This window comes from Stenotrophomonas sp. YJH_SMC_37 (assembly GCF_059370035.1).
This window is the reverse complement of the sequence record NZ_JCAFTG010000008.1, coordinates 1-111,984: the sequence shown is the minus strand read 5'-3', so window position 1 is coordinate 111,984 and position 111,984 is coordinate 1. Positions and strand designations below refer to the sequence as shown.

General features: G+C 66.6%; 105 protein-coding genes (1 of these 105 only partly in view). 65 read left to right on the top strand and 40 right to left on the bottom strand.

The annotated features are described in order from the left end of the window. Positions 1-418: the 3' portion of a serine hydrolase domain-containing protein gene (locus tag AC5P8J_RS13035; RefSeq protein ID WP_495216855.1), read on the top strand. The gene continues 1,235 nt to the left of window position 1, outside the view; 418 of the gene's 1,653 nt are visible here — the last part of the coding sequence; the start codon falls outside the window, past its left edge; the stop codon is at positions 416-418. A gap of 18 nt (positions 419-436) precedes the next feature. Here AC5P8J_RS13035 and AC5P8J_RS13030 read toward each other — a convergent pair whose 3' ends face one another. Continuing rightward, on the bottom strand, positions 437-829 hold the full coding sequence (locus AC5P8J_RS13030) for a DoxX family protein (RefSeq protein ID WP_019660763.1): 393 nt from the start codon (positions 827-829) through the stop codon (positions 437-439). A gap of 118 nt (positions 830-947) precedes the next feature. On the opposite strand from AC5P8J_RS13030, the gene AC5P8J_RS13025 reads away from it, so the two are divergent. Further along, complete coding sequence (locus tag AC5P8J_RS13025; protein ID WP_164143984.1) at positions 948-1,367, top strand: H-NS family nucleoid-associated regulatory protein; 420 nt, start codon at positions 948-950, stop codon at positions 1,365-1,367. Between the two features lie 49 nt (positions 1,368-1,416). Next, positions 1,417-1,824 carry a hypothetical protein gene (locus AC5P8J_RS13020; RefSeq protein ID WP_019660761.1) on the top strand — a complete coding sequence of 136 codons (408 nt, stop codon included), beginning with the start codon at positions 1,417-1,419 and terminating at the stop codon, positions 1,822-1,824. Between the two features lie 23 nt (positions 1,825-1,847). Here AC5P8J_RS13020 and AC5P8J_RS13015 read toward each other — a convergent pair whose 3' ends face one another. Then, the gene (locus tag AC5P8J_RS13015) at positions 1,848-2,489 is read right to left on the bottom strand and encodes a glutathione S-transferase family protein (protein WP_495216854.1); all 642 of its coding nucleotides are present in this window, start codon (positions 2,487-2,489) and stop codon (positions 1,848-1,850) included. A gap of 472 nt (positions 2,490-2,961) precedes the next feature. Between AC5P8J_RS13015 and AC5P8J_RS13010 the strand changes: the two genes are divergently transcribed. Next, complete coding sequence (locus tag AC5P8J_RS13010) at positions 2,962-3,414, top strand: PA2169 family four-helix-bundle protein (protein WP_005419568.1); 453 nt, start codon at positions 2,962-2,964, stop codon at positions 3,412-3,414. Between the two features lie 252 nt (positions 3,415-3,666). Next, a complete protein-coding gene (gene cml / locus AC5P8J_RS13005) occupies positions 3,667-4,854 on the top strand; it encodes a CmlA/FloR family chloramphenicol efflux MFS transporter (protein WP_134735044.1) in 1,188 nt (395 codons plus the stop codon). 64 nt (positions 4,855-4,918) lie between these two features. On the opposite strand, the gene AC5P8J_RS13000 is transcribed toward cml, so the two are convergent. Then, positions 4,919-8,311 (bottom strand): autotransporter domain-containing protein, encoded by a 3,393-nt coding sequence (locus AC5P8J_RS13000; protein ID WP_495216853.1) that lies wholly within the window; start codon positions 8,309-8,311, stop codon positions 4,919-4,921. Positions 8,312-8,500: 189 nt separating this feature from the next. Between AC5P8J_RS13000 and AC5P8J_RS12995 the strand changes: the two genes are divergently transcribed. Together AC5P8J_RS12995 and AC5P8J_RS12990 are read left to right on the top strand one after the other, a co-directional pair. Beyond that, positions 8,501-8,701: a hypothetical protein gene (locus AC5P8J_RS12995; protein ID WP_134735042.1), complete on the top strand. Its 201-nt coding sequence runs from the start codon at positions 8,501-8,503 to the stop codon at positions 8,699-8,701. A gap of 104 nt (positions 8,702-8,805) precedes the next feature. Continuing rightward, on the top strand, positions 8,806-9,156 hold the full coding sequence (locus AC5P8J_RS12990; RefSeq protein ID WP_019660756.1) for a VOC family protein: 351 nt from the start codon (positions 8,806-8,808) through the stop codon (positions 9,154-9,156). Positions 9,157-9,415: 259 nt separating this feature from the next. On the opposite strand, the gene AC5P8J_RS12985 is transcribed toward AC5P8J_RS12990, so the two are convergent. Together AC5P8J_RS12985 and AC5P8J_RS12980 are read right to left on the bottom strand one after the other, a co-directional pair. After that, on the bottom strand, positions 9,416-9,724 hold the full coding sequence (locus AC5P8J_RS12985; RefSeq protein WP_288041336.1) for a KGG domain-containing protein: 309 nt from the start codon (positions 9,722-9,724) through the stop codon (positions 9,416-9,418). A gap of 196 nt (positions 9,725-9,920) precedes the next feature. Next, positions 9,921-10,385: a MarR family winged helix-turn-helix transcriptional regulator gene (locus tag AC5P8J_RS12980; RefSeq protein ID WP_019660754.1), complete on the bottom strand. Its 465-nt coding sequence runs from the start codon at positions 10,383-10,385 to the stop codon at positions 9,921-9,923. A 52-nt stretch (positions 10,386-10,437) separates the two neighbouring features. On the opposite strand from AC5P8J_RS12980, the gene AC5P8J_RS12975 reads away from it, so the two are divergent. The 3 genes from AC5P8J_RS12975 (at position 10,438) to AC5P8J_RS12965 (ending at position 15,086) form a co-directional block, all read left to right on the top strand. Then, the gene (locus tag AC5P8J_RS12975; protein ID WP_495216852.1) at positions 10,438-11,349 is read left to right on the top strand and encodes a S41 family peptidase; all 912 of its coding nucleotides are present in this window, start codon (positions 10,438-10,440) and stop codon (positions 11,347-11,349) included. Positions 11,350-11,447: 98 nt separating this feature from the next. Next, on the top strand, positions 11,448-12,341 hold the full coding sequence (locus AC5P8J_RS12970) for an NAD-dependent epimerase/dehydratase family protein (protein ID WP_019660752.1): 894 nt from the start codon (positions 11,448-11,450) through the stop codon (positions 12,339-12,341). A gap of 213 nt (positions 12,342-12,554) precedes the next feature. Further along, positions 12,555-15,086, top strand: coding sequence for a methyl-accepting chemotaxis protein (locus tag AC5P8J_RS12965; RefSeq protein WP_021204098.1), 2,532 nt, complete (start codon positions 12,555-12,557; stop codon positions 15,084-15,086). 78 nt (positions 15,087-15,164) lie between these two features. Here AC5P8J_RS12965 and AC5P8J_RS12960 read toward each other — a convergent pair whose 3' ends face one another. Continuing rightward, positions 15,165-15,551: a DUF2628 domain-containing protein gene (locus AC5P8J_RS12960; RefSeq protein WP_019660750.1), complete on the bottom strand. Its 387-nt coding sequence runs from the start codon at positions 15,549-15,551 to the stop codon at positions 15,165-15,167. 214 nt (positions 15,552-15,765) lie between these two features. On the opposite strand from AC5P8J_RS12960, the gene AC5P8J_RS12955 reads away from it, so the two are divergent. Then, a complete protein-coding gene (locus tag AC5P8J_RS12955) occupies positions 15,766-15,936 on the top strand; it encodes a hypothetical protein (RefSeq protein WP_021204097.1) in 171 nt (56 codons plus the stop codon). 57 nt (positions 15,937-15,993) lie between these two features. Here the strand turns inward: AC5P8J_RS12955 and AC5P8J_RS12950 are convergent, their stop codons facing one another. Further along, positions 15,994-18,036, bottom strand: coding sequence for a TonB-dependent receptor domain-containing protein (locus AC5P8J_RS12950; protein WP_111101746.1), 2,043 nt, complete (start codon positions 18,034-18,036; stop codon positions 15,994-15,996). Positions 18,037-18,530: 494 nt separating this feature from the next. On the opposite strand from AC5P8J_RS12950, the gene mdoH reads away from it, so the two are divergent. The 5 genes from mdoH (at position 18,531) to hemC (ending at position 24,235) form a co-directional block, all read left to right on the top strand. After that, the gene (gene mdoH, locus AC5P8J_RS12945; protein ID WP_019660748.1) at positions 18,531-20,456 is read left to right on the top strand and encodes a glucans biosynthesis glucosyltransferase MdoH; all 1,926 of its coding nucleotides are present in this window, start codon (positions 18,531-18,533) and stop codon (positions 20,454-20,456) included. Between the two features lie 50 nt (positions 20,457-20,506). Beyond that, positions 20,507-21,166: an alpha/beta hydrolase gene (locus tag AC5P8J_RS12940; protein ID WP_019660747.1), complete on the top strand. Its 660-nt coding sequence runs from the start codon at positions 20,507-20,509 to the stop codon at positions 21,164-21,166. A 3-nt stretch (positions 21,167-21,169) separates the two neighbouring features. After that, complete coding sequence (locus tag AC5P8J_RS12935; RefSeq protein ID WP_021204095.1) at positions 21,170-22,213, top strand: sensor histidine kinase; 1,044 nt, start codon at positions 21,170-21,172, stop codon at positions 22,211-22,213. 10 nt (positions 22,214-22,223) lie between these two features. Further along, the gene (locus AC5P8J_RS12930; RefSeq protein ID WP_019660745.1) at positions 22,224-22,955 is read left to right on the top strand and encodes a LytR/AlgR family response regulator transcription factor; all 732 of its coding nucleotides are present in this window, start codon (positions 22,224-22,226) and stop codon (positions 22,953-22,955) included. A gap of 368 nt (positions 22,956-23,323) precedes the next feature. Further along, complete coding sequence (gene hemC / locus AC5P8J_RS12925; RefSeq protein WP_111099183.1) at positions 23,324-24,235, top strand: hydroxymethylbilane synthase; 912 nt, start codon at positions 23,324-23,326, stop codon at positions 24,233-24,235. Between the two features lie 127 nt (positions 24,236-24,362). On the opposite strand, the gene AC5P8J_RS12920 is transcribed toward hemC, so the two are convergent. Together AC5P8J_RS12920 and AC5P8J_RS12915 are read right to left on the bottom strand one after the other, a co-directional pair. Then, the gene (locus AC5P8J_RS12920) at positions 24,363-25,139 is read right to left on the bottom strand and encodes a DUF481 domain-containing protein (protein ID WP_019660743.1); all 777 of its coding nucleotides are present in this window, start codon (positions 25,137-25,139) and stop codon (positions 24,363-24,365) included. 107 nt (positions 25,140-25,246) lie between these two features. Next, entirely contained in the window at positions 25,247-25,849 is a 603-nt protein-coding gene (locus AC5P8J_RS12915) for a LolA-like protein (RefSeq protein ID WP_021203868.1), read from the bottom strand. Positions 25,850-25,929: 80 nt separating this feature from the next. On the opposite strand from AC5P8J_RS12915, the gene AC5P8J_RS12910 reads away from it, so the two are divergent. Next, positions 25,930-26,901: a helix-turn-helix transcriptional regulator gene (locus AC5P8J_RS12910; RefSeq protein ID WP_019660741.1), complete on the top strand. Its 972-nt coding sequence runs from the start codon at positions 25,930-25,932 to the stop codon at positions 26,899-26,901. Positions 26,902-26,927: 26 nt separating this feature from the next. Continuing rightward, positions 26,928-27,722, top strand: a complete 795-nt coding sequence (locus AC5P8J_RS12905) for a MetQ/NlpA family ABC transporter substrate-binding protein (protein WP_021203869.1) — start codon at positions 26,928-26,930, stop codon at positions 27,720-27,722. Between the two features lie 95 nt (positions 27,723-27,817). Here the strand turns inward: AC5P8J_RS12905 and glpK are convergent, their stop codons facing one another. The 3 genes from glpK to AC5P8J_RS12890 all read right to left on the bottom strand — a co-directional run bounded on the left by glpK (position 27,818) and on the right by AC5P8J_RS12890 (position 31,737). Next, on the bottom strand, positions 27,818-29,317 hold the full coding sequence (glpK, locus tag AC5P8J_RS12900) for a glycerol kinase GlpK (protein ID WP_134735038.1): 1,500 nt from the start codon (positions 29,315-29,317) through the stop codon (positions 27,818-27,820). Between the two features lie 102 nt (positions 29,318-29,419). Further along, positions 29,420-30,907, bottom strand: a complete 1,488-nt coding sequence (gene glpD, locus AC5P8J_RS12895; protein WP_495216851.1) for a glycerol-3-phosphate dehydrogenase — start codon at positions 30,905-30,907, stop codon at positions 29,420-29,422. A 194-nt stretch (positions 30,908-31,101) separates the two neighbouring features. Beyond that, a complete protein-coding gene (locus AC5P8J_RS12890) occupies positions 31,102-31,737 on the bottom strand; it encodes an OmpW/AlkL family protein (protein WP_019660737.1) in 636 nt (211 codons plus the stop codon). Positions 31,738-31,923: 186 nt separating this feature from the next. Between AC5P8J_RS12890 and AC5P8J_RS12885 the strand changes: the two genes are divergently transcribed. The 3 genes from AC5P8J_RS12885 to lpdA all read left to right on the top strand — a co-directional run bounded on the left by AC5P8J_RS12885 (position 31,924) and on the right by lpdA (position 36,232). Next, a complete protein-coding gene (locus AC5P8J_RS12885; protein WP_021203872.1) occupies positions 31,924-32,439 on the top strand; it encodes a DNA-deoxyinosine glycosylase in 516 nt (171 codons plus the stop codon). A 167-nt stretch (positions 32,440-32,606) separates the two neighbouring features. Then, complete coding sequence (aceF, locus tag AC5P8J_RS12880) at positions 32,607-34,316, top strand: dihydrolipoyllysine-residue acetyltransferase (RefSeq protein ID WP_021203873.1); 1,710 nt, start codon at positions 32,607-32,609, stop codon at positions 34,314-34,316. 107 nt (positions 34,317-34,423) lie between these two features. Continuing rightward, positions 34,424-36,232 carry a dihydrolipoyl dehydrogenase gene (gene lpdA, locus AC5P8J_RS12875; RefSeq protein ID WP_058980593.1) on the top strand — a complete coding sequence of 603 codons (1,809 nt, stop codon included), beginning with the start codon at positions 34,424-34,426 and terminating at the stop codon, positions 36,230-36,232. A 457-nt stretch (positions 36,233-36,689) separates the two neighbouring features. Here the strand turns inward: lpdA and AC5P8J_RS12870 are convergent, their stop codons facing one another. Then, a complete protein-coding gene (locus AC5P8J_RS12870; RefSeq protein WP_019660733.1) occupies positions 36,690-37,508 on the bottom strand; it encodes a hypothetical protein in 819 nt (272 codons plus the stop codon). A 458-nt stretch (positions 37,509-37,966) separates the two neighbouring features. On the opposite strand from AC5P8J_RS12870, the gene AC5P8J_RS12865 reads away from it, so the two are divergent. The 9 genes from AC5P8J_RS12865 (at position 37,967) to AC5P8J_RS12825 (ending at position 45,183) form a co-directional block, all read left to right on the top strand. Beyond that, positions 37,967-38,332, top strand: a complete 366-nt coding sequence (locus AC5P8J_RS12865; RefSeq protein WP_197593159.1) for a hypothetical protein — start codon at positions 37,967-37,969, stop codon at positions 38,330-38,332. A gap of 31 nt (positions 38,333-38,363) precedes the next feature. Beyond that, positions 38,364-39,164: a F0F1 ATP synthase subunit A gene (atpB, locus tag AC5P8J_RS12860; RefSeq protein ID WP_005411134.1), complete on the top strand. Its 801-nt coding sequence runs from the start codon at positions 38,364-38,366 to the stop codon at positions 39,162-39,164. A gap of 73 nt (positions 39,165-39,237) precedes the next feature. Then, positions 39,238-39,543: a F0F1 ATP synthase subunit C gene (atpE, locus tag AC5P8J_RS12855; RefSeq protein WP_005411133.1), complete on the top strand. Its 306-nt coding sequence runs from the start codon at positions 39,238-39,240 to the stop codon at positions 39,541-39,543. A 106-nt stretch (positions 39,544-39,649) separates the two neighbouring features. Continuing rightward, complete coding sequence (locus tag AC5P8J_RS12850; protein ID WP_005419512.1) at positions 39,650-40,120, top strand: F0F1 ATP synthase subunit B; 471 nt, start codon at positions 39,650-39,652, stop codon at positions 40,118-40,120. A 2-nt stretch (positions 40,121-40,122) separates the two neighbouring features. Beyond that, the gene (locus AC5P8J_RS12845; RefSeq protein ID WP_019660730.1) at positions 40,123-40,650 is read left to right on the top strand and encodes a F0F1 ATP synthase subunit delta; all 528 of its coding nucleotides are present in this window, start codon (positions 40,123-40,125) and stop codon (positions 40,648-40,650) included. A gap of 44 nt (positions 40,651-40,694) precedes the next feature. After that, a complete protein-coding gene (atpA, locus tag AC5P8J_RS12840) occupies positions 40,695-42,242 on the top strand; it encodes a F0F1 ATP synthase subunit alpha (protein ID WP_005419511.1) in 1,548 nt (515 codons plus the stop codon). 97 nt (positions 42,243-42,339) lie between these two features. Next, the gene (gene atpG / locus AC5P8J_RS12835) at positions 42,340-43,203 is read left to right on the top strand and encodes a F0F1 ATP synthase subunit gamma (RefSeq protein WP_005411129.1); all 864 of its coding nucleotides are present in this window, start codon (positions 42,340-42,342) and stop codon (positions 43,201-43,203) included. A gap of 37 nt (positions 43,204-43,240) precedes the next feature. After that, on the top strand, positions 43,241-44,647 hold the full coding sequence (gene atpD / locus AC5P8J_RS12830; RefSeq protein WP_005419510.1) for a F0F1 ATP synthase subunit beta: 1,407 nt from the start codon (positions 43,241-43,243) through the stop codon (positions 44,645-44,647). A gap of 113 nt (positions 44,648-44,760) precedes the next feature. Next, positions 44,761-45,183 (top strand): F0F1 ATP synthase subunit epsilon, encoded by a 423-nt coding sequence (locus AC5P8J_RS12825; RefSeq protein ID WP_005419509.1) that lies wholly within the window; start codon positions 44,761-44,763, stop codon positions 45,181-45,183. Between the two features lie 203 nt (positions 45,184-45,386). Here AC5P8J_RS12825 and AC5P8J_RS12820 read toward each other — a convergent pair whose 3' ends face one another. Genes AC5P8J_RS12820 through AC5P8J_RS12805 form a run of 4 tightly spaced genes read right to left on the bottom strand, consistent with a single transcriptional unit; the run spans position 45,387 to position 48,665 of the window. Next, positions 45,387-45,770, bottom strand: a complete 384-nt coding sequence (locus AC5P8J_RS12820; RefSeq protein WP_134730000.1) for a GtrA family protein — start codon at positions 45,768-45,770, stop codon at positions 45,387-45,389. Further along, a complete protein-coding gene (locus AC5P8J_RS12815; RefSeq protein ID WP_227854086.1) occupies positions 45,767-46,609 on the bottom strand; it encodes a glycosyltransferase in 843 nt (280 codons plus the stop codon). Before AC5P8J_RS12815 ends, AC5P8J_RS12820 begins: the two co-directional genes overlap by 4 nt. 14 nt (positions 46,610-46,623) lie before the next feature. Beyond that, on the bottom strand, positions 46,624-46,797 hold the full coding sequence (locus AC5P8J_RS12810; RefSeq protein ID WP_233653715.1) for a hypothetical protein: 174 nt from the start codon (positions 46,795-46,797) through the stop codon (positions 46,624-46,626). Continuing rightward, entirely contained in the window at positions 46,794-48,665 is a 1,872-nt protein-coding gene (locus tag AC5P8J_RS12805; RefSeq protein ID WP_308305103.1) for a hypothetical protein, read from the bottom strand. Before AC5P8J_RS12805 ends, AC5P8J_RS12810 begins: the two co-directional genes overlap by 4 nt. A 210-nt stretch (positions 48,666-48,875) precedes the next feature. Between AC5P8J_RS12805 and glmU the strand changes: the two genes are divergently transcribed. Both glmU and AC5P8J_RS12795 read left to right on the top strand, forming a co-directional pair. Further along, complete coding sequence (gene glmU, locus AC5P8J_RS12800; RefSeq protein WP_134735359.1) at positions 48,876-50,243, top strand: bifunctional UDP-N-acetylglucosamine diphosphorylase/glucosamine-1-phosphate N-acetyltransferase GlmU; 1,368 nt, start codon at positions 48,876-48,878, stop codon at positions 50,241-50,243. After that, a complete protein-coding gene (locus AC5P8J_RS12795) occupies positions 50,212-50,745 on the top strand; it encodes a GNAT family N-acetyltransferase (protein WP_134735358.1) in 534 nt (177 codons plus the stop codon). The genes glmU and AC5P8J_RS12795 overlap by 32 nt, the downstream gene beginning before the upstream one ends. 70 nt (positions 50,746-50,815) lie before the next feature. Here the strand turns inward: AC5P8J_RS12795 and AC5P8J_RS12790 are convergent, their stop codons facing one another. From AC5P8J_RS12790 to AC5P8J_RS12760, 7 genes are all read right to left on the bottom strand, one after another. Next, positions 50,816-52,168 carry a sensor histidine kinase gene (locus AC5P8J_RS12790; RefSeq protein ID WP_019660726.1) on the bottom strand — a complete coding sequence of 451 codons (1,353 nt, stop codon included), beginning with the start codon at positions 52,166-52,168 and terminating at the stop codon, positions 50,816-50,818. Next, the gene (locus AC5P8J_RS12785) at positions 52,165-53,511 is read right to left on the bottom strand and encodes a sigma-54-dependent transcriptional regulator (protein WP_483017104.1); all 1,347 of its coding nucleotides are present in this window, start codon (positions 53,509-53,511) and stop codon (positions 52,165-52,167) included. Before AC5P8J_RS12785 ends, AC5P8J_RS12790 begins: the two co-directional genes overlap by 4 nt. Before the next feature lie 123 nt (positions 53,512-53,634). Next, positions 53,635-54,003, bottom strand: a complete 369-nt coding sequence (locus AC5P8J_RS12780) for a PDZ domain-containing protein (protein WP_031270494.1) — start codon at positions 54,001-54,003, stop codon at positions 53,635-53,637. A gap of 16 nt (positions 54,004-54,019) precedes the next feature. Continuing rightward, entirely contained in the window at positions 54,020-55,237 is a 1,218-nt protein-coding gene (locus AC5P8J_RS12775) for an ABC transporter permease (RefSeq protein WP_019660723.1), read from the bottom strand. Positions 55,238-55,257: 20 nt separating this feature from the next. Further along, positions 55,258-56,556 carry an ABC transporter permease gene (locus tag AC5P8J_RS12770; RefSeq protein WP_005419489.1) on the bottom strand — a complete coding sequence of 433 codons (1,299 nt, stop codon included), beginning with the start codon at positions 56,554-56,556 and terminating at the stop codon, positions 55,258-55,260. A gap of 10 nt (positions 56,557-56,566) precedes the next feature. Continuing rightward, positions 56,567-57,292 (bottom strand): ABC transporter ATP-binding protein, encoded by a 726-nt coding sequence (locus tag AC5P8J_RS12765; RefSeq protein WP_014648484.1) that lies wholly within the window; start codon positions 57,290-57,292, stop codon positions 56,567-56,569. A 35-nt stretch (positions 57,293-57,327) separates the two neighbouring features. Continuing rightward, on the bottom strand, positions 57,328-58,605 hold the full coding sequence (locus AC5P8J_RS12760; RefSeq protein WP_495216850.1) for an efflux RND transporter periplasmic adaptor subunit: 1,278 nt from the start codon (positions 58,603-58,605) through the stop codon (positions 57,328-57,330). 203 nt (positions 58,606-58,808) lie between these two features. Between AC5P8J_RS12760 and glmS the strand changes: the two genes are divergently transcribed. Both glmS and AC5P8J_RS12750 read left to right on the top strand, forming a co-directional pair. Continuing rightward, entirely contained in the window at positions 58,809-60,647 is a 1,839-nt protein-coding gene (gene glmS, locus AC5P8J_RS12755; protein WP_111102116.1) for a glutamine--fructose-6-phosphate transaminase (isomerizing), read from the top strand. Positions 60,648-61,094: 447 nt separating this feature from the next. Further along, positions 61,095-61,526 carry a CBS domain-containing protein gene (locus AC5P8J_RS12750; RefSeq protein ID WP_014648481.1) on the top strand — a complete coding sequence of 144 codons (432 nt, stop codon included), beginning with the start codon at positions 61,095-61,097 and terminating at the stop codon, positions 61,524-61,526. Between the two features lie 67 nt (positions 61,527-61,593). On the opposite strand, the gene AC5P8J_RS12745 is transcribed toward AC5P8J_RS12750, so the two are convergent. Continuing rightward, entirely contained in the window at positions 61,594-62,022 is a 429-nt protein-coding gene (locus AC5P8J_RS12745) for a VOC family protein (RefSeq protein ID WP_019660719.1), read from the bottom strand. Positions 62,023-62,146: 124 nt separating this feature from the next. Next, positions 62,147-62,665, bottom strand: coding sequence for a lactoylglutathione lyase (gene gloA / locus AC5P8J_RS12740; protein ID WP_111098353.1), 519 nt, complete (start codon positions 62,663-62,665; stop codon positions 62,147-62,149). Between the two features lie 126 nt (positions 62,666-62,791). Between gloA and AC5P8J_RS12735 the strand changes: the two genes are divergently transcribed. Beyond that, positions 62,792-63,904 (top strand): PLP-dependent cysteine synthase family protein, encoded by a 1,113-nt coding sequence (locus AC5P8J_RS12735; protein ID WP_019660717.1) that lies wholly within the window; start codon positions 62,792-62,794, stop codon positions 63,902-63,904. 47 nt (positions 63,905-63,951) lie between these two features. On the opposite strand, the gene AC5P8J_RS12730 is transcribed toward AC5P8J_RS12735, so the two are convergent. Beyond that, positions 63,952-64,356 (bottom strand): hypothetical protein, encoded by a 405-nt coding sequence (locus AC5P8J_RS12730; protein WP_005419475.1) that lies wholly within the window; start codon positions 64,354-64,356, stop codon positions 63,952-63,954. Positions 64,357-64,521: 165 nt separating this feature from the next. Here AC5P8J_RS12730 and AC5P8J_RS12725 point away from each other — a divergent pair, with 165 nt between their 5' ends. Beyond that, the gene (locus AC5P8J_RS12725) at positions 64,522-66,552 is read left to right on the top strand and encodes a M3 family metallopeptidase (protein ID WP_495216849.1); all 2,031 of its coding nucleotides are present in this window, start codon (positions 64,522-64,524) and stop codon (positions 66,550-66,552) included. A 102-nt stretch (positions 66,553-66,654) separates the two neighbouring features. On the opposite strand, the gene AC5P8J_RS12720 is transcribed toward AC5P8J_RS12725, so the two are convergent. Both AC5P8J_RS12720 and AC5P8J_RS12715 read right to left on the bottom strand, forming a co-directional pair. Beyond that, complete coding sequence (locus tag AC5P8J_RS12720) at positions 66,655-67,458, bottom strand: SDR family oxidoreductase (protein ID WP_021203886.1); 804 nt, start codon at positions 67,456-67,458, stop codon at positions 66,655-66,657. Next, positions 67,455-68,021, bottom strand: a complete 567-nt coding sequence (locus tag AC5P8J_RS12715; RefSeq protein ID WP_031270500.1) for a DUF1415 domain-containing protein — start codon at positions 68,019-68,021, stop codon at positions 67,455-67,457. The genes AC5P8J_RS12720 and AC5P8J_RS12715 overlap by 4 nt, the downstream gene beginning before the upstream one ends. 193 nt (positions 68,022-68,214) lie before the next feature. Here AC5P8J_RS12715 and AC5P8J_RS12710 point away from each other — a divergent pair, with 193 nt between their 5' ends. The 3 genes from AC5P8J_RS12710 to AC5P8J_RS12700 all read left to right on the top strand — a co-directional run bounded on the left by AC5P8J_RS12710 (position 68,215) and on the right by AC5P8J_RS12700 (position 72,283). Further along, entirely contained in the window at positions 68,215-69,681 is a 1,467-nt protein-coding gene (locus AC5P8J_RS12710; protein ID WP_021203888.1) for a benzaldehyde dehydrogenase, read from the top strand. 17 nt (positions 69,682-69,698) lie between these two features. After that, the gene (locus AC5P8J_RS12705; RefSeq protein ID WP_495216848.1) at positions 69,699-70,826 is read left to right on the top strand and encodes an NAD(P)-dependent alcohol dehydrogenase; all 1,128 of its coding nucleotides are present in this window, start codon (positions 69,699-69,701) and stop codon (positions 70,824-70,826) included. Between the two features lie 362 nt (positions 70,827-71,188). Beyond that, a complete protein-coding gene (locus AC5P8J_RS12700; RefSeq protein ID WP_227852048.1) occupies positions 71,189-72,283 on the top strand; it encodes a helix-turn-helix domain-containing protein in 1,095 nt (364 codons plus the stop codon). Between the two features lie 35 nt (positions 72,284-72,318). Here AC5P8J_RS12700 and AC5P8J_RS12695 read toward each other — a convergent pair whose 3' ends face one another. Next, entirely contained in the window at positions 72,319-72,801 is a 483-nt protein-coding gene (locus tag AC5P8J_RS12695; protein ID WP_019660713.1) for a YajQ family cyclic di-GMP-binding protein, read from the bottom strand. Between the two features lie 153 nt (positions 72,802-72,954). Between AC5P8J_RS12695 and AC5P8J_RS12690 the strand changes: the two genes are divergently transcribed. The 3 genes from AC5P8J_RS12690 (at position 72,955) to AC5P8J_RS12680 (ending at position 75,744) form a co-directional block, all read left to right on the top strand. Further along, positions 72,955-73,851 (top strand): DMT family transporter, encoded by an 897-nt coding sequence (locus tag AC5P8J_RS12690; RefSeq protein ID WP_019660712.1) that lies wholly within the window; start codon positions 72,955-72,957, stop codon positions 73,849-73,851. Between the two features lie 199 nt (positions 73,852-74,050). After that, entirely contained in the window at positions 74,051-75,058 is a 1,008-nt protein-coding gene (locus tag AC5P8J_RS12685; protein WP_021203891.1) for a methionine ABC transporter ATP-binding protein, read from the top strand. Beyond that, a complete protein-coding gene (locus AC5P8J_RS12680) occupies positions 75,055-75,744 on the top strand; it encodes a methionine ABC transporter permease (protein WP_227852049.1) in 690 nt (229 codons plus the stop codon). Before AC5P8J_RS12685 ends, AC5P8J_RS12680 begins: the two co-directional genes overlap by 4 nt. Before the next feature lie 105 nt (positions 75,745-75,849). Here the strand turns inward: AC5P8J_RS12680 and AC5P8J_RS12675 are convergent, their stop codons facing one another. Continuing rightward, on the bottom strand, positions 75,850-76,452 hold the full coding sequence (locus tag AC5P8J_RS12675) for a lipocalin family protein (RefSeq protein ID WP_019660709.1): 603 nt from the start codon (positions 76,450-76,452) through the stop codon (positions 75,850-75,852). 128 nt (positions 76,453-76,580) lie between these two features. Between AC5P8J_RS12675 and AC5P8J_RS12670 the strand changes: the two genes are divergently transcribed. Both AC5P8J_RS12670 and AC5P8J_RS12665 read left to right on the top strand, forming a co-directional pair. Next, the gene (locus tag AC5P8J_RS12670) at positions 76,581-76,907 is read left to right on the top strand and encodes a hypothetical protein (RefSeq protein ID WP_021203893.1); all 327 of its coding nucleotides are present in this window, start codon (positions 76,581-76,583) and stop codon (positions 76,905-76,907) included. Between the two features lie 69 nt (positions 76,908-76,976). Next, positions 76,977-79,073 (top strand): prolyl oligopeptidase family serine peptidase, encoded by a 2,097-nt coding sequence (locus AC5P8J_RS12665; protein WP_021203894.1) that lies wholly within the window; start codon positions 76,977-76,979, stop codon positions 79,071-79,073. Between the two features lie 110 nt (positions 79,074-79,183). Here the strand turns inward: AC5P8J_RS12665 and AC5P8J_RS12660 are convergent, their stop codons facing one another. Then, a complete protein-coding gene (locus tag AC5P8J_RS12660) occupies positions 79,184-80,371 on the bottom strand; it encodes a pyridoxal phosphate-dependent aminotransferase (RefSeq protein ID WP_031270507.1) in 1,188 nt (395 codons plus the stop codon). 205 nt (positions 80,372-80,576) lie between these two features. Here AC5P8J_RS12660 and AC5P8J_RS12655 point away from each other — a divergent pair, with 205 nt between their 5' ends. The 8 genes from AC5P8J_RS12655 (at position 80,577) to hslU (ending at position 88,098) form a co-directional block, all read left to right on the top strand. Further along, positions 80,577-82,688: a S9 family peptidase gene (locus tag AC5P8J_RS12655; RefSeq protein ID WP_021203895.1), complete on the top strand. Its 2,112-nt coding sequence runs from the start codon at positions 80,577-80,579 to the stop codon at positions 82,686-82,688. Between the two features lie 54 nt (positions 82,689-82,742). Beyond that, positions 82,743-83,165, top strand: coding sequence for a YbaN family protein (locus AC5P8J_RS12650; protein WP_495216847.1), 423 nt, complete (start codon positions 82,743-82,745; stop codon positions 83,163-83,165). 127 nt (positions 83,166-83,292) lie between these two features. Continuing rightward, positions 83,293-83,565 carry an LPS translocon maturation chaperone LptM gene (gene lptM / locus AC5P8J_RS12645; protein ID WP_495216845.1) on the top strand — a complete coding sequence of 91 codons (273 nt, stop codon included), beginning with the start codon at positions 83,293-83,295 and terminating at the stop codon, positions 83,563-83,565. After that, on the top strand, positions 83,558-84,409 hold the full coding sequence (gene dapF / locus AC5P8J_RS12640) for a diaminopimelate epimerase (protein ID WP_111102111.1): 852 nt from the start codon (positions 83,558-83,560) through the stop codon (positions 84,407-84,409). The genes lptM and dapF overlap by 8 nt, the downstream gene beginning before the upstream one ends. Beyond that, positions 84,406-85,080, top strand: coding sequence for a DUF484 family protein (locus AC5P8J_RS12635; RefSeq protein ID WP_019660702.1), 675 nt, complete (start codon positions 84,406-84,408; stop codon positions 85,078-85,080). Before dapF ends, AC5P8J_RS12635 begins: the two co-directional genes overlap by 4 nt. Before the next feature lie 16 nt (positions 85,081-85,096). Continuing rightward, complete coding sequence (gene xerC, locus AC5P8J_RS12630; protein WP_495216844.1) at positions 85,097-85,993, top strand: tyrosine recombinase XerC; 897 nt, start codon at positions 85,097-85,099, stop codon at positions 85,991-85,993. An 85-nt stretch (positions 85,994-86,078) separates the two neighbouring features. After that, positions 86,079-86,630 carry an ATP-dependent protease subunit HslV gene (gene hslV, locus AC5P8J_RS12625; protein ID WP_005411093.1) on the top strand — a complete coding sequence of 184 codons (552 nt, stop codon included), beginning with the start codon at positions 86,079-86,081 and terminating at the stop codon, positions 86,628-86,630. Between the two features lie 94 nt (positions 86,631-86,724). Next, on the top strand, positions 86,725-88,098 hold the full coding sequence (gene hslU / locus AC5P8J_RS12620; RefSeq protein ID WP_026347094.1) for an ATP-dependent protease ATPase subunit HslU: 1,374 nt from the start codon (positions 86,725-86,727) through the stop codon (positions 88,096-88,098). 96 nt (positions 88,099-88,194) lie between these two features. Here the strand turns inward: hslU and AC5P8J_RS12615 are convergent, their stop codons facing one another. Next, on the bottom strand, positions 88,195-89,187 hold the full coding sequence (locus tag AC5P8J_RS12615; protein ID WP_021203900.1) for a Gfo/Idh/MocA family protein: 993 nt from the start codon (positions 89,185-89,187) through the stop codon (positions 88,195-88,197). Between the two features lie 46 nt (positions 89,188-89,233). Next, on the bottom strand, positions 89,234-89,893 hold the full coding sequence (gene smeT / locus AC5P8J_RS12610; RefSeq protein WP_019660698.1) for an efflux transporter SmeDEF transcriptional repressor SmeT: 660 nt from the start codon (positions 89,891-89,893) through the stop codon (positions 89,234-89,236). Between the two features lie 207 nt (positions 89,894-90,100). Here smeT and smeD point away from each other — a divergent pair, with 207 nt between their 5' ends. The 3 genes from smeD (at position 90,101) to smeF (ending at position 95,931) form a co-directional block, all read left to right on the top strand. Then, positions 90,101-91,285 (top strand): multidrug efflux RND transporter periplasmic adaptor subunit SmeD, encoded by a 1,185-nt coding sequence (gene smeD, locus AC5P8J_RS12605; RefSeq protein ID WP_049404072.1) that lies wholly within the window; start codon positions 90,101-90,103, stop codon positions 91,283-91,285. Positions 91,286-91,297: 12 nt separating this feature from the next. Next, complete coding sequence (smeE, locus tag AC5P8J_RS12600; RefSeq protein WP_111098679.1) at positions 91,298-94,420, top strand: multidrug efflux RND transporter permease subunit SmeE; 3,123 nt, start codon at positions 91,298-91,300, stop codon at positions 94,418-94,420. A gap of 110 nt (positions 94,421-94,530) precedes the next feature. Continuing rightward, positions 94,531-95,931, top strand: coding sequence for a multidrug efflux RND transporter outer membrane subunit SmeF (gene smeF, locus AC5P8J_RS12595; RefSeq protein WP_494539993.1), 1,401 nt, complete (start codon positions 94,531-94,533; stop codon positions 95,929-95,931). 108 nt (positions 95,932-96,039) lie between these two features. Here smeF and AC5P8J_RS12590 read toward each other — a convergent pair whose 3' ends face one another. The 5 genes from AC5P8J_RS12590 to AC5P8J_RS12570 form a co-directional block, all read right to left on the bottom strand. Beyond that, positions 96,040-96,492 carry an REP-associated tyrosine transposase gene (locus AC5P8J_RS12590; protein WP_111098681.1) on the bottom strand — a complete coding sequence of 151 codons (453 nt, stop codon included), beginning with the start codon at positions 96,490-96,492 and terminating at the stop codon, positions 96,040-96,042. A 107-nt stretch (positions 96,493-96,599) separates the two neighbouring features. Then, a complete protein-coding gene (locus AC5P8J_RS12585) occupies positions 96,600-97,022 on the bottom strand; it encodes a low affinity iron permease family protein (protein WP_019660693.1) in 423 nt (140 codons plus the stop codon). Between the two features lie 67 nt (positions 97,023-97,089). Further along, positions 97,090-97,425, bottom strand: coding sequence for a hypothetical protein (locus AC5P8J_RS12580; protein ID WP_021203904.1), 336 nt, complete (start codon positions 97,423-97,425; stop codon positions 97,090-97,092). A gap of 75 nt (positions 97,426-97,500) precedes the next feature. Next, a complete protein-coding gene (locus AC5P8J_RS12575; RefSeq protein ID WP_021203905.1) occupies positions 97,501-97,761 on the bottom strand; it encodes a hypothetical protein in 261 nt (86 codons plus the stop codon). A gap of 198 nt (positions 97,762-97,959) precedes the next feature. Further along, on the bottom strand, positions 97,960-98,412 hold the full coding sequence (locus AC5P8J_RS12570; RefSeq protein WP_005419409.1) for a nucleoside deaminase: 453 nt from the start codon (positions 98,410-98,412) through the stop codon (positions 97,960-97,962). Between the two features lie 80 nt (positions 98,413-98,492). Between AC5P8J_RS12570 and ubiE the strand changes: the two genes are divergently transcribed. The 4 genes from ubiE to AC5P8J_RS12550 all read left to right on the top strand — a co-directional run bounded on the left by ubiE (position 98,493) and on the right by AC5P8J_RS12550 (position 102,845). Then, positions 98,493-99,254 carry a bifunctional demethylmenaquinone methyltransferase/2-methoxy-6-polyprenyl-1,4-benzoquinol methylase UbiE gene (gene ubiE / locus AC5P8J_RS12565; protein ID WP_019660690.1) on the top strand — a complete coding sequence of 254 codons (762 nt, stop codon included), beginning with the start codon at positions 98,493-98,495 and terminating at the stop codon, positions 99,252-99,254. Between the two features lie 183 nt (positions 99,255-99,437). After that, positions 99,438-101,366: a M1 family metallopeptidase gene (locus AC5P8J_RS12560; protein ID WP_021203906.1), complete on the top strand. Its 1,929-nt coding sequence runs from the start codon at positions 99,438-99,440 to the stop codon at positions 101,364-101,366. A gap of 127 nt (positions 101,367-101,493) precedes the next feature. Then, a complete protein-coding gene (locus tag AC5P8J_RS12555) occupies positions 101,494-102,225 on the top strand; it encodes a hypothetical protein (protein ID WP_021203907.1) in 732 nt (243 codons plus the stop codon). Continuing rightward, on the top strand, positions 102,225-102,845 hold the full coding sequence (locus AC5P8J_RS12550; RefSeq protein ID WP_031270516.1) for an HAD family hydrolase: 621 nt from the start codon (positions 102,225-102,227) through the stop codon (positions 102,843-102,845). Before AC5P8J_RS12555 ends, AC5P8J_RS12550 begins: the two co-directional genes overlap by 1 nt. Before the next feature lie 220 nt (positions 102,846-103,065). On the opposite strand, the gene AC5P8J_RS12545 is transcribed toward AC5P8J_RS12550, so the two are convergent. Further along, positions 103,066-104,004 (bottom strand): carbohydrate kinase family protein, encoded by a 939-nt coding sequence (locus tag AC5P8J_RS12545; protein WP_019660686.1) that lies wholly within the window; start codon positions 104,002-104,004, stop codon positions 103,066-103,068. A 283-nt stretch (positions 104,005-104,287) separates the two neighbouring features. Between AC5P8J_RS12545 and AC5P8J_RS12540 the strand changes: the two genes are divergently transcribed. From AC5P8J_RS12540 to rodA (AC5P8J_RS12515), 6 genes are all read left to right on the top strand, one after another. Further along, positions 104,288-105,334 (top strand): rod shape-determining protein, encoded by a 1,047-nt coding sequence (locus AC5P8J_RS12540; RefSeq protein ID WP_005419402.1) that lies wholly within the window; start codon positions 104,288-104,290, stop codon positions 105,332-105,334. Between the two features lie 121 nt (positions 105,335-105,455). Beyond that, a complete protein-coding gene (mreC, locus tag AC5P8J_RS12535; protein ID WP_111102105.1) occupies positions 105,456-106,553 on the top strand; it encodes a rod shape-determining protein MreC in 1,098 nt (365 codons plus the stop codon). Then, positions 106,550-107,035 carry a rod shape-determining protein MreD gene (gene mreD, locus AC5P8J_RS12530; RefSeq protein ID WP_021204559.1) on the top strand — a complete coding sequence of 162 codons (486 nt, stop codon included), beginning with the start codon at positions 106,550-106,552 and terminating at the stop codon, positions 107,033-107,035. The genes mreC and mreD overlap by 4 nt, the downstream gene beginning before the upstream one ends. Positions 107,036-107,038: 3 nt before the next feature. Continuing rightward, positions 107,039-109,111, top strand: a complete 2,073-nt coding sequence (mrdA, locus tag AC5P8J_RS12525; RefSeq protein ID WP_021204560.1) for a penicillin-binding protein 2 — start codon at positions 107,039-107,041, stop codon at positions 109,109-109,111. Continuing rightward, on the top strand, positions 109,108-110,220 hold the full coding sequence (rodA, locus tag AC5P8J_RS12520; RefSeq protein WP_019660682.1) for a rod shape-determining protein RodA: 1,113 nt from the start codon (positions 109,108-109,110) through the stop codon (positions 110,218-110,220). The genes mrdA and rodA (AC5P8J_RS12520) overlap by 4 nt, the downstream gene beginning before the upstream one ends. Before the next feature lie 148 nt (positions 110,221-110,368). Continuing rightward, positions 110,369-111,463, top strand: coding sequence for a rod shape-determining protein RodA (rodA, locus tag AC5P8J_RS12515; protein WP_031270823.1), 1,095 nt, complete (start codon positions 110,369-110,371; stop codon positions 111,461-111,463). Positions 111,464-111,984: the final 521 nt, after the last annotated feature.

Here is a 111,984-nt window from a genome sequence, read left to right as displayed (position 1 = left end):
GGGCGGCCGTTTTGCGGCCATCGACGGCGACCAACTGATCACCGTGGACACCGATGGAGAAGTTGCGACGTACCGCTACCATGCGGCGACGGACATGCTGCCGGCGCACCTGGAATGCAGCAACGGCGAGGACGGCCTGGACCAGAACGATCCCATCGATGGGCCCACCGGGCCGCAGGCGCCCCATTGGCAACCCTGGCTGGGGCGCTATCGCATCGACCAGTGGGGAAAACCGTCGATGTCCGTTGTGCTGGAGCAGCGACAGGGCTGGCTGTACATCGATGGCATCCGCCTGGTCACCGAAGTGGAGCCAGGCTTGTTGTTCACCAGCGATGGCGAAGCGGTGGATTTCCGCAGCTCCCAGCCGACATGGCGAAACCTGCGTCTGCAGCGCGTCCCGCCCGTGGGCCAGGGGTGATGGCGGCATGCCGCCTGCTTATCCGCGCCGCCCACGCCCATCAATGCTGTAGCGCCCGGCTCCGGTGCAGGCCAGCAGCAGGAAGCCACCGGCCAGGCCCAGGTTCTTCAGGAACATGATCTGCTGGGTCTGATCGGCGAAGTTGTGGTGGAAGATGAAAGCGGTGACCAGGCTGAAACCTGCCAGTACGACCGCCACCAGCCGGGTCTGGAAGCCGAGCAGGATGCACAGGCCGCTGCCGATTTCGAAAGCGATGGTCGGCCAGAGCAGGATGCCGGGAACTCCCATTGCCTCCATGTAGCCCTGGGTACCACTGAGATCACCGAGCTTGCCCAGCCCGGAGACCAGGAACAGGGCCATCAGCAGGATGCGTGCAAGCAGGTAGGCGAGCGAATGCGATGAAGTGCTCACGTCGAGGTCCTCGGAGATGGCCGACGCAGGCGATCGGAGCCCACCGGCGGTGAAGCCCGTGTCTACGCGCCGGGCAGGGCGCCTTGACAGCTGCCGCGCTGCAGTAGACCTTTCCCGCATGACGATCGATATTGAATCGCTCAGCCTTCGCGAGCTGGGTGCCCTGGTGGTTGCCGCTGAACGGCGGAAACAGCTGATTTCCAGCCGCCGTCCGGCCAGTGCGGTGCGCCGGATGCTGAAGGCCGCCGCCGCCGAAGCCGGATACACCCTCGAAGAACTCTTTGGCGGCCAAGCCTCGGAAACACCTGCGCCCGCCCGCAAACCCGCCCGCCGTAAATCCGGCAAAGTCGCGCCCAAGTATCGCGACCCGGAATACAAGCGCCTGACCTGGACCGGTCGCGGGCGCATGCCGCGCTGGTTGGCGTCCAAGGTGTCGATGGGCCACAAGGTCACCGATTTCCTGATTCCTGGCTTGGCCAGGCCGACCGCTGGCAAGACCAGCACCATCGGCAAGCGGACCGTCATCAAGAAGGGATGAGGCTGCAGCACTGCTACCCTGCCTAGGTCTTTCAACCAAGGAGCACGGGATGGCACACGAGAGTGGCATGATGATCACGCCGAAAGTCCTGCACGCCGCGGCAGGCGCGGCCGTGCTGGTCAGCCTGCTGGCCTGGGCGGTGGAATGGAGCGGGATGGCCTATGTCTGCCCGTACTGCCGCGTGCAGCGCACGGTCATCGGCGTGCTCGGCCTGCTCACGCTGTTCGCGCGCCCGGGGAGCCTCATCGTGCCCTGGTTGTCGTACACAGCCGGTGGCTTCGCGTTCGTGGTCGCAGCGATGCAGCACTTCAACGGCTGGAAGCGCATTTCCGCCGGTGATTTCAGTTTCAACGCGCAGTGGTACATCGATCCGTGGCTGCTGTCCGGCTGCGCGATGCTGATCCTGGTGGCGCAGCTGATGCTGGTGCAGGCCGCCTGCCGGCGCAGCTTGCGCTGAGTATTTCCACGCATGGCGCGGAACTACCCGTTCTGGAATACCGCCAGCTGCGCAGCAAACGCGCGCTGATAGGCGGGACGCTGCGTTGCCCGTGCCACATAGGCCACCAGCAGCGGATACTCGTCAAGCAGCCCGCTGCTCTTCAGACGCAGCAGCACCGAAACCATCATCAGGTCGCCCACGCTGAAATCGCCGTCCAGCCACGGCGCGTTGGCCAGCCATGTTGACAGTTGCGCCAATCGCGCCCGAACCCGCTCATCCAGCATCGGCAGCCGCTGTCCGTACCACGGCTGCTCGCGCTCCAGCACCCAGGCCATGGAGCGCTCGACAATCGGCGGCTCTACCGTGTTCAGTGCGGCAAACAGCCACATGACCGCGCGCATGCGGGCATCCGGATCAACCGGGAGCAGGCCGGAATGTTGTTCGGCCAGGTGCAGGACGATCGCGCCGGATTCAAACAGGACCTGGTGGCCCTCCTGCCAGGTGGGAATCTGCCCGAACGGATTGCGTGCCAGGTGCGCGGGCTGCTTCAGCTCGGCAAAGCTGAGCAGCTGCACGTCATAGGGCACGTCCAGCTCTTCCAGCGCCCAGCGAACGCGCATGTCACGGGCCAGGCCCTGGCCGCGGTCGGGAGAGGTGGCGAAGGCGGTGAGGATGGCGGTCATGGCAGCAGTCCGCGTGGTGAGGGAAGGGCTTTGATGATCTGACGAGCGGGCGTCCCGGAAATCGACATCGATGGCGGCGCCCTGCACGTCACCTGCACGCGTCCTGCACGCACGTACCGCCGCCGATCCATCAGTCTGCCGGGGTCATCCGCAGAAACAGGTAGCAGGCATGAATACCCCCGGAAAACCGAAGCCCAGTTGGCGCCAGAGAAACGTACTGATGGGAGCGCTCGCCGCGGTCGTGGTGATCGTGCTGATCATCCTGTTCGTTCCCTGGTGAGGCTGGCCAGCACCGCTCGATGTGAGCCACGCGCCACTGTGGCGTGAAGCAGTCAGTGCGGGTTGGGTGAAGTGATGTGCATATCAATCGCTGCTCACCCGCGAACCACACGAGCATGTCCACAGTGGATCCGCAGGCAGCGCAGTCGAGGCTGCTTTTCTCCCCCTGAAACGAAGATACAGGAGCAAGGCCATGAGCACCCAGTCCACCATCGAACACCGCCTCAACGACCTGATCGAGATCGCCCGCGACGGCAAGTCGTTCTACGAAGAGGCCGCAACCAAGGTGAAGGATGCCGAGCTGTCGGCCTTGTTCACCCGCATCGCCGGCGTCAAGGGCCGCATCGTCGCGGCGCTGAGCGGTTCGGTGGCTGCCAGCGGCGGCAAGCCGGCCGAGCATGGCACCGTGGTGGGTTCGATGCAGCAGTTCTACGGCAAGGTCCGCGCCGCGTTCGGAGATACCAACTATGGCTACGTGGCCGAACTGGAAGAGTCCGAGGATCGCCTGCTGGGCGCGTTCAAGGATGTGCTGAAGGACAATGAACTGCCACCGGCGGTGCGCCAGGAAGTCACTCAGCTGTTGCCCGAAGTGCAGGAGTGCCACAACGTGATGCGCGCGCGCAAGCATGCGATGAAGGCGGCCTGACGATCAGCGGCGGCCCACTCCCCAGGGTCGCCGCGGCCGGGGCGGCACCGCTGCCCCGGCCACCCTGAACCGGTCGCTGCTACACTTGCATCGGTTCCGCACCGCCAACGATCAACACCATGAGCAACGGGAACGGTCCGCAGACAGTTCGCTGAGCCGCAACAACGATGCAGACGTTGTTGCGGTGATCATCCCTGCGATGCACGCGAAGTGGATGGATCGCCGCCGGATCACTCCGGGCGGAGACTCCCCATGTTCAATCGAAAGGCCCCGCGTTGGGCCCACCCGTTGCCGTCGGCCATTGTGCTGATGGCGCCGTTCGACCTCCTGGCCTCGCTGGCCATGGATATCTATCTTCCTGTGGTGCCGGTGATGCCGCAGGCACTGCAGACATCCCCGACGCTGGTGCAGCTCACGTTGAGCAGTTACCTGCTGGCGCTCGGGCTGGGCCAGTTGCTGTTTGGCCCATTGTCCGACCGCATCGGGCGACGCCCGGTCCTGTTGCTGGGGGCGTTGCTGTTCGCGCTGTCGTCGTTTGCGCTGGCCTTGTCCGGCAGCGGCGCCGCTTTTCTGGCCTGGCGAACCGTACAGGCGGTGGGAGCGTCGGCGGCATTGGTGGCGACCTTCGCCACGGTCCGTGACGTCTATGCCGATACACCCGAAGGCGCCTCGCTGTATGGGTTGTTCGCTTCGATGCTGGCCTTCGTGCCGGCGCTGGGGCCTGTTCTGGGCGCACTGCTGGCTGGTGCCGTCGGCTGGCGCGCGATCTTCGTTCTGCTCGGTGTACTGGGCACGATCGCCGGCCTGCGCGCGGTGCGGCATTGGCACGAAACCCGCCCGCAGTGCCATGACGGGGCGCGACCGGCGGCACGACGCATCCTCGGCAGCGGCGCGTTCTGGGTCTACACGCTGGGCTTCAGCGCGGGCATGGGCACATTCTTCGTGTTCTTCTCGGTCGCGCCCCGGTTGCTGGTCGGGCGCATGCAGTACTCGCCGCTGTCGTTCAGCCTGGCCTTCGCGACGGTGGCACTGGTGATGATCGTCACGGCGCGGATGGCGAACGCGTGCATTGGGCGCTGGAACGTGCGCGGTACCTTCCTGCGCGGCCTGTGGGTGATGGTGGCCGGGGCGCTGCTGATGGCGTCGGCCGCCGCGTGGCGTCCCTCGTTGATCGGCGTGGTGCTGCCCATGTGGGGCATCGCGGTGGGGCTGGTGATGGTGGTTTCAGTGGCTGCCAACGGTGCGCTGCGTGATTTCGCCGATGCGTCGGGTGCGGCAGTGGCCCTGTACTACGCAGTGCAGAGCCTTATCGTGGCAGGCATCGGCACGCTGGTGATCCTTGTGCTACCCGGCGATACCGTGTGGCCGCTGGTGGCCTATGGGTTGCTGCTGCCACTTGCCAGCCTGGCAGGTGCCGCCGCCCTGCGCCGTCGCGCATAGCGCTGGGGGTGGGCAAAAAAGGGGCGGCCGCAAGGCCGCCCCAACCCGTCAAGAGAACACGTGTTTAGAAGCGGATGGACCAGCGAGCACTGGCCCCATGGTCGCGGCTTTCACTGCCGAACTGGCCGCTGTAGCCCAGCTCCAGCTGCTGCCGCGGCGTCAGCCACGCCGACAGGCCCAGCTCGGCCACGACAGCGTTCTCGGCAATCGGTGCGCCTTCGACTGCAAAGGGCGTGCTGCTGTTGGCAAAGGCCAGGTTGGCCACCTGGCTGCGGTCTCCGAAGGCGCGGCGATAGCCCAGACCACCGCGCAGATGCAGCCAGCTGTCCTGCTGGAATGATGCCTTCAGGCCCTTGTCGAAGCGCAGCCCTGCGGTAGCGGTGGTGGTGCCGGTGTCGTCCACCTTGCCGTGCAGCGCCGCCGCGCCACCGCGCTCGTTGATCTGCTTGAGGTCCACTTCCACGCGAGCCACCTGCAGGTAGGGCTCCAACCCGCCTTCCGCGTTGCCGAAGCGATAGCCCGCTTCGATGAACGCTTGGCGCGCATGCGCGTTGTAGCGCGCGCTCAGGCTGTCACTGAAGCCGGCGAAGCCGACATCGCGCGTGCTCTTCACCTTGTGCTTGCTCCATGCCACGCCACCGCGCAGGCCGAAGCCGCCCCAGGCGTGGCTGGCATATGCGCCGACGTGCGTGTTGTCGATCTTCGACTTGGCACGGCGCTCCAGCTGCTTCACGTCGGTGCGGCCGGTACCGGCCAGCACGCCGACCTGCCAGCCATCGAACTCGCGGTCGATGCCCACCAGCAGGCCATTGCTGTTGGCATCGGTGCGCGCGGTGTTGCTGTTGCCATCCAGCCTGCTGTTGCCGCCCAGTGCCTGCACCCAGGCACCGGTGGCGTCACCCGTATCGGATCCCGGTGCGGTTGCGCCGGCACGGCGTGACAACGCAGCGTCACGGACATGACGGCTGCCTTCCACCAGCGCCAGCGAGGTGGCTGCGTGCAGCTCGCCGCTGAGGCCATCGAGTACGGCACCGACCTGCTGCGGGAACAGCTGTGTCAGCGGCTTGGGCAGGCCCTGGTTGATCGCCAGGCCATCGGCCGCCGCCGCAACCGCATGCTGGTTGGGCGTAGTGGCCGCACTGGCCAGCGATGCACCACGGGCCACGTCGATGTGTGCTCCGTTGGCGCCGTACGCCAGGCTGAACTGCAGGAACGGCGAGAACGCGCTGAAGTCGGTCTTCGCGAACTGCCCGTTGAGACCGCCGTCGGCGCGGATGAAATTGAACTGCTCGCCGAGGTAATAGGTGCCCGGCTCCGGCAGCGCGAGCAGGGTACCGCCCAGGGTGGCGGTGCCGGTCACGTGCAACTGGTCACTGCGCCCGCCTGGAGCAAGTTCGGCGGCATAGACGCCGGTTGCGCCCTGCACGTAGTTACCGTTGATGGTCAGCGTGCCGATTGAATTGCCGGGCGCGATGATGCCGTCGACTTGGGTGGTGCCGAGCGTACCGACACCCTTCAGCAGGCCGTTGGCACCGACCGTGGTGGTGCCGCCGGTCTGCGTGCCGTTGAAGGACACCACGCCGCCGTTGACGCTCAGGTTGCTGTCCTTCAGCACGGCGCTGGCGCTGACCGTACTCACGCCACCGGTAGTGGTCAGTGCGGTGGAGAACAGGCTGCCGTTGAGCAGGAACTGGCCGCCCTGCACTTCGACCGCCGCGGTAAGCGCGTTGGCGCCGTTCAGTTCCAGCGTACCGTCCTGAAGTACCGCGCCGTTGAAGCTGTTGTCACCGCTCAGGCGCAACCAGCCGATGCCGGACTTGGTCAGCTTGCCGGGGCCGCCGATGTCATTGGTCCAGTCATCCCAGGCATCGCCTTCCCACACCTTCAGGCCACCGGCCTTCTGGTTCATCACCACGTTGGTGTCCACGCGCAGCGAGCCGTAGCCTTCGATGGCCTTGCGCAGGTCCATCAGTCCCCAGCCGTAGATCTCGTCGATGCCGGGTGCGCCAAGATCACGCGCGGTGGTCAGCAGCACGTCGCGGACCTGCGCGCTGTCCAGATAGGGGAAGCGTTCGAACAACAGGCCCAGCGCACCGGTGACGTGCGGTGCAGCCATCGACGTGCCGCTGAGCAGCCCGTAGCTGTAGGTTGGCACGCGCTGGGTGACGTCGAGCGACAGGTTGCCGTTGGCATCAACGCCCAACGACGCCGCAACGGCGGAGTCATCGCCGTAGACCGTGGAGTTGATGTTGGAACCCGGGGCCGCCAGGCACCAGTTGGCGCTGAGCCCGCACTTGTTGGAGGTCAGGCTGAGGGTGAAATCCTGTCCAACGTTGACGACGCTGAGCCAGTATTTTTCGATGTCGGCGAAGGCACGCGGCAGGGTGGCGTACATGCCGGCGATCGGGCTGGCCGATACAGGAGCCGCAGCACCGCGCGCCGGCGAATTGCCTGCCGCCCAGACCTGGATCATTCCCCTGGCGCGTGATCCGTCTGCATAAGTGGCAAGGTAGTCGCGATAATCGGGATCGTTGTAGATCCGGTCCATCAGCACCGCATCGGGTTCCTTGCTCAGGCCCCAGCTGTGGTTGACCGCGCGCACGCCCTGGGCATTCATCTGCGCATACATGTCGACCACGGCGGACGAATCCGGCCCGACGCTGCCCAGCGAGACTACCGAATACCCGGTCGCCGTACGCTGCCATTCGCTGGCGCTGTTGAAGAACAGGCGGGCCACACTGAGATCGGCGCCGAAGGCCACGCCATGCATGCCGTTGCCATCACGGTTGGCAGCGATGGTGCCGGCAACATGGGTGCCGTGCACTTCGTAGCCGATACCGGGCTGTACATAGGGCCCCGCCAGGATCAGATCGCGGATGTTCTGCGGGACGTTTGCGTTGAACCCGACGTAGCTGACCTGCACGTCGTCGCCGTCACTTGAGAAGCAGGCGCCGGGGCCAGTGAGCTGTGCAGTGTTGGTGCAGCGCGTGCCATCGGCGAGCACGTCGGCGATGTGGATGCTGCGATGGTTCTTGCCAGCGAATTCCGGATGGTCCAGGCCGGTGCCACTGTCGAACACGCCAAGGCGGATGCCGGTGCCCGTCAGGCCACGCGCATAGGCGTCGTCGGCGTGGGTCGCCGCCAGGCCCCAGTCGGCGTTGAATTCCTCCGTGCGCCAACTGGCCGGATCACCTGCGTTACCGAGGAGCGACGTGCTGCTGGCTGCTGCCGTGGGTGTTGCGGCCGCTGCGTTGGCGCCGGCCGACGCGCTCGCCATCGACGTGGGCTGCGCCCATGCCGCCTGCAGTTGGCGCTGCTGCTGCCAAGCGTCGAGTGACTCGCTGGCCATGGCGGGAAGCGCTGCAGCCAGCAACAGCGAACTGGCCACGGCCAACGCCAGGCGGCTGTGCAGCGGGAAGCGGGAGTGGGACGAACAGCCGTGCTGCGGGTGATTCATCGGACAACATTCCTTGGTTGACGGACAACAACGCCGTTAACCCCGCAGCGCGCCAATCACCCCCAGTAGTGTGAAGGAATTTTTATGAACGCGTTAAGGTGGCGTGACGCCGGTGTTCACGTTGCCTCGCGGCTCCCCCGCTACCGTGAGCCGGCCTGGGCTCACCAGGCTTATCAGGGAGTGATGGTGATGCGTATTGTCAGGAAAGTGATCGTGGCGGCGCTGTTCGCGCTGGCGTGTACCGGTTCGGTGGCGGTGGCGGGCCCTGTCGAGCCTTGCGACGCGCCCTGCTGGCGGGCCTACCAGATGTGCCTGGCCAGTGGGGCCGACGCTGGGGAATGCCAGCAGGCGTACAACACCTGCGTGGTCGATCTGTGCATGGGCGTGTGAGTCGCGCCGATTGAGCCGTGTGGGAGCCCCGTCACTGACGGGGCTCTTCTGTTTCCGTGGAAGGTCGGGCAGTCTGGATGGGCCCTGTCCAACGGAAGCATGCCATGGCCGTCAAACGCGTCGTCGCCAACATCGCCACGGCTGAGCCGGAACGGGCCGCTGCCTTCTATGGCGAGCTGCTTGGCATGCCCGTGGTGATGGACCATGGCTGGATCGTCACCCATGGCGGGCAGGGCAGTGCGCTGGCGCAGGTCAGCTTTGCCAGTGAAGGCGGTTCCGGCACTGCGGTGCCGGACCTGTCGATCGAGGTGGACGACCTGCAGCAGGTGCTGGAGCGCATGCGTAAGGCCGGCATCGCGCTGGAGTATGGGCCGGTCGATGAACCCTGGGGCGTGCGCCGCTTCTTTGTCCGCGATCCATTCGGGCGGCTGTTGAACATCCTCGTGCACACCTGAGCAGGACGGTTCCAACGCCGCCTGCTACCCCGTGACAGGCCGACCCTGCGTGGCAATCGACATCACAGGGGCTGGCAGGACACGCGCGTGCGCTCATCGCGCAACCGGGCGCAATGCACGCCGCGCCGCGGATGCTTACGTGGTACCGCAGTGGCACGGCCGTCGGCGTAGGCTGGGCGATGGCATCGGCCGGTACCCTGGCCCAGCTTGTGGCTGCAGGATGGCACCGCCGACGGGAAACGGCCTGGCCGCGTGATGATCACTTCTGCTGGCGGTGCGGAGCCTCTCCACCATGCTCGATCTGCTGCTGCTGCTGCTGCTGTTGCTGCTGGCGCGCGTTGGCGTGGCGCGCGTGCCCACCCTCGCGCCCGATCGCGGCCATGTGCTGCCGATCACGGCTGATCGCCTCGCCGCCCTTGCGGCCTGCCGCACGTGCCTCATCGCGGCTGAACTCATGCGCATTGCCGGAGGCATGCGCCGCACGTCCGCCTTTGGCAGCGATCGCGCGCTGCTTGGCTTGGTCCATCGAGGCGAAGCCCCGGTTGGAGCGGTGATTCTGCTCAGTCATGGGAAGTATCCTTCTGCATGGGCGGCGCCGTGGTCGGCGACAGTGCCAATGCTTGGCCAGTGCGTGCTAAGCCGAGGTCGCCATCCCCGCCGTGGTCTTCACCCGGCATGCGCACGTGGTTGATGAGTCCGCCATTCAGGCGGATGCCAGGACCACCACCACCGGCGAACACGCGGGGTGTCGCCGACGCACTGCATCAGCGCAGGCGGGCGTCGCGCAGGCGTTGCGCGAACGGTCGTTGCTCCAGCACCTTCAATGCCTCACGCAGCACCTGTTCCAACGACTGTCCAAGATCGGCGTCGAGACTGCGGGCCGCTAGCGCCGTAGCCTGCCACTGCGCCTGCAGCGCCGGCAATGCCTGCAGGGCGTGCGGGCTCAACTGCAGGATGCGTTCGCGGCTGTCCTCGCCCACCGCAGCGTGCAGCCAGCCGTCGCGCACCATCGCTGAAACCGTCTGGCTGAGCGCGGAGTGGCTGAGCCCGCAGGCCAGTGCCAGATCCTTGATGCGGCAGGGGCCCTGCACCATCAGCGTGCGCAGCACCGGGGTGTAGCGCGGCCGGTAGTCCAGTTGCAGATCCCGGTAGGCCTGCTCGACCGCCGGGTCGAGCTGGTCGAGCAGGGCACGCAGCAGCGTTCCCAGAGTTGCACGTTGGAGATCCATGATGACAATGATATATAAGCACTTATATATCATCAAGGCGACGGAGGCGATCATGACGGTTTCGTGGATGCTTGGCGCGTTGCTGGCGGCCGCCTGCCCGGCGCAGGACGCCGTGCTGCAGGCAGCGGCCACGGCGATAGAGGCGCAGTACCTGGATGCGGCCGAAGGCGCACGCATTGCCGAAGCCGTGCGCGGCTGGTCCACCCAGCAGCGCTATGTGGACAGCTGCTCGGATCCGAAGGCTTTCAGCGCACGCCTGAACCAGGACCTGGACACGTTCGATGGCCACTTCCATGTAGAGCGCGTGGACGCAACGGCCGGCCAGGACGACTGGCTGATGGCATGGCGCGCGGATGCGCGCAGCAATGGCGCTGGCGTGCGCGAGGTACGGGTGCTGGAGGGCAACATCGGTTACCTGCGGCTGAGTACATTCTATCCGCTGGATCTGGCCCGGCCGAAACTCGCCGCCGCCCTCGAGCTGCTGGCCGACACCGATGGCCTGGTGCTGGATCTGCGCCAGAACGGCGGCGGGGATGACGGCAGTGCCGACCTGCTGGTGCGCACGCTGTTGGACGCGAAGATCGACGCGGTGCAGCAGTTGGACCAGCGCGGGCGGCGCACGCTGGTACCACTGCCGCCGGCAAGCCTGCCCACTTACCTGAAGCCGCTGGTCGTGCTGATCGATCGCCGCACCGCGTCGGCTGCCGAGTTCGTCGCCTACTCGCTGCAGGCGCTGGGCCGTGCACGCATTGTCGGCACGCGCAGCGGCGGCGCTGCACACATGGTCGATGATCCTGTGCTGCTGCCGGATGGCTATCAGATCAGCATTCCCGATCGGCAGCCGATCAATCTAAATACCGGAACCAACTGGGAACGCACCGGTGTCACGCCCGACGCGGCAGGCGGTGACGATCCGCTGTTCGTCGCGCGGCAGCTGCTGGCCCGATCGGCCTCGCGGGAATGAACGCACAATTGCAATTGCGCCCTATCGCAGATGACATGCAGCGTGCCTAGAATCGAAGCATCCCGGTAGTTCCCGGGCGCTTCGAGTGAATGGACTCAATGAAGATTCTGCTGACCGGCAGTTCCGGGCGGATCGGGCGCGCGATCTTCGGCGCATTGGCGGCCTCCCACGAAGTGGTGGGGCTGGATCGCAGCCCATTCGCCACCACCCGCATCATTGCCGATGTCACCGATCACCAGGCTGTCGCACGGGCGGTGCAGGGCGTTGACGCGGTGATCCATACCGCCGCCCTGCACGCACCCCACGTCGGCCTGGTGCCGGACGGGGTGTTCCACCAGATCAACGTGGAGGCGACCGCGCACCTGCTGCAGGCCGCACGCGAAGCCGGGGCGCGGCGATTCGTGCTGACCAGTACAACCGCGCTGTATGGCCACGCCGTGGTCGCCGGTGGCTGCCGTTGGATCGATGAAGACACCGAGCCGTTGCCGCGCACGATCTACCACCGCACCAAGCTGCAGGCCGAAGCACTGGCCGAAGCCGCTGCGGCGCCGGCCTTCAGCGTGCGCGTGCTGCGCATGGCCCGCTGCTTCCCCGAGCCGCCCGAGCGCATGGCGATGTTCCGCCTGCACCGCGGTATCGACGCACGTGATGTAGCCAGCGCGCATGCTGCACTGCTGCTGGACGAAGGCGCCGCTTTCGCGCGTTACATCGCGTGCGCTCCGACGCCGTTCCGGCGTGAGGATTGCCTGGAGCTGGCCACCCACCCGCGCAGCGTGCTGGCACGCCGCGCGCCACAGCTGCTGGCCGAGTTCGAACGACGGGGCTGGCCGCTGCCGTTGAGCATCGATCGCGTCTACGACAGTGCCCGCCTGCGCAGCGTGCTGGGCTGGCAGCCGCGCTTCGGCCCGGACGACGTGCTGCAGCAGTACGCCGCCGGCAGCATCGAGGTGCTGCCAAGGGCGGAGTGGATCAAGGATCGGGTCGCCGAATGAGATGGTCGCAGGGGGCGGGGCACCGAGCCCACCCTGAGCAGGTTCAGGAATGTGCAGGCCGCTGGCCTCAATCTCGATGGCGGCCGGCCGCTAAACCCGGTGTGCCTCGTGCACCGGGCGCGGCCCGGCGGCCGGTGGCCTGCGCGACGGATCGCGCGCCTGCGCGGTGTCCTCGTGACGCCGGTCGTCCTGAATTGCCTTGCGGACCCTCCCATGCCTTCTTCCCGCTCCGCCACTGCCCAACGCCCGGGCAGCATCGCCCACAAGCTGATGCTGGGCACCGCTGTGATCGCGCTGCTGTGCTTCGGCCTGACCGCGTTCCTGATCTACCGGCAGGCCAGCGCCAGTCTGATCAGCGCCTCGCGCCAGACCATGACCAGCGAGGCCAACGCCGAGGCGCGCCAGGTGGCGGCTGACCTGGGCACCGCCTTTGCCAGCAACGATGCCATGGTTGAAAGCGTGCTGGCCCAGCGTGCCCGTGGCGACGTGCCCGACCGCGCCAGCCTGGCGGCGGTGCTCGGCGAACAGCTGCGTGCTCATCCGCAATGGCTCGGCAAGAGCACCATGTGGGAGGCCGATGCCTTCGACGGCAAGGATGCGGAGTTCGTCAATAGCGAAGCTCACGATGCCACCGGCCGTTACATGAGCTACTGGGCCTGGCAGGACGGCAAGCCGCAGCAGTCGGTGATGACCGATTACACCGAGACCGCCAGCGGATCGGGCGACTGGTACATGGGGCCCAGCCGTGACAAGCTGCCCAAGGTCAGCGAACCCTACGCCTATGACATCGCCGGCCAGAAGGTGCTCATGAGCACCCTGAGCACGCCGATCATCGAGAACGGCAGATTCCTGGGCGTGTTCACCGTGGACTTCTCGCTGGCGGCGTTGCAGAAGCACCTGGCCACGCTGAAGCCGATGGGGGCCGGTCGTGTCGAACTGCTGTCGCCGAAGGGTGTGGTGCTGGCCTCGGCCAATGCCGCCGAGATCGGCAAGCCGCGCAGCGACGCGCAGACCCGCAGCATGCTGGCCGACATTGCCGCCGACCGTCGGTTCGAGGCCTTCACTCCGGATGCGGCCGGCAATGTGCGGGTGTATGTACCGCTGCGGGTCGGCGATGCGCCGCAGCGTTTTGCCCTGGGCGTGGTGATGCCGCACGCGGTGATCGTGGCTGAGGCACGCCAGCTGCTGTGGCTGACCCTGCTGGTCGGCGTGATCGCCGCGCTGAGCCTCAGCGCCGGTGTCCATGTACTGCTGCGCCGCCTGGCAATCCGCCCGTTGGCCGAAGCGGTGCGCGTGGCCGGTGATGTCGCCGCCGGCAAGCTGGACAGCACGCTGCCGGCGCGCAGCAACGACGAAGTGGGGCGCCTGCTGGACGCGATGCAGGGCATGCGTGGGCAGTTGCAGTCAGTGATGGCTGCGCAGGCCGAAATGGCGCGCCGCCACGATGCCGGGGAGCTCAGCTACCGCATGGATGCTGCGGCGTTCCCGGGCGAGTACGGCCGCATGGTGGCCGACAGCAACCAGCTGGTGGCCTCCAGCAATGCGGTCACCCAGCGCCTGGTCGAGGTGATGCAGCGCTACGCCGTGGGCGACCTCAGCGTGGACATGGAAGCGCTGCCGGGCGAGAAGGCGGCATTCACCGCCGCGATGGCAACCACCAAGGGCAACCTGGCTGCGATCAACGAGCAGATCCAGCAGCTGGCCGCCGCCGCCGCTGCCGGTGATTTCGCCGTGCGCGGTGATGCGTTGCGCTTCGAGCATGATTTCCGCCGCATGGTGGAGACCTTGAACACAATGATGCAGGTCAGCGACCACAACCTGGCTGCACTGTCTACGCTGCTGCGCGCGATCGCCGCCGGCGACCTCACTGCGCGCATGCAGGGTGAGTTCCACGGGGTGTTCGCGGTGATGCGCGACGATGCCAACAGCACCGTGCAGCAGCTGACTCAGATCGTCGGACAGATCCAGCAGTCGGCGGCCAGCATCCGCCTGGCCGCTGGCGAGATCGCGGCCGGCAACAGCGACCTGTCGCGCCGCACCGAACAGCAGGCCGCCAATCTGGAAGAAACCGCCGCGTCGATGGAGGAACTGACCTCCACCGTGCGCCAGAATGCCGACCACGCGCTGCAGGCCAACATGCTGGCCGGTTCCGCAGCGGGCGTGGCCAGCGAAGGGGGCGAGGTGGTCAGCCAGGTGGTGCAGACGATGCAGCAGATCGAAGCCTCGTCGCAGCGCATCGCCGAGATCATCTCGGTGATCGATGGCATTGCGTTCCAGACCAACATCCTGGCATTGAACGCGGCGGTGGAAGCCGCGCGCGCCGGCGAGCAGGGCCGTGGCTTCGCCGTGGTTGCCAGCGAAGTCCGTGCGCTGGCGCAGCGCTCAGCGGGTGCCGCCAAGGAGATCAAGGAGCTGATCGACGCTTCGGTGGCACAGGTCGGAGCCGGTGCGCAGCTGGTGCACGGTGCCGGACGCACCATGCAGGACATCGTCGGTCAGGTCGGCCGCGTCAATGAGATCATGGCCGAGATCTCGGCCGCCTCGCGCGAACAGTCGGCCGGCATCGAGCAGGTCAACCAGACCGTGGTGCAGATGGACGAAACCACCCAGCAGAATGCTGCACTGGTGGAGGAAGCCAGTGCAGCAGCCCGCGCGATGGAGGAGCAGGCCGAGCAGCTGGCGGTGGCGGTGTCGCGCTTCCGCCTGCAGGCCGGGCCGATGGCCACGGCACGCCGCGCGGCCTGAGCCAGAGAACGAAGACGCCCGGCGGGGGCCGGGCGTCGCTTGCATCCTTGCCGCGCATCCCTGCGCAGGTCTGATGGCTCAGAACATGCCTTCAAACGGGTTCCAGCTGGTGCGCCCTTCCACCTTCTCCAGGTAGTAGCTGTAGTTGGTGCTGGAGGCGACCAGCAGGTTCATGGCGATGAACAGCATGCGCCCGACAACGTCGGGAAGGAACATGGTGATGATGGCCAGTACGATGTTGATGCCGATCACCACCAGTGCCTTGCGCCACATGCCAAGGATCAGCAGGTAGATGGCGCCGAAGAACAGCGCGAAGAAGTTCAGGTTGATCTTCAGGCGGTCACCAAAGGACAGCGCCTTCCAGGCCTGCTTGAAGCCGGGGTTCTTGGGGGCGCCGTGCTGGCGGAAGAAGTTGAAGCGGAACTGCCACTTCGGGCTGAACTGGGACAGGTCAGTGGTATTCATTGGGGAAACATCCCTGTGAGAAAACGTTTTCATGATAGGACAAGTCCTATTCAGGATCCAAGCGCTGCCGTCAAAAATGTGACGCCTGCCTTGTTCCGACGGCTGCGGCCCGGCGCCGCACCGTCACCCGCCCGCCTTGTTTTTAGGTTAGGGTGCGCAGTTCCGCTGCCGCCGCGGTTGACCCCGGCGGCGGCGGGATGTCCATGGAGGTTGCATGACCACAGCTGCTACACCGGAAAACGCACCGGGGCCGGTGCTCCTGCCGACACCTGAAGTGGTGCAGGCACAACAACTGCTCGCGCGCCAGCAACTGGCGGTGGCGATGGACCGTGCGCGCACGGCCGCCACGCGGGACGCGGCGCCGGCCGCGCTGGAAAGCGAGTAATCCGCCACCGTTGATCGCGCTGGCATCACGCCAGCGCGATCACGGCGCGCGCGGGGCTCAGAACCGTGCGGTCATGCTGAGGAAGTAGCTGCGCCCAGCGACGAAGTAGTCGGTGGAGCCTTCGGCATACAGCGTCTTGTCGGCCAGGTTGCTGATGCCACCGCGCAGGGTCAGCACCTCGTTGACGTTAAGCGCTGCGGTCAGGTCATACAGCGTGTAGGCCTTGAGGAAGGTCGTCGCCGTGCCGGTCTGCCTGCCGGTGTACTGCGCCGACAGGCTGCTGGAAAACACCGTGTTGGGCGTCCAGTCCAGCGACGAATAGCCGGAGAATTCCGGCGTATCGATCAGGTTGCGGCCGGTAGTCAGGTTCTTGGCTTCCTTCATCCAGGTTGCCGAGGTGCGCCAGCGCCAGTGCTCGCCGAAGCGGAAATTGAGGTTGCCTTCCATGCCGCTGGTGCGTGCGCGCTGCACGTTGCTCATCCGTGTCCACCAGATGCCGTTGAACCTGCCCAGCGGTGCGTACTCGATCTTGTTCCTGAAGTCGGTGTGGAAGTAGGTCAGGCCGGCATCGACCAGGTCGTTGCCAAAGCTGATGCCGATCTCGCGGTTGGTGCTGGTTTCCGGGTCCAGGTCCGGGTTTCCGGCCATGTAGCAGCCGCCACGGGTATAGCCCAGCGGGATCAGCGAGGTGCAGCCACGGCCCCCGGACTGGGTGGCGGCGCTGGGCGAGTTCTCGGTCAGGCTGGGCGCGCGGAAGCCCTTGGAAACGCCACCGCGGATGGTCCATTGCTCGGCCGGATGCCAGACCAAGTAGGCGCGCGGGCTGACGTGGCCACCGAACTTCTCATGGTGGTCCAGGCGCGCGCCCAGGGTCAGTGCCAGGGTGCGGTGCAGCTTCAGTCCGTCTTCTACGAACAGGGCCCAGGTATCCACTTCCAGATCGGAACCGCTGACGGCATTGCCGGCATAGTCGATCGGCGCGCGGCCGATGGTATCGGTGTTGGTCAGTTCCTGGCGCTTCCACTGGCCGCCCACGGCAAACTGGTGTTCAACGCCGAGGGTGAACGGCGTGGTCAGGTTGCCCTCGATGATCGTATCTGTTGCTTCGGAACGGCCGGTAGCACCGATGTTGTTCCTGTACTCGGTCCAGTACGCACTGATCTTCGAATTGCCGAAGCTCCACTTGCCATCGTGGTTGAGCGCCAGCGAGCTGCGTTTGAGCTCACTGGCACCCCACGCGCTTTCATCCTGCTTTTCCAGCGACGCATCGATGAAGGCCTGCTGCACGCCATGGCCGGCTTCCAGCGACAGCGCCTGTGCGTCGCTCAGGTTCCACTGCAGCAGCGCGTCGACATTGCGGTCCTTCTCGCCCGCATAGGCATTGCCGTAGACACCGCCGTTGGAGCGGTCCGAATCGCGGCGCATGCTGTTGGCGCCGATGCGCAGGCCAAAGCGCTCGCCGAGCGGGCCGGAGAACGTTGCGCCGATCTGCTGGGTATCGCCGCGCTTGCCGTCAGCGGGGCGGGTGTAGCTGTGGGTGGCGCTGCCGCTCCAGTCATCACCGATGCGCTTGGTGATGATGTTGATCACCCCGCCCATGGCATCGGAGCCATACAGCGACGACATCGGCCCGCGCACCACTTCGATGCGTTCGATCTGCTCCGGCGAGATCCAGTTCAGATCCTGACGGCCGAGGTCGGGGCGGTAGTTGGTCGACGCCGAGCTGCCCATGCGCTTGCCGTCCACCAGCACCAGCGTGTAGTTCGACGGCATGCCGCGCAGCTTGATCTTGGACTGCTCGCCGACCGCGCTGAGGCCACCGGTCACGCCCGGCACACGGCTGAGCAGGGTGGCCAGGTCGTGCACCGGCTGACGTTCGATGTCCTCGCGGCTGATTACGCTGATGCTGGCCGGGGCATCCTTGATCCATTGCTGGTTGCCCGAGGCGGTAACCACCACGGTATCCAGATTCGTGGTGGAGGCATCGGCGCTGGCCTCTGCGGCAGCCATGCCGGGCAGGCCAAGCAGGCAGGCGGCGGCCAGGGCGCTGGCCAAGCGGGTGCGCGGCGGGCGCGCGGGACGGGAACGGGACAGGGGCATGATGGCTTCCATCGGAGGAGGGAGACCCGATGGAGGCAGCAGGCGCACGCAGACAGCGGGCAGCTCCCTTCCATGGGTCGTACGGCGCCGGGGCTGGAACCGGCGCAGCTGGGTGGGTTTTGACCGTGCGGACGACGGCAACCTGCCTGGTTCATGAAATGATAACCGTTCGCATTTGTTACGATCCAGCACAGGAGGCGACGAGGTGACATCCGATACCTGGCTGCCAGACTCGCCTGCTGTTTGCTGAATGGGGATAAATCCCGGCGTAGGCCTTCGCACCCGGCTTACATCCGGCGCCCTAGACTGGGCCGCATTTTCGATTCCGCCCTGTTGGAGATCGTGTGGGTTCCGGTAGTGACAGACAGCGACTGCGCGGCGTGAGGCCGACGCAGCCAGGACAAGTGCGGGCGCCGGGAAAGCGCGCCGGGAACCTTGGTGCATGCAGCCCGGCCGGGATGGCCGGCCGTGCCGACCGCGCGGAGTAGGCGGCAATGGGGGTGCAGACCATCCATGCGGAAGCGGATACGCCCCGGCTTGATGCCGGCTGGGCGCTGCTGCCGGTGGAATCGCCGTTGCAGATGCCCGAGCAGACCCTGCGCGAGGGCCATCTGAAGGTTCGACGCCACCGCACCTCGCCGCGGCTGATCGGCCTGCGCCGGTTCTACATCTTCGGCGGCACGCTGGCGATGACCGCCATCGCTACCCGGATGATGTGGCGGGTGCTGTCGGCCAACGGCATCAGCGTGCTTGAAGCCTGCCTGCTGGTGCTGTTCGTCGGCCTGTTCGCCTGGATTGCGCTGTCGTTCGCCAGTGCCGTGGCCGGCTTCCTGACGGCGGTGTTCGACCGGGGTTACCGGCTGGGCATCGATCCGGACAAGCCGCTGCCTACGGTACACAGCCGCACCGCGCTGCTGATGCCAACCTACAACGAAGACCCGCGCCGCCTGCTGGCGGGCCTGCAGGCGATCTACGAGTCGGTGGCGGCCACCGGCCAGCTCGACCGCTTCGACTTCTTCGTGCTCAGCGACACCCGCCGCGAGGACATCGCCGGTGCCGAGGAACAGGTGTTTGCCGAACTGCGCGAGCGTGTACCTGATGGCCGGGTGCGGCTGTTCTACCGCCGCCGTGGCGACAACAGTGGGCGCAAGGCCGGCAACATCGCCGACTGGGTGCGCCGCTTCGGCGGCGCCTACCCGCAGATGCTGATCCTGGACGCCGACAGCCTGATGACCGGCGACAGCATCGTGCGCCTGGTGGCCGGCATGGAACACAACGCCGACGTCGGCCTGATCCAGACCCTGCCGTCGGTGATCGGTGGCCGTACCCTGTTCGCGCGCATGCAGCAGTTCGGTGGCCGCGTGTACGGGCCGGTGATTGCGCGTGGCGTGGCCTGGTGGCATGGCGCCGAGAGCAACTATTGGGGCCACAATGCCATCATCCGCACCCGCGCCTTCGCAGACCACGCCGGCCTGCCAGCGCTACCAGGACGCAAGCCGTTCGGCGGCCATGTGCTCAGCCATGACTTCGTCGAAGCGGCGCTGATGCGGCGTGGTGGCTGGGCCGCGCACATGGTGCCCTACCTGGGTGGCAGCTACGAGGAAGGCCCTCCGACACTGACTGACCTGCTGGTGCGCGACCGCCGCTGGTGCCAGGGCAACCTGCAACACGGCAAGGTGGTCGGCAGCCGTGGCCTGCACTGGATCAGCCGCACGCACATGCTGATCGGTATCGGCCATTACTTCACCGCGCCGATGTGGGCGATGCTGATGCTGATCGGCATCGCCATTCCATTGTTCCAGGAAGGCATTGATTTCAACGCCCTGCTGCACCTGTCGCCCAGCGTTTACTGGCGCGCACAGGACGAAGAACAGGTGGTTCGCCTGTTCGCTGCCACCATGGCCGTGCTGCTGCTGCCCAAGGTGCTGGGGTACCTGGCAATGCTTCTGGAGCCGGTCGACCGTCGTGGCTGTGGTGGCGCGATCCGCGCGTTCGTTTCGATGCTGGTGGAAACCGTACTGGCCGCGCTGATGGCGCCGGTGGTGATGTACGTGCAGTCGCGCGGCGTCGCCGAAGTGCTGTCCGGGCGCGATTCCGGCTGGGACGCGCAGCAGCGTGACGACGGTGGTATCTCGTGGCTGGCGCTGATCCGCGGCTATGGCGGCCTCGGCGTATTCGGTGCCTTCATGGGCGTGCTGGCCTGGGCCGTATCGCCGTCGCTGGCCGCGTGGATGGCGCCGGTGGTGATCGGCATGGTGCTGGCGGTCCCGGTGGTGGCGCTGACGTCATCGCGCGGGCCGGGTACCTTCCTGCATCGGCTTGGCCTGCTCGATATCCCCGAAGAGAACATCCCGCCGCCGGTGCTGGTACGCGCTGCACAGCTGCGCCGGGAAGCGGCCGAACAACCGCCGCTGTACTGATCGCCCTGCGGCAGCGGCATAATGCGGCTCGAACTTGAAGGAGCCACATCATGCTGCAAACGGTGGAACAGGAAACCGGCGCCTCGCCGCAGTGGTCGGTGATCTGGCTGCACGGCCTTGGCGCCGACGGTCACGACTTCGCGCCGATCGTGCCGGAGCTGGTGCGTCCGCACTGGCCAGCGCTGCGCTTCGTGTTCCCGCATGCGCCGGTGCGGCCGATCACGATCAACAACGGCGTGCCGATGCGCGGCTGGTACGACATCGTCGGCATGGATTTCCGCTCGCGCGCCGACATGGCCGGCGTGCAGGACTCGGTACTGCAGCTGGATGCGCTGATCGCGCGTGAGATCGAGCGCGGCATCGCTCCGGAGAAGATCTTCCTGGCCGGTTTCTCGCAGGGTGGGGCGATCATCCTGACCGCCGCACTGTCACGCACGGCGCCACTGGCCGGCCTGATTGCACTGTCCACCTACCTGCCCGAGGCCGAGAGCGCCAAGCGCGCTGACGGTGCGGTGCAGGTGCCGGTGTTCATGGCCCATGGCAGCAGCGACCCGGTGATTCCGCAGGCGGTGGCCGTACACAGCGCGCAGGCCCTGCAGGCGATGGGCCTGGAGGTGGAGTGGCATAGCTATCCGATGGCCCACCAGGTCTGCGCCGAAGAAATCCAGGCGCTGGGTGACTGGTTGCAGGAACGCCTGGGCGCTGCCTGAGCCATGTCACCGGCCAGCGCCCCGCCGTGGATGCCGGAACTGTGCCGCCTGCCGCGGCTGGCGGCGATGCTCGGCCTGGCCGAGCTGGTGGTGGTGGTACTGGCGCTGGCGCCCGACGGTAGCCGTCACTGGACCTTCGGCGAACTGCTGTCGGCCAGCGGCTTCGCGTTGTGGCTTGCGCTGGCGGTGACCGCCAGCCTGTGCCTGCTGCGGCAGGCGCTGTCGAGGCTGCCGCAGGTGCTGGGGGCTGTGGCGGCCATCGCACTGGCGACACTGATCGCGGTGATCTGCGCCGGCATCGTGCATGCGCTGTACGCGGTGCTGGGCGACAACTTCGCCCGCGGCATCAGCTTCTGGCGCTTCACGCTGGGCAGCGCGGCCACCACCGCGCTGATCACCGCGCTGGCCCTGCGCTATTTCTACGTGAGTGACCGCTGGGCCGCGCAGGTGCAGGCCAACGCACGCGCACAGGCCGATGCGCTGCAGGCGCGGATCCGCCCCCATTTCCTGTTCAACAGCATGAACCTGATCGCCAGCCTGCTGCATCGCGATCCGGCGGTGGCCGAGCGTGCGGTGCTGGACCTGTCCGATCTGTTCCGTGCTGCCCTAGGCGCGGGCGAGGGCGATTCCACCCTGCGTGACGAATGCGAGCTGGCCGAGCGCTACCTGTCGATTGAATCACTGCGCCTGGGCGAGCGTCTGCAGGTGCGCTGGCTGCGCGATGAGCCGCTGCCCTGGAATCTTCCCCTGCCTCGCCTGGTACTGCAGCCGCTGGTGGAGAACGCCGTGCTGCATGGCATCTCGCGGCTGCCCGAGGGCGGCACCATCGAGCTGCAGCTGGTGCGCGAGGGCAACGAGCTGCAGATCCGCGTGCGCAACCCGGCGCCCGACCCGCAGGCGCCCGGACTGGCCCTGGCGCGCGGTGCCGGCCATGCCCAGCACAGCATCGGCCATCGGCTGGCCTGGCGTTTCGGCAGCGCCGCGCGGATGACGGCTGGCTGGAGCGAGGGCTACTATGCCTGCCAGGTGACAGTGCCGATCCAGTGAGGGAGCGATCGTGAGGGTAGTCATCGCCGATGACGAACCGCTGGCGCGCGAGCGCCTGCGCAGCCTGTTGTCCGCGCAGGACGGCGTGGTCGTGGTGGCCGAGGCCGGTAACGGCGAGCAGGCCCTGCACGCGTGCGCGGAGCTGCAGCCGGACCTGGTCCTTCTGGATATCGCCATGCCCGGGCTGGATGGCCTGGAAGCGGCCCGTCATCTGGCCAGCTTCGAACCCCGGCCGGCGGTGGTGTTCTGCACCGCCTACGATGCGCATGCGCTGTCGGCGTTCGAGGCTGCGGCGATCGACTATCTGATGAAACCAGTGCGCGCCGAACGCCTGGCGGCGGCGATTGCACGCGCACGCACGTTCCTGGCCGGCCGTGATGGCCAGCCGCAGGACCATCGTGGGCAACAGGCACGGAGCATGCTGTGCGCACGCCTGCGCGGCAGCCTGCGGCTGATTCCGCTGGACGACATCCACTACCTGCAGGCCGAAGAGAAGTACGTGGTGGTGCACCACGCACGTGGAGAAGACTTGATCGAAGAGTCACTGAAGTCGCTGGAAGAGGAGTTCGCCAGCCGCTTCATCCGCATCCATCGCAACTGCCTGGTGGCACGCCATGAGCTGGTGGAGCTGCGTCGTGGCACGGGCGGCCAGGTGCAGGCGATGCTGCGCCATGGCAAGCAACCGCTGGAAGTCAGCCGCCGCTGCGTGGCGACGCTGAAGCAGGAACTGCGGCATCTGTGAGGTTTCCGCGCGGCCTGCGGCCGCGACTGCTGTGAAATCAACAGCAACAGCAACAGCAACGGCGGGTTGGTCGGCTCGTTGGTGCTACGTACTGGGTCGGGCCGAGGTGGGGTGGCGGGACACGCTGCAAGTACATCCCTGTAAGCTCGATGGCGCCTTGCTCGTGTGCGCTGTCCTGCGCACACGGCAAGACCGGGGTTGGGCGTCCTGCCCAACCCGCCCGAGGCATGCCTCGCGCCCATGGCGCCAACGGTCCCGCCACCCCACCCCGACCGGCCAAGCGCGGCTGTTGCTTTCACGACCCCTCCGCCAGCCACGAGGGGCTCCGCCGTTGGCCGTATCCGCGCCGAAGGCGCGATAATGACCGGATGGAAACCGTCCGCATCGCCACCCGCAAGAGCCCGCTCGCCCTCTGGCAGAGCGAACACGTCGCTGACCGCCTGCGCCAGGCCCATCCCGGCCTGCATGTGGAACTGGTGCCGATGAGCACCCGCGGTGACGAGGTGCTCGACCGCTCGCTGGCCGCGATCGGTGGCAAGGGCCTGTTCCTGAAGGAACTGGAGCTGGCCATGCTGCGCGGTGAGGCCGACTGCGCCGTGCATTCTTTGAAGGACGTGCCGATGGAACTGGACGAGCCGTTCGCGCTGCCGGCAATCCTGCCCCGACACGATCCGGCCGATGGCTTCGTCTCCAACCTGTACGCCTCGCTGGACGCGCTGCCGATCGGCGCGCGGGTCGGTACCTCGTCGCTGCGCCGCCAGGCCCAGCTGCGCGCGCTGCGCCCGGACCTGGAGCTGCTCGACCTGCGCGGTAACGTCAACACCCGCCTGGCCAAGCTCGACAACGGCGGCTACGACGCCATCGTGCTGGCCGTGGCCGGCCTGGAGCGCCTGGGCCTGGGTGAGCGCATCGTCGCGCGCCTGCAACCGCCGCAGTGGTTGCCGGCCCCGGCGCAGGGCGCGGTGGCGGTGGAGTGCGATGGCGGCAATGCGCACCTGAGGGCGCTGTTCGGCCAGCTTGATGACGCGGCTACCCGTGCCTGCGTGGAAGCCGAGCGGGCAATGAACCGTGCGCTGCATGGCAGCTGCCATGTGCCGGTGGCGGCCATCGCGCAGTGGCAGGGCGACGACCTGCACCTGCAGGGGCTGGTTGGCAGCGCCAGCGATGGCCGTGCGGTGCGTGCCGAGGCGGTGGGCCCGGCCAATGCCCCGGAAGCGCTGGGCCAGCGCGTGGCGAACATGCTGCTGGACGATGGCGCCGGCGAACTGCTGAACGCCTGAGCCCCGATGTCTGTAGAGCCGAGCCATGCTCGGCTGCTCTTCGCCGGGAAAATCCCGGGCTTCGCGCTCAAGTCGAGCATGGCTCGACTCTACAAAAACGAAACGGGCGCCCCGGCGCCCGTTCTGCTTATTTGAACTTGTAGACCACGTTCATCGTGGTCAGCGTATCGGTCTTGCGCTTGTCGACAGCGACGTCGCTGTTGTAACGCGCCTGCCAGCCGGCCTTCAGCGCCAAGTGCTCGTTCATGCTCACCGACACGCCGAAGTCGTTCTGGCCGAAGGTGTTGTACGAACCGGATTCGACCAGCAGCGTGTTGACCAGGTCGGTGTTGTCGGTCAGCGAGTACTTCATGTCGAACAGGCCGCGGCCGATCATGCCGGTGCGGGTGCGGTCGTCCTCGGTGCTGTGGGTGCGGCGCACACCGGGACCGATCTGCGCGTCGAACGAGAAGCGCTCGGTGTTCCACAGGCGGGTGCCGTAACCCAGGCCGAACGAGCTCTGGCGGTCGTAGGTGGCGAAGTCGTCGCGCTCGGTACGCACCGTGGCCGTCAGCTGGCGGTGCTCGCCCAGCTGCAGCGCGCTGCCGGCACTGCCGGTGTAGCGATTGGCCGTGGTGTTGTTGCGGCGGGTGGTGGTGCCGTCATCGCGGGTCTCGGTCACCTTGGAGCTGGAGCGCAGGCCGGCCAGGTCCATGCTGTGAACCCAGTCGCCGTCGGTGTAGCGAAGGCGCAGGCGGCCGTTGAAGCTCTCGGTGCTGCTGTTGCCGCGTGCCGAAGCGAAGCCGAGCTCGCCGCCACTGCCGCTCCACGGCGAGGACATCGCCGCCAGTTCGGAGGCATCCTGTGCGTACGCGAGCGGCGCGCACAGCAGCAGGGGGATCAGCAGGGACACGCGCAGGAACATCGGGACTACTCCGAAGCGGTTGACAGCCGGTGATGATACTGGAAGCGTGATGGCGGTCCGAATCGATCCAAACGCCCGCTTCAGCAGACGTTGCCGCGACCGCCCATTCAGGGCAGATCGACGCGCAACGCCGGGTCGTTGAAGCGCGAATAGCGCAGCCGCAACTGGAAACTGCGGCCATTGCTGCTGCCGCTGCGCACGATCTGGCGTGGCAGGCCCTGGGCATCCACCCAGTACTCCAGGCGTTCACCGGGCTGGCTGCCGCGCAGCCGGTAGTGACGGGTCTCGACCCCGTCCAGCGCCTGGCTGCCGAGGTCCTCGGCCTGCAGGTCGGCGGGCAGGGCGTCGGCCGGCAGCGGGTTGCGCCACTGCTCGAGCAGGCCGGGCGGGGCCGGCACCTGGCGGATCGCACCGTCGGCCTGCAGGAACAGGGTGTCGCCGATGATGGTCTGCGGACCGGCCGGCGTCTCCACCCGGAAGCGGTCGGGGGCGACGAAGTCCATGGCGCTGCGTACCCGCTGCGGCGCGCCCAGCACCTCCAGTTCGGCGTGGAAGCTGCGCAGGGCCGCAAAGCGTTGGCTGGCGCCCAGTACGACCTGGGCCGGATCGGCCGCGGGCACGGGGGCTTCGGTACTGGCCGGCGCCGGTGCGCGATCGCAGGCAGCCAGCAGCAGGCAGGCCAGCAGGGACAGGGCAGGCAACCGGCGCATCGGGCATTCCATGGGGTGGGGGCGACCACGATAGCCCAAACGTCCCACACAAGACCCGCGACTCGGACATAATCGGGGGCATGGACCGATACGAACGCATCACCGCCCTGCATCGTCTGCTCAAGTCCGCGCGCTATCCGGTGACGGTGGCGACCCTGCAGGACAAGCTCGGTTGTTCCCGTGCCACCGTCTACCGCGACCTGGCCTTCCTGCGCGATGCGCTGATGGCACCGATCGAGGGCGACGGCGAAGCAGGCTTCCGTTACCAGGCCGACGAGAGCGACCGCTTCGAACTGCCTGGCCTATGGCTCAGCTCGGAGGAGCTGCATGCCCTGCTGGCTTCGCAACACCTGCTGGCGCGCACCGGCGGTGGCGTGCTGTCTTCGGTGCTGGCGCCGCTGCAGCAGCGCATCGAGAGCCTGCTGGCGGCCCAGGCGGGCGTGTCCAGCTGGCCGGTGGACCGCGTGCGGGTGATTCCGCACCGTGGCCGCAAGTTTGACGAAGGCAGCTTCCGCAGCGTTGCCTCGGCCGTGCTGGAGCGTCGCCAGCTGGCATTCGAGTACCGCGCCCGTTCCACCGACGAGCCGACCAAGCGTACCGTCTCGCCGCAGCGCCTGACCCACTATCGCGACAACTGGTACCTGGATGCCTGGGACCATGACCGCGAGGCGCTGCGCAGTTTCGCCGTGGACCGCATCCACAAGGCACGGGTGATCGACAGCACCGCCCGCGATGTCGCCGACAGCGAGCTGGACGAGCAGCTCGGCGCCAGCTATGGCATTTTTTCTGGTGCGCCGAAGGGCTGGGCGACCATCCTGTTCAGCGCCAAGGCCGCGCGCTGGGTGGCCGACGAGCACTGGCATTCCAAGCAGCAGGGCCGCTTCCTGGCCGATGGCCGCTACGAACTGAAGGTGCCGTACAGCGTCTCGCGCGAGCTGCTGATGGACGTGCTGCACTATGGTTCGGATGCCGAGATCATCGAGCCGGTGATGCTGCGCGAGCAGGCCAAGGCGCTGCTCGAGCTGGCCCTGAGCAACTACGAAAAATCCTGACACTCCCCCCGAGAACCCTTCCGCCCATGAAGAAGACCCTGTTGCTGCCCCTGCTCGCCGCTGCGCTGGCCCTGACCGCCTGCGGCACGTCCGGCGAGCCCTCGCAGAAGCTGGTGGTGGCCGCCACGGCCGTGCCGCATGCCGAGATCCTTGAAGTGGTCAAGCCGATCCTCAAGCAGGAAGGCGTGGACCTGGACGTGCGCGTGTTCAACGACTACGTGCAGCCCAACGACCAGCTGGTGCAGAAGCAGGTGGACGCCAACTACTTCCAGACCGAGCCGTACCTGGATGCCTACAACCGCGATCGCAAGACCGATCTGGTGAAGGTGATCGGCGTGCACATCGAGCCGTTCGGTGCCTATTCGCGCAAGGTCAAGTCGCTGGCCGAGCTGCGCGACGGTGCCGACGTGGTGATCCCGAACGACCCGAGCAACAACAGCCGTGCGCTGATCCTGCTGCACAAGGCCGGCGTGATCGAGCTGAAGGATCCGGCCAACGCGCTGTCGACCCTGCGTGACATCACCGCCAACCCGAAGAACCTGAAGTTCCGCGAACTCGACTCGGCGATGCTGCCGCGCGTGCTGGGCCAGGTGGACCTGGCACTGATCAACACCAACTACGCGCTGGATGCCGGCCTCAACCCGACCAAGGACGCTCTGGCGATCGAGAGCAAGGATTCGCCTTACGTGAACTTCCTGGTCGCGCGCCCGGACAACAAGGACGACGCCCGTGTGCAGAAACTGGCCAAGGCCCTGACCAGTCCGCAGGTGAAGGCCTTCATCGAGACCAAGTACAAGGGCGCGGTGCTGCCGGCGTTCTGACCGTGTACTGACCGTGTGGTAGTGCCGGCCGCTGGCTGGCAATCACCGGGCATTGCGAAGATCATGGGGTTGCCGGCCAGCGGCCGGCACTACCTTCAATCCACGTGGAAGGCGAGGGTGGCGGCAACCGCCTGCTGCCATCCTGCATACAGCTTCTCGCGCCGGGACACCTCCATCTGTGGCTCGAAGCGCCGGTCCAGGCCCCATTGCGCGGTGATCTGTTCGCGGCTGGACCAGAACCCGACGGCCAGGCCGGCCAGATAGGCCGCACCGAGCGCGGTGGTTTCGGTCAACCGCGGCCGCAGCAGCGGCACACCGAGGATGTCTGCCTGGAAGCTGGCCAGGAAGTCGTTGCCGATCGCACCGCCATCGGCGCGCAGTTCGGTCAGCGCGATACCGGCATCGGACTGCATTGCATCGAGCACGTCGCGGGTCTGGTAGGCCATCGCTTCCAGCGCGGCGCGCACGAAATGCGCCTTGCGGGTACCGCGGGTCAGGCCGAACATCGCGCCGCGCACATCGCTGCGCCAATAGGGCGCGCCGAGGCCGACAAACGCCGGCACCAGGTAGGCGCCGCCACTGTCGGGTACCTGTGCGGCCAGCGCCTGGCTGTCGCTGGCGCGTTCGATCATGCGCAGTCCGTCGCGCAGCCACTGCACCACCGAGCCGGCGATGAAGATCGACCCCTCCAGCGCATACTCCACGCGCCCGTCCAGGCCCCAGGCGATGGTGGTCAGCAGGCCGTTGCGCGAGCGTACCGCCTGCGTGCCGGTGTGCATCAGCATGAAGCAGCCGGTGCCGTAGGTGTTCTTGACCATGCCCGGCTGGAAGCAGGCCTGGCCGAACAGCGCCGCCTGCTGGTCACCGGCGATGCCGGCGATCGGGATCGGGTGGTCGAAGAAGAACTGCGGCCGGGTGTGTGCGTACACCGCACTGGAGTCGCGCACCTGCGGCAGCATCGCGCGCGGGATGTCCAGCAGCGCCAGCAGGTCTTCATCCCAGTCCAGCGTGTGGATGTTGAACAGCAGGGTGCGCGCGGCATTGCTGTAATCGGTCACGTGCGCCTGGCCACCGCTGAGGTTCCACACCAGCCAGCTGTCGATGGTGCCGAACAGGAGCTCGCCACGCTCGGCGCGCTGCTGCGCACCTTCCACGTGGTCGAGGATCCAGCGCACCTTGGTCGCGGAGAAATAGGCGTCGATCAGCAGGCCGGTCCGCTCGCGGACCAGCGCTTCATGCCCGTCGGACTTCAGCCGCTCGCAGATGGCGTGGCTCTGCCGCGATTGCCAGACGATCGCGTTATGGATGGGCTGGCCGCTGGCGCGGTCCCAGACCACGGTGGTTTCGCGCTGGTTGGTGATGCCCAGCGCAGCGATATGGCGCGGATCGATCTGTTCGCGGCTGAGCAGTTCGGTCAGCGTGGCGTAGACGCTGGTAAGGATCTCGCGCGGGTCATGCTCGACCCAGCCGGGCTGGGGGAAGATCTGTGCGAATTCGCGCTGTGCACTGCCGACGATGTCGCCGGCACGGTCGAACAGGATCGCGCGCGAACTGGTGGTGCCCTGGTCGATGGCCAGCACGTAGCGGGGCGTCATGCAGCGTCTCCGGTAGAACGGTCAGGGTAACTTACCTTTCTCTCTGTAGAGCCGGGCCATGCTCGGCTGCGTTGTGCGGATGCAACCGAGCATGGCCCGGCTCTACACGCTGGCTTGCTCCATCCACGCCTGCAGCCGTGCCACCTGCGCCGCGTCCAGCCGCAACCCCAGCTTGCTCCGCCGCCACAGCACGTCCTCGGCATTCGAGGCCCATTCGTGCTCACGCAGGAAAGCGACTTCCCGCGCGTGCAGGCCGCCGCCAAAGTCTTCGCCAAGATCGTTCACACCCTGCAGGCCATGCAGCAGCTCCGCGCTGCGGCTGCCGTAGGCGTCGGCCCAGCGGCGTGCGATTTCCTCGGGCAACCACGGTGCCAGCAACTGCAGGCGCGAGCACGCCTGCGTGGCGTCGCCCCAGTCGCTGCCAGGCAGCGGGTCTGCGCCTGCCGTCCACGCCGGGCCCATCTGCGGCAGCGCCGGCCGCAGCAGCTCCAGCGCTTCCTCGGCCAGCACCCGGTAGGTGGTGAGCTTGCCTCCCAGCACGTGCAGCGCCGGTGCCGGGTGGGACTGCAACTGCAGGCGGTAATCACGGCTGAGTCGTGCCGCACGCGGATCGGGATCGGCCAGCAACGGGCGTACGCCAGCGAACCGCCAGGCCACCTCCTCCGCTGCGATGGGATCACGCAGGTAGCGATTGGCCGCATCACACAGGTACGTCACCTCCGCAGGGAGCACGCTGCAGCGCGCCGGGTCACCGCGATAGTCGGTGTCGGTGGTGCCGACCAGCAGGTGGTCGTGGGCGAAGGGTAGAAGGAACACTACGCGCCCATCGGGCTGCTGCAGCAGGCAGGCGCTGTCGCTGGGCCAGGGGCGGCGCAGCACGATGTGGCTGCCCTGCACCAGGCGCAGCGCGGGGCCATCGCCGCGCCCCTGCATCTGTTCCAGCAGGCCGCCGGCCCACGGACCAGCCGCATTGGCAACGGCGCGCGCAGTCACCGGGTGCGGCTGGCCATCGGCGGATTCCAGAACGGCCTGCCATCGGCCGTGAACGGGGCGCAGGTCGATGCAGCGGCTGCGGACCCGCACCTGTGCGCCGCGCTGCGCGGCATCCAGGGCGTTGAGCAGCACCAGCCGCGCGTCATCGACCTGCGCATCGGCGTAGCTGAAGCCGATGCGCAGCGAGGGGGAGTGCCAGCGACCCAGCGGATCGCGTTGCAGGTCCAGTGCGTGCGATGCGGGAAACGCAGGGCTGCGCCGGCCCAGATGGTCGTACAGCCACAGTCCCGCGCGCAGCATCCAGCGCGGGCGCAGGTGCGGTTCCCAGGGCAGGACGAAACGCAGAGGATGGACCAGGTGAGGGGCTTGCCGGCGTACCGTCTCACGCTCACCCAGCGCTTTGCGCACCAGGCCGAATTCGCCCTGTTCGAGGTAGCGAAGGCCGCCGTGGACCAGCTTGCTGCTGGCACTGGAGGTATGCGCGGCCAGGTCATGCTGTTCGCACAGCAGGACGCGCAGTCCGCGTCCGCTGGCATCACGGGCGATGCCGGCGCCGTTGATGCCGCCACCGATCACCAGCAGGTCGACTTCCTCCATCGCGCCTTCGCACCCTGTTTGTCTAGAGCCGAGCCCATGCTCGGCTGCTTTCCCGATAGTCGAGCATGGGCTCGACTCTACATAAAAGCAGCCGAGCATGGGCTCGGCTCTACAGGTGGAACGCGGGTGACGGAAACGACGACGGGCCCCGAAGGGCCCGTCGCGTTACATCAGTGAAGCAGGTGCAGCCTGGATCAGAAGCGGGCGCCGATGCCGAAGCCGACGGTCCACGGATCCATCTTGGCTTCGCCGATCTTTTCGCCGCCAACCTTCACGTCCGGGCGGGCGCGCATGTAGCGGGCGTCGGCACGGGCGAACCAGGTGGAGTTGATGTTCATGTCCACGCCGACGGTACCGATCACGCCCTTGGCATCCTTGAAGCGGATGTCGGTGTCAGCGCCGTTGCCCAGCTTCTCGTTGCTGAAGCTCGACTGATAGTAGCCCACGCCCACGAACGGGCGGAACACGTTGTCAGCCTGGCCGAAGTGGTACTGGCCGCTCAGCGCGACCGGCTGCTGCTCGACCGAGCCCAGGCGGGCGTTGTTCGGGCCCTTGAACTTGTTCTCGAACTTGTCGGCAGCGCCCCACAGTTCAACGGCCCAGTTATCGTTGATGTAGTAGCTGAAGCTGACGGTCGGCGCCGGGCCGCCATCGGTCTTCTTCACGCCGGTGATCGGGTCGTTCTTCGGTTCCAGCAGCGAGATGCCGCCAACCACGGCAAAATGCTTGCCCGAGGCAGTGTCGGTGCTGCTGCTGTCCTGGGCGAAAGCGGCCGGTGCAAAGGCGGCGGAGGTCAGCAGGGCGAGACTCAGGATACGGATGGAGCGCATGGGGGTATCTCCTAATGTTTCTTGTTTTGGGCCCCCGGTTGCGGGGCGAGCACACCGTAGTCGCCCCAACATGAATCGAATCCGACGCACGTTAAAAAATAGTTTTCCTTGTTCAGCGACGGGTGCGGAATGCCTGTATTCATGGGGTTTTCGGCCCTCGCTGACATTCATGCAGTTGGAGAAGATGTGAGCGAAGCAACGTTGTGCATTGGCCTGCAAGCGCAGGTGAACGTGCAGTGCCGCGTGCTGCTGCTGGGCTCGATGCCAGGCGTGGCGTCGCTGCAGGAGCAGCGCTACTACGCGCATCCGCGCAACCGTTTCTGGCCGTTGATGGCCGATATCTGTGGCTTCAGTGCGGATCTGCCCTATGCAGCGCGGCTGCAGGCGTTGAACGCCGCAGGCATCGGCCTGTGGGATGTGATCGGCCGCTGTGAGCGCCGGGGCAGTCTGGATGCGGACATCGTGCGTGGCACGGAAGTGGCCAATGCACTGCCGGAACTGATCGCCGCGTTGCCCGAGCTGAAGCTGGTCGGCTGCAATGGCGCCGCGTCAGCGCAGGCATTCCAGCGTTGGGTGCTGCCACGGTTGGAGGCCCCGCCGAAACGGGTGGTACTGCCGTCGACCAGCCCGGCCAATGCGGCCTGGTCGCTGCCGCGCCTGCGCCAGGCCTGGCAGCCGGTGGCAGACGCACTGGCGACATGAAGCGGACATCGTAGGGACAATACGCTACCGACTGGTGGCAGGCGCAACCCATGGGCAACAGCGTGTCCCGGCTGCGTGCGTACTGAAAACACCTGTAACGGTTGGCGCTGGACCCCGCTGGCCGCACAATAGACGTTTCCCTACACCAGATTGCCGGAGTTATCCCCATGGCCGAAATCAAGGAAGCACTTGTCCCCGATATCGGTGACTACAGCGATATCCCGGTAATCGAGGTGCTTGTCGCCGTCGGCGACACGGTCAAGAAGGACCAGGGGCTGGTGACGCTGGAAAGCGACAAGGCGACCATGGAAGTGCCGTCCTCGGTGGCTGGCGTGGTCAAGGAGCTGAAGGTCAAGGTGGGCGACAGCCTGTCCGAAGGCAAGGTCGTGGCCCTGATCGAAGTGGCTGAAGGCGAAGCGGAAGCCGCCAAGCCGGCGGCTGCCGCGCCGGCGCCGGCCAAGGCCGCTGCCCCGGCTGCCGCTACCCAGAGCGCGCCGGCCCCGGCCGCAGCTGCCCCGGCTGCCAGCGGTGGTGCCGTTGAAGCGCTGGTGCCGGACATCGGCGACTACGCCGGCATTCCGGTCATCGAAGTCCTGGTCGCCGTTGGCGACACGGTCAAGAAGGACCAGGGCCTGGTCACGCTGGAAAGCGACAAGGCCACCATGGAAGTGCCGTCCTCGGTGGCCGGTGTGGTCAAGGAGATCAAGGTCAAGGTCGGCGACAACCTGTCGCAGGGCGATGTGGTTGCGATCATCGAGGCCGAGGGCGCTGCCGCGCCGGCACCGACCAAGGCCGCCGCTGCCGCCGCGCCTGCAGCCGCTGAGACAGCCACCAAGGTCGAGCCGGTCGCCGTGCCGGCGCAGCCGGACAAGCTGGCGGCCCGCGAGATCGCCTCGGCCGGTACCCCGTCCAGCCCGCCGGTGCAGTTCAACGCTGATCGCGTGCTGCCGGCCAAGGTGCCGTATGCCACCCCGGCGGTGCGTGTGTTCGCCCGCGAACTGGGCGTGGACCTGCTGCAGATCAACGGCACCGAGAAGGGCGGCCGCATCACCAAGGCTGACGTGCAGAAGTTCGTCAAGGCCGCGCTCAGCGGTGGCGTGCCGGCTGCCGGCGGTGCTGCCGTCGCTGCCGGTGGTGGCCTGAACCTGCTGCCGTGGCCGAAGGTCGACTTCAGCAAGTTCGGCGAGACCGAAGTCCAGCCGCTGTCGCGCATCAAGAAGATCTCCGGCGCGAACCTGGCCCGCAACTGGGCGATGATCCCGCACGTCACCCAGTTCGACCAGGCCGACATCACCGACCTGGAAGCGCTGCGCGTGGCGCTGAACAAGGAGAACGAGAAGGCCGGCATCAAGCTGACCATGCTTGCTTTCCTGATCAAGGCCAGCGCCGCGGCGCTGAAGAAGTTCCCGGAATTCAACGCCTCGCTCGATGCCAGCGGCGAAAACCTGACCCTGAAGAAGTACTTCCACATCGGCTTCGCCGCCGACACGCCGAACGGCCTGGTCGTGCCGGTGATCCGCGACGTGGACAAGAAGGGCGTGGTGCAGATCGCGCAGGAAACCGGCGAACTGGCCAAGAAGGCGCGCGACGGCAAGCTCGGCCCGGCCGACATGAGCGGCGGCTGCTTCTCGATCAGCTCGCTGGGCGGCATCGGTGGCACCGCGTTCACCCCGATCGTCAATGCACCGGAAGTGGCCATCCTCGGTGTCTCCAAGTCGTCCATCCAGCCGGTCTGGAACGGCAAGGAATTCGCACCGAAGCTGATGCTGCCGCTGTCGCTGAGCTACGACCACCGCGTCATCGACGGCGCCCTGGCCGCACGCTTCACCACGTACCTGTCCCAGGTACTGGCCGACATGCGCCGCGTGCTGCTGTAAAGCACCGCTTCGCCCCCACCGTGCGGCCGCAGCCCCTGGCGCGGCCGCGTGAACAGATGCAGTGACAGCCCACCGGCCATGCCGGTCGGGCACGAGGAAAACCCACCATGGCCACGATTGAAGTCAAGGTTCCCGACATCGGCGATTACAGCGATGTGCCGGTGATCGAAGTGTTGGTCGCCGTCGGCGACACGGTGAAGAAGGATCAGGGTCTGGTGACCCTGGAATCGGACAAGGCCACCCTGGAAGTGCCGTCCTCGGCTGCCGGCGTGGTCAAGGAAATCAAGGTCAAGCTGGGCGACACCCTGTCCGAAGGCGCCGTGGTCGTGGTGCTGGACGCTGAAGGCGCCGCCGAAGCCCCGGCCAAGGCCGCTGCGCCGACTCCGGCTGCGGCCGCTCCGGCCAGCAAGCCGCCGGTGACCCCATCGCACCGCGCCCCGGCTGAACCGGCTGCGCCGAAGCCGGCGCTGTCCAGCGGCAAGCCGGCCGACATCGAATGCGAAATGGTCGTGCTGGGCTCCGGCCCGGGCGGCTACACCGCCGCCTTCCGCGCCGCCGACGTCGGCCTGGATACGGTGCTGGTCGAGCGCTACGCCAGCCTCGGCGGCGTCTGCCTCAACGTCGGTTGCATTCCGTCCAAGGCGCTGCTGCACGCTGCTGCGGTAATCGACGAAGTGGCCCATGCCGGTGATTTCGGCGTCGAGTTCGGCAAGCCGACCATCACCCTGGACAAGCTGCGCCAGTACAAGGAAAAGGTCGTCAACCAGCTGACCAAGGGCCTGGCCGGCATGGCCAAGCAGCGCAAGGTCCGCAACGTGCAGGGCGTCGGCAGGTTCATCTCGGCCAACGAGATGGAGATCACCGCCGCTGACGGCAGCACCCAGCTGCTGCGCTTCCAGAAGTGCATCATCGCTGCCGGTTCGCAGGCGGTGAAGCTGCCGAACTTCCCGTGGGACGACGCGCGCGTGATGGACTCCACCGATGCGCTGGAGCTGGCCGAAGTGCCGGGCTCGCTGCTGGTCGTCGGCGGCGGCATCATCGGCCTGGAAATGGCCACCGTGTACAGTGCGCTGGGCAGCAAGGTCACCGTGGTCGAGTTCATGGACCAGCTGATGCCGGGCGCCGACAAGGACCTGGTCAAGCCGCTGGCCGATCGCCTGAAGAAGCAGGGCATCGAAGTCCACCTGAAGACCAAGGCTTCGGGCGTCACCGCCGATGCCAAGGGCATCACCGTGACCTTTGAAGCTGCCGAGGAAGGCCAGGCGCCTGCGCTGGCGCAGGGCACCTTCGACCGCGTGCTGGTGGCCGTCGGGCGTTCGCCGAACGGCAGGAAGATCGATGCCGAGAAGGCCGGCGTGCAGGTCACCGAGCGTGGCTTCATCCCGGTCGATCGCCAGATGCGCACCAACGTGCCGCACATCTTTGCCATCGGCGACATCGTCGGCAACCCGATGCTGGCCCACAAGGCCACGCACGAAGGCAAGCTGGCCGCCGAAGTGGCTGCCGGCCACAAGAAGGAGTGGGTGGCCCGTGTGATTCCGTCGGTGGCCTACACCAACCCGGAAATCGCCTGGGTCGGCGTGACCGAGACCGAAGCCAAGGCCAAGGGCCTGAAGGTCGGCGTGGCCAAGTTCCCGTGGGCTGCCAGTGGCCGCGCGATCGGCATCGGCCGTACCGAGGGCTTCACCAAGCTGATCTTCGACGAAGAGACCCACCGCATCATCGGTGGTGCGATCGTTGGCGTGCATGCCGGTGACCTGCTGGCCGAGATCGGCCTGGCCATCGAGATGGGTGCGGAAGCCGAAGATATCGGCCACACCATCCACGCGCACCCGACGCTGAGCGAGTCGGTGGCGATGGCCTCGGAAATCTACGACGGCACGATCACCGATCTGTACATGCCGAAGAAGAAGTAAGGGGTCCGCGCCGTTCCAAATGAAAAGCCCCGGCATTTGCCGGGGTTTTTTTGTTGAGCCTCGATCACTCTCGTTGCGAGCGTTCGGGCCGCCGCGCCGGTGGCAGGCATTTGGACAAATGTCCTCCGTCACCCGCCTGCGGCGGTCGCCTCCTCCTTTACTTTGTCCAAACGCCTGCCACCCGCACAGCGGCTCGGGTTGCGGACAGTCGAGAGCCGGTGCTCAGGCCGCCGGGATGCCTGACACGCGGAGGGAGCGGGGGCTGTGTGCGAAGTAAAGGAGGAGGTGACGGCCTCAGGCCGGCACCGGGGGACATTCGCACGCGGCCCCCGCTCCCTCCAGTGCTCGACCCAGCTGCTCTTGCTGCTGCACGCAGGGAAAAACAGCACAAAAGAGCGCGGCCCCGATGTTCCGGAGGCCGCGCCAGGAGAGAGAGTGCCGTGGAAGGGGCGGGGGATCAGAACACGAAGCTGATACCGGCCACCGGGCCCTTGAATTCCTGCTTCAGGCCGATGGTGCCATCGCTGCCCTTCTTGTCCGCATCAAGCTTGAACCAGTCGTAGCCGGCGAACACGCCGAAGTTCCTGGTGAAGCGGTAGTCGACGATGGCGTTGGCGCGGCTCAGGTCGCCCTTGTAGTCATCGAAGCTGCCCCAGCGCGTGTTGAGGTACTGGCCCTGCAGGGTGATCATCCACTTCTCGGACGGGGTGAAGCTCAAGCGTGCACCGACCACCGGCGCCACGCCGTCGGTCTTCTCGTTGAGGAACTGGCCTTCATAGACAGTGCCCAGATCGGCGTAGGCCTTGGTGCTGACCTTGGCGTACTCGGCACCCAGCTGCAGGCCGAGGTCGAAGGTGTCGGTGTCCACCACCGAGTAGTCGTAGACCAGGCTGGCCACCTGGTACTTCAGCTCGCCCTTGACGAAGCTGCCGGACGGCACGCTGACGTCACCGAAGGAGATGTCCTGGCCGAGGGTCTCGCGGCGGTCCTTGTCGTACTTGAAGTAGTTGAACAGCAGGCGCTGGCGGTTGCTGATGCGGAACATGCCGTCAATGCGCGGCTCCCACTCCTTGCCACCCAGCTTGAAGTCCTCGGAGAAACCGATGTCCTGGCCGGCCACGTTGGTGTTGCCGCGGAGCGTGTTGTCCGAGTCGATATTCATCGCACCCAGGCGCAGGGCAAAACGGTCGTCGCCTTCGGCGGCGTGGGCGGCATTGGCGAACGAGGCGCCGGCAGCGAGCAGGGAAAGGGCGAGCAGGGTGGGTACGGGGCGCATCGAAGAGTCCTTGCAGTGGTTCATCAGAATGAAGACCACTGTGCGGGACAGGCCCGTCCACCATCCGTGAACGTATGGTCCACGGCGTGTGCACGGTTCAGCGCTGTCGCGACGATGCAAAAAGATGGCCCCGGAGCCGGGCTTCGGGGCCATCGTGGGACCTGCGGGGTGGAGCCGACGAGGATGCTGCAGGCAGGTCGAGTAATCGGACCGGCGTATCCGGTGAAAGTTCCGTCGACTGCGACCAAAGTTCAATACTGCGGTGCAACATCGTGCGGACGTCATTGTCCCCCCGGTGGTACGCAAAAATGTAACCGTTACCGCAACTTGCGCCTTCCCGGGATGAACAGGCAGCGGTTGTCTCGCAAATTGTCCCATTGCTATAATTTGGCGGCTCGATGAGGCCCCCCCTGCTGTAGCCGCCTCAACCCTCCACATGCAACCACGCGGGACGTCCTGTGCTGAACTCCGTTGACGCGGGTCGGCGACTGATGCTGCGCGCCGCGGTCTACCCGCTGGCCGCGGTCGCTGTCCTGGCCCTGGCCTTCCTGCTGGTGGGTCCGAAATATGCCCTCGGCGCGCTGGCGTCTGGTGTGGCCATTTCGGCCGGTGGCTGGGTTGCAGCACGGATGGCGCTGGGCGGAGGTGCGGTGGCCGCAGGATCGGCGATGGCTCGCCTGATCATTGCGATCGTGGCCAAGTGGATCGTGGTTTTCGGCGTCCTGCTGGTGGGGTTCCTGGTCTTCAAGCTGCCTGCGTTGGCGCTGTTGGCCGGTATCGCCGTCGGCTTGATGTTCCAGGTCCTGGCCATGGCCAGGCGTTGACAGAATTCAATTAACTGAAGGTTCCGGACACATGGCGGGCGAGGCTCTAACCCCTACCAGCTACATCCAGCATCACCTGCACAACCTGACCGCGCCGGTCGGCAAGGGTGAGGGTATGTTCTGGCATATCCACGTCGATACCTTCCTCACCGCCGTCCTGATGGGCCTGGTGATCGTGGTCGCGTTCTGGCTGGGGACCCGCAAGGCCACCGCCGGCGTGCCGGGCAAGTGGCAGGCCTTCGTCGAGATCTGCCTGGAGTTCGTCGACCGCCAGGCCAAGGACACCTACCACGGCAAGAGCAAGCTGGTCACGCCGATCGCCATCACGATCTTCTTCTGGATTCTGCTGATGAATCTGCTGAAGATGATCCCGGCCGATTTCATCGCCAAGCCGCTGGAATGGGCGGGCGTGCACTACTGGAAGCCGGTCCCGACCGCTGACGTCAACGCCACCCTGGGCATGGCCATCAGCGTGTTCTTCCTGATGCTGTTCTTCGCGCTCAAGTCCAAGGGCCTGGGCGGCTTCATCAAGGAATTCCTGACGGCGCCGTTCGGCAAGTGGATGATGCCGTTCAACCTGATCCTCAACATCGTCGAGTGGCTGAGCAAGCCGATCTCGCTGGCGATGCGACTGTTCGGCAACATGTTCGGCGGCGAAATCGTGTTCCTGCTGATCTGGGTGCTGGGTGGTGCCGGTTTCTTCGGTGCCATTGCCGGTGGTGTGTTCGGCCTCGGCTGGATGCTGTTCCACCTGCTGGTGATCCCGCTGCAGGCCTTCATCTTCATGATGCTGTCGATCGTGTACCTGAGCCTGTCGGAAGACGCTCACTGAGTTTCAAGCTTCAACGCGTTTCAACCTTCATCCGTTTCATCACCCTTAGCAACTTAAGTTCCTGGAGATAACCATGTACTTCGCCGTCCTGACCAACTTCGCGCAGATTCAGAGCTCCACCGCCCTTGCCGTCGGCATCATGATCGGCCTGGCCGCGCTGGGCGCCGGTCTGGGTCTGGCCATCATGGCTGGTAAGTTCCTGGAGTCGGCCGCCCGCCAGCCGGAACTGATCCCGGTCCTGCAGGTCCGCATGTTCATCACCGCCGGCCTGATCGACGCCGCGTTCATCATCTCGGTCGCCGTTGGCCTGCTGCTGGCCTTCGCCAACCCGCTGTCGGCTGCCTTCGCTGGCGCCGTCACCAAGGCTCTGGCCGGCTGATACAGCGGTTTGAGACGACCGGGTGCTGATGCACCCGGTTTCGGATGAAGGCCGGATGTGCCGCTACGGCGGCGCGTCCACCCCGAAACCAGCGATCGAGCTAACCATGAATATCAATTTCACCCTTCTTGCGCAGGCGCTGGCCTTCGCTGGTCTGATCTGGATCATCGCGACCAAGATCTGGCCGCCGCTGATGAACGCGATCGAGGAGCGCCAGCAGAAGATTGCTGAGGGCCTCGCTGCTGCCGACCGCAGCCAGAAAGATCTGGCCCAGGCGCAGGAGAAGGTCAACGAAGCGCTGAAGGAAGCCCGCACCAAGGCCAACGAGATCATCGATCAGGCCCACGCGCGTGCCAACCAGATCGTTGATGCTGCCCGTAACGAAGCGATCACCGAAGCCACCCGTCAGAAGGAACTGGCCCAGGCTGAAATCGACGCCGCCGCCAACCGTGCCCGTGAAGATCTGCGCAAGCAGGTGTCCGCGCTGGCCGTGACCGGTGCCGAAAAGCTGCTCAAGCGCGAAATCGACGCCAACGCCCACAAGGCGCTGCTCGACGAGCTGGCCTCGGAGATCTAAGGATGAGCCAGGCCCTCACGCTTGCCCGCCCGTACGCCCGCGCCGCGTTCGCGACCGCGCGCGACGAAGGCGCGTTCGCGCCGTGGTCGGACGCCCTGGCGTTCTCCGCCCACGTCGCCGCCGACCCGCGCGTGGCGGCCCTGCTCGCCAACCCGGAGCTGGGTCGTGACGACGCCGTCGCCCTGCTGGCGCCGGTGTCGCACGGCGAGACCTACTCGCGCTTCCTGGCCGTCCTGGCCGAGTCGCACCGTCTGCCGCTGCTGCCGGAAATCGCCGGCATGTTCGACGCCCTGCGCGCCGAAGCCGAGCACGTGGTCAAGGCCACCGTCACCTCGGCCGCCGAACTGTCGGCCGCTGAGCTGGATGCGATCAAGGTCGCGCTGCGCAAGCGCTTCAACCGCGAGGTCGACGTGACCACCGCGGTCGATGCCTCGCTGATCGGCGGCGCCGTGATCGACGCCGGCGACGTGGTCATCGATGGTTCGCTGAAGGGCAAGCTGGCCCGTCTGCAGACCGCGCTCGCTAACTGAATTCATTTAACGTCCGGCCCCGCTGCCGGCACTAGGACTTGACGATGGCAACCACGCTCAACCCCTCCGAAATCAGCGAACTGATCAAGAACCGCATCGAGAAGGTCAAGCTGGCCGCGGAATCGCGCAACGAAGGCACCGTGACCAGCGTGTCCGACGGCATCGTGCGCATCTTCGGTCTGGCCGACGTGATGCAGGGCGAAATGATCGAACTGCCGAACAACACCTTCGCACTGGCCCTGAACCTGGAGCGCGACTCGGTCGGCGCCGTGGTCCTGGGTGACTACGAGCACCTGCGCGAAGGCGACGTCGCCAAGACCACCGGTCGCATCCTGGAAGTGCCGGTCGGTCCGGAACTGCTGGGCCGCGTCGTGAACGCGCTGGGCGAGCCGATCGACGGCAAGGGCCCGCTGGGCACCGACCTGACCGCTCCGGTGGAGCGCGTTGCTCCGGGCGTGATCTGGCGCAAGTCGGTCGACCAGCCGGTGCAGACCGGTTACAAGTCGGTCGACTCGATGATCCCGATCGGCCGTGGCCAGCGCGAGCTGATCATCGGTGACCGCCAGACCGGCAAGACCGCCATGGCGATCGATGCGGTGATCAACCAGAAGGGCACCGGCATCAAGTGCGTGTACGTTGCGATCGGCCAGAAGGCGTCGACCATCGCCAACATCGTGCGCAAGCTGGAAGAGAACGGCGCGCTGGCCCACACCATCGTGGTGGCCGCGACCGCTTCCGAATCGGCTGCCATGCAGTACATCAGCGCCTACTCGGGCTGCACCATGGGTGAGTACTTCATGGACCGCGGTGAAGACGCGCTGATCGTGTACGACGATCTGTCCAAGCAGGCCGTCGCCTACCGCCAGATCTCGCTGCTGCTGAAGCGTCCGCCGGGCCGTGAAGCCTACCCGGGTGACGTGTTCTACCTGCACTCCCGTCTGCTCGAGCGCGCTGCCCGCGTGTCCGAGGAGTACGTCGAGAAGTTCACCGAAGGCAAGGTCACCGGCAAGACCGGTTCGCTGACCGCGCTGCCGATCATCGAAACCCAGGCCGGCGACGTGTCCGCGTTCGTTCCGACCAACGTGATCTCGATCACCGACGGCCAGATCTTCCTGGAAACCGACCTGTTCAACGCCGGCATCCGCCCGGCCGTGAACGCCGGTATCTCGGTGTCGCGCGTCGGTGGCTCGGCCCAGACCAAGATCATCAAGAAGCTGTCGGGCGGTATCCGTATCTCGCTGGCCCAGTACCGTGAGCTGGCTGCCTTCGCGCAGTTCGCCTCGGACCTGGACGAAGCGACCCGCAAGCAGCTGGAGCGTGGCCAGCGCGTCACCGAGCTGATGAAGCAGAAGCAGTACGCGCCGATGTCGATCGCCAACCAGGCGCTGTCGATCTACGCCGTCAACGAGGGTTACCTGGACGACGTGCCGGTCAACAAGCTGCTGGCGTTCGAAGAAGGCCTGCACGCCCACTTCGCCAACACCCAGGGCGAGCTGATCAGCAAGGTCAACGCCACCGGCGGTTGGGACAACGACATCGAAGGTGCCTTCAAGAAGGGCATCGCCGAGTTCAAGACCACCGGCAGCTGGTAATCGCGGTCCTGTAGAGCGGAGCCACCGGCTCCGCTGGACCAGATGACAAACGGTTGAACAACGCGGGGCATCAGCCCCGCGCCACGGGAAACAAGAGATGGCAAGCGGACGCGAAATCAAAACCAAGATCAAGAGCGTGCAGAACACCCGCAAGGTGACGCGCGCCCTGGAAATGGTCTCGGCCTCCAAGATCCGCAAGGCGCAGGATCGGATGAAGACCTCGCGTCCGTACGCGCAGGCGATGAAGCAGGTGATCGGTCATCTGGCCCAGGCCAGCACCGACTACCAGCATCCGTTCCTGGTCGAGCGCGAGCAGGTCAAGCGGGTCGGTTTCATCGTGATCTCCTCCGATCGCGGCCTGGCCGGCGGCCTGAACAACAACCTGTTCCGCAAGATGCTGGGCGAAGCCAAAGCATGGCAGGACAAGGGTGCCGAAGTGGACCTGGTGACCATCGGCCAGAAGGCTTCGACCTTCTTCCGCCGCGTGAAGGTCAACATGGTCGGCAGCGTGACCCACATCGGCGACGTGCCGAAGCTGGAATCGCTGATCGGTGTGATCAAGGTCATGCTCGACGCCTTCACCGAAGGCAAGATCGACCGCGTGTACCTGGTGTACAACCGCTTCGTGAACACCATGGTGCAGAAGGCCAGCTTCGATCAGCTGCTGCCGCTGCCGCCGGCTGAGAAGCAGGTCGCTCACCACGACTGGGATTACCTGTACGAACCCGATGCCGCGACCGTGCTGGAGCACGTGATGACGCGTTACATCGAGTCGCTGGTGTACCAGGCACTGCTGGAAAACGTCGCCTCCGAGCATGCCGCACGCATGGTTGCGATGAAGGCGGCGAGCGACAACGCCAACAAGCTGATCGGCACCCTGCAGCTCGTCTACAACAAGGCGCGCCAGGCAGCGATCACCCAGGAAATCTCCGAAATCGTCGGCGGCGCGGCAGCAGTCTGACCGCGTTCGTTCAAAGCACACATTAGAGGATGCAGCAATGAGTCAGGGCAAGATCGTTCAGATCATCGGCGCGGTCGTCGACGTCGAATTCCCGCGTGAATCGGTGCCGAAGGTGTACGACGCACTGAAGGTGGAAAACACCGAGATCACCCTCGAAGTCCAGCAGCAGCTGGGTGACGGCGTGGTGCGTACCATCGCCCTCGGTTCCACCGACGGCCTGAAGCGCAACCTGGTTGCCGTCAACACCGGCCGTGGCATCTCGGTGCCGGTCGGTGCCGGCACCCTGGGCCGCATCATGGACGTGCTGGGCCGTCCGATCGACGAAGCCGGCCCGGTCGCTGCCAGCGACAACTGGGAAATCCACCGCGCTGCGCCGTCGTATGAAGACCAGTCCCCGGCCACCGAGCTGCTGGAAACCGGCATCAAGGTCATCGACCTGATGTGCCCGTTCGCCAAGGGCGGCAAGGTCGGCCTGTTCGGCGGCGCCGGCGTCGGCAAGACCGTCAACATGATGGAGCTGATCAACAACATCGCCAAGGCGCACAGCGGCCTGTCCGTGTTCGCCGGCGTGGGTGAGCGTACCCGTGAGGGCAACGACTTCTACCACGAAATGAAGGACTCCAACGTCCTGGACAAGGTGGCGATGGTGTACGGCCAGATGAACGAGCCGCCGGGCAACCGCCTGCGCGTCGCGCTGACCGGCCTGACCATGGCCGAGTACTTCCGCGACGAGAAGGACGAAAACGGCAAGGGCAAGGACGTCCTGCTGTTCGTCGACAACATCTACCGCTACACCCTGGCCGGTACCGAAGTGTCGGCACTGCTGGGCCGTATGCCGTCCGCGGTGGGTTACCAGCCGACCCTGGCCGAGGAAATGGGCGTCCTGCAGGAGCGCATCACCTCGACCAAGAACGGCTCGATCACCTCGATCCAGGCCGTCTACGTTCCCGCGGACGACCTGACCGACCCGTCGCCGGCGACCACCTTCGCCCACCTGGACTCGACCGTCACCCTGTCGCGTTCGATCGCCTCGCTGGGTATCTACCCGGCCGTCGATCCGCTGGACTCCACCAGCCGCCAGATGGATCCGCTGGTCATCGGCCACGAGCACTACGACACCGCCCAGCGCGTCCAGCAGACCCTGCAGAAGTACAAGGAACTGAAGGACATCATCGCGATCCTGGGCATGGACGAACTGTCCGAAGAGGACAAGCAGGCCGTGTCGCGCGCCCGTAAGATCGAGCGCTTCTTCAGCCAGCCGTTCCACGTGGCCGAAGTGTTCACCGGTTCGCCGGGCAAGTACGTGCCGCTGAAGGACACCATCCGTGGCTTCAAGGCCATCGTCGATGGCGAGTACGACCACCTGCCGGAGCAGGCGTTCTACATGGTCGGCGGCATCGAAGAGGCGGTCGAGAAGGCCAAGAAGATGGCCGAGAAGGCCTGATCCGGGACGGGCGGGAGCTATCCTGCCCGACCTGACGCCGGCGCCGGGCAACCGCCCGCGCCGGTGGACCCCCACGGTGGCATTGCGCCGCCGCGAACAGCGAAGAGATTTGCATGAGCACGATCCGTTGCGACATCGTCAGCGCCGAGCAGGAAATCTTCCGTGGCGAAGCGACCCTGGTCGTGGCCACCGGTGAGCTGGGCGAACTGGGCATCGCGCCCAAGCACGCGCCGCTGATCACCCGCCTGAAGCCGGGCAAGGTGGTGGTGACCACGCCGAACGGCGAGCAGCTGGATTTCGCCATTTCCGGCGGCATCCTGGAAGTGCAGCCGCAGGTGGTGACCGTGTTGGCCGACACCGCGATCCGCGCGCAGGACATCGACGAAGCCTCGGTCCGCAAGGCCAAGGAAGAAGCCGAGCGCATCCTGGCCAACCGCGGCGAAGCGATGGAAGTGGCCGAAGCCCAGCAGAAGCTGGCCGAGGCCGTCGTCCAGCTGCAGGCACTGGAACGCCTGCGCAAGAATCTCAAGCACTGAGGTTCGCGCTGCACCCACGAGAACGCCGGCCCTGTGCCGGCGTTCTTGTTTGTGCTGGCGGGGCAGCGCCGACCGGGTAGAGTCGACTGTTAGTCGACTACCGCGCGCAGCGCGGGATTTCGCGGCCTCGAGGAAGAGCAGTCGACTGACAGTCGACTCTACCGATGCCGATGCCGATCCGGCATCCCGGATCCCGCCCCGTCTCAGCGATACACCACGTAGCGCATCAACAGGAACGACACGCAGGCCAGCCCGCCTTCCACCAGAGGCTTGGCCAGCCACGTGTACTGCAGGCCCAGCGCCTGGTTGACCAGGCTGACCAGCAGCGTGCTCGCTGCCGTCAGCAGCAGCCACAGCCCGAAGAAGCGTGCGAATCGCTTCCATCCCAGCTTGCGGGCACCGGCCTCGGCAAAGGTGTAGCGGCCGTTGAGCCAGAAGCCCAGCAGCATGCCGGCAAAGCGGCCGGTGATATTGGCCGGCGCGACCGGCATGCCCAGCGCGCTGGCGGCCACGAACACCAGCCAATCGACCAGCAGCTGCACGAGCCCGATGACGAGATAGGTGCTTCCCTGGCGGAACAACGTCATCGCGTCGATCCGCCGCCGCGCTGGTAAGCCTGCACATCTGCCAACAGCCGGTGCGCAGCCTGCCGGGGTTCGCTCGCCACATCGAAATTCAGCCATGACATCAGCATCTGCACGCCCACTATGATCGGCAGGCCAGCCGCCATCACGGTGCCAGCGGTGGCTGGTACCCCGCTTTGCATCGACACCAGCCAGTGCCACAGGCCGAAAACGGAGCCGGCAACCAGAAGCAGGCTGCCCAGCAGCAGTTGCACACTGGCCAGTGAGAACCCACGAGTGACGTAGCTGTAGAGGATGCGGCGCGCGGTATTGCGAAGGTGGCCGAGCATGAAAGGACCGAGGATGCGTGCGGGGCGAAGGCTGCTGGTTTCATCCTTGTAGTGCGCGCGCATGGGAACGTCAACCACGACCGCGCGTGCCTGGTTGAGGTGGTATGGAAGATCCGATTCGAAGAAATAGCGCTTCGCAATGCGCTCCAGTTCCAGCTCGTGCAGCAGCTCGCTGCGTACAGCGGTGTACCCGTTGGTGGGATCGGCGATCTGCCAGTAACCGCTGGAGAGCTTGGTCAGGAACGACAACGCGGCGTTGCCGGCAAGTCGTACCCAAGGCATCCCCGGCAGGAAACCCACACGATGAAAGCGATTGCCCTTGGCGTAGTCGGCGTGGCCGGAGAGAGGCGGGCTGGCGAAGCGCAGCACCTGCGCGGGGTCCATCTGGCCATCGCCATCAAGCTTGATGACCACCTCTGCAGGCGCCTGCAGCGCATGCATGTATCCGGTCATCGTTGCGCCGCCAACGCCCTGGTCCTGCGCGTGTTCGATGACGGTGACGCGTGGATCCATGCATCAGTCGCGGATCATCGCGCCGCTGCCACGGCGATGATCCAGCCCACTTCGGCGCCGATGCCGGCAATGACCTGCATGACATGCGCCCGCACGCGGCAGCAGGGAATCACCACGGCAATGCGCGGCATCGCGGCGGAACCCTTGTCTGGCGTTGGCGTTGGCGTGGAGAGCGTGGACGTACTCATTCTGCGGGGAGCTCCATGGCGGCGGGAAGATACCACCACTGGCGATCGCCTGCCTCGCCCCGCAGTTCCGCCCCGGCCAACTGCAGTGCCGCGCGTTGCGGCGCCGTCAGGTTACGGGTGTTGAGAATGATGTGCCCGGCCTGCATGCCCCGCAGCACTGCCAGCCACCGCTGGCCGCTGGCGTCGTGTTCGGCGACCGCTGCCGCCGCCTGCAGCGAGGGCGCGTACCAGGCAACACTGCGGCCACGGCTGCCGAATTCGGCGAAGTAGGGGGCGGCAGGGTCCAGTACCAGGACATTGCGTCCATCATCGGGCGACGCGCGAACGCCCGCTGCCAGCGAGCGTTCGGGGGTGAAGCGCTGGAACAGGGGCTCGTCGCGGCCAGCGGCCTTCAACGTGTCCTTCAATGCACCGCTGCGCATCATCCAGTAGCCGGTCGATTGCAGGCTGACGTTCAGCACGCAGATCGTGACCAGCAGTACCAGCAGCGGCCGACGCGGGGCGCCGGCACCCAGCGCCGCAACGGCCACGACAGACAGCAGGACCATGCCCGGGTAGGCATAGCGCAGGTACTGCACAGGCAACAGCGGCAGCACCAGTACGGCTGTTGCCACCAGTGTCGCCGCGCGCGTGGACGGGCGCAGCAGTGCCAGCAGCCACAGGCCCGCCAGGCCGACCAGCGCCACGCCTGCCGCGCCATCCTGCGACTCGAAGTAGCGCGAGGAATGAAACGTGAGCATCCACGGCAGGTTGGCGCCGAAGCCGACGCTGTAGGTGGCATCAAGGAAGTTGACGGGTGCGTAGTACGGCGAATGGAAGATGCCGTTGAACAGCGGCAGCACCGGGTTGCCGGCGATCCAAGTGGCGTAGGCGTAACTGGACGCGCCCACCAGCAGGCCGACCAGCGCCACCAGTACGATTCGTGGCAGCGACGGCCACGGATGGCGGACCAGGGCCCATAGCAGTACCGGCAGCGCCATGAGCGCACCCATGGTCTTGATTGCCAGCAGCCCACCCGCCAGTACCGCCAGCAGCAGCCAGCTGGAAAGACGGGTATCGCGCGGGGCTGCGGCCAGTGCACACATCCACAGCAGTACTGCTGCCGTTGGCAATTCGGTCTGCATGCCGCCGGCCAGGCCCGCGGTCAGCGGCAGGCTGGCTACCATGGCAACGGCGAGCCAGCGCGACTGCCCGCCCGCCCCCAGTTGTGCAGCCAGGTGCCACGCAGCAGCGCCCAGTGCCAGCAGCCAGAATGCATTGACCGGGCCGCGTGCTTCAGCACCAGACAGCAGCTGCGGAATCGCATGGATCACATCGGTTGCCCACGGCGCCAGTGCCCAGATCTGGTGTTCTGGCGCAGGCTGGTACACCCCGAGTTCCATCAACTGCCATGGCAGCCGCAGGTGATAGGTCAGGTCGTCATACTGCAGGGTCGGCAGCCAGCAGGCCGTGCTGGCCAGACCAAGCACGAGCACGGCAAAGGCTGCGCTACGCGGTGCAGCGGCCACTGCATGCCGCCATTGCGTGGCCGCGGCCCGCAGCGCGGACCGCAGTGTGGCGCGGCGCCAGGCCACCAATGCCAGGCAGGCCAGCAGGTAGATCCATCGGTAATGGATCGGCAGCAGCAGCGTCCAGCCCAGTACCGCGGCCATCACCAGCAGGCCTGCGCATGCCTGCAGCGCCAGCGCGCGTTGCGCGAACAACGTTGTACCGATGGCGGCTGCAGCCAGCAGCATCAACAGCGCGGACAGGAAAGCCAGCACACCAGCGAATACAGGCAGTAGCAGCAACCACAGCACGCCCAGAACGCTGGCCATCGACCAGTGGCGCCAGCGCTTCAGTAGTACGCCAGCGCCGCACGCGAACAAGCCGATCTCCACAAGTTCGGCGAAGCGGCTCCAGGGGATGCTGCGCGCCAGGGGGGTAGTACACAGCCCAAGGACGAGCAGGGCTGCGCCCAGCCACGGAAGCAGATTCGGGAATCGACTGTGGATGACAGGCATGGTTCACGCAGCACAGGGGAACGCGTCGGCTATGCTAGCAGCCAGTTCACAGTTCGTTGCTGCCCGGGATATTCCATGAGCCAAGCCCTGCACGTCATCATCCTCGCCGCCGGCGCTGGAAAGCGCATGAAATCCGTGTTGCCCAAGGTGCTGCAGCCGATAGCGGGCCAGCCGATGCTGGCCCACGTGATCGCCGCAGCGCGCGAACTGCAGCCGGCCGCCATCCACGTGGTGTATGGGCACGGCGGGGAAGCCGTCCGCCAGCATTTCGCCGACCAGCCCGACCTGCTGTGGGCCGAACAGGTGCAGCAGCTGGGCACCGGCCATGCGGTGGCGCAGGCGATGCCGGAAGTGCCAGATGCGGCGCAGGTGCTGGTGTTGTACGGCGACGTGCCGCTGATCCGCGCGGACACGTTGCGCCACCTGCTGGCCCAGCCAGGCCGCTTGTCCGTGCTGGTGGCCGAGCTCGATGACCCGACCGGTTACGGCCGCGTGCTGCGCGATGCGGAGGGCAAGGTCGGCTCCATCGTCGAGCAGAAGGACGCCACTGACGACCAGCTGCGCGTGCGCACGATCAATACCGGCATCATCGCCGCCGAGTCGACCGCGCTGCGCCGCTGGCTGTCGCAGCTGTCCAACAGCAACGCCCAGGGCGAGTATTACCTCACTGACGTGTTCGCGTTCGCCGCGAACGAGTACACCCCGGCCGAGATGGCGCTGGTCGCCGATGCGCAGGAGGCCGAGGGGGCAAATGATCCCTGGCAGCTGTCGCAGCTGGAGCGCGCCTGGCAGCGCCGTGCGGTGCGTGCACTGTGCGCACAGGGCGCGCGCGTGCGCGACCCGGCACGCCTGGATATCCGTGGCACCGTCACCGTGGGCAGCGATGTGCTGATCGATGTCGACGTTGTCCTTGAAGGCAACATCGTGCTCGGTGACGGCGTCACCGTAGGCCCGTTCAACAGGCTGAAGGACGTCAACCTGGGGCCAGGCACCGAAGTGCGTGCGCACTGTGATCTGGACGGCGTGGTCACCGAAGGCGCTGCGCAGATTGGCCCGTTCGCACGGCTGCGCCCGGGCACCGTGCTGGCCGATGGCGTGCACGTCGGCAACTTCGTCGAGACCAAGAAGGTCACCCTCGGTGTGGGCAGCAAGGCCAACCACCTCACCTATCTGGGCGACGCGGTGATCGGCAGCAGGGTGAACATCGGTGCCGGCACCATCACCTGCAACTACGATGGCGTGAACAAGTCGACCACCACCATCGGCGACAACGCCTTCATCGGCTCCAACAGCTCGCTGGTGGCACCGATCACCATCGGCGAGGGCGCGACCATCGCTGCCGGGTCGGTCATCACCCGCACCGCGCCGGACGGCAAGCTGACGCTGGCACGTGCACGACAGGAAACCATCGATGGCTGGAAGCGCCCGGTCAAGAAGTCCTGAGCCACGGGTTCCGCGCACCGATGAGCTGGGTGTGCTGCCGGCGATCGAACAACGTGCCGGCGAACTGCTGAGGGGTCACGAGGCCTATCCGGTGTTTGCCAGCCACGGCCTGGACCTGCCGACGCTGCAGGAAGGCCTTGAGCGTGGGCAGCTGTGGGTGGTGGATGGCGCCGCCGGCGGTGTTGCCGGCTACCTGCTGGCCGGCGACCTGGCAGGCGAGTTCCATGTCCTGCAGATGGATGTGGATCCAGCGCACGCGCGTCGTGGCCATGGCCGTGCATTGCTGCGGCATGCCTTGGCGCAGGCCAGGGCCACCGGCTTTGCTACAGCGGTGCTGACCACCTTGAGCGATGTGCCGTGGAATGCAGCCTTCTACGCCAGCGAAGGGTTCGCGGTAGTGCCCGAGGCGCAGTGGAGCGAGGGCCTGCGCGCGGTGATGGCCGAAGAGGCCGCGCTGGGATTTCCAATGCATCTGCGGGTGGCGATGCGGCAGGTCTGGTAGAGGTGCCGACCCTGGTCGGCACATCCACGCATGGCGTGGCTCTACTGACAGACCGAGCCAAGTCGGCAACTCACCCCACCGGCAGCAGGATCGAGACGCACAACCCGCCATCGCCACGATTCTGCAGTGACACACGCCCGCCGTGCGCCTCCACGATCTCGCGGGTCAACGCCAGCCCCAGCCCGGTGCCGTTGCGCTTGGTGGAATAGAACGGCATCAGCGCGTTCTGCAGCACCTGCTCGTTCATGCCCTTGCCACGGTCCAGCACATCCAGGCGCAGCCATTGCGGCAACCGCGTCAGCTGCACCTGCACGTCATCATTGGGCGGATCGGCTTCGGCGCCGGCCTCATGCGCGTTCTTCAACAGGTTCAACAACGCCTGCCCGAACTGCGCGATGTCGATGCGGCTGCTCAGTTCCTCGTCCGGCTCGCGCTCCATGGTGAACGGAATCTGCTGGCGCAGGCTGGACAGGAAGGGGGCCCAGTGCACGGTCTGCAACTGCGGCTGCGGCAGCTTGGCAAAACGCGCATAGCCGCGAATGAAACCTTCCAGATGGCGCGCCCGGTCTTCGATGGTGGTGAAGATCTCCGGCAGCCGATCGAAGCGCTCGCGCTGCACCAGCACGCCGCCGGAGTGTGCCAGCGAAGCGATCGGTGCCAGCGAGTTGTTCAGCTCATGGCTGATCACCCGGATCACCTTCTTCCACGTCTGCACTTCCTGGCGGCGCAGCTCGGCGGTGAGCAGGCGTACCAGCAACAGGTCGTGCGGACGGCCATTGAGGTGGAAAGAACGACGTGAGAGGTGATAGACCTGTTCGTCATCCTCGTCGCTGTCTTCGCCTTCCGCATGCACCGCGAACAGGCTGTCGCCGCCACGGGCGATGGCATCGCGCAGTTCCACCGGCACCTGTTCCAGCACGTCCTCCAGGCGCTGTCCTTCCAGCTTCCAGCCGCCATGCAGCAACTTGCGCGCGGCCAAGTTGGAGAACACCACGCGGGCGATGCCATCGCCGCCGGAGGCGATCAGCAGCATCGCCACCGGCGTGTTCTGCACCATTGTGTCCAGCAGCAGCTCGCGTTGCACCAGGCCCTGCCGCTGTGCACGCAGTACATCACCCAGTTCGCGGTGTGCCTGCACCAGGTCGCCGAGCTCGTCATTGCCGGGCCAGTGCACGCCGAAGTTGTATTCGCCGTCGCGATAGCTGCTGGTGGTGCCCGCCAGGGCCCGCATCAGTGACCGCACGGGGGCGGTGGCACGGCGCAGCGTCCACCACATCAGCGACAGCAGGATCAGTGCCGACACGGTGGTCACAACCCAGCCGTGGTCCATCCAGTACGCCAGCAGCCACGGCAACGCGGCGGCCAGCGCCAGCACCGGCAGCAGGCGCAGGAACAGGCGGAAGGTGAACGAACGCCGCTTCATTCGCGTGGGATGCCGTGCCGGTCCATGCGCCGGTACAGTGCCTGGCGGCTCAGGCCGAGTTCGGCGGCGGCCTGGGCGATGACGCCGTGGTTGCGCGCCAGCACATCCTCGATGCGCGCACGGTCAGGATCATTGCCGGCACTGGCTGCCGGTCGCGGTGCAGGTGCGGCACGCGGCAGGTTCAGGTCGGCCACTTCGATGCGGTTGCCGGTCGCCAGCAGCTCGGCGCGCTGGATCACGTTGCGCAGTTCGCGCACGTTGCCGGGCCAAGGATGCCGTTGCAGGGCCGCGGTGGCGGCGCTGGACAGCGGCTTGCCGGCGGTCAGGAAGCGCTCGGCCAGCGGCACGATGTCGCCCGGGCGTTCGGCCAATGGTGGCAGTACCAGTTCCACCGTATTGAGGCGGTAGTACAGGTCTTCGCGGAAGGTGCCGTCGCGGATCATCGCCGGCAGGTCGGCATTGGTCGCACTGACCACGCGGACTTTGACCTGGCGCTCGCGATTGGAGCCAAGACGCTCGAAGCGGCCGGTTTCCAGCACACGCAGCAGCTTCATCTGCCCGCCCAGCGACAGGTTGCCGATCTCATCCAGGAACAGGGTGCCACCATCGGCGGCCTCGAACTTGCCTTCGCGTGCCTTGTTGGCGCCGGTGTACGCACCGGCCTCGGCACCGAACAGTTCGGCTTCGATCAGTTCCGACGGCAATGCGCCGCAGTTGACCGTGATGAACGGGCCCTTGGCCACCAGCGAGTTGGCCTGGATGATCTGCGCGATCTTCTCCTTGCCAGCGCCGTTGGGACCGGTGATCAGCACCGGCAGTTCGGAGCGCGCGACCTGGCAGGCGAGCGCGATGACGCGCTCGCTGGCCGGATCTGCAAAGACCGCGCCACAGAGCTTGTACTTCTCTTCCAGCGCGTTGCGCTGCCGCAGCTCACGCGCGCGCCGCCGGTCCAGCTCGCGGCGTGCCTCGGACAGCTCGAGCAGGTTGTTCACCGTGGTCAGCAGCTTGCGGTCGTCCCAGGGCTTGGCCAGGTAGTCGGCGGCACCGGCCTTGACCAGGTCCACCGCGCTGCTCAGGTGGGTCCAGGCGGTGAGCAGGATCACCGGCAGGTCCGGGTGGCGCGCGCGGATCTGTGCGAACAGCGCTTCGCCCTCCTCGCCGGAGGTGGTGTCCTCGCTGAAATTCATGTCCTGGATCACCAGATCAACCGGCTGCGACTCGAGCAGGGCCAGCCCTTCGGCCGGGCTCTGCGCCTGCAGGGTGTCGATGTCATGCAGGGAGAACAGCACGTCCAGCGCGGTGCCCACGCTGGCGTTGTCGTCGATGATCAGGATCGAAGGCATCAAGCAGTTCTGCAGAAAGGGATGGGCGGCGCCGATGGAGCCGTGTTCGTATCCATACGCCGGGAGAGCCCGGCGCCACCCATCAAGCATAGCCAAAGCCGTGGCGACGAGGGCGGGCTGGTTTCAGCGCCGCGCGGGTGGCGGCGGTGGCGGCGGTGGCGGAGCGACCAGCGCCAGCCGCCACGAGGTGGCGTCCACCGGGACGGTGAGCTCGCGTTTGTCGCGGCGCAGCAACAGGTACGCAGTCGGGGCACTGGAATGCCGCAGCGCATCGGCAAGATGCTCGATGCGCCGCACAGCCGTATCGTCCAGGCGCAGGATGCGGTCGCCGCTGCGCACGCCGAAGCGGGCTTCCGGACGCGCGGCTTCCACCCGTACCTGGCCCTCGGTCGAGCGCAGCGCCAGGCGGGCATCATCCTGGCGCCATTCCAGCGTCTGCGAGCTGCCACCGCCGGCCAGCGCCGGCAGTGGCAGCAGTGCCATCAACAGCATCCGGCAGGCACGCATCTCACGCGCCCCGCGTGGCAACTGCGGGCGGGACCGCTGCCGCGCGCCGGGCCGGCCCGAACACCGCGACCTGGCCCAGCACCCACAGCAGCAGCGCGCCCAGCGGCAGGTAGTACAGGGGCATGCGTGGCAGCTCGTACAGGTTCATCAGTGCCAGATTGATCGCGTAGGCCGCCAGCATGCCCAGCACGATGCCCAGCGAGGCCAGCAGGAAGTTCTCGGTCTGGAAGTAGCGCAGGATCTGCCCGCGGGTGGCACCGAGTGCGCGGCGAATGCCGATCTGCTTGCTGCGCTGCTGCACCCAGAAGCTGGCCAGGCCGATGATGCCCAGTGCGGTGACCACCAGCAGCGAGACGCTGACGGTGATCAGCAGGCCAACCATCGCGCGGTCGTTCTTGAAGAAGTCCTTGCGCTGGTCTTCATAGGTCAGCTTGTCGCGCATCAGCCGGTTGGGGTCGTTGCGCTCCAGTACAGCAGCCCCCGCATCAAGCACCTCCTGGCGGCGTTCCGGCGAAGTGCGCAGCACATAGGTGCCACCCTCGTCGAAGGTGCGCCGCATGGGCAGCAGCATGGAGTTCGTCCAGTTGTCATTCCAGCCGTTGGGCGTGCTGAGCGTGTCGACGATGCCGACCACGTGCAGCGGCTGCTTGCCCATGTAGTAGGTCTTGCCCAGCGCGCTGCCGTTGGGTTCCATCTTGGCGGCGGTGGCCTGGGTGAGGATGACCGGGATGGCGTTTTCCTTGGCGCCCCCCTTGCTGGCGTCTTCGAAGTTCTGGTACTCGCCGGGCAGGAAATCGCGGCCGGCGATCAAGTTGATGCCCATCGTCGCCAGCCCGTTCTCGGACAGGGTGTACATCGAAGCGTTGGTGGTCGGCCGTTCCTGGTCGATCTCCCGCGAGATGCTGCTGCTGGACGAGCCGTTGCGGAAAGGCACCTGGTTGATGATGGTGACGTTGCTGACGCCGGGAAGCGCACGCAATGACGCCAGGTCCTCACGGGTGCGGGCCATGGCATCGGTCTGCTTGCCGATGCCGCTGACGCGGAGCATCACCAGTTCGTTCTCGGCGATGCCGCTGGGCATGCTGATCTTCTCCACGCGCTGGCTGACCAGGAACAGCGCGTTGCAGACGATGGCGCAGGTCAGTGCGACTTCCAGCACGATCAGGGCAGCGGCAGTCTTGTGCCGGCGCAGCGTGCTGAGGATGGGGCGGATGTCCATGGGAGTCCTCGTTCGGTTGCTTACTGCGACTTGAGCTGGATGGCCGGAGTGACCTGCATGGCGCGCCAGGCAGGCAGGAAACCGGCGGCAAGGCTGGCGAACAGGGTCAGGCCCAGCGCGAGCAGCAGCATGTTGCCGTCCAAGTGGGCCAGCTTTGCGTACTCCACCGGTTGCTGGCGCACCGCGAACAGGCCGAGCAGGGCCAGGCCGATGCCCAGCACGCCCCCGACCACGCCGACCGCGCCGGCTTCCACCAGGCACTGCAGGAAGATCTGGCCACGGCTGGCACCGAGTGCGCGGCGCACGCCGATCTCTCCACTGCGGCGCAGGAACTTGGCCAGCAGCAGGCCCACCGTGTTGACCAGGCAGACACCCAGGAAACCCAGTGCCAGCCACAGCTGCAGGCGCACGTCGCTGGGCACCGCGCCGTTGAAGTCCAGCCATTCCATCACGGTGCGCAGGCGCACGTTCGGCGGGTGCTTGAAGCGGCCGGCCTGGCGCTGCTGGCTCGAATAGTTCTCCAGGTAGCGGCGGTAGTCGGCGGCCTTGGCCGGGTCCATCTCCACCCAGTACTGCAGCCACGCGCAGGGTGCGTTGAGCGAGTAGCTGTTGCCATCGGGATTCTCGCCGAAGCAGTTCATGTTGCCGTTGCTGCCCAGCTTCAGGTCGAACGAGGTGGAGATCGGCAGCAGCAGGTCTTCGTTCTTGCCGTAGCTGCCGGTGGTCAGGTCGTAGAAGTGCGGCTCCGGGCTCCATTCCTTCATCACGCCGACGATGCGGTAACTCTGGCCTTCCATGCGCAGGTCGCGGCCCACGCTGTTGGCGCCCTGGTACAGCTTGTCGTTGAGCGCCTTGGAGATGACCACCACGCGTGCGCGGCCTTCATCGTCCTCGCGCGTCCAGGGGCGGCCGTACTGCATCGGCACCTCGAACATCGGGAAGAAATCGGCGGAGGTCCAGCGGGTGTCGATGCTGAAGGGCTTGAGGGTGCTGTTGTCCGGTTCGATGGTGCCGCCACCGCCGCTCATCAGCGCCTGGCGCTCGCCCTTGGCTTCGCGCAGCAGGGCTTCACCGTCGAAGCGGGTCAACTGGGTTTCCGGTTCCTCGCCCGCGACATAGGCGCCGGTCGCGGCATCGAGCTGCACGTAGAACAGCCGGTCGCTCTTGCCGGGAATCGGGTCACCGGACAGCACATGGAACACGGTCAGGGTGGTCATCGAGGCACCGATGCCGAGGGCGATGGCCACCACCATCAGCGCGGTCAGGACCTTGTTGCGGCGGAAGCTGCGCACCGCCAGTCGGGCGTAGTAGGCGAACATGGCCGGCCCCTCACTCGTTGACGGCGACGATGTGGCGCGGCGGGGTGGCCAGCACCGGTTCGCGCACCAGGTCGGTGACCTGGCCATCGACGATGTGCACGTTGCGCTGCGCACGCGCGGCCAGTTCCGGATCATGGGTGACCATCACGATGGTGGTGCCGGCGGCATTGATCTCCTCCAGCAGTTCCATCACGCCGCGCGCCATCTGCGTATCCAGGTTGCCGGTCGGTTCGTCGGCCAGCAGCAGGCGAGGGCTGCCGGCCAGGGCGCGTGCGATGGCCGCGCGCTGCTGCTGGCCGCCGGACAGCTCATTCGGGTAGTGCTTCATGCGCGAACCCAGGCCGACCTGGGTCAGCGCCTTCTCGATGCGCTCGCGGCGCTCGTTGGCGCTCATCTTCCGATAGCGCAACGGTACGTCGACGTTGTCGAACAGATTCAGATCGGGAATCAGGTTGAAGCCCTGGAAGATGAAGCCGATCTTCTGGTTGCGCAGGCGGCTGCGTGCGTCGTCGCCCAGCGTGCTCACATCCTGCCCGTCCAGCAGGTAGGTACCGCTGGTGAAGGTTTCCAGCAGGCCGGCGATGTTGAGGAACGTGGTCTTGCCGGAACCGGACGGGCCGGTGACGGCGACGAACTCGCCTTCCTTGACCTGCAGTTCCAGCGAGCGCAGAGCGTGGGTCTCCACCTGTTCGGTACGGAAGACCTTGGCGACCGAACGCATTTCGAGCATGTACATGGGGTGTCCTCTCTCCAGGATTCAGGTATCAGGTGTCAGTTGACGGAGACGCGTTCGGCGTCCTTGAACAGGTCGCTGCCGGAGACCACGATGCGGTCGCCTGGCTGCACACCGGACTTGATTTCCACTTCGCCCAGGCTGCTGACGCCCAGTTCCACCGGACGGCGCACGGCGGTGCGGCCATCCATCACGTAGGCCATGCCGTTGCCCTGTTCGACGAACGGGCCGCGCTCGACCTTCAGCACGTCCTTGCGGGTATCGAGCAGCACGCGCACCGACATCCGCTGGCTCTGGCGCAGGCCTTCGGGCTGCGCGCTGGCAAAGCGCACGCGGGCGTTGACCTCGCCGTTGACCACTTCCGGCGATACTGCGCTGATCTCGCCCGGGAACGGCTGGCCGTTGCCACCGGTCAGCTGGGCCGGCATGCCGATCGCCAGGTCGCGGGCGAAGCTCTCCGGCACCTTGATCTCGACCTCGAACTTGGACAGGTCGACTACGCCCAGCACCGGCGCGTTGGCGGCCAGGTTGGTGGACTGCACGGCCTGCACCTGGCCAACCTGGCCATCGAAGGGCGCGCGCAGCGTCAGCGCATCGACCTGGCGCTGCACTTCGGCCACCACCGCTTTCTGGCGGTCGGCCAGCAGGCGCTTGTTGCGGGCATCCAGGTCGGCGCCCTGGCTCTGCAGGCGCGCATCGGTGGTGGCGTTGGCCAGGGCGATGTCGGCTTTCTTCAGCGAATCCTTGGCCTTGGCCAGGTCGATCTGCGGTACCGCGCCGCCGTCGTAGCCGCGCTGGTAGCGCTGCAGGTCACGGTCGGCGGCCTGACGCTCGATGGTGGCCTGGTCGGTTTCCTTGCGGGACTTGGCGCGGGCCAGGGTCGCGTCCAGCGCGGCGCGGCTGGCCTCGGCTTCCAGCCCGGCCAGCGTTGCCTGTTCCTGGGCCAGCTTGCTGCGCAGTTCCGGGCTGTCGATGATCGCCAGCTCCTGGCCCTTCTTGACCACGTCACCGGCGACCACCTTCAGGTCCACGGTACCGGCCGAGATGGCATACAGGATCGGGCTGTTGGCGGCGATCACGCGGCCGTCGGCGGCGATGTCGCGCACCAGGTCGCCGCGCTTCACTTCGGCGATGCGCACGCGGCTGCTGTCGAAGGAGCGGCTGGCATTGGACCAGGCATGTACCGCCCAGCCGGTGCCCGCCAGCAGCGCGATGGCACCCAGCGCCGGCCAGCGATAGCGGTGCCAGGCCACGCGGGAGGTGCCGGCCGGGGCGGTGGAAACGATCTGGTCCTGTGCGGAGGTGTCGCGGATCATCGGATGCGTGCCTGACGGTGGTAACCAGTACCAAGCAGGTTGCGTGCCAACCTTATTTCCTTTTGGTTCAATAGGTTGGATGAGGAGGCGAAGTGTCCGGGTGTCCGCGGACACCTTTCCGGACACTTTCATTAAGCGGACAGGAGGGCGACGCCGGACGCGCGGGCTAGAATGCGCCGATCGTCTTCAAGGAAACGCGTGACATGTGTGGAATCGTGGGTGCGATCGCTGATCGCGACGTGGTGCCGGTACTGATCGAGGGGCTGAAGCGTCTTGAATACCGTGGTTACGATTCCTCGGGTATTGCGGTAGTCGACCAGGATGAGCGCCGCGATGTACGCCGCGTGCGTCGTACCGGTCGTGTGTTGGAAATGGCCACCGCGGCCGAGGCAGAGGGCTTCAATGCGGTGCTGGGCATCGGCCACACCCGCTGGGCCACCCACGGTGGTGTCACCGAGGCCAACGCGCATCCGCATATCAGCCATGGCGTGGCGCTGGTGCACAACGGCATCATCGAGAACCATGAGGAGCAGCGCGAGAAGCTGCGTGCGCTGGGCTACACCTTCGAGTCGCAGACCGATACCGAAGTCATCGCCCACCTCATCCACCACCACCTGAAGGACGGCGATGACCTGCTGGTGGCGCTGCAGCACACGGTGAAAGAGCTGACCGGTGCCTATGCGCTGGCCGTGGTCAGCCGCGCCGAGCCGGAGCGCTTCGTCTGCGCGCGCATGGGCTGCCCGCTGCTGATCGGCCTGGGCGAGGGCGAGAATTTCGTCGCCTCCGACGTCTCGGCGGTGATCTCGGCCACCCGCAAGGTGATCTTCCTGGAAGAGGGCGACACCGCCGAGATCCGTCGCGATGGCGTGCGCATCTTTGACGAGCATGACCAGCCGGTCGAGCGCGACGTGCATCTGTCCGATGTGTCGCTGGCCTCGCTGGAGCTGGGTCCGTACCGCCATTTCATGCAGAAGGAAATCCACGAACAGCCGCGTGCGCTGGGCGACACCATCGAAGCGGCGATCGACGCCGGTGGCTTCCCGGCCGAGCTGTTCGGCAAGAACGCCGAGGCGGTGCTGTCGGGCATCGAGGGCGTGCAGATCATTGCCTGCGGCACCAGCTACTACGCAGGCCTGACCGCGCGCTACTGGATCGAGGCCATCGCCGGCCTGCCGTGCAGCGTGGAGATTGCCAGCGAGTACCGCTACCGCGCCGCTTATGCGAACCCGAAGCATCTGGTCGTGACCATTTCCCAGTCCGGCGAAACGCTGGATACGATGGAGGCACTGAAGTACGCCAAGGCGCTTGGCCACAAGCACACGCTGTCGATCTGCAACGTGCCGGAAAGCGCGATTCCGCGCGCCAGCGAGCTGGTCTGCTACACCCGTGCCGGCGCCGAGATCGGCGTGGCTTCGACCAAGGCCTTCACCACCCAGCTGGCCGCGCTGTTCCAGTTGACCGTGGTGCTGGGCAAGCTGCATGGCCGCATCGACGCGGCGCAGGAAGCGGATTACCTGGAGCAGCTGCGCTTCCTGCCGGGCAGCGTGCAGCACGCGCTGAACCTGGAACCGCAGATCGCGGCGTGGGCCGAACGCTTTGCGCGCAAGTCCAATGCGCTGTTCCTGGGCCGTGGCCTGCATTACCCGATCGCGCTGGAGGGCGCGCTCAAGCTCAAGGAGATTTCCTACATCCACGCCGAGGCCTACCCGGCAGGTGAGCTGAAGCATGGTCCGCTGGCGCTGGTGGACGAGGATATGCCGGTGGTGGTGATCGCCCCCAACGACAGCCTGCTGGAAAAGGTGAAGTCGAACATGCAGGAAGTGCGCGCGCGTGGCGGCGAGCTGTTCGTGTTCGCCGACCAGGACAGCAACTTCAACGCGTCCGAAGGCGTGCACGTGATTCGCACCCCGCGCCACGCCGGCGTGCTCAGCCCGATCGTGCACACCATCCCGGTGCAGCTGCTGGCCTACCACACCGCGCTGGCACGCGGCACCGACGTGGACAAGCCGCGCAACCTGGCCAAGAGCGTGACGGTGGAGTAAGGCAGTCCCGGAGCTGTGGGATGCTGCATGCGAAAGGGGCCTGCGAGGCCCCTTTCGTTTGTGCCGGACGCAGTGCGAAGTGGGACAGCCGCCGGGCATTCTGTCCGTCGTCGGCAGCAGGTAATCATTCTTTAATGCGCGAAGCCGCCTGTATTCAGCGGCGGTTTCAGCCGCGGTGCCATTCTCTGGATCGTCAGTTGGTTCCCACGACGAACTGTCCTATCGATGCCGGTAGTGACCGAGGGTCGCAGTCGTAGAATCGATCTGGCCGAGGTTCGGGTTGAGCGATTGAACCCACCTCGTTCGCGTTGCAGCACGTCGTCTGCCGATGCCTCCCATGCGGCAGACGGGTGCGCCAGACGTGCGCTGAAAGGTCTGTTCCCGGGGAGGGGGCGTATCGGAAGAGCACACTTTTTTGACTTCAGTGACCTGCACCAGGAAACAAGAATGAACGTCCGCGAACTCCTGCAATCCAAGAAAGAAGCTGTCATCACCATCGATGCCGAAGACACCATCGGTGCCGCCGCCCACAAGATGAGCGCGAACAGGATCGCTGCGCTGGTGGTGATGAAGGACGATGCCCCGGTCGGCATCATCTCCGAGAAGGACATCGTGCGCACCCTGGCCGACGATGGCCCGCAGGCCGGCCGCCGGGTGATTTCCAGCCTGCCGTCCACGGGCCTGGAGGGCATTGCGCCGGACGCCACGCTGAAGCAGGCCATGTCGCTGATGACGTACTCGCGTCGCCGTCACCTGATGGTGACCGACGGCAACCAGCTGGTCGGCATCCTCAGCCTGGGCGATATCGTGAAGAACCTGCTGGGCGAGCTGGAACTGGAAAAGGCCGTGCTGCAGGACATCTACATGGCCGCCCACTGAGGGCTGCAGCGCTGGAAACAGAGAAGCCGGGCGTTGCCCGGCTTCTTCGTTCACGGCGTCGGTGAAGTCAGAACGTCACCTTCACCGAGTCGGCACTGTAGTTCGCCGGGCCGTGGTAGACCACTTCGATGTTGTTGCCATCGGGGTCGAGCACGAAGGCGCCGTAGTAGCCCGGGTGGTAGGGGCGCTCGCCCGGTGCGCCGTTGTCTGTGCCACCGGCGGCGATGGCAGCGGTGTGGAAGGCATCGACCGTGGCGCTGTCGCGGGCCTGGAAGGCTAGATGATGGCGGCCGGTCAGCTGGCCGGCGGCGGCACGGCTGCTGGCGCTGGAAATGAACAGCTCGTCGGCCCAGAAGAAGTCCGGCCCTTCGCCGCCGAGTGGGATGCCGATCGTATCGAACACTGCCTGGTAGAAGCGGCGGCTGGCGGCCAGGTCGCGCACCACCAGCTGGATGTGGTCGATCAGGCGGCCACGGTGCAGTTCCATCGTTTCCATACGAACCTCTTCAAAAAGGGGACGGAGTCGGTAGCGCCGGGCCGTGCCCGGCGAGCGCGCAGCGCGGCCTGCTCAAGGCCGCCGGGCATGGCCCGGCGCTACCGGAATTGTGCCCCTTTCCGGGTCAGACGTTGGCGATGATCTCGACCCAGTAGCCGTCCGGGTCCTTGATGAAGGCCAGGTTCTTCATGCGACCGTCGGTCAGCCGCTTCTGGAAGGTTACCCCGAGGTCCTCGAAGCGCTGGCAGGCCGCCTCGATGTCCGGCACCGACACGCAGATGTGGCCGAAGCCGCGCGGGTCGCTGTTGCCGTCGTGGTAGACCGCGCCGTCCTGGGTTTCGGTGCCGTGGTTGTGGGTCAGTTCCAGCACGCCCGGCAGGCCGGCCATCCACACGCGGCGCTGGCTGTCGTCTTCCGGTACCACCACGCCGGCCGGGAGGTAGGCCAGGAAGTACAGGCTGAACTGGGCCTCCGGGAAGTCGCGCTTGTCGATCAGCTGGTAGCCGAGCACGCGGGTGTAGAAGTCCAGCGAGGCGGTGATGTCCTTCACACGCAGCATGGTGTGGTTGAACACGAAGCCGGTGGTTTCGGCCGGGGCCTGGGCGGCGACGCCGGGGACATCGCGCAGGGCGGGAATGGTCATGGGGGGAGGTCCTTCAGACAGGGCCGTTGCCGGCCGGATGGGGGCATTCTACCGGCCAGCACCTGACGGTACCGCGACGTACAATGGCCGGATCGCACCGTTCCGTCCTGACAACGATTGCCCGCCATGTCGCAGCGTGAATGGGTGGCCGCCGCCATCCGCAAGATTGAAGCCGATTTCAACCGCTCCGCCGATACCCACCTGATCCCGCTGGCGCTGCCCGGGTTCGAGGGCATCGATGTGTACCTGAAGGATGAGTCGAGCCATCCCACCGGCAGCCTCAAGCACCGGCTGGCGCGCTCGCTGTTCCTGTATGCGCTGGCCAATGGCTGGCTGCGCGAAGGGCGACCGGTGATCGAAGCGTCCAGCGGCTCGACGGCGGTGTCCGAAGCCTATTTCGCGCGCCTGCTCGGCCTGCCGTTCATTGCGGTGATCCCGGCCACCACCTCGCCTGAAAAGATCGCCGCGATCGAGTTCCAAGGCGGCCGCTGCCACCTGGTCGAACGCGCCTGCGACCTCAACTGTGATTCGGAAAAGCTGGCCCGTGAAACCGGTGGCCACTTCATGGACCAGTTCACCTACGCTGAGCGCGCGACCGACTGGCGTGCCAACAACAACATCGCCGAGTCCATCTTCAAGCAGATGGCCGAAGAGCCCAGCCCGGTTCCGGAATGGATCGTGTGCAGCCCCGGCACCGGCGGCACCGCCGCCACCCTGGGCCGCTATGTCAGCTACCGCCGCCACGACACCCGCATCCTGTGCGCGGACCCGGAAGTGTCGGTGTTCTTCGACGGCTACCGGGCCGCCGTGGCCGGTGAACAGGACTGGCGCGACCTGACCTGCAGTGGTGGTTCGCGCGTGGAAGGCATCGGCCGGCCAAGGGTGGAGCCGAGCTTCATCCCGACCAGCGTCGATGCGATGGTCAAGGTACCCGACGCGCTGAGCCTGGCTGCGATGCGCCATGTCAGCCGCCAGCTCGGCCGACGCGTCGGTGGCTCCACCGGCACCAACTTCATCGGCGTGCTGCAGGCGGCGCAGTGGATGCGCGAGGCGGGCCACCAGGGCAGCATCGTCAGCATCCTGTGCGACAGCGGCGAGCGCTATGCGCAGAGCTACTACGATCCGGCGTGGTACGCGCGCCAGGGCATTGATGTCGACGGCGCCGACGCACAGCTGGCCGCTGCGGTGGCCGGGCAGGGACTGCCCGAATTGCCGTGGTGCAGCCTGGAAGCGTTGTAGGACGGCCGACGTTGTCGCCGGGCCATGTCGGCGTCCGCGACGGTGTCTCAGTAACCCGCCGCGGTGAAGGCGTCGAGCACCGCGTCGCGCAGTGCATCGGGCAAGGCCTCGATGTCCATCGCGCGGTCATCCAGGTGCAGGGTGGGATCCAGGATGCTGGCGCGGCCCTGGGCCAATGCCTGCAACCACAGCAGCACGCAGATCACGAACTCGCGCTCATGGCCCAGCTGCAGCTGGCTGGCGCCGCGCTCGACCACTTCGAACGGGTACCACTCCTGGCTTTCATTGAACGTGCCGCCCTGCTGCAGCACCGCCTGCAACTGCTGCAGGTGGCGCGGGGCGTCGTCGCCGGCATCGCACAGCGCGGCGATCCAGGCCAGTTCGGCCGCGCTGGCAGACAGTGCCAGCGACCGCGCCGGTGAGGCGGATGCAACTGCAGCCAGACCTTCCATGTGGGGCCTCGTTCGGTACGTGCCGCTGCGGACTCCCCCGCATCCAGAGCTTCGGGGGGCGCGCGTAAGGCCGATGTGAATGCCGTGCCCCCTTGTCAGCCGCGCCCGGCAGCGCCATATCTGGAGGGCTGCCCGGGTGCCGGGCCCGTATCCTGGAGATCTGCCGTGACCGTTGCCAACCCCCTGCTCGATTTTTCCGGCCTGCCGCGCTTCGAGGCGATCCGCCCCGAGCACGTGGCGCCGGCGCTGGATGTGCTGCTGGCCGAGGCCGAAGCCGCCGTCAGCGCAGCCGAGCAGGTGCAGCCGATGCGTTGGGAGACCTTCGTCGCCCCGCTGGACGATGCCACCGAGCGCCTGTGGCGCGCCTGGGGCCTGGTCGGCCACCTGCAGGGCGTGGTCAACACCCCGGAGCTGCGCGAGGCCTACAACAGCAATCTGCCGCGGGTGACCCGCTTCGCCAGTGCGCTGGGGCAGAACCTGGCGCTTTACCGCCAGTACCAGGCGCTGGCCGCCAGCCCGGAGGCGGCGCATTTCGATGAAGCCCAGCGCAAGGTGCTGGACAACACCCTGCGCGACTTCCGCCTGGGCGGCGCCGAGCTGGCGCCCGAGGCGCAGCAGCGTTTTGCTGCGATCAAGGAAGAACTGTCGGCGCTGTCGGCGAAGTTCTCGCAGAACGTGCTCGACGCTACCGATGCCTGGTCGCTGATCATCGAAGACGAAGCGCGGCTGAAGGGCCTGCCGGAAGACGTGAAGGCCACCGCGCATGCCGCAGCACAGAAGGACGGCAAGGCCGGCTGGAAACTGACCCTGCAGATGCCGTGCTACCTGCCGGTGCAGACCTGGGGCGAGGACCGCGACCTGCGCGAGATCCTGTACCGCGCCAGCGCCCAGCGTGCGTCCGAATTCGGCGATGACGCACTGGACAACAGCGGCAACATCGACCGCATCCTTGCCCTGCGCGCCGAACTGGCTGCGCTGCTCGGCTTCGATTCGTACGGCCATTACTCGGTGGCGACCAAGATGGCGCAGGACCCGGCCGAAGTGCTCGGTTTCCTGCGTGACCTGGCCTCGCGCGCCAAGCCGTTCGCCGCCAGGGACCGCGCCGAACTGGAGCAGTTCGCGCGCGAACAGCTCGGCATCGACAGCCTGCAGGCCTGGGACCTGCCCTTCGCCGCCGACCGCCTGAAGCAGGCGCGTTACAGCTATTCCGAGCAGGAGGTGAAGCAGTATTTCACCGAGCCGAAGGTGCTGGGCGGCCTGTTCTCGGTGATCGAGCAGCTGTACGGCCTGCGCGTGCAGGAGGACAGCGCGCCGGTGTGGCACGAGGATGTGCGCTTCTTCCGCCTGGTCGATGCGCAGGGCGCGCTGGTCGGCCAGTTCTACCTGGACCTGTACGCACGCGAGGGCAAGCGCGGCGGGGCGTGGATGGATGATTGCCGCAACCGTCGCGTGCGCGCCGACGGCAGCGTGCAGACGCCGCTGGTCTACCTGGTGTGCAACTTCGGCCGGGGTGCCAACGGCAAGCCGGCCACCTTCAGCCACAACGAAGTGACCACGCTGTTCCATGAGATGGGCCACGGACTGCACCAGCTGCTGACCCGCATCGGCGAACTGGGCGTGGCCGGCATCAACGGCGTGGAATGGGATGCGGTTGAGCTGCCCAGCCAGTTCATGGAGAACTTCTGCTGGGAATGGGAGCACCTTCAGGCGATGACCGCGCATGTGGACAGTGGCGAGCCGCTGCCACGCGCGCTGTACGAGCGCATGCTGGCTGCACGCAACTTCCATAGCGGCATGGCCACCGTCCGCCAGCTGGAGTTCGGCCTGTTCGACATGCTGCTGCACAGCCAGTTCGAGCCAGCGCAGGACAGCGTGCTGGCGCTGCTCGACCGCGTGCGCGCGGAAGTGGCGGTGAACCACCCGCCGGCCTGGAACCGCTTCCCGCACCAGTTCAGCCACATCTTTGCGGGCGGTTACGCCGCGGGCTACTACAGCTACAAGTGGGCCGAGGTGCTCAGCGCCGACGCCTATGCCGCGTTCGAGGAAGCGCCACAGGCACTGGCGGAAACCGGTGCACGCTTCCGTGATGAGATCCTGTCGCGCGGTGGCAGCCGCCCGGCGGCGGAGAACTTCAGGGCTTTCCGCGGCCGTGCACCGCAGATCGACGCGCTGCTGCGTCACTCGGGCATGGCGTAAGGCGTCGGGTAGGTGCCAACCTTGGTTGGCACTTCACCGCCCTCCACGCATGGCGTGGATCTACCGGAACGCCGGCCAACGGCCGGCACTACCGGTGGTGGGTCATTCGGCGTAGATCATCTTCCGGGTCATGCCGCCGTCGACGATGAAATCCTGGCCGGTGCTGAAGCCGGACAGCGACGACAGCAGGTATACCGCGAGCGCGCCGATGTCCTCGGGGTGGCCGACCCGGCCGACCGGATGCTGTGCGTGGTCGATGGCCGAGTACTCCGGCGCGTGTCGCCGTGAGGGTGCCTGCCACTCGCTGGTGCCGATCCAGCCCGGGCTGATGCTGTTCACCCGCACCGCCGGTCCGGCGCTGATCGCCAGCGCATGGGTGAAGGCCACCAGGCCACCCTTGGCCGCCGCATAGGCCTCGCTGTGCGCTTCGGATTGCCAGGCGCGGGTCGAGGCGATGTTGATGATGGCGCCGGCGGCGCTGGCTGTCAGCGCCGGCAACGCGTGCTTGCTGCACAGGAAAGCGCCGTGCAGCGACGACAGGCGGCGCTGCCATTCATCCCAGTCCATGTCCTGCAGCCGCGAGCCGTGCGCACCGGCGATGCCCGCGTTGTTGACCAGCCCGTCGATGCGACCAAAACGCTGCAGGGCCGTGGCAATGAAGTCGCGCACACTGGCTTCGTCGGTAATGTCCAGGTGCTGGAATGCGGCGTCCTCACCGCGTTGCCACTCGCGCAGGCAGGCCTGGCCGGCTTCCACGTCCAGGTCGCCGATCAACACGCGGCCACCTGCACCGAGCACGCACTGGGCGATGCCACGGCCGATGCCGTTGGCGCCGCCGGTGACCAGCACCACCTTGCCCGACAGTGGCGCGGCCGGCCAAGCGGCAATCGGCGGCACCGTGCTCACGACAGGTCTTCGCCACGCAGGCGGCGATGCCAGCCGTCCACGCCGATACGGTCCAAGGTCTGGATGTTGCGCTCGACGATCACGTCCGGATCAGGGAACGCGTCCACCGCGCGCGCCACGCTGTCTTCGCGCAGCAGGTGCAGGGTGGGGAATGGCGCACGGTTGGTGTAGTTGCTGGCATCGCCCGGCGCCACGCCTTCGAACTGGTAGTCCGGATGGAAGCTGGCCACCTGCAGGATGCCCTGCAGGTCCAGTGCCTCGATCGCCGCATCGGCGTTGTCGAGGAAGTCGTTGTAGTCGAGGAAATCGGTCAGCACCTGCGGATGCACGATCAGCGTGGTATCGATCTGCTCGGCCGGCGTATCGCGCAGCAGGACCAGTTCCTCGGCCAGCTGCTCAACCAGGGCTTCCGTCGTGGTCGCATCGCTGAGCACGATGCGAACCTGGTCCTTCACATACACCGCCTTGGCGAACGGGCACAGGTTCAGGCCGATGACGATGCGCTCCAGCCACAGGCGGGTGGCGGCGATCGGGTCATCGGTGGGCAGGTGGGTGTCGGTCATGGCGGGCACGTCGGCTGGCGGGGCGGACATTGTAGGCAGTGTGCCGCTGCCGCGCTGTTCACTGTGCAGGAACTGGACAGTCGCCATGCTGGAAATTCCCGCCGATTCAAGCCCTTGCGGGCGACCGCTGGATGGCCGATTGCCTGTCGCGGACGGCGGGCGTGGAATGGACGCACGACACAGGAGGACACCCATGACTGCATCTTCCCCGTGGCTGCCGGATGCCCTTTGGGCCGGCGCCTTCTTCGATGGTCATTGGCAGGCGGCCGAGCAACGGCAGCCGGTGATCGAGCCGGCCACCGGCAACACCCTCGGCGAAATCGGCCTGGCCGACCCGGCGCAGGTAGCGCGTTCGGCGGCGGCCGCTGCACAGGCGCAACAGGCGTGGGCGTCAGCGCCTTACGAGCAGCGCGCGGAGGTGCTGCGCAACGCGGCACGCCTGGCCGAGGAACACATCGACACCCTGGTGGAGTGGCTGGTGCGCGAAAGCGGCTCGACACGGCTCAAGGCCGGCTTCGAAGCGAAGGTGACGATCAAGGCGCTGCACGAAGCTGCGGCGCTACCGTCGCGCAGCACCGGCGAGATCCTGCCCTCCGAGCCGGGTTGGCTGAACCTGGCGCGACGCCGGCCGCTGGGCGTGGTCGGCGTCATCTCGCCCTTCAACTTCCCGCTGTACCTGGCCATGCGCGCGGTGGCGCCGGCCATCGCGCTGGGCAATGCAGTGGTGCTCAAGCCGGACCCGCGCACGGCGGTGTGCGGCGGCGCGGTGATCGCACGCCTGTTCGAACAGGCCGGTCTGCCGGCCGGCGTGCTGCACATGCTGCCCGGCGATGGCGCGGCCGGTGCAGCGCTGACCAGCGATCCGCACGTGGCGATGATCCAGTTCACCGGTTCAACCGCCGCTGGACGCAAGGTCGGCGAAGCGGCGGGCAAGCACCTGAAGAAGGTCTCGCTGGAGCTGGGCGGCAAGAACTCGCTGATCATTCTCGACGATGCCGACCTCGACCTGGCGGTGGCCAACACCGCGTGGGGCGTCTACCTGCACCAGGGCCAGATCTGCATGGCGACCGGCCGCGTGCTGGTGCAGCGGAAGATCCATGACGCATTCCTGCAGAAGCTGGTGGCCAAGGCCAATTCGCTGAAGGTGGGGGATCCGGCACGCGAAGAGGTGGCCATCGGCCCGCTGATCAATGCCGGCCAGCGTGACCACGCCGCGCGCGTGGTCGAGCAGGCGCTGCAGGCCGGTGCTTCGCTGGAGGCAGGCGGTACGCACCGCGATCTGTTCTTCGCGCCGACCGTGCTTGGCAACGTCTCTGCCGACAATCCAGCCTTCAACGAAGAGATCTTCGCGCCAGTGGCGGTGGTCGTGCCGTTCGACGATGACGACGATGCCGTGCGCCTGGCCAACGACAGCGAGTACGGGCTGTCGATGGCGATCGTGTCCAGCAACGTCGGCCGCGCGCTGAAGATCGGCGAGCGCCTGCGCACCGGCCTGCTGCACATCAACGACCAGACTGTGAATGACGAGGTGATCAATCCCTTCGGCGGCGTCGGTGCGTCCGGCAACGGCACCAGCATCGGTGGCCCCGCCAACGGGGAAGAGTTCACCCAGTGGCAGTGGTTGACCGTCAAGGGCGAAGCGCCCGCTTACCCGATCTGATCGAAGGAGCCATCACGATGAACGACAAGACCACAACCCACGAGATCACCGCCGTCGTGGTCCGCGGCAAAGAACAGCCCTTCGTCATCGAGCAGGCCCGGCTGCGTGGCCCGCAGGACGACGAGGTATTGGTGAAGGTAGTGGCGACGGGCCTGTGCCACACCGACCTGATCGTGCGCGACCAGTACTACCCGGTGCCGCTGCCGGCAGTGCTCGGCCATGAGGGGGCTGGCATCGTTGAGGCGGTGGGCCCGAACGTGCGCGAACTCAAGGTGGGCGACCATGTGGTGCTGACCTATGGCGCCTGCGGTCACTGCAATCCCTGCCGGGGCGGCCACGGTGCCTACTGCAAGGACTTCTTTGCGCTGAACTTTGGTGGCGACGATGGCCACGGCCATACCGCGATCACCGATGCGCAGGGTCAGCCGCTGCACGACCATTTCTTCGCGCAGTCTTCGTTTGCCACCTTCGCCATCGCGCGCGAGATCAACGCGATCAAGGTACCCGACGATGCGCCGCTGGAACTGCTGGGCCCGCTGGGCTGCGGCATCCAGACCGGTGCCGGTGCGGTGCTCAATTCGCTGCAGGTGCGCTCGGGCAGCAGTTTCGCCAGCTACGGTGCCGGCGCGGTGGGCCTGAGTGCGGTGATGGCGGCGAAGGTGGCCGGTGCCACCACCATCATCGCCATCGACGTAGTGCCCTCGCGGCTGGAGCTCGCGCTGGAACTGGGCGCAACCCACGTGGTGAACAGCCGCGAGACCGACGTGATCGAGGCCGTACGCGCGATCACCGGCGGTGGTGCGGACTTCGCGCTGGAATCGACCGGTCGCCCCGAGGTGCTGTCGGCGGGTATCGAGGCGCTGGGCGGCTTGGGCATGATGGGCGTGGTCGGCGCACCGAAGCTCGGCACCACCGCCAGTTTCGATGTGAACAACCTGCTGCTCGGTGGTCGCAGCATCCGCGGCATCGTGGAAGGCGACAGCGTGCCGCAGGTGTTCATTCCGCAGCTGGTCACGCTGTTCCTGCAGGGCCGCTTCCCGTTCGACAAGCTGGTGAAGTTCTACCCGCTGGAACAGATCAACCAGGCGGCGGAGGACAGTACGAAGGGAATCACGCTCAAGCCGATCCTGCGCATCGCGGCCTGAGCAGAGGGTGGGGTTGCAGGGCTGCGCCCTGCACCCGCCGAAGCAATGACAAACGCCAGAGCACCAGCAGAAGCTGGATTCTTGAGGTTGGCGGAGTGGGTCCGGTTGCGGGGGCCGCTGCAAGTACGTCCATGTAAGCTCGGTCGCGCCATCCATGGCGCTCACGCCCCCGCAACCGGACCCACCCCGCCTGCGACAATTTCCCGCTGCTGTTGGTGGATGCCGACCGTTGGTCGGCACGGGGTCGGATCCGTTTTCCAAAGGGAAACGGCTCTGACCCCGTTTTTGAACCGCTGGCGGAAACATTCCGTTGTCGGAACGTAACGTGGCGTTGCCGCTGGCGGGTGTACGCTGCGTCCATGATGGCCACGACAGTCGGGCAGCAACAACTGATGGCGGCACGTGCCGCTTTCGCCGAGGGCGATGCGCGCTCATTGGGCGTGTTGCCGCTGCCGCTGCAGCAGTCATGGCTGCGTTCGCGCGCGGCCGGCCTGCTGCCCGGGCAGGAGCCGGACTATCGACCGCTGCTGGGTGATGGCCGGCATCTTTCCGATCCCGGCGACCGTCGGCTCGCGCGCTGCGTGCGGCCGGAGCTGGAACAGCTGTGGGCCGCCTTTGGCGGGCGTGGCTGGACGATGTTCTGTGCCAACCGTGAGGGCATGGTGATCGCGCAGCAGGCCCATGGCCTGGAAGATGCACCGCTGCTGCGCCCGATCCAGGTCGGGCGGAGGCTGGGCGAGGGCGAGATCGGCACCACGGCACCGGCAGTCAGCCTGGCCGACGACCTGCCTGCGCTGGTACGGGGCAATGAACACTACCTGCAGCGGTTCGCCCCGGTGTTCTGCCTCAGCGAGCCACTGCACGATCTCGATGGGCAGGTATGCGGGGTGATCGATATCACCGGCCTGGGTGAGCGCGATCCCTCGTTGCTGCAGGGCTACTTCCGGCAGGCCGCGCTGGCCAGCGAGAACCGGTTGTTCCACGCGCTTGCCGACGTGCACCTGCTGGCGCTGCAGCATGATCCGCGCTGGCTGGCGTCGCCATTGCAGGGGCTGCTGGCGGTGCAGGAGGATGGCCAGCTGCGCGCGGCCAACCGTGTTGCGCGGCGCCTGCTGGGCCTGCCGCGTCGGGGACCATTGCCGTTGTTGAACCTGGAAAGCGTGTTTGCCGGCGCCAGTGCCGCGCAGCGGCGGCGCCTGCTGCAACCCGGGGCGCCGCATCGGGTGCGGGTAGGCGAGGGCAGTGCGGTTTACCTGCAGCACCTGCAGGCGCCGCGCAAGGTCGCTGGCCGCAGCGCGCAAAGCCCTCCAGCGGCGACGATGAATGCACCGCTGCTGCGTGATCAGCAGCGTGAAGCGGCGCGCCGTGCGGCGCAGGCGGCGGACGGCAATCTGAGCCTGGCCGCTCGCCAGCTGGGCATCTCGCGCACCACGCTGTACAAGCTGCTGCGCGGTTGACGTTGCAGTCCGCCGGGCATGGCCCGGCGGGCAGATCAATCGCGGAAATTGTTGAACTGCAGCGGCAGCTCGAACTTGCCGGCCTTGAGCACGGAGATGGCGTCCTGCAGGTCATCGCGCTTCTTGCCCTGCACGCGCAGCTTGTCGCCGTTGATCTGGCTTTCGACCTTCAGCTTGGCCTCCTTCAGCGCAGCGGCGATCTTCTTGGCGACCTTCTGCTCGATGCCCTGCTTGACGGTGATCTTCTGCCGGGCCTGGGCCAGGTTGGTCTCGATGTCGCCGAATTCGAGGCTGAGCACATCGATGCCGCGCGCGGCCAGGCGTGCACGCAGGATGTCGTTCATCTGCTTGAGCTGGAACTCGGTCGGGGCGAACTGGTTGATCACATCGCCATCGCGCTCGAACTTGGCATCCACGCCCTTGAAATCGAAGCGGGTGGCCAGTTCGCGGTTGGCCTGGTCGATGGCGTTGGTCAGTTCGTGGGTGTCGACTTCGGACACGACGTCGAAGGAAGGCATGGCGATGCTCCGCAGGATTCAGTGGCAGCCATTCTATCGCGAGGGCCCTATGCCCGCCCTTTATAGCGCCGAGCCCACGCTCGGCTGCTTTGTGAAGAGCAGCCGAGCGTGGGCTCGGCTCTACAGAAAGCGACGACCGGGCGATAATGGGCCATGAACGTGCAACGCTCTCCCTCGCGCGCAGTGGCCTGGATGGTCGCTGCGGTCGCCTGCTTCTCGCTGATGGACGCCGGCATGAAGCAGTTGTCGGCCAGCTATCCCACCCTGGAAGTGACCTTCCTGCGCGGCGCGGCCTCGTTGCCGTTCGTGCTGGTCTGGGTGCTGGCCAGCGCCGGGCCGCGTTCACTGGTGCCGCGCCGCTGGGGGCTGCACCTGCTGCGTGGTGCGCTGGGCATGGCGATGATCGGCTGCTTCGTGTTCGCCCTGCGCGACCTGCCGCTGTCCACTGCCTACACCATCTATTTCGTTGCCCCGCTGCTGATCGCTGCGCTGTCGGTGCCGCTGCTGGGCGAACGGGTCGGGCCGCGGCGCTGGGTGGCCATCGGCATCGGCCTGGTCGGCGTGCTGGTCGTGCTGCGGCCGGGCGTGGACGGCTTCATTTCGGTGCCTGGGCTGATGGTGCTGGCCGCGGCCACCGCCTATGCCGTAGCCGCGATCACGGTCAGCCTGCTGACCCGCACCGATACCTCGCAGTCGATGGTGGTCTGGTTCCTGGTGATCATGGCCATCGGTGCCGGCCTGCTGGCCCTTCCCGGCTGGGTGCCACTGCAACTGGCACATGCGCCGCTGATCGGCGGCATGGGCCTGGCCGGAGCGCTGGGCCAGATCGCCCTGACCAGGGCCTTCCAGCTGGGCGAGGCCTCGATGATCGCGCCGCTGGAGTACAGCGGGCTGGTCTGGGTGATCGGCTGGGACCTGGCGTTCTGGGGCCAGCTGCCCGATGGCTATACCTGGGTGGGGGCGGCGATCATCGTTGCGTCCGGCCTGTACCTGCTGCATCGCGAGCGGGTGAACCGGCAGGAGCCGCCGAAGCCGTTGGACCACCCCTGAGCCGGGGTAGGGCCGGCCGGCGGCCGGCAACCCCTCGCGCCGGAGGGACCGCTGCAGGTGCCGGCCAGCGGCCGGCGCTACCGCGGGCAGCGGCTTAGAACCAAAAGGAATAACATTCTGGCCCATGGCGCGGGCGCGCGACCGCCTGCGCTGGTAGGCTGCACGCCCCCTTCCGTCACCCAGCCGGTGAGCCACGCCCGTGATCGAGTTCCAGCGCCTGCACAAATCCTATGCCGTTGCCGGCCGCGCAGTGAGCGCGCTGCAGCCGCTGGACCTGACCATCGAGGCCGGTGAGGTATTCGGCATCATCGGCCATTCCGGCGCCGGCAAGTCGACGCTGATCCGCATGATCAACCGCTTGGAAGAACCCAGTGGTGGGCGTCTGCTGATCGGTGGCGAGGATGTCACCGCACTGGACGCGGACGGCCTGCGCGCGCTGCGCCGGCGCATCGGCATGATCTTCCAGCACTTCAACCTGCTGTCGTCGCGCACGGTGGCCGGCAACGTCGCCTTCCCGCTGGAGCTGGCCGGCACGCCGAAGGCGGAGATCGACGCACGCGTGGTCGAGCTGCTGCAGACCGTTGGCCTGGAAGCGCATGCGCAGAAGTATCCGGCGCAGCTGTCCGGTGGCCAGAAGCAGCGCGTCGGCATTGCCCGCGCACTTGCAACGCGTCCGCAGATCCTGTTGTGCGACGAGGCCACCAGTGCGCTCGATCCGCAGACCACGGCATCGGTGCTGTCGCTGCTGTCGAAGATCAATCGCGAGCTGGGCCTGACCATCGTGCTGATCACCCACGAGATGGACGTGATCCGCCGCGTCTGCGACCGCGTCGCCGTGCTCGACGCCGGCCAGATGGTCGAGACCGGGCCGGTCACCCGGGTATTCCTGCATCCGCAGCATCCGACCACGCGCCGTTTCGTCAGCGAATCGGAGCACATGGACGAAGGTGCGCTGCATCGCGATTTCGATGCCGTCGGTGGCCGCATCGTGCGGCTGACGTTCCTCGGTGGCGACACCTACGAACCCCTGCTCGGCAGCGTCGCGCGGCAGACCGGGGTCGACTACAACATCCTGTCCGGCCGTATCGACCGGATCAAGGACACCCCGTATGGCCAGCTGGTCGTCGCCCTGGTGGGCGGTGACCAGTCCGCCGCGCAGGCCGCATTCGTGGCCGCCGGCGTGCACGTTGAGGAACTGCGTCGATGATCATCGCTACTGCCGGCGGCTTCTTCCGCCACCTGGATGCGGACAAGTGGATGGATATCGGCAAGGCCACCCTCGAGACGCTGCTGATGATGGCCGGCTCGCTGCCGCTTACCCTGGCCATCGGCCTGCCGATGGGCGTGCTGCTGTACGTGTTCGGCGCGCCGCAGATGAAACGCCGGCCACTGGTCTATGGCGCGCTGGCGATCGTGGTGAACCTGCTGCGTTCGGTACCCTTCATCATCCTGATGGTGGTGTTGATCCCGGTGTCGCTGTGGTTGATGGGCCAGTCGATCGGCGTGCTCGGCACGTTGCCGGCGCTGGTCATCGGTGCGGCGCCGTTCTACGCGCGCCTGGTGGAAACCGCGCTGCGCGAAGTGGACCGCGGCGTGGTCGAGGCCGCGCAGTCGATGGGTGCCACCACCTGGCAACTGGTCACCCGGGTGCTGCTTCCCGAGGCGCGGCCGGGCCTGATTGCCGCCGCCACGGTCACTACCGTTGCTCTGGTTGGCTTCACTGCCATGGGCGGCGCGATCGGTTCCGGCGGCCTGGGCGACCTGGCACTGCGCGAAGGCTACCAGCGCAACCGCACCGACGTGGCCCTGGTTACCGTGGTGGTGCTGCTGATCCTGGTGCAGCTGCTGCAGATGCTCGGCGACCGCCTGGTCGCGCACTACACCCGCAAGTAGCCCGCCTCAGATAGTGCCGGCCGCTGGCCGGCAACGATGCGCTGCTCCCAGGTGTGCCGGAGCTGCCGGCCAGCGGCCGGCACTACATCTGCGCCCGGCGCTCTCTCAACGCACGTTGGGTACTTCGTAACCCAGCTTGCCGACCTGCTCCGGGCGCTGTGGCACACGCTTGAGCTTGTCGGTGTTCACCCCGTATTCGTCACGCAGGCGCTCGGCCAGTTCCTTGTAGAGGCCCTTGTCCATGTCCGGTGTGCGCGAGAAGATCCAGGCCATCTCGCGGCCCGGGTAGCCGATCAGTGCCCAGGAATAATCCGGTGCTACTTCCAGCACCCGTGAATGGGTGGGCACCACGCGATAGAACCAGGTGCGCCAGCCGTGATTGCCGCTGTCCGGGTCGACACTGGCGCGTGCGCGGATCTCCTGCAGGGGTTCGCCGAAGCCATCACGATAGCGGTAGGTGATGCCGACCTTGTGCGCGTCGCGCAGTTCGTACTCGTTGACGCTGGCCACATGGCCGCGCTCGACGAAGTTCGGCACGCGGCCAATCACGTACCAGGTACCCATGAAGCGCTTCAGGTCGATCGGCGCATCCGGGTCGGCGACGCGTGGGGCGCTGGCACGGGGCGATGGCGGCTCGCTGGCGGCCACGGCGGGGCCCGCCAGGGACAGGGCCAAGAGCATGGCGCAGAGCGGGCGGATCGAAGTCATGCGGGAGCGGGCTCAGGAGGGCTTTGCGTGAGCATGGTCGACTGAGCGTGCGCGATCCGTCAATGGTGTCGCAGCCTTTGAGAAGGGCATTAACCAAGCTGTGTTGCACTGTCTACCGGAGAAGCCCCATGAACGCACGTTCCGTCCGTCGCCCTGCAGCTGAACGCGTCAGCCTTGAACGTGCCGACCCGCGCCTGCTGCGCAGCGTGCGGCAGTTGGCCCTGGCCGGTGTGGCACTGGTCCTGGTCTGGCCGGCCGCGCGTGGTAGCAGCGCGTGGCTGGGCTGGTTGCCGATGTGGCTGGTGGGCATGCCGCTGGTGGCCTGGTGGGCGCTGCTGCGCTTCCCGTTGCCGCGCCTGTCGTGGCTGCGGCGGGCGCGTCACACCGGTGGACAGGCAGACCGACGCGGTGGCGGTGCGGCCCGCCGCCGTCGCGGCGCCACCGCCGCGGCCTGACCTTCGACACGGGGGCGACAGCGGTGATCCATGCTAGCGTTCCAAGGCTTATGACTGCCTGGAGCTGCAATGTCACGATTCGCTTCCGCCTGCCTGTTGGCTGGCATGATGACCGCTGCCTCGGTGGGGACCGCCGTGGCCGCTGAAGACACCGACCGTTACGCCTGGCTCGAAGACGTAACCGGCGACAAGCCGCTGGCCTGGGTCAAGGAACAGAACGCCAAGTCCGAGGCGCGCCTTGCGCAGACCCCGGCATTCAAGCAGATGGAAGCCAGCATCCGCGAGGTGCTCGACTCCGATGCCAAGATTCCCGCCGTGCAGAAGATCGGCGACTACTACTACAACTTCTGGAAGGACCAGCAGCACGAGCGTGGCCTGTGGCGACGCACCACCCTGGCCGAATACCGCAAGGCCTCGCCGCAGTGGGAAACCGTGCTCGACCTGGATGCACTGAACAAGGCCGAGGGTGAGAACTGGGTCTGGCACGGCGCCGATTGCCTGCGCCCGGACTACAGCCGTTGCCTGATCGCGTTGTCGCGCGGCGGCGCCGATGCCGACGTCACCCGCGAATTCGACCTGGCCAACAAGACCTGGATCAAGGATGGCTTCTTCCGTCCGGAGTCGAAGGGCGGCCTCAACTGGATCGACCGCGATACCGTGTTCGTCTACACCGACTTCGGTGCCGGCTCGATGACCACCTCCGGCTACCCGCGCGTGGCCAAGCTGTGGAAGCGTGGCACTCCGATGGCCTCGGCCACGACGGTGTACGAAGGCAAGCCGGAAGACATGTACATCGCGGCGACGCACGATGACACTCCGGGCTTCGAACGCAACCTGGTCAGCCGCACGCTCGCCTTCTACAACAACGAGATCTACCTGCGCGGTGACGATGGCACGCTGACCAAGATCGACGCGCCGAATTCGGCCGAGAAGGGCCTGCACAAGCAATGGCTGACCCTGGAGCTGCGTGATCCGTGGACTGTCGGGGGCAAGACCTATGCGTCCGGTTCGTTGCTGGCCACCAAGCTGGATGACTTCCTGGCCGGCAAGCGCGAGTTCGACGTGCTGTTCACCCCGACCGCGACCACCTCGCTGGCCAGCGCCACCTGGACCAGGAACCATCTGGTGCTGAACGTGCTGGACGACGTCAAGAACCGCCTGTCGGTGCTGACGCCGGGCGCCAATGGCTGGCAGACCAGCCGCTTCGTTGGTGCACCGGCTTTCGGCACGCTGGGGGTGGCTGCGGTCGACAGCAATGACAGCGACGCGGTGTGGCTGACGGCCACCGACTATCTGACCCCGACCACGCTGGCGCTGGCCGAGATCGGCCAGGCCCCGGAAACGCTGAAGACCATGCCGGCCTTCTTCGATGCCAAGGGCAAGGTGATCGAGCAGCACTTCGCCACCAGCAAGGATGGCACCCGCGTGCCGTACTTCGTTGTGCACGATCGGGCGATGAAGCTGGACGGTTCCAATCCGACCCTGCTGTACGGCTACGGTGGCTTCGAGATCTCGCTGACCCCGAGCTATTCCGGTGGCATGGGCCGCGCCTGGCTGGAAAAGGGCGGCGTGTACGTGGTCGCCAACATCCGTGGTGGTGGCGAGTATGGGCCGCGCTGGCACCAGGCGGCACTGAAGCAGAACCGCCACAAGGCCTATGAAGACATGGCCGCGGTGGCGCGCGATCTGGTCAAGCGCAAGATCACCAGCGCCAGGCACCTGGGCGTGCAGGGCGGCAGCAATGGTGGCCTGCTGACCGGCAACATGCTGACCCAGTACCCGGAGCTGTTCGGTGCGGTGGTGGTGCAGGTGCCGCTGCTGGACATGAAGCGCTACAACCACCTGCTGGCAGGCGCATCGTGGATGGCCGAGTACGGCAACCCGGATACCAGCGACTGGGAGTTCATCAAGACCTTCTCGCCGTACCACCTGTTCGATGCGAAGAAGAAGTACCCGCCGGTGCTGTTCACCACGTCCACCCGCGATGACCGCGTGCATCCGGGCCATGCCCGCAAGATGGCGGCGAAGATGATCGACGCCGGCAAGGACGTGACCTACTACGAGAACATCGAAGGTGGCCACGGCGGCGCCGCCAACAACGCGCAGGCCGCACACATGTCGGCGCTGGCCTACAGCTTCCTGTGGGAGCGCCTCGGCGGTAAGTGACGGAATGAAAAACGCCGCCTTCGGGCGGCGTTTTTCGTTGGGTCCGCGTATCCACGTGGCGTGGAGCCAGTAGATCCACGTCATGCGTGGATGCTGTTCGCGCAGGGCGATCAGGTGCCCCAGCTCTTCAACCCACGCGCGATCCGCTCCACCGCCTCCTGCAATCGCGGCACTTCCTGGGTATAGGCCAGGCGCACGTGCTGGTTGGCACGATGGAAGCCGAAATCCAGCCCGGGCGTGAATGCCACATGCTCGGTTTCCAGGAAGTGGGCGCAGAACGCCTGCGCATCGTCGGTGAACGCGCTGACGTCTGCGTACAGGTAGAACGCGCCCTGCGGCTCGACCTCGATACGGAAGCCCAGCTCACGCAGTGCGGGCAGCAGGAAGTCGCGACGCTGGCGGAACGCGTCGCGGCGCTGTTCGAAGATCGCCATCGATTCCTCGCTGAAACAGGCGAGGGCGGCATGCTGGGCGATGCTCGAGGCGCTGATGTACAGGTTCTGCGCCAGCTTCTCCAGGTCCGGTACCGCGGCCGGCGGTGCCACCAGCCAGCCCAGCCGCCAGCCGGTCATGCCGAAATACTTGGAGAAGCTGTTCAGCACGAACGCGCTGTCATCCACCTGCAGCACGCTGGGCGCATCCAGGCCATAGGTGAGGCCGTGGTAGATCTCGTCCACCACCAGGTGGCCGCCCCGCGCGTGCAGGGCCTGCGACAGTGCGGCCAGATCGTCGGCGGAAAGCACGGTGCCGGTCGGGTTGGCCGGTGAGGCGACCAGCGCGCCGACGCTGTCGGCATCCCAGTGCTGTTCCACCAGTGACGGGGTCAGCTGGTAGGCGGTCTCCGGCCCGACCGGTACCAGTTGCGCACCGCCTTCCACCAGGCGCAGGAAGTGGCGGTTGCACGGATAGCCGGGGTCCGCCAGCAGCCAGTGGCGGCCGGGATCGACCAGCAGGCTGCTGGCCAGCAGCAGCGCACCGGACCCACCCGGTGTGACCAGGATGCGTTCAGGGTCGATATCCAGCCCGTAATGGCTGCGATAGAAGCCGCTGATGGCCTCACGCAGAGCCGGCAGGCCACGTGCGGCGGTGTAGCGGGTATGACCGGCGGCCAATGCGGCCTGGCCGGCGCGCACGACAGGTTCGGCGGTGGTGAAGTCCGGTTCGCCGATTTCCAGGTGGATCACATCGTGGCCGGCCTGCTCCAGCGCCTGTGCGCGGGCCAGCAGGGACATCACGTGGAATGGAGCGATTTCATGGCTGCGCCGGCTGTAGCCCGGCGTGTGGGGCAGGGTGCTCATGTGCCCATGGTACGCCGCGCGTCTGGGTCATGCGTTCTGGTAGTGCCGGCCGCCGGCCGGCATTCCGACCGTCTCCGGCTTCGTGAGGTTGCTGGCCAGCGGCCGGCACTCCCCATGACGATCCGCAGGGTTGCCCGCAGCCCTCCTGCAACCCAGACTCGGGCACAAGGACGCCATTGCATTGCAGTTCAAGGAACCCCACTACATGAAATCCACTCTCTGCCTGTTGCTCGCCAGCCTGATGACCACTACTGCCACCGCCGCCACTCCGCCTGTTCCGCCGGATGCCGCCAAGCATCCGCATGTGGTCAAGGCGCCGTTCGGCGCGACCCGCAACGATGACTATTACTGGCTGCGCGACGACAAGCGCGAGAACAAGGACATGCTGGCCTACCTGCAGGCCGAGAATGCCTACGCGGACCAGGTGCTGGCGCCGCTCAAGCCGCTCGAAGACACCCTGTACAAGGAGATCGTCGGCCGCATCAAGCAGGATGATTCCAGCGTGCCGGCGCGTGAGCGCGGCTATTGGTACTACAGCCGCTTCGAGACCGGCCAGGACTATCCGATCCACGCGCGCCGCAAGGGCAGCATGGAGGCCGCCGAGGAGATCCTGCTGGACGTCAACGCCATGGCCGCCGGCAAGGGCTACTTCAGCGTCGGCTCGATGGAAGTGAGCCAGGACAACCAGCTGCTGGCCTGGGCCGAGGATGATGTGGGCCGCCGCCAGTACACGATCCGCTTCAAGGATCTGGCCACCGGCAAGGTGCTGCCCGATGTGATCACCGGCAGCTCCGGCGACCTGGTCTGGGCCGACGACAACCGCACCGTGCTGTATGTCGAGAACGATCCGGAAACGCTGCTGACCGTGCGCGTGAAGAAGCACGTGCTGGGCACTCCAGCCAGCGCCGACACCGTCGTCTACGAAGAGAAGGACGACAGCTTCTACATGGGCATCGGCCGCACCCGCGATGATCGCTTCATCACCATCGGCGTGCACAGCACCGTGTCCTCGGAAGAGCGCTACGCACCGGCCAGCGACCCGACCACGTTCACCGTGCTGGCCCCTCGCCAGCGTGACGTCGAGTACGATGCCGACCACTACGACGGCCGCTGGGTGATCCGCACCAACGACGGCGCGAAGAACTTCAAGCTGGTCACCGCACCGACCGATGCGACCTCGCGTGCGCAGTGGAAGGACTGGATCGCGCACGACGATGCGGTGTTCATCGAAGGCTTCGAACTGTTCGATGGCTACACCGCCATCGCCGAACGCTCCGAGGGCCTGGAACGCATCCGCCTGCTGTTCAAGGATGGCCGCAGCGACTACGTGAAGGCTGATGAGCCAGCGTACTCGATGGGCCTGGGCGACAACACCGAGGCCGATACGCCCTGGCTGCGCTACGTATACACCTCGATGACCACCCCGACCACCGTGTTCGAGCTGAACACCGCCACCGGCGAACGCCGCCAGCTGAAGGTGCAGCCGGTGATCGGCTATGACGCGTCGAAGTACGAAACCGACCGCGTCTGGATCACCGCACGTGATGGCGTGAAGGTGCCGGTGTCGCTGGTCTACCGCAAGGGCTACCAGAAGGACGGCAAGGGCGCGCTGTTCCAGTACGCCTATGGCAGCTATGGCATGTCGATGGATCCGTACTTCAACCAGACCGCGGTGAGCCTGCTCGACCGCGGCGTGGTGTATGCCATCGCCCACATCCGCGGCGGCCAGGAAATGGGCCGCGACTGGTACGAGAACGGCAAGCTGCTGCACAAGCAGAACACCTTCAACGACTTCATCGACGTCACCCGTGGCCTGGTCGCACAGGGCTGGGCGGCGAAGGATCGCGTGGCCGCGTCCGGTGGCAGCGCCGGCGGCCTGCTGATGGGCGCGGTGGCCAACCAGGCCCCGCAGGATTACCGGGTGATGGTGGCGCAGGTCCCGTTCGTCGACGTGGTCACCACCATGCTCGACCCGACCATTCCGCTGACCACCAATGAGTACGACGAGTGGGGCAACCCGGAACAGAAGCAGTATTACGACTACATGCTGTCCTACTCGCCCTACGACAACGTGAAGCGGCAGGCGTACCCGGCGCTGTTCGTGGGTACCGGCCTGTGGGATTCGCAGGTGCAGTACTGGGAGCCGGCCAAGTGGGTGGCCAAGCTGCGTGACGACAACACCGGCCACTACCCGATCCTGTTCCGCACCAACATGGAAGCCGGCCACGGCGGCAAGTCGGGGCGCTTCCAGCGCTACCGCGAGCTGTCCGAGTCGTACGCGTTCGTGCTGCAGCAGCTGGGCATCGCCCAGCCGTGATCGCGACAGGGTGCCGGGCGCTGCCTGGCACCCTGAACCGGTATCCTTGCGGCCATGAGCGCGCCAGATCCTTCCGCCCCTCGCGATGCCGCCACGCCTCCGCGCGTGGTGCGTTTCCGCTGGGCGTGGTGGCTGCTGGCGTATGTCAGCCTCGGCACCGGCATCGTCGGCATCTTCGTGCCGGGCCTGCCGACCACCGTATTCATCCTGATTTCGGCCTGGGCCGCCTCGCGTGGCTCCGAGCGCCTGCACAACTGGCTGCTGCAGCATCCACGCTTCGGCCCGGCCATCGCCAACTGGCAGGCACACCGGGCGGTCAGCCGCTACGGCAAGTGGATGGCCACGATCACCATGGCGGTATGCGCCGCCATCATGCTGTGGTGCGTACCGATTGCCTGGGTGAAGTGGTTCTCGATCGGCAGCATGACCGTGGTGGCGATCTGGCTGTGGACGCGGCCGCTGCCGCCAAAGCAATGATTGCCCGCCGGGCATGGCCCGGCGCTACCTGCGGCGCCCGGTTACGGTAGCGCCGGGCCATGCCCGGCGGATGCGTGGCGTGCCGCCCTGCACCAACCGCTCAGCCGCCAATGGCTATACTCGGGGCATGAAGATCCCCCATCGAAACGCCATCCTGATTCCGCTGGCAGCGGCCTCGCTGCTGCTCCTCGCCGCCTGCGGCAACAAGGGCCCGCTGGTACTGCCGCAGAAGCCGGTGCCGGTGGAAGAAACCGTCGAACCCGCTGCCGAGCCCGCCACCGAGGCGACCCCGGCGGAGGCCCAGAGCGCCGTTGCCCCCGCCACGACCGTCGACCCGGCTGCAACGACCACTCAGCCGGCAACCGCGCCAGCGAAGAAGGCGGGCAGCGGGGATGAGTAAGGCCAGTTCCACGGCGCTGCGCTTCAGCAAGATGCACGGCGCGGGCAATGATTTTGTAGTGATCGACCTGCGTGACGGCACCGCGCCGCCTACGCCCGAACTGGCCGCGCGCCTTGCCGACCGCCACACCGGCGTCGGCTGCGACCAGATCCTGACCATCGAAGCGCCGCGTGTGGAAGGGTCGGTGGCCTCGTACCGCATCTGGAATGCCGACGGTTCCAATTCCGAGCAGTGCGGCAATGGCGCACGCTGCATCGCGGCCTGGCTGGTGCGCCAAGGGAGTGCGCAGGGCGATGCGTTCGTCATCGACAGCCCGCTGGCCAGCCATGAAGTGAAGGTGCTCGGTGACGGACAGTTCGCCGTAACCATGGGCGTGCCTGCCTTCGAGCCGGCCAATGTGCCGCTGATGGGCTTCGCCCATCCGCGCGAGGAATACCTGCTGCCGCTGCAGGGCGAAAGCGTGCGCTTCGCCGCAGTGTCGATGGGCAACCCGCATGCGGTGATCGAAGTCGGCCTGATCGATGCCGCTCCGGTTGAACGCGTGGGTTCGCTGCTGCAGCAGCACGCGTCGTTTCCGCGCTCGGTGAACGTGGGCTTCGCCCAGGTGATGGGCCCGGCGCACGCCCGCCTGCGCGTGTTCGAGCGCGGCGTCGGCGAAACCCTGGCCTGTGGCAGTGGCGCTTGCGCCGCTGCGGTGACCCTGATGCAGCGCGGCCGCCTGCAGCGCGATGCCCGCATCAGCCTGCCCGGTGGTGACCTGCGCATCCAGTGGCCGGGGGATGGCCAGCCTGTGGTGATGGCCGGCCCGACCGCATTCGTCTTCGAAGGGGAGTGGATGGCATGAGCGAAACCGTCGACAAGCTCGGGGCCCACGAAGTCGCTGCCTGGTTGCGGCGTCATCCCGGCTTCCTCAAGCAGTTCCCGGACTTGGCCCTGACCCTGGTGGTGCCGCGCGATGACGGCCCGACCGCATCGCTGGCCAGCTACCAGCTGGAAGTGCTGCGCGAGAAGAACCGCGAGCTGGCGCGACGGTTGGCCGACCTGGGCGCGACCGCCCAGGTCAACGAGCGGCTGGCGGTGCGCACGCATCAGCTGACCCTGGCACTGATGAAGCAGGACAATGCGGCCGACACTCTGCGTGCGATGGCCGCTTCGTTGCAGGAAGACTTCGCCGGCGACCTGGTGCGGCTGGTGGTGCATGCGCCGGTGGCCGGGCTGGAACAGGCCGACTGGCTGCAGGTGATCGCCGCCGATGATCCGCAACTGGGCCCGTTCCGCGACTGCCTGAAGGACGGCGAGCCGATCTGCGGCCGCCTGCAGCCGGAGAAGAACGCCGTGCTGTACGGCGCGCGCAGCGAGGAGGTGCAGACCACCGCGCTGCTGCCGCTGCCGGGGGTTGGCCTGATCGCGGTCGGCAGCCATGATCCGAACCGTTTCTACCCGGGCATGGGCACGTTGTTCCTGCGCATGATGGGCGACGCCCTGGCCACTGGCCTGAAGCGCTTCCCGAGCTGAGCAGGGCACGACGGCGATGAGCGCGGTACAGGCGTTCCTGCAGCATCTGCAGGTGGAGCGGCGGATGTCGGCGCACACACTCGACGCCTACCGCCGCGACCTGGACGCGCTGTCGGTCTGGGCCGAGCCGCGTGGCGTAGCCGTGGAGGCACTCGATGCCGATGCGTTGCGCCAGTTCGTGGCCGATGAGCATCGGCGCGGGCTGTCGGCCAAGAGCCTGCAGCGCCGCCTGTCGGCCTGCCGAAGCTTCTACGCCTGGCTGCTCAAGCACGGACGCATCGAGGCCAGCCCGGCAGCGACGTTGAAGGCCCCGCGCGCACCGCGCCGGTTGCCGCAGGTGCTCGATGCCGACGAAGCCGTACAGCTGGTCGAGCTTGAACCGGAAGGTGAACTCGGCCGACGTGATCGCGCGCTGCTGGAGCTGTTCTACTCCGCGGGCCTGCGCCTGAGCGAAGTCTGCGCACTGACCTGGCGCGACCTGGATTTCGCCAGCGGCCTGGTCAACGTGCTGGGCAAGGGCAACCGCCAGCGCCGGGTGCCGTTCGGCAGGCCCGCACGCGAAGCGCTGCAGGCGTGGCGTGCCGAAAGTGGTGGCGGCCCGGCCTCGCCGGTGTTTCCTGGCCGCAACGGGCCGATCAGCCAGCGCGCGGTGCAGATCCGCATCCGCCAGCTGGCGCAGCGCCAGGGCCTGTTCAAGCATGTGCATCCGCACATGCTGCGGCACAGTTTCGCCAGCCATATTCTCGAATCGTCCGGCGACCTGCGCGGTGTGCAGGAGCTGCTGGGCCATGCCGACATCGCCACCACGCAGATCTATACCCACCTCGATTTCCAGCATCTTGCCAAGGTCTACGACGCCGCGCATCCGCGCGCGAAGCGCCGACGCAGCAGCGAGGGCAGCGGAGAAAGCTGAACGTTGCCCCTGCGGTGGCCGGTCGCGGGTGGCTTGAAGGGCGCAGCGCAGTCCCCACCTCTGGTTCTGTCACCCCGGAGGCATCATGGACCCCAGTCAGAACCCCAACGTTTTCCACGCCACCACCATCGTCTGCGTCCGTCGCGGCGAGCACGTGGCCATTGCCGGCGACGGCCAGGTCACGCTGGGCCACACCGTGATGAAGGGCAATGCACGCAAGGTGCGCCGCCTTGGCCGCGACGGCCAGGTGCTGGCCGGTTTCGCCGGTGCCGCCGCCGATGCCTTCACCCTGTTCGAGCTGTTCGAGGCCAAGCTGGAAAAGCACGGCCAGCTGCAGCGCGCTGCGGTCGAGCTGGCCAAGGATTGGCGCACCGAGCGCCGCCTCGGAAAGCTTGAAGCCCTGTTGGCCGTGGCTGACAAGGAAACCTCGCTGATCATCAGCGGCACCGGCGATGTGATCGAACCCGAGGACGGCATCATCGCCATCGGCTCCGGTGGCTCGTATGCACTGTCGGCCGCGCGCGCGCTGATGGCACATACCGAACTGGATGCGCGCACGATTGCCAGTGAAGCGATCGGCATCGCCGGCGACATCTGCATCTACACCAACCGCAACGTGGTGGTCGAGGAGCTGTGACCGCTCTTCTGTAGTGCCGAGCCATGCTCGGCAGGGCTGCCCGTCAGCCGAGCATGGCTCGGCTCTACATGCATCTGAATCCGTGAGCACATCCATGTCGAAGATCGAAGTATCCTCCGCCACCATGACCCCGCGCGAGATCGTGCAGGAACTGGACCGGCATATCGTGGGCCAGCACGACGCCAAGCGTGCCGTTGCCATCGCCCTGCGCAACCGCTGGCGCCGCATGCAGCTGGCGCCGGAGCTTCGCAATGAAGTGATGCCCAAGAACATCCTGATGATCGGCCCGACCGGCGTCGGCAAGACCGAGATCGCGCGCCGCCTGGCTACGTTGGCCAACGCGCCGTTCGTGAAGGTCGAAGCCACCCGCTTCACCGAAGTCGGCTACGTCGGCAAGGACGTCGAGCAGATCATCCGCGACCTGGCCGACACCGCGGTCAAGCTCTATCGCGAACAGGCCAAGGTGCGCGTGCGTACCCAGGCCGAAGAACGCGCCGAAGACCGCATCCTCGATGCGCTGCTGCCGCGTCGTAGCGGCGGCATCGGTTTCGATCCTGAAGTCGCCCGCAACGAACCGTCGGCGCAGGACAACGAGACCCGCATCAAGTTCCGTAAGATGCTGCGCAACGGTGAGCTGGACGAGCGTGAGATCGAGCTCGACCTGGCGGCCAATGTCAGCATGGATATCATGACCCCGCCGGGCATGGAGGAAATGGGCCAGCAGCTGAAGTCGATGTTCGCCAACCTGGGTGGCGGCGCGAAGGCGCACAAGCGCACGCTGACCATCAAGGCCGCGCGTCCGCTGCTGATCGAGGAAGAGGCCGGCAAGCTGGTCAACGAGGACGATATCCGCACTGCGGCAATCGAGGCCTGCGAGCAGCACGGCATCGTCTTCATCGACGAGATCGACAAGGTTGCCAAGCGCGGCGACAACGTGGGCGGTGGCGATGTCTCCCGCGAAGGCGTGCAGCGCGACCTGCTGCCGCTGGTGGAAGGCTCCAACGTGTCCACCAAGTACGGCACGATCAAGACCGACCACATCCTGTTCATCGCGTCGGGCGCGTTCCACCTGGCCAAGCCCAGCGACCTGATTCCGGAGCTGCAGGGCCGTTTCCCGATCCGCGTTGAGCTGGGCGCGTTGAGCAAGGGCGACTTCGTGCGCATCCTGACCGAACCGAAGGCGGCGCTGACCAAGCAGTACGAAGCACTGCTGGCCACCGAAGGCGTCAAGGTCAGTTTCACTGCCGATGCCATCGAGCGCCTGGCCGAGATCGCGTTCCAGGTGAACGAGCGCCAGGAAAACATCGGCGCGCGCCGCCTGCATACGGTGCTGGAGCGCCTGCTGGATTCGCTCAGCTACGAGGCACCGGACCGCGATGGCGAAACCCTGGCCATCGACAGCGCCTACGTCGATGCACACCTGGGTGAGCTGGTGCAGGACCCGGACCTGAGCCGCTACATCCTGTAATGCGCGTCGAGGTCAGATCCTTCGCCGTGGCGAGGGCCCTGACTCCATCCGCTGCAACAGAAAAGGCCGCCGCAGGGCGGCCTTTTGCGTTGGCGCTCAGCGCGATTGCCGGGCGCGGTAGGCCTGCAGTACCTGGTCGATCACTGCACTGGTGCGGGCGGCGCTGATGCCGTTCGAGGGCGAGTGCCCGTGGCCGCGCAGTTCGTCCACGACGGAGGCGATCAACGGCTGCTGGACCGATGGCGGGTTCGGGATATCGAATGCCTGCACGCCCGCTTCGGTCTCCAGCACCACCGGAACGTCCTCGAAGGTGGCAAAGCGCAGCTGCCCCAGGTCGCCGGTGATCTCGACCTCGTCCTGTCGGCGGAACGCGCAGAAGCTCCATTGCGCGATGCCGTGCGCCCCCACCCCGGTGCGGAAGCACATCGAGACGCTGTCCTCGGCGGCGTAGGCGCCGGTCAACGAACTGGCCAGGCCGCGCACGTCGCTCAGGGGCCCCAGCAGATGGTCGAGCAGGTCCAGCGTGTGTGAGCCCAGATCGACGAACAGCCCGCCGCCGGCGATGGCGGGGTTGGTTCGCCAGAAGTCCGGCGATGCGGCAGCCGCCGAATGTGGCCGATGCAGGGTGGCGCGCACGCTGCGCGGCGTACCGATCGCGCCGCTGTCCAGCAACTGCTTCACCTGTGCGAAGCGGGGCAGGGCACGGCGGTAGTAGGCCACGAACACGGGCACGCCGCTGCGGGCGCTGGCCGCGATGATGCGCTGGCACTCGTCGTGGTTCATGGCCATCGGCTTTTCGATGTAGACCGGCTTGCCTGCAGCAATCGCCTGCAATGCGTAGTGCATGTGCGTGGAGGGCGGTGTTGCAACGTAGACCGCGTTCACCTCCGGATCGGCGATGAGTGCATCGGCGTCCGCGTACCAGCGCGGAATCGCGTGGCGGCGTGCATAGTCTTCGGCCAATGCGGCATTGCGGCGCATGACCGCCACTACCCGTGAGCCCGGCGTGTTGGCCAGGGCCGGCCCGCTCTTCTTCTCGGTGACGCTGCCACACCCGATGAAGCCCCACACCACGTTGTCCAGGATCATCGATCTGCCCTTGCAGGGGGTGCCGCAGTGATGGGAGCAGCCTCGTTCACGCCTCGGGCAGCGGCTCGGGGACGGTGCCGGGAACGAACACACCATCCTTCACGTAGGCGGCCAGGGTCATGTCCAGCGCGAGCATGCCATCGCGCTTGAGGTCCATCAGTTCCGGTTCGACCATCGCGCCGTGCAGCACGCCCAGCACGGTGGCGTGCAGCATGCGTGCGGCGATCTTCGGGTCGGCGCCCTCGCGCAGCTGGCCCAGGTCCTTGGCGCGGCGCAGGGCGCGCTCCATCCGGTCCAGCGCATCGCGGAAGCCGGCCTGCTGCATTTCGGTCAGGACCCTGGTGTCGGCCGACGCATCGCTGCGCAGCATGATCTCCATGGTCTTGCGCAGGCGTTCGTCCTCGGACAGCTCGATGAACGAGTGGATCATCACCGCGCGCAGGTCGTGCACCGGCGTGTCGCGCTGGTCGGTGGAGGTGCGCTCCAGTTCCTGCATGAAGGGCAGGTGCACCCGCTCGACGATCGCGGCCAGCACCTCGCTCTTGTTCTTGAAGTGCCAGTACACCGCGCCACGGGTATAGCCGGCGCGGGCGCCGATCATCTCCAGCGTGGTACGGGCCACGCCGTGTTCATGGAAGCAGGCTTCGGCGGCGTCAAGGATGCCTTCCCGGGTTGCCTGGGTGTCCTCTTTGGTCTTGCGGGCCATGGGTAGGTACGAGTGCGGGTGAAACGTGGCTGAATTGTACCGGTTTACAAACAAACAAGCATGTATGTATATTTCGCTCCCATCATTCCCGTCGTGTGCGTGGCAGGCCGGTCCGGCTCCCACTCCCCGCTGGTGCGCGTTGCCTGCTGGCGCTTTCGGCCTGTATCAGCGCGATCTGAGATTCCTTCCCCTAAGAGCCTTTCCGTCATGTTGCTGAGCCGAATCCGACCCTTTGCACTGTCGCTGGCCATCGCCGCAGCCGTGGCTGCCTGCGGCGGCCAACCCCAGGCCCCCGAGCAGGGCCCGGGTGACGTCACCGTGGTCACGCTGAAGTCCGAAACTGTGGGCCTGACCCGCGAACTGCCGGGCCGTACCAACGCCTTCCTGGTCGCCGAAGTGCGCCCGCAGGTCAACGGCATTGTTGCCAAGCGCCTGTTCACCGAAGGCGGCATGGTCAAGGCCGGCGAGCCGCTGTACCAGATCGAGGACGCCAGCTACCGCGCCCAGGCCAACAGCGCCCGCGCCCAGCTGGCCCGCGCCGAAGCCACGGCCAACGCCGCGCGCCTGAGCGCCAAGCGCATCACCGAGCTGGCCAAGGTCGACGCGGTCAGCCAGCAGGACCTGGAAAACGCCGTCGCCGCGCAGAAGCAGGCCGAGGCGGATGTCGGTGCCGCGAAGGCATCGCTGGATGCGGCGAACGTCACTCTGGGCTACGCCCGCATCACCGCGCCGATCAGCGGCCGCATCGGCAAGTCCAGCGTTACCCAGGGTGCGCTGGTCAGCGCCGGCCAGGCCAATGCACTGGCGACCGTGCAGCAGCTGGATCCGATCTATGTCGACCTGACCCAGTCCTCCGCCGAACTGCTGCAGCTGCGCCGCGAACTGGCTGCCGGCCGCCTGCAGGACAACCAGACCCTGCCGGTCAGCATCCTGATGGAAGACGGCAGCACCTTCGAGCACAAGGGCACGCTGGAGTTCTCCGAAGTCAGCGTCGATCCGACCACCGGCAGCTTCGGCTTGCGCGTGAAGGTGGACAACCCGGACGGCCTGCTGATGCCGGGCATGTACGTGCGTGCGGTGATCGGCGGCGGCGTGCGCAGCGATGCGGTGCTGGTGCCGATGCAGGGCATCGCGCGCGATCCGAAGGGCGACACCACCGCGATGGTGGTCGGCAAGGACAACAAGGTCGAAGTGCGCCCGGTCAAGGTCAGCCGCACGGTCGGCGACAAGTGGCTGGTCGAGGACGGCCTGAAGGCCGGTGACAAGGTCATCGTCGAAGGCCTGCAGAAGATCGGCCCCGGCATGCCGGTCAAGGCCACCGAGAAGGGCGCTGCTCCGGCCAAGCCGGCGGCAGCCGCCCAGCCTGCCGCCCCGGCCGGTGACGCGAAGTAAGCGGAGAACTCCATGGCACGCTTTTTCATCGATCGACCCATCTTTGCGTGGGTGATCGCCATCATCATCATGCTCGCCGGCGGCCTGGCCCTGTTCAAGCTGCCGGTCTCGATGTACCCCAACGTCGCACCGCCGGCGGTGGAAATCAGCGCCACCTACCCGGGTGCATCGGCCAAGGTGGTCGAGGACTCGGTGACGCAGATCATCGAGCAGAACATGAAGGGCCTTGATGGCCTGATCTACTTCTCCTCCAACAGCTCGTCCAACGGCCAGGCCACCATCACCCTGACCTTCGAGAGCGGCACCAACCCGGACATCGCCCAGGTGCAGGTGCAGAACAAGCTGCAGCTGGCCATGCCGCTGCTGCCGCAGGAAGTGCAGCGGCAGGGCATCAACGTGGCCAAGTCCAGCTCGGGCTTCCTGAACGTCATCGCGTTCGTGTCCGAGAACGGCAGCATGGACGCCAACGACATCGCCGACTACGTCGGTTCCAATGTCGTCGATCGCCTGAGCCGCGTGCCAGGCGTGGGCAACATCCAGGTATTCGGTGGCAAGTACGCCATGCGCATCTGGCTGGACCCGAACAAGCTGCATACCTATGGCCTGTCCGTCGCGGAAGTGACTGCGGCGATCAAGGCACAGAATGCCCAGGTGGCGATCGGCCAGCTCGGCGGTGCGCCGTCGGTGAAGGGCCAGCAGCTCAACGCCACCATCAACGCGCAGTCGCGCCTGCAGACCCCGGAACAGTTCCGCAACATCATCGTGCGCGGCGCGCAGGACGGTGCCGAGCTGCGCCTGGGTGATGTCGCCCGCGTCGAACTGGGGGCTGAGTCCTACGACTTCGTCACCCGCTACAACGGCCAGCCGGCCAGCGGCCTGGCGGTCACCCTGGCCACCGGCGCCAACGCGCTGGATACTGCGGCCGGCGTGGACGCTGCGCTGGAAGACATGAAGAGCTTCTTCCCGGCAGGGCTGAAGGCCGAGATCCCGTACGACACCACCCCGTTCGTGCGCGTGTCGATCAAGGGCGTGGTGCAGACCCTGCTCGAAGCGATCGTGCTGGTGTTCGTGGTGATGTACCTGTTCCTGCAGAACTTCCGCGCCACCCTGATCCCGACCATCGCCGTGCCGGTGGTGCTGCTGGGCACCTTCGGCGTGCTGGCGATGCTGGGCTTCTCGGTGAACATGCTGACCATGTTCGCGATGGTGCTGGCGATCGGTCTGCTGGTGGACGATGCCATCGTGGTGGTGGAGAACGTCGAGCGCATCATGTCCGAGGAAGGACTGTCGCCGCTTGAAGCGACCCGCAAGTCGATGGGCCAGATCACCGGTGCGCTGGTGGGTATCGGCCTGGTGCTGTCGGCGGTGTTCGTGCCGATGGCCTTCATGAGCGGATCCACCGGCGTGATCTACCGGCAGTTCTCGGCCACGATTGTCTCTGCAATGGCGTTGTCGGTGCTGGTGGCGATCGTGCTGACCCCGGCGCTGTGCGCGACCATGCTCAAGCCGCTGAAGAAGGGCGAGCATCATGTTGCCCACCGCGGCCTGGCCGGTCGCTTCTTCAACGGTTTCAATCGTGGCTTCGACCGCACCAGCGAAAGTTACCAGCGTGGTGTGCGCGGGATCATCCATCGTCCGTGGCGCTTCATGGGCATCGTGGCGGCGCTGTTCGTGCTGATGGGCGTGCTGTTCGTGCGCCTGCCCAGCTCGTTCCTGCCCAACGAAGACCAGGGCGTGCTGATGGCGCTGGTGCAGGCCCCGGTCGGCGCCACCCAGGAGCGCACGCTGGAATCGATCGCGGCATTGGAGAACCACTTCCTGCAGAACGAGAAGGATGCGGTGGATTCGGTGTTCTCCGTGCAGGGCTTCAGCTTCGCCGGCATGGGCCAGAACGCCGGCATGGCGTTCGTCAAGCTGAAGGACTGGAGCGAGCGTGACGCCGACAATGGCGTGATGCCGATCACCGGTCGTGCGATGGCTGCCCTGGGCCAGATCAAGGATGCCTTCATCTTTGCCTTCCCGCCGCCGGCCATTCCGGAACTGGGTACTGCCTCGGGCTATACCTTCTTCCTGAAGGACAACAGCGGCCAGGGCCACGAGGCACTGGTCGCCGCACGCAACCAGCTGCTCGGCCTGGCCGCCGCCAGCAAGAAGCTGGCCAACGTGCGCCCGAACGGCCAAGAGGACACGCCGCAGTTCCGCATCGACATCGACGCGGCCAAGGCGACCTCGCTGGGGCTGTCGATCGACCAGATCAACGGCACGCTGGCCGCTGCGTGGGGCAGCTCGTACATCGATGACTTCGTCGATCGTGGCCGCGTCAAGCGCGTGTTCGTGCAGGCCGACCAGCCGTTCCGCATGGTCCCGGAGGACTTCGACCTCTGGTCCGTGAAGAACGACAAGGGCGAGATGGTGCCGTTCAGTGCATTCGCCACCAAGCACTGGGATTACGGTTCGCCGCGCCTGGAGCGCTACAACGGCGTGTCGGCGATGGAGATCCAGGGCGAACCGGCCCCGGGTGTCGCCTCCGGCGATGCCATGGCCGAGATCGAGCAGCTGGCCAAGCAGCTGCCCGCGGGCTTCGGCATCGAGTGGACGGCGATGTCCTACCAGGAACGCCAGGCCGGCTCGCAGACGCCGTTGCTGTACACGCTGTCGCTGATGATCGTGTTCCTGTGCCTGGCCGCGATGTATGAAAGCTGGAGCGTGCCGACCGCGGTGCTGCTGGCGGCCCCGCTGGGTATCCTCGGCGCCGTGCTGGCCAACACCTTCAAGGGCCTGGAACGCGACATCTATTTCCAGGTGGCGATGCTGACCACGGTAGGCCTGACCAGCAAGAACGCGATCCTGATCGTCGAGTTCGCCAAGGAAAACCTGGAAAAGGGCGCCAGCCTGATCGAGTCGATCATGCACGCCGTGCGCGACCGCCTGCGCCCGATCGTGATGACCTCGCTCGCCTTCGGCATGGGCGTGGTACCGCTGGCGATCTCCACCGGCGCCGGTTCCGGCGCCAAGCAGGCGATCGGCACCGGCGTGCTCGGCGGCATGATCGTCGGCACCGTGCTCGGCGTGTTCTTCGTGCCGCTGTTCTTCGTGGTGGTGCAGCGCGTGTTCAAGCGCAAATCCACGATGTGACCTGTAACGGTAGTGCCGGCCGCTGGCCGGCATCTGCTGATCGCTTGATGTGAATCCAACGAGGTTGCCGGCCAGCGGCCGGCACTACCTCCTGCCATCCGGCAGTACCGATGGAAGTCATTCCCATGAAAAGTGCATCCCTGTTCCTTTCCATTGCCGCCGCGCTCGCGCTGGCAGGTTGCTCCACCCTGGTGCCGAAGAACACCGCTGTCGCCCCGGCGATCCCGGCGCAGTGGCCGGCCGAGGCCGCGCAGGGCGAGGTGGCCGATGCCGCCGCCGTCGGCTGGCGCGACTTCTTCACCGATGCGCGCCTGCAGCAGGTGATCGAGCAGTCGCTGCAGAACAATCGCGACCTGCGCGTGGCCGTGCTCAACGTTGAACGCGCGCGCGGCCAGTACCGTGTGCAGCGCGCTGATCGCGTGCCCGGCGTGGCCGTTACCGGCCAGATGCAGCGCCAGGGCACCGATGCCGGTGTCAGCGAGCAGTTCACCGCCGGTGTCGGCGTGGCCGAGTTCGAGCTGGACCTGTTCGGCCGCGTGCGCAACCTCAGTGAAGCGGCACTGCAACAGTACTTCGCGGTGGCCGCCAACCGCCGCAACGCGCAGCTGAGCCTGGTTGCCGGGACCGCAACTGCGTGGCTGACGTATGGTGCCGACGCGCAGCGCCTGAAGATCGCCGAGGCCACGCTGAAGACCTACGAAGATTCGTTGCGCCTGGCCGAGGCCCGCCACGAGCGTGGCGGCAGTTCGGCACTGGAACTGACCCAGACCCGCACGCTGGTCGAGACCGCGCGCACCGATGCTGCGCGCCTGCGTGGCCAGCTGGCCCAGGACCGCAACGCGCTGGCGCTGCTGGCCGGTGGCCAGCTCGATCCGGCACTGCTGCCGGACGGCATCGAACCGCAGCTGCTGGCACTGGCACCGCCGCCGGCCGGCCTGCCCAGCGACGTGCTGCTGCAGCGCCCGGACATCATGGCCGCCGAGCACCAGCTGCTGGCGGCCAACGCCAATATCGGTGCGGCACGCGCGGCGTTCTTCCCCAGCATCTCGCTGACCGGCAGCATCGGCAGTGGTTCGAGCGAACTGTCCAACCTGTTCGACAGCGGTACGCGCGTGTGGAGCTTCCTGCCGAAGATCACGCTGCCGATCTTCCAGGGCGGCAAGCTGCGCGCCAACCTGGCCATCGCCAACGCCGATCGTGATATCGCTCTGGCGCAGTACGAGAAGTCGATCCAGGTGGGCTTCCGCGAAACCGCCGATGCGCTGGCGTTGAATGTCAGCCTGGACGAGCAGGTGAGTTCACAGCAGCGCCTGGTGGAAGCGGCCGAACAGGCCAACCGCCTGTCGCAGGCGCGCTACGACGCGGGCCTGGACAGCTTCGTGACCCTGCTGGATGCGCGACGTACCGCCTACAACGCACAACAGACCCAGCTGCAGGCGCGGCTGGCGCAGCAGGCCAACCGCATCACGCTGTACAAGGTGCTGGGCGGTGGCTGGCACGAGCGCAGCTGAGCAGCAATTCGATACCGGTAGCGCCGGGCCACGCCCGGCGGCTTTTCGTTCCTGCATGCCTGACGTCTGGGCGGACCGCACTTCGTGCTCGCCGGGCATGGCCAGGCGCTACCGCATGGGCCAACGGCACCATGCAAACGGATATTCATCGAGATGCAGGGTCAACCCTGCTCGGATGGGGTTGCCCGGGATGTACAACGCATGGCGCCTCAAGGCTTCCTCGCTGCGTACCGCGTGATCGAAACAGCTCGGCTGCCACAAAGGCGTCTGTATGCCGAACTGCTGCCCCAGCAACCAGCTGCTGCGGGATTTCACCGTTCCCATCATGCGCGCCAGTGATCCGTCGCGCAGCTGCATCAGCCAGTGCAGATGGTCAGGCATGACGACCCAAGCAAAGGACCGACTGAGGCCCATGCGTTCAACATACCTCAATGCATCCACAAGACACGTTGCACAACGTGGATCTTCAAAGACCGGACGGCGGTGGCGTACGACCGTGGTGAGGACGTAGTAGCCCCGGATACGGGAGTGGCGGCCGCGTTCCAGGTGACGGCTGGACATGGCGCCAGTCTGCACTGATGGGATGTCCGCCGTTATCAGCCGAGGGCGGTGGCCCGTGTGGGATTCTTCCGGGTATCGCGCTCGCCGGGCATGGCCCGGCGCTACCGTCAGATCGCTTCATCGTCGCGCCGCGCTGCATGGCAGGCGCGCACCCGCGCGAGCGCATCGCCGGCTTCGCGCGCCATCTGCTCGTACTCGGCGCGGATCTCTTCCAGGCGTGCCTCGTCCAGTTCTTCCAGATCGAGCAGCTCGTTGTTGGCCTCGGCGGTTGCCCGGATCAGCTCGTCCAGCTTGATCTGCATCGCGGCGGTGTCCGCGTTCTGCGTGTGCTGGATCAGGAACACCATCAGGAAGGTGATGATGGTGGTGCCGGTGTTGATCACCAGCTGCCAGGTGTCGTTGAAGCCGAACACCGGGCCACTGATGCCCCAGATCACCACGATCGCCACTGCAGCCAGGAAGGTCCACGGCGAGCCCGTGGCGGCCGCGGCCTTCTTGGCGATCGTATTGAACAGGTTTCGTGCTTTCATCGTCGTCGTCCCACCCAGGTGACGAGGATGATCGGCAGTGGCGCGTGGAGGCGCCGTGCAGCGGCCGTCAGGCGCGCATGCGTTGCAGTCGTGGCGCCTGCAGGCTGCGCACTGGGCTGCTCTGATAGACGTGCTGCCAGCAGAGGTCGACGAACTCGCGGGCCTGTGCTTCGCTCAACCGCGGCATGATCTGCAGGGCGTACTGGGTCTGGAACATTTCGTCACGTTCGGCCTCGCTGGCGCGCGGCTGGGTGATCAGCGAATCACAGGCGAACTTGATCCACGGCACGTAGGAGCCGAACGAGTTGTGCGGCAGTGCGCCCTCGGCATGCTGGCGGCGCCAGTGGTCAAGCTCGGCGTCTACGTTGATGACCGGAGGAATGGTGGGGACTTCAGCGTGCATGACAATCCAGTTCGGTTGAGTGGAAAGGGAGTGGGGGTTCATCGGAGTGTGGCGTATCTGCCGGTGCATGCCGCGTCAGCGGGATGTGGAGCCGGTGTGGCGATTGCTGATCAGTTGCGCGTGCTCGACCGCCCCCATCTGCTCGGCCATGGTGGCCATCGCGTTGCACAGTCGCTCGTGATCGCGTGGCTGGCCGCGCACCAGTTCCAGCTGCAGGCCCTGGTAGGCACTCCAGAACGACGCACTGCGCCGGTGCAGCGCGAAGTGCTGCTGCAGGCGTTCGCGGATGGATTCGAGGATCGGGTCGGGCGTAGGTCGTACGGCGTGCGCGCACATGGCTGGCTCCGCCGGGGAAACGAGCCCCGGTAACCCCACCCTAGGCGTGTCAGCCGGGTGGGGTGTTACCGCAGTGTGTGCACGCAGTCCAGCTGACTGTGCGCGCGGTCACGGCAATGGCCGCAAACGCTGTCCGCACTAAGAGGTGGCGGCACTGAAGCGTTCATTAAACGGGTTCAACGGATGACGGTGTGTGGCTCATTCACCGATGTCTTCGTTCCAGATGTCCGGATGGCGGCTGATGAAATCGCCGAGCAGGTCGACGCATTCCTGGTTGTCGAGGTCGATCACGTTGACGCCGTTTTCCCGCAACCAGTCGATGCCGCCCTGGAAGGTGCGCGATTCGCCCACCACCACGGTGCCGATGTTGAACTGGCGCACCAGGCCAGAGCAGTACCAGCACGGTGCCAGGGTGGTGACCATGATCGTGTCCTGGTAACGGCGCTGGCGGCCGGCCTTGCGGAACGCATCGGTCTCGCCGTGCACCGACGGGTCGCCTTCCTGCACGCGGCGGTTGTGGCCGCAGCCAAGCAGGCGGCCGTCGTTGTGGTACAGGGCCGCGCCGATCGGCACGCCGCCCTCGGCCAGGCCTTGGCGGGCTTCGGCGATGGCGGTCTGCAGCAGGGCCTGGTAGTCGGGCGTGGTGATCATGCGGGGCTCCGGTAAGTCGTGGCCCGCCATGATACGGGCAGGGGGTGCCGCTGGCCCCCGGCGGTGCGATAATCGGGGCCATGAGCGAATCCCCCTACAAAGCCGGTACCACCCATTTCGGGTTCCGCGACGTCGCCGCCAAGGACAAGCAGAAGCTGGTCGGCCAGGTGTTCACCTCGGTCGCGCGCAACTACGACCTGATGAACGACCTGATGAGCCTGGGCGTGCACCGGGCGTGGAAGCGCTACTACGTGGCCACCGCGCAGGTGAAGCCGGGCGACCGCGTGCTCGACCTGGCCGGCGGCACCGGCGACATCGCCGCCCTGCTGAAGGAGCGCGTCGGCGCCGAGGGCTCGGTGGTGCTGGGCGACATCAACGCCGGCATGCTGTCGGTCGGCCGTGACCGCCTGACCAACCGCGGCCTGGTGCTGGGCCTGGACTACGTGCAGTGCAACGCCGAGGCCCTGCCGTTCCCGGACAACAGCTTCGACCTGGTCACCATCGCCTTCGGCCTGCGCAACGTGACCGACAAGGACGCTGGCCTGCGCGAGATGTACCGCGTGCTGAAGGTGGGCGGCCAGGCCCGCGTGCTGGAGTTCTCCGAAGTCACCGCGGACTGGTTCAAGCCGATCTACGACTTCCACTCGTTCAAGATCCTGCCGAAGCTGGGCAAGCTGTTCGCCAACGATTCGGACAGCTACCAGTACCTGGCCGAGAGCATCCGCAAGCACCCGCCGCAGGACGAACTGAAGGCGATGATGGCGCAGGCCGGCTTCGAGCGCTGCCACTACAAGAACCTGACCGGCGGCATCGTCTCGATCCACTCCGGCTACAAGCTGTAGGCCCGGTGTTCCGGTAGTGCCGGCCGCTGGCCGGCATCCCCGTGCCCGGTCATCGTCCGTGCGGATGCCGGCCAGCGGCCGGCACTACCGGTGCTGTGGGCCGCCATTACCCCGCACCGCGCAACGCCTGCGCGGCCGGAGGGAGTTACCATTGGGGTTTGATCCCCGTAACGGTCCCGATTCATGCGTAATCCGCTGATGCTCCTTCCGCTGGCCGTGGCCCTGGCCGCCGGCTGCTCCCAGGAGGCGGCCGCGCCCGCCGCCGCCCCGACTGCCGCAAAGGCCCCTGCCGCCCCCGTGAACGCCGAGAACCGCAGCCACGACGAAAGCTCGTACGCCGAGCCGGACAAGGTCGTCATCAAGGACATCGCGCTGGATCTGAAGCTGGACTTCGACCAGAAGCAGATCGGCGGTACCGCCACCTACACCCTGGAATGGAAACAGAAGGACGCCAGGCAACTGGTGCTCGACACCCGCGAGCTGACCGTGTCCAAGGTCGAGGCCGTTGCCGCCGACGGCGCGCGCAGCCCGCTGAAGTTCGAGCTGGCCGCCGCTGACAAGGTGTTCGGCAGCAAGCTGACCATCGAGGCCCCGGAACAGCCGGCCAAGGTGGAAGTGAGCTACCACACCGCACCGACGGCCTCGGGCCTGCAGTGGCTGGCGCCGTCGATGACCGAGGGCAAGAAGCTGCCCTTCATGTTCAGCCAGTCGCAGGCCATCCACGCCCGTTCGTGGGTGCCGCTGCAGGACACCCCGAGCGTGCGTTTCACCTACAGCGCGCACGTGGTCTCGCGCCCGGACGTGATGGTGCTGATGAGCGCCGACAACGATCCGAAGGCCGCGCGTGACGGTGACTACACCTTCAAGATGCCGCAGCCGATTCCGTCCTACCTGCTGGCCATCGCGGCCGGCGACCTGGTGTTCGAGCCGATCTCCGGCCGCTCCGGCGTCTGGGCCGAGCCGACCATGGTCAACAAGGCCGCCAAGGAATTCGAGGACACCGAGAAGATGATCGGTGCCGCCGAGAAGCTGTACGGCGAATACCGCTGGGGCCGCTACGACATGCTGGTGCTGCCGCCGTCGTTCCCGTTCGGCGGCATGGAGAACCCGCGCCTGACCTTCGCCACCCCGACCGTGATCGTCGGCGACAAGTCGCTGGTCTCGCTGGTCGCCCATGAACTGGCGCACAGCTGGTCGGGCAACCTGGTGACCAACGCCAGCTGGAAGGACATCTGGCTCAATGAAGGCTTCACTACCTACGTCCAGGGCCGCATCACCGAAGCCCTGTACGGCAAGGAGATGGCCGAGATGGAGAAGCAGATCGACCAGACCGACCTGCTGGCCGAAGTGAAGGACATGAGCCCGGCCGACCAGGCGCTTGCGCTGCCGCCGCTGAACGAGCGCGACCCCGACGAAGCGCTCAGCCAGGTCGCCTACGTCAAGGGTGCATGGTTCCTGGAGTTCCTGGAGCAGCGCTTCGGCCGCGAGACCTTCGATCCGTTCCTGCGCGGCTGGTTCGATGACCATGCTTTCCAGAGCGCGAACACCGACCAGTTCGTCGGCTACATGAAGAAGAACCTGCTGCCGAAGAATCCGTCGGCAGTGACCGAGGCCGAACTGAAGGCATGGCTGGACGAGCCGGGTATCCCGGCGTTCGCGGCCAAGGCGCAGTCGCGCAACTTCAGCAGCGTCGATACCGCACGCATCGCCTTTGCCAGCGCCGGCACCGTGCCCAGCAGCCAGGTCATCGCCGACTGGAGCACCCAGGAATGGGTGCGCTTCATCGACGGCCTGGGCGCGACCCAGCCGCTGGACAAGCTGGCCACGCTGGACAAGGCCTTCCACTTCACCGGCACCCCCAATGGCGAAATCGCCATGCGCTGGTACCCGCTGGCGATCCGCAGCGGCTACGAGCAGGCCAATGAAGGCGCGGCGGCATTCATCGAGCGCGTCGGCCGTCGCAAGCTGATCCTGCCGATCTACGCCGAACTGGTGAAGACCCCGAAGGGGCTGGAGCTGGCCAAGCAGGCCTTCGAAAAGGCCAAGCCGGGCTACCACCCGATCACCACCGCCTCGGTCCAGGACATGCTGGCCAAGGCTGAAGCCAAGTAAGCGGTAGTGCCGGCCGCTGGCCGGCAACCGGTCACTGCTTCACCACCAACGGCGGGGAAACCCGCCGTTGGTGTATCCGCTTTTCGCTGCCGATAGAATCGGGATGCACTCGCCAAGGACCTCCGCCATGAAACGACTGATCCTGCTCACCGCCTGCACGCTGGCGCTGGCCGCCTGCAGCAACCCCGAGGAAGAACGCAAGGCGAAGGAAGCCGCCGCAGCCGCCGTGCAGGCGCAGAAGGAGGCCAAGGCCGAAGACGTGGCCAAGCAGTACGACATGGCCGTGGCCGCGCAGGACTGGGAGCGCGCGCGCCTGCATGGTGCCTCGCTGCTGGACCAGTACAAGGACACCGCGGCCGCCGAGCGCATCGCCGCAGGCTTCGACGAGGTCAAGGCCAAGGGCGATGCCGCGCGCGACCTGCGCCGCATGCAGGCACTGTGGCAGTACAACCAGATCCCGGTGGGCAACAAGGGCAACCAGGTTTCGGCGCAGATCTACAGCAAGGAACGGGTGGACGTGGATGGCAGCGGCGCCAAGCCGGTGCAGCTGGTGTTCCGCGATCATCCGGAGTGGAAGCGGCATGCGTATCTGGTGCTGCAGGCCGGCGATTTCCGTTGCCCGCAGTGCACGGTGAAAGTAACCGTGGACGACGGCAAGCCGATTTCCATGGCGGCGTGGCGTCCGAAGACCGATGAAGCCATTGCCCTGTTCATCACCGACCAGAAGGCGCTGTGGAAGCTGGCGCGCAAGGGCAAATCGATCAGCATCGAGTTCCCGGTCAAGGCCGGTGGCACCCGCACCGCTGTATTCGAAACCGGTGGCGTCGACGCCAGCCGCATGCCGCAGTGGTGGCAGTGATCGTTGCGGCGGGCAGCGCCGTGCACGCGTTGTCCGCGATCCGGCACTGGGTGTTCGACATGGATGGCACGCTGACCGTGGCCGTGCATGATTTCGCCGCGATCCGCCACGCGCTGGAGATCGCGGCCGAGGAAGACATCCTTGACCATATTGCGGCCTTGCCGGACGCACCGGCGCAGGCCAAGCGCGCGTGGCTGCTGGATCATGAGCGCGCGCTGGCCGAGGACGCACTGCCGGCACCGGGTGCGCTGAAGCTGCTGCGCGCGTTGTCGGCGGCAGGCTGCCGGCTCGGCATCCTGACCCGCAATGATCATGCGCTGGCGAAGCTGACCTTGGACGCGATCGGGGTCGGGGCGTTGTTCGACGATGCCGACATCATCGGCCGCGATGAAGCGGTGCCCAAACCCTCACCGGATGGCCTGCAGCAGCATCTGCGGCGTTGGGGGATCGGGGCTGCGGAGGCAGTGATGGTCGGTGACCACGCCTACGACCTGGAGTGCGGCCGTGCCGCAGGCACGCACACCGTGCTGGTCAATCTGCCGGAAAATCCGTGGCCGGGCCGTGCCGACTGGCATTTCGCCGATTGCCGCGCCTTGTTGGCTGCCTGGCAGGGCGCCTGATGATGTAGAGCCGAGCCCACGCTCGGCTGCTCTCCGGTCAGATCGCGCTGGCGCGCGCAAGCCGAGCATGGCTCGGCTCTACAGGAATCAAACAGTGTGTCGACCAAGGTCGACACCTACCAACAGCATTCCCAGCAGCGCATCGGGTGGAAAGCCCCCGTGTTGTTCAAGGGGGCGCGCCGAAGGCGCGGGGATAAGGTGGAATGCGCGAGCAATTTGGTTACGCGCTAAGCGCGTAGCCAAATTGCTGCTTGAACTGCTCGTTGAACTCATCGAAGGTGAAGCGCTGGTTCTGCGTGCCCGGGTGTTCGACCTTCAGCGCGCCCATCAGGTTGCCCATGCGGCCGATGGTCAGCCAGTCGTAGCCCTTCTGGATGCCGTAGATCAGGCCGGCGCGGAAGGCGTCGCCACAGCCGGTGGGGTCGACCACGCGGCGCTCGTGCGCCGGCGGGATGTCGTAGCTCTTTTCCGGGGTGTGGATGACCGCACCCTTCGGGCCACGGGTGGTGATGTAGGCCTTGACCCGGCTGACGATCTCCTTTTCGTCCCAGCCGGTGCGCTCCTGCAGCAGGTTCGACTCGTAGTCGTTGACCACCACGTAGTCGGCCTGATCGATGAACGCGCGCAGTTCCGGGCCGTTGAACAGCGGCATGGCCTGGCCCGGGTCGAAGATGAACGGGATGCCGTCCTCGTGGAATTCCTGCGCGTTCTGGATCATGCCTTCGCGGCCGTCCGGGCCGACCAGGCCCAGGGTCACGCCCGGCACGCCACGCACGTGGTTCTCGTAGGAACGCATCATCGCGCCCGGGTGGAAGGCGGTGATCTGGTTGTTGTCGTGATCGGTGGTGATGAACGCCTGCGGGGTGAACAGCTCATCGATCACGCGCACGCGCGACAGGTCGATGCCCAGGCCTTCGAAGTACTCGCGGTACGGGCCGAAGTCCGATCCCACCGTGCCCATCGGGATCGGCTGGCCACCCAGCAGGTGCAGGTTGTAGGCGATGTTGCCGGCGCAGCCGCCGAACTCGCGGCGCATGCGTGGGACCAGGAACGACACGTTCAGGATGTGCACCTTGTCCGGCAGGATGTGATTCTTGAACTGGTCCGGGAACACCATGATGGTGTCGAAGGCAAGAGAACCACAGATCAGAGCGGACATCGATGTAAGCCTATGCGGTGAATTTTGGGGTGGGCCGGCCCGGTTCAGCGGGCAAGCAAACGGCGCCCTTGGGCGCCCGACGGCGCAAAGGTTACCCGCTGGTGCCGCTCAGGGCCAGAACCGGGTGAGGCCTGATCAGGCCGAAAGCCTGTGAAGACGCGGGTTCAGCTAGTTTTTTCCTTGCTCGGCGGCAGGCGGGTTGCTAGGCTTGTCGGCCTCGATTTCTGCCCATTTTTTCGCCATCCCGCGGCGGGCACGACACCCCTCAGGACTCCTTCCTCAGATGTTCAAGAAACTCCGTGGCATGTTCTCCAACGACCTGTCCATCGACCTGGGCACGGCCAACACCCTCATCTACGTGCGCGGGCAGGGGATCGTACTGAACGAGCCATCGGTCGTGGCCGTGCGCCAGGACCGTGCCATCGGTGGCACCCGCTCGGTGGCAGCCGTAGGCGCCGAAGCCAAGCAGATGCTGGGCCGTACCCCGGGCCACATCACCACCATCCGCCCGATGAAGGACGGCGTCATCGCCGACTTCACCTACACCGAGGCGATGCTCAAGCACTTCATCAAGAAGGTGCACAAGTCGCGCGTGCTGCGCCCGAGCCCGCGCGTGCTGGTCTGCGTGCCGGCCGGTTCGACCCAGGTCGAGCGCCGCGCGATCAAGGAATCGGCCGAGGAAGCCGGTGCCCGTGACGTGTTCCTGATCGAAGAGCCGATGGCCGCCGCGATCGGCGCCGGCATGCCGGTCACCGAAGCCCGTGGCTCGATGGTCATCGACATCGGCGGCGGCACCACCGAAGTGGCGGTGATCTCGCTCAACGGCATCGTCTATTCGGCCTCGGTCCGCATCGGCGGCGACCGCTTCGACGAGTCCATCACCAACTACGTGCGCCGCAACCACGGCATGCTGATCGGTGAAGCCACCGCCGAGCGCATCAAGGTCGAGCTGGGCTGCGCCTACCCGCAGGCGGAAGTGATCGAGATGGAAATCTCCGGCCGCAACCTCGCCGAGGGCGTGCCGAAGATGATCAAGATCAGCTCCAACGAGGTGCTCGAGGCCCTGCACGAACCGCTGTCGGGCATCGTCAGCGCGGTGAAGCTGGCGCTGGAGCAGACCCCGCCGGAACTGTGCGCCGACGTCGCCGAGCGCGGCATCGTGCTGACCGGTGGCGGCGCCCTGCTGCGCGACCTGGACCGCCTGATCTCCGAGGAAACCGGCCTGCACGTGCAGGTGGCCGACGATCCGCTGACCTGCGTGGCCCGCGGCGGCGGTCGTGCGCTGGAGCTGGTGGACATGCACGGCAACGAGTTCTTTGCGCCGGAATAAGCCGTCCCGGCCGTTCCTGCCCGCCGCGCCCTTCCGGGGTGCGGCCCGCCGTGATGGCGGGCCGGCACCGGCGGGGCGCCCGCGTGTTTCCCTTCCGCCTTCTGCCAGTTGAATCGTTGCCGTGCCGCCCTACGCCGGTCCTCCCGTCGCCTCCCGATCCGGTGATGCCGCCAGCCCCCTGCGGTTGCTGGCCTATCTCGCGTTGGCCATCACGCTGATCGTGCTCGATGACCAGGCCGGCTGGCTGGCGCGCCTGCGCGAGCAGGCCAACAGCCTGGTGCAGCCGGTCTGGGCACTGGCCGGCCTGCCCGGCAAGCTCGGCAACCAGGTCAAGGATTCCGCCGCCAGCCACAGCCAGCTGGTCACCGAAAACCGCGAACTGCGCAACCAGCTGCTGCTGGCCAACGCGCGCCTGACCCGCCTGCAGACCGCCGCACTGGACAATGCCCAGCTGCGCGAACTGCTGAACGTGGCCGAGCGCAGTGGCCTGGACGTGCAGCTGGCGCCGATCCTGGACATCGACCTGGACCCGGTCAAACAGCGCCTGGTACTCGATGCCGGCAGCCGCGAGGGCGTGCATGTCGGCCAGGCGGTGATCGACGCCGGCGGCCTGATGGGCCAGGTGATCAGCGTCACCGGCGGCACCTCTACCGTGCTGCTGCTGACCGACCCTGACCATGCCGTGCCGGTCACCGTGGCCCGCAACGGCGTTCGCCTGATCGTCTATGGCCGCGGCGACACGCTGGAACTGCGCGATATTCCGCTCAGCGCCGGGGTGGAAGTGGGCGATGAGATCGTCACCTCCGGTCTTGGCGGTCGTTTCCCGGCCGGCTTCCCGGTCGGCACCATCACCGGCCTGCGACCGGACGACACCCATGCGTTCCTGGTCGGCGAACTGAAGCCGGCGGCGCAGCTCGACCGCGGCCGCGACGTGCTGCTGCTGCGCCCGGGCGCGGCGATCCGCATTCCGCCGGAGCTGCGCCTGCAGCTGGAAGAAACCGCCCCGGGTGGCCCGGCCACCGGCGCCACCGTGCCCGTGGGAACCGCGCCAGCGGCATCGACGCCAGCTCCGGTCAGCGCCCCGGTAGTGCCGGCCGCTGGCCGGCAACAGCCCTCGTCGCAAACGAGGTCTGTTGCCCCCGCATCCTCCCCTGATCCTGCTGCTCCGGTAGTGCCGGCCGCTGGCCGGCAACCGACCACGCCGGAGGCGCAGCGATGAGCCGCCTGCGCGACAACCCATGGGTGCTGCCGGCCAGCCTGGTGGTGGCGCTGCTGCTGGGCCTGCTGCCGTTGCCGGCGCTGCTGCAGCCGCTGCGCCCGTACTGGCTGGCGCTGGTGCTGGCGTACTGGGTCATCGAAGCGCCCGAGCGCGTCGGCCTGGGCATCGCCTTCGCCAGCGGCGTCATCGCCGACCTGCTGTACGGCGGTGTCCTCGGCGAGCAGGCACTGCGGCTGGTGATGCTGGCTTTCATCCTGCAGCGCTTCCGCGCGCGCATCCGCTTCTTCCCGATGTCGCAGCAGATGCTGGCCATCGGCGGCCTGCTGTTCAACGACCGCATCGTCAGCGCACTGGTGCACATCCTGGTGGGCGAACCGACCCTGCCGTGGTCGTACTGGTGGGCCCCGCTGCTGGGCATGGGCCTGTGGCCGCTGGTGTTCGTGCTGCTGGACGCGGTGCGCTTCGGCAAGCGCGGGCGCTGAGCCATGATTCCGCGCCGCCAGGTCAAGAATCCACACGCCGAAGCCGAGCAGTTCCGCCGTCGCGCGGCGCTCGGTTTCCTGGGCGTGCTGGTCTGCCTGCTGGGGCTGGGCGGCTGGTACTTCAAGCTGCAGGTGCTGGACCACGACGTCTATGCCACGCGCTCGGAAGCCAACCGCATCAAGCCGCGGCCGGTGGTGCCCGGGCGCGGCATGATCTACGACCGCAATGGCCGCCTGCTGGCCGAGAACGTGCCGGCGTTCCGCCTGGACGTGACCCCGGACAAGGTCAAGGACATGGACGCCACCCTGGAAGGGCTGGCGAAGATCATCAGCATCAGCCCGGAAGAGCTGGAAGCGTTCAACAAGTCGCGCAAGGCGCGCCGCAAGTTCCTGCCGGTCACGCTGAAGCTGCGCATGAGCGACGAGGAGATGGCGCGCTTTGCCGTCGACCGCTGGCGTTTCCCGGGGGTCGAGCTGGAACCCTACCTGACCCGGCGCTACCCGTATGGCGATCTGTTCGCGCACATCATCGGCTACGTCGGTCGCGTCGATGACAAGGATCTGGAAATCCTCGGCGAAGGTAATGCCGCGCTGACCCACATCGGCAAATCCGGCCTGGAGCGCTATTACGAGCAGCAGCTGCGTGGCCGGGTCGGCTATGAACAGGTCGAGACCAACGTGCAGGGCCGCGCGATCCGCACCATCGGCCGGGTGGCCGCGCAGTCCGGTGCGGACCTGCGGCTGTCGATCGACGCCGACCTGCAGCGCGCGATGGTGGCTGCCTTCGGCGACCAGGAAGGCTCGGCGGTGGCGATGGACCCGCGTACCGGCGAAGTGCTGGCGATGGTCAGCCTGCCGTCCTACGACCCCAACCTGTTCGTCAACGGCATTTCCCATGCCGACTTCAAGGCATTGAACGAAAACCCGTCGCGGCCGCAGTTCAACCGCCTGGTGCTCGGTGGCGTCGCCCCCGGTTCCACGCTGAAACCCCTGATCGGCCTGGCCGGCCTGGATTCGGGCGTGCGCCGCCCGGAAGACAAGGTGCTGTCCACCGGCATGTTCTACCTGCCCGGCACTTCACGTGGCTGGGGTGATGCGCATCGCGGCGGCCACGGCTGGACCGACCTGCGCAAGTCGATCGCCGAATCGGTCAATACCTATTACTACAAGCTGGCGCTGGACCTGGGCATCGAGCGCTTCGACCATTACATGGAGTACTACGGCTTCGGCCAGCCGACCGGCATCGACCTCACCGGCGAAATCGGCGGCATCCTGCCGTCGCCGGCCTACAAGCGGAAGACCCGCAAGGAAGCCTGGTTCCCGGGCGACACGGTCAACATCAGCATCGGCCAGGGCGACTGGAAGGTCACCCCGCTGCAGCTGGCGCGCGGCGTCAGCGCGCTGGCCGACGGCCAGCTGCGCACCCCGCACCTGGTGATCCAGCAGCGCGAAGGATTCGACAGCGACTGGACGGCAATGCCGGCCGGCGAAAGCAAGCCGATCAGCCCCAACCCCAACAACGTGCAGGCCGTGCGCGAGGGCATGATGGCGACCATGCGGCCCGGCGGCAGCGGCTGGCGCGTGGCGGTGGGTGCGCCGTACGTGATGGCCGGCAAGACCGGTACCGCACAGGTCATCAGCCGCAAGGGCACTGCTGCAGTGAACCCGAAGAGCCTGCCGATGCACCTGCGCCACCGCGCGCTGTTCGTTGGCTTCGCGCCGGTCGAAAACCCGGTGATCGCGATTGCGGTGGCGGTGGAAGGCGGTGGCTACGGTGGTTCAGCCGCGGCGCCGATCGCCCGCAAGGTGTTCGATGCCTACCTGCTGGGCAAGATGCCCGAAGGCATGCAGCCGCTGGACAGCGAGCGCGGCACCACTGCCATCGGCGCCACCGCGTTCGACAACGAAGACGCGAGCGCGCGCCAGGCCGGCGATCTTGCCGCTGCACAGGTGGGAGAACATCCGGTGCTGATCGGCGTGCCTGCACCGGCGCCTGCACCCGCGCCGCAGCCGGATGCGCAGGCCGCCGCGTTGCCGGCCACGCCACGGCCGACCCCTGCGGAGCCCGCACGATGAGAGTGTTCCTGCGGTGGGCCGGCGACATGCTGCGCCGCTTCTTCAGTACGCTGGACTGGGTGCTGTGCCTGGCCCTCGGCGCGCTGATGGTGATCGGCCTGGCGACCCTGAAGAGTGCCGGAGGCGACAGCCTGGTGATGGCCCAGGGCGCGCGCTTCGCGGTGGGCATGGCGGCGCTGTGGGGCATCTCGCGCGTGCCTATCCTGCGCATCCGCTCGGCCACGCCGATGATCTATGCGATCTCGATGATTCCGTTGCTGGCGGTGTTCGTGCTCGGCACCGGCAAGTACGGCCGGCAGTGGCTGGACCTGAAGTTCTTCTACCTGCAGCCGGCCGAGCTGCTGAAGGTGAGCCTGCCGATGATGGTGGCCTGGTACCTGCACAGGATGCCGCTGCCACCGCGCTTCAATACCGTGCTCGTGGCCTTGGTCATCATCGGCGTACCGACCGGCCTGGTGATGCTGCAGCCGGACTTCGGCACCGGTGTGCTGATCGCCGCCAGTGGCGTGTTCGTGCTGCTGCTGGCAGGCCTGCCGTGGTGGTGGGTCGGGCTGGGCGTAGGCGGCGTGGCCGCGGTCGCGCCGGTGGCCTGGTTCTGGCTGCTGCGGCCGTACCAGAAGGACCGCATCATGATGTTCCTGGACCCGGAAATGGACGCGCTTGGCGCCGGCTGGAACATCATCCAGTCGAAGATCGCGATCGGTTCCGGGGGCTTCGATGGCAAGGGCTGGGGCGAGGGCTCGCAGTCGCACCTGAACTTCATTCCCGAGCAGACCACCGACTTCGCGTTCTCGGTGCTGAGCGAGGAATTCGGCTGGATCGGCGTGGCCACCGTGCTGGCGCTGTACCTGCTGGTGATCGGGCGTTGCCTGTGGATTGCCAGCCAATCGCGCGATTCCTATTCGCGCCTGCTTGCCGGGGCCACCGGACTGGCATTCTTCGTCTACGTACTGGTCAACGGCGGGATGATTTCCGGCCTGCTGCCGGTGGTGGGCGTGCCGATGCCGCTGATCAGTTACGGCGGTACCTCGGCGGTGTCACTGCTGGCCGGCTTCGGCCTGGTGATGGCGGTGCGCAGCCACAACCCGGTGCACGGCGGCTACGGCTAGCCGCCGCGCTTCCTGCTCCTGATTCTTGTAGAGCCGAGCCATGCTCGGCTGCTTCTGCTGTATGAAAGGCAGTCGGGCATGGCTCGACTCTACAAATGCGGCACCGCGCTGACAGCTTCACGCAAGCACGCATTGCTACCGTGGCCGTGTGGAATGGAAACGACTGCTTGGCGGCTGCCGTGAGGCGGTGCGCACGATCGATCTGCCGTTGCTGGTTGCGTTGTTGATCCTGATGGGCGTCGGCCTGGCGGTGCTGCACAGCGTGTCCGGCCCCGTGGCCGGGCAGGCGGCGCGCTTTGCCGGTGGCCTGGTGGCGATGTGGCTGCTGTCGCGTGTTTCGCTGCTGCGCCTGCGGGCGTGGACACCAGCGTTGTATGCGTTGTCGATGCTGCCGCTGATGGCGGTCTACGTGGTCGGCACCGGCAAATACGGGCAGCGCTGGCTCAACCTCGGCGTGTTCTACCTGCAACCGTCCGAACTGCTCAAGCTCAGCCTGCCGCTGATGATGGCCTGGTACCTGCATCGCCAACCGCTGCCGCCGTCGCCACGCACGGTACTGACGGCTGCGGTGCTGATCGGCATGCCTGCAGTACTGATCCTGATGCAGCCCAACCTCGGTACCGCAACGCTGGTCACCGCCAGCGGCGTGTTCGCCTTGTTGCTGGCGGGCCTGCACTGGGGATGGGTGGCGACCGGGGCAACAGGGCTTGCGGTGGCCGCACCCCTGGCATGGTTCGGTCTGTTGCGTCAGTACCAGAAGGATCGCGTGCTGACCTTCCTCGATCCGGCGGCAGACCCGCTCGGCACCGGTTGGAACATCCTGCAGTCACGCATCGCGATCGGCTCCGGTGGCTGGGACGGGCGCGGCTGGGGGCAGGGCACCCAGGCCACGCTGGACTTCCTGCCTGAGTACACCACGGACTTCGCGTTCTCGGTGCTGGCCGAAGAGTTCGGCTGGATCGGCGTGGCCACCGTGTTTGCGCTGTACCTGTTCGTGGTCGGCCGCTGCCTGTGGATCGCGGTGCACGCCCGCGACACGCACGCAAGGTTGCTGGCCGGCAGCCTGGGCTTGGCGTTCTTCGTGTACGTACTGGTGAACGGCGGGATGATTTCCGGCCTGCTGCCGGTGGTGGGCATTCCGATGCCGTTGATCAGTTATGGCGGTACCTCGGCGGTGTCGCTGCTGGCGGGTATCGGACTGGTGATGGCGGTGCGCGGGCACCGACCCGTGCACGGGGGATAGGGTTTCCAGCCAACGGCGCAGCCCCTCGTGGATGACCGCGCAAAGCAGTTCATGGGTGGGGCCGGGTAGATGGGCCGCGCAGGGGATGCTGCAAGTACATCCATGTAAGCTCGGTCGTCGCATCCATGCGGCTCACGCCCCTGCGCAGCCCATCTACCCGGCCACGGACAGGTTCCGTGCGCGTCTCCCCCGGAGAAGAAAAAGAAGATCAAAAGCAAAGGCGGCCTGGCGGGTCGCTTCATTGCCTTGTGTAGAGCCGATCCATGCTCGGGTCACGAGCAAGCGCAGCGTCGCGATCTTTTGATCTTCTTTTTCTTCTCCGTGGGTGGCAGACCTCCGAAATCTGTCAGAGGCCGGTCGGGTTGGGTACGCGGGGGTGTCTGATCTGGCCCCCTGAAAACGGACGCCATGAAGCCGTTTCAGGCGGCAGCCCGGAGCTGCCGGGCGTAGTTGTTAGGCGAGTGGTAGCCCAGCGCCGAGTGTAGCCGGGCTGGATTGTAGAAGCCGTGGATGTAAGCAGC

Coding starts and splice junctions, on each gene's coding strand:
- AC5P8J_RS13025 (WP_164143984.1), top strand. CDS start 948: ATGACGATCGATATTGAATCGCTCAGCCTTCGCGAGCTGGGTGCCCTG.
- AC5P8J_RS13020 (WP_019660761.1), top strand. CDS start 1,417: ATGGCACACGAGAGTGGCATGATGATCACGCCGAAAGTCCTGCACGCC.
- AC5P8J_RS13015 (WP_495216854.1), bottom strand. CDS start 2,489: ATGACCGCCATCCTCACCGCCTTCGCCACCTCTCCCGACCGCGGCCAG.
- AC5P8J_RS13010 (WP_005419568.1), top strand. CDS start 2,962: ATGAGCACCCAGTCCACCATCGAACACCGCCTCAACGACCTGATCGAG.
- cml (WP_134735044.1), top strand. CDS start 3,667: ATGTTCAATCGAAAGGCCCCGCGTTGGGCCCACCCGTTGCCGTCGGCC.
- AC5P8J_RS13000 (WP_495216853.1), bottom strand. CDS start 8,311: ATGAATCACCCGCAGCACGGCTGTTCGTCCCACTCCCGCTTCCCGCTG.
- AC5P8J_RS12995 (WP_134735042.1), top strand. CDS start 8,501: ATGCGTATTGTCAGGAAAGTGATCGTGGCGGCGCTGTTCGCGCTGGCG.
- AC5P8J_RS12990 (WP_019660756.1), top strand. CDS start 8,806: ATGGCCGTCAAACGCGTCGTCGCCAACATCGCCACGGCTGAGCCGGAA.
- AC5P8J_RS12985 (WP_288041336.1), bottom strand. CDS start 9,724: ATGACTGAGCAGAATCACCGCTCCAACCGGGGCTTCGCCTCGATGGAC.
- AC5P8J_RS12980 (WP_019660754.1), bottom strand. CDS start 10,385: ATGGATCTCCAACGTGCAACTCTGGGAACGCTGCTGCGTGCCCTGCTC.
- AC5P8J_RS12975 (WP_495216852.1), top strand. CDS start 10,438: ATGACGGTTTCGTGGATGCTTGGCGCGTTGCTGGCGGCCGCCTGCCCG.
- AC5P8J_RS12970 (WP_019660752.1), top strand. CDS start 11,448: ATGAAGATTCTGCTGACCGGCAGTTCCGGGCGGATCGGGCGCGCGATC.
- AC5P8J_RS12965 (WP_021204098.1), top strand. CDS start 12,555: ATGCCTTCTTCCCGCTCCGCCACTGCCCAACGCCCGGGCAGCATCGCC.
- AC5P8J_RS12960 (WP_019660750.1), bottom strand. CDS start 15,551: ATGAATACCACTGACCTGTCCCAGTTCAGCCCGAAGTGGCAGTTCCGC.
- AC5P8J_RS12955 (WP_021204097.1), top strand. CDS start 15,766: ATGACCACAGCTGCTACACCGGAAAACGCACCGGGGCCGGTGCTCCTG.
- AC5P8J_RS12950 (WP_111101746.1), bottom strand. CDS start 18,036: ATGCCCCTGTCCCGTTCCCGTCCCGCGCGCCCGCCGCGCACCCGCTTG.
- mdoH (WP_019660748.1), top strand. CDS start 18,531: ATGGGGGTGCAGACCATCCATGCGGAAGCGGATACGCCCCGGCTTGAT.
- AC5P8J_RS12940 (WP_019660747.1), top strand. CDS start 20,507: ATGCTGCAAACGGTGGAACAGGAAACCGGCGCCTCGCCGCAGTGGTCG.
- AC5P8J_RS12935 (WP_021204095.1), top strand. CDS start 21,170: ATGTCACCGGCCAGCGCCCCGCCGTGGATGCCGGAACTGTGCCGCCTG.
- hemC (WP_111099183.1), top strand. CDS start 23,324: ATGGAAACCGTCCGCATCGCCACCCGCAAGAGCCCGCTCGCCCTCTGG.
- AC5P8J_RS12920 (WP_019660743.1), bottom strand. CDS start 25,139: ATGTTCCTGCGCGTGTCCCTGCTGATCCCCCTGCTGCTGTGCGCGCCG.
- AC5P8J_RS12915 (WP_021203868.1), bottom strand. CDS start 25,849: ATGCGCCGGTTGCCTGCCCTGTCCCTGCTGGCCTGCCTGCTGCTGGCT.
- AC5P8J_RS12910 (WP_019660741.1), top strand. CDS start 25,930: ATGGACCGATACGAACGCATCACCGCCCTGCATCGTCTGCTCAAGTCC.
- AC5P8J_RS12905 (WP_021203869.1), top strand. CDS start 26,928: ATGAAGAAGACCCTGTTGCTGCCCCTGCTCGCCGCTGCGCTGGCCCTG.
- glpK (WP_134735038.1), bottom strand. CDS start 29,317: ATGACGCCCCGCTACGTGCTGGCCATCGACCAGGGCACCACCAGTTCG.
- glpD (WP_495216851.1), bottom strand. CDS start 30,907: ATGGAGGAAGTCGACCTGCTGGTGATCGGTGGCGGCATCAACGGCGCC.
- AC5P8J_RS12890 (WP_019660737.1), bottom strand. CDS start 31,737: ATGCGCTCCATCCGTATCCTGAGTCTCGCCCTGCTGACCTCCGCCGCC.
- aceF (WP_021203873.1), top strand. CDS start 32,607: ATGGCCGAAATCAAGGAAGCACTTGTCCCCGATATCGGTGACTACAGC.
- lpdA (WP_058980593.1), top strand. CDS start 34,424: ATGGCCACGATTGAAGTCAAGGTTCCCGACATCGGCGATTACAGCGAT.
- AC5P8J_RS12870 (WP_019660733.1), bottom strand. CDS start 37,508: ATGCGCCCCGTACCCACCCTGCTCGCCCTTTCCCTGCTCGCTGCCGGC.
- atpB (WP_005411134.1), top strand. CDS start 38,364: ATGGCGGGCGAGGCTCTAACCCCTACCAGCTACATCCAGCATCACCTG.
- atpE (WP_005411133.1), top strand. CDS start 39,238: ATGTACTTCGCCGTCCTGACCAACTTCGCGCAGATTCAGAGCTCCACC.
- AC5P8J_RS12850 (WP_005419512.1), top strand. CDS start 39,650: ATGAATATCAATTTCACCCTTCTTGCGCAGGCGCTGGCCTTCGCTGGT.
- AC5P8J_RS12845 (WP_019660730.1), top strand. CDS start 40,123: ATGAGCCAGGCCCTCACGCTTGCCCGCCCGTACGCCCGCGCCGCGTTC.
- atpA (WP_005419511.1), top strand. CDS start 40,695: ATGGCAACCACGCTCAACCCCTCCGAAATCAGCGAACTGATCAAGAAC.
- atpG (WP_005411129.1), top strand. CDS start 42,340: ATGGCAAGCGGACGCGAAATCAAAACCAAGATCAAGAGCGTGCAGAAC.
- atpD (WP_005419510.1), top strand. CDS start 43,241: ATGAGTCAGGGCAAGATCGTTCAGATCATCGGCGCGGTCGTCGACGTC.
- AC5P8J_RS12825 (WP_005419509.1), top strand. CDS start 44,761: ATGAGCACGATCCGTTGCGACATCGTCAGCGCCGAGCAGGAAATCTTC.
- AC5P8J_RS12820 (WP_134730000.1), bottom strand. CDS start 45,770: ATGACGTTGTTCCGCCAGGGAAGCACCTATCTCGTCATCGGGCTCGTG.
- AC5P8J_RS12815 (WP_227854086.1), bottom strand. CDS start 46,609: ATGGATCCACGCGTCACCGTCATCGAACACGCGCAGGACCAGGGCGTT.
- AC5P8J_RS12810 (WP_233653715.1), bottom strand. CDS start 46,797: ATGAGTACGTCCACGCTCTCCACGCCAACGCCAACGCCAGACAAGGGT.
- glmU (WP_134735359.1), top strand. CDS start 48,876: ATGAGCCAAGCCCTGCACGTCATCATCCTCGCCGCCGGCGCTGGAAAG.
- AC5P8J_RS12795 (WP_134735358.1), top strand. CDS start 50,212: ATGGCTGGAAGCGCCCGGTCAAGAAGTCCTGAGCCACGGGTTCCGCGC.
- AC5P8J_RS12790 (WP_019660726.1), bottom strand. CDS start 52,168: ATGAAGCGGCGTTCGTTCACCTTCCGCCTGTTCCTGCGCCTGCTGCCG.
- AC5P8J_RS12785 (WP_483017104.1), bottom strand. CDS start 53,511: ATGCCTTCGATCCTGATCATCGACGACAACGCCAGCGTGGGCACCGCG.
- AC5P8J_RS12780 (WP_031270494.1), bottom strand. CDS start 54,003: ATGCTGTTGATGGCACTGCTGCCACTGCCGGCGCTGGCCGGCGGTGGC.
- AC5P8J_RS12775 (WP_019660723.1), bottom strand. CDS start 55,237: ATGGACATCCGCCCCATCCTCAGCACGCTGCGCCGGCACAAGACTGCC.
- AC5P8J_RS12770 (WP_005419489.1), bottom strand. CDS start 56,556: ATGTTCGCCTACTACGCCCGACTGGCGGTGCGCAGCTTCCGCCGCAAC.
- AC5P8J_RS12765 (WP_014648484.1), bottom strand. CDS start 57,292: ATGTACATGCTCGAAATGCGTTCGGTCGCCAAGGTCTTCCGTACCGAA.
- AC5P8J_RS12760 (WP_495216850.1), bottom strand. CDS start 58,605: ATGATCCGCGACACCTCCGCACAGGACCAGATCGTTTCCACCGCCCCG.
- glmS (WP_111102116.1), top strand. CDS start 58,809: ATGTGTGGAATCGTGGGTGCGATCGCTGATCGCGACGTGGTGCCGGTA.
- AC5P8J_RS12750 (WP_014648481.1), top strand. CDS start 61,095: ATGAACGTCCGCGAACTCCTGCAATCCAAGAAAGAAGCTGTCATCACC.
- AC5P8J_RS12745 (WP_019660719.1), bottom strand. CDS start 62,022: ATGGAAACGATGGAACTGCACCGTGGCCGCCTGATCGACCACATCCAG.
- gloA (WP_111098353.1), bottom strand. CDS start 62,665: ATGACCATTCCCGCCCTGCGCGATGTCCCCGGCGTCGCCGCCCAGGCC.
- AC5P8J_RS12735 (WP_019660717.1), top strand. CDS start 62,792: ATGTCGCAGCGTGAATGGGTGGCCGCCGCCATCCGCAAGATTGAAGCC.
- AC5P8J_RS12730 (WP_005419475.1), bottom strand. CDS start 64,356: ATGGAAGGTCTGGCTGCAGTTGCATCCGCCTCACCGGCGCGGTCGCTG.
- AC5P8J_RS12715 (WP_031270500.1), bottom strand. CDS start 68,021: ATGACCGACACCCACCTGCCCACCGATGACCCGATCGCCGCCACCCGC.
- AC5P8J_RS12710 (WP_021203888.1), top strand. CDS start 68,215: ATGACTGCATCTTCCCCGTGGCTGCCGGATGCCCTTTGGGCCGGCGCC.
- AC5P8J_RS12705 (WP_495216848.1), top strand. CDS start 69,699: ATGAACGACAAGACCACAACCCACGAGATCACCGCCGTCGTGGTCCGC.
- AC5P8J_RS12700 (WP_227852048.1), top strand. CDS start 71,189: ATGGCCACGACAGTCGGGCAGCAACAACTGATGGCGGCACGTGCCGCT.
- AC5P8J_RS12695 (WP_019660713.1), bottom strand. CDS start 72,801: ATGCCTTCCTTCGACGTCGTGTCCGAAGTCGACACCCACGAACTGACC.
- AC5P8J_RS12690 (WP_019660712.1), top strand. CDS start 72,955: ATGAACGTGCAACGCTCTCCCTCGCGCGCAGTGGCCTGGATGGTCGCT.
- AC5P8J_RS12680 (WP_227852049.1), top strand. CDS start 75,055: ATGATCATCGCTACTGCCGGCGGCTTCTTCCGCCACCTGGATGCGGAC.
- AC5P8J_RS12675 (WP_019660709.1), bottom strand. CDS start 76,452: ATGACTTCGATCCGCCCGCTCTGCGCCATGCTCTTGGCCCTGTCCCTG.
- AC5P8J_RS12670 (WP_021203893.1), top strand. CDS start 76,581: ATGAACGCACGTTCCGTCCGTCGCCCTGCAGCTGAACGCGTCAGCCTT.
- AC5P8J_RS12665 (WP_021203894.1), top strand. CDS start 76,977: ATGTCACGATTCGCTTCCGCCTGCCTGTTGGCTGGCATGATGACCGCT.
- AC5P8J_RS12660 (WP_031270507.1), bottom strand. CDS start 80,371: ATGAGCACCCTGCCCCACACGCCGGGCTACAGCCGGCGCAGCCATGAA.
- AC5P8J_RS12655 (WP_021203895.1), top strand. CDS start 80,577: ATGAAATCCACTCTCTGCCTGTTGCTCGCCAGCCTGATGACCACTACT.
- AC5P8J_RS12650 (WP_495216847.1), top strand. CDS start 82,743: ATGAGCGCGCCAGATCCTTCCGCCCCTCGCGATGCCGCCACGCCTCCG.
- lptM (WP_495216845.1), top strand. CDS start 83,293: ATGAAGATCCCCCATCGAAACGCCATCCTGATTCCGCTGGCAGCGGCC.
- dapF (WP_111102111.1), top strand. CDS start 83,558: ATGAGTAAGGCCAGTTCCACGGCGCTGCGCTTCAGCAAGATGCACGGC.
- AC5P8J_RS12635 (WP_019660702.1), top strand. CDS start 84,406: ATGAGCGAAACCGTCGACAAGCTCGGGGCCCACGAAGTCGCTGCCTGG.
- xerC (WP_495216844.1), top strand. CDS start 85,097: ATGAGCGCGGTACAGGCGTTCCTGCAGCATCTGCAGGTGGAGCGGCGG.
- hslV (WP_005411093.1), top strand. CDS start 86,079: ATGGACCCCAGTCAGAACCCCAACGTTTTCCACGCCACCACCATCGTC.
- hslU (WP_026347094.1), top strand. CDS start 86,725: ATGTCGAAGATCGAAGTATCCTCCGCCACCATGACCCCGCGCGAGATC.
- AC5P8J_RS12615 (WP_021203900.1), bottom strand. CDS start 89,187: ATGATCCTGGACAACGTGGTGTGGGGCTTCATCGGGTGTGGCAGCGTC.
- smeT (WP_019660698.1), bottom strand. CDS start 89,893: ATGGCCCGCAAGACCAAAGAGGACACCCAGGCAACCCGGGAAGGCATC.
- smeD (WP_049404072.1), top strand. CDS start 90,101: ATGTTGCTGAGCCGAATCCGACCCTTTGCACTGTCGCTGGCCATCGCC.
- smeE (WP_111098679.1), top strand. CDS start 91,298: ATGGCACGCTTTTTCATCGATCGACCCATCTTTGCGTGGGTGATCGCC.
- smeF (WP_494539993.1), top strand. CDS start 94,531: ATGGAAGTCATTCCCATGAAAAGTGCATCCCTGTTCCTTTCCATTGCC.
- AC5P8J_RS12590 (WP_111098681.1), bottom strand. CDS start 96,492: ATGTCCAGCCGTCACCTGGAACGCGGCCGCCACTCCCGTATCCGGGGC.
- AC5P8J_RS12585 (WP_019660693.1), bottom strand. CDS start 97,022: ATGAAAGCACGAAACCTGTTCAATACGATCGCCAAGAAGGCCGCGGCC.
- AC5P8J_RS12580 (WP_021203904.1), bottom strand. CDS start 97,425: ATGCACGCTGAAGTCCCCACCATTCCTCCGGTCATCAACGTAGACGCC.
- AC5P8J_RS12575 (WP_021203905.1), bottom strand. CDS start 97,761: ATGTGCGCGCACGCCGTACGACCTACGCCCGACCCGATCCTCGAATCC.
- AC5P8J_RS12570 (WP_005419409.1), bottom strand. CDS start 98,412: ATGATCACCACGCCCGACTACCAGGCCCTGCTGCAGACCGCCATCGCC.
- ubiE (WP_019660690.1), top strand. CDS start 98,493: ATGAGCGAATCCCCCTACAAAGCCGGTACCACCCATTTCGGGTTCCGC.
- AC5P8J_RS12560 (WP_021203906.1), top strand. CDS start 99,438: ATGCGTAATCCGCTGATGCTCCTTCCGCTGGCCGTGGCCCTGGCCGCC.
- AC5P8J_RS12555 (WP_021203907.1), top strand. CDS start 101,494: ATGAAACGACTGATCCTGCTCACCGCCTGCACGCTGGCGCTGGCCGCC.
- AC5P8J_RS12545 (WP_019660686.1), bottom strand. CDS start 104,004: ATGTCCGCTCTGATCTGTGGTTCTCTTGCCTTCGACACCATCATGGTG.
- AC5P8J_RS12540 (WP_005419402.1), top strand. CDS start 104,288: ATGTTCAAGAAACTCCGTGGCATGTTCTCCAACGACCTGTCCATCGAC.
- mreD (WP_021204559.1), top strand. CDS start 106,550: ATGAGCCGCCTGCGCGACAACCCATGGGTGCTGCCGGCCAGCCTGGTG.
- mrdA (WP_021204560.1), top strand. CDS start 107,039: ATGATTCCGCGCCGCCAGGTCAAGAATCCACACGCCGAAGCCGAGCAG.
- rodA (WP_019660682.1), top strand. CDS start 109,108: ATGAGAGTGTTCCTGCGGTGGGCCGGCGACATGCTGCGCCGCTTCTTC.